The organism is Algoriphagus aquatilis (assembly GCF_042657405.1).
Lineage (GTDB): Bacteria > Bacteroidota > Bacteroidia > Cytophagales > Cyclobacteriaceae > Algoriphagus > Algoriphagus aquatilis.
On the sequence record NZ_JBHSKS010000007.1, the window covers coordinates 1 to 115,343 of the forward strand.

Annotated in this window: 92 protein-coding genes and 1 tRNA gene (1 of these 93 running past the window's edge); 56 read left to right on the forward strand and 37 right to left on the reverse strand. The window is 44.9% G+C overall.

Translation table 11 applies throughout. The annotated features are described in order from the left end of the window. Window positions 1-260: 260 nt before the first annotated feature. The gene (locus ACFPIK_RS10155) at window positions 261-1,220 is read left to right on the forward strand and encodes a serine hydrolase domain-containing protein (protein ID WP_377915171.1); all 960 of its coding nucleotides are present in this window, start codon (window positions 261-263) and stop codon (window positions 1,218-1,220) included. A gap of 766 nt (window positions 1,221-1,986) precedes the next feature. Continuing rightward, the gene (locus ACFPIK_RS10160; RefSeq protein ID WP_377914854.1) at window positions 1,987-4,719 is read left to right on the forward strand and encodes a DUF6797 domain-containing protein; all 2,733 of its coding nucleotides are present in this window, start codon (window positions 1,987-1,989) and stop codon (window positions 4,717-4,719) included. Window positions 4,720-5,322: 603 nt separating this feature from the next. On the opposite strand, the gene ACFPIK_RS10165 is transcribed toward ACFPIK_RS10160, so the two are convergent. Next, window positions 5,323-6,891: an L-serine ammonia-lyase, iron-sulfur-dependent, subunit alpha gene (locus tag ACFPIK_RS10165; RefSeq protein WP_377914856.1), complete on the reverse strand. Its 1,569-nt coding sequence runs from the start codon at window positions 6,889-6,891 to the stop codon at window positions 5,323-5,325. 307 nt (window positions 6,892-7,198) lie between these two features. On the opposite strand from ACFPIK_RS10165, the gene ACFPIK_RS10170 reads away from it, so the two are divergent. The 3 genes from ACFPIK_RS10170 (at window position 7,199) to ACFPIK_RS10180 (ending at window position 11,818) form a co-directional block, all read left to right on the forward strand. Then, on the forward strand, window positions 7,199-9,430 hold the full coding sequence (locus tag ACFPIK_RS10170) for a S9 family peptidase (RefSeq protein ID WP_377914858.1): 2,232 nt from the start codon (window positions 7,199-7,201) through the stop codon (window positions 9,428-9,430). 60 nt (window positions 9,431-9,490) lie between these two features. After that, window positions 9,491-10,879 carry an aminopeptidase P family protein gene (locus tag ACFPIK_RS10175; protein WP_377914860.1) on the forward strand — a complete coding sequence of 463 codons (1,389 nt, stop codon included), beginning with the start codon at window positions 9,491-9,493 and terminating at the stop codon, window positions 10,877-10,879. Window positions 10,880-10,942: 63 nt separating this feature from the next. Then, complete coding sequence (locus tag ACFPIK_RS10180; protein WP_377914862.1) at window positions 10,943-11,818, forward strand: PIG-L deacetylase family protein; 876 nt, start codon at window positions 10,943-10,945, stop codon at window positions 11,816-11,818. 259 nt (window positions 11,819-12,077) lie between these two features. Here the strand turns inward: ACFPIK_RS10180 and ACFPIK_RS10185 are convergent, their stop codons facing one another. After that, a complete protein-coding gene (locus tag ACFPIK_RS10185; RefSeq protein WP_377914864.1) occupies window positions 12,078-13,556 on the reverse strand; it encodes a CotH kinase family protein in 1,479 nt (492 codons plus the stop codon). 212 nt (window positions 13,557-13,768) lie between these two features. On the opposite strand from ACFPIK_RS10185, the gene ACFPIK_RS10190 reads away from it, so the two are divergent. Continuing rightward, window positions 13,769-14,965: a sialidase family protein gene (locus ACFPIK_RS10190; protein WP_377914866.1), complete on the forward strand. Its 1,197-nt coding sequence runs from the start codon at window positions 13,769-13,771 to the stop codon at window positions 14,963-14,965. Window positions 14,966-14,987: 22 nt separating this feature from the next. Here ACFPIK_RS10190 and ACFPIK_RS10195 read toward each other — a convergent pair whose 3' ends face one another. Continuing rightward, window positions 14,988-15,377, reverse strand: a complete 390-nt coding sequence (locus tag ACFPIK_RS10195) for a DUF302 domain-containing protein (protein WP_377914868.1) — start codon at window positions 15,375-15,377, stop codon at window positions 14,988-14,990. Window positions 15,378-15,400: 23 nt separating this feature from the next. After that, on the reverse strand, window positions 15,401-16,018 hold the full coding sequence (locus ACFPIK_RS10200; RefSeq protein WP_377914870.1) for a class I SAM-dependent methyltransferase: 618 nt from the start codon (window positions 16,016-16,018) through the stop codon (window positions 15,401-15,403). 214 nt (window positions 16,019-16,232) lie between these two features. On the opposite strand from ACFPIK_RS10200, the gene ACFPIK_RS10205 reads away from it, so the two are divergent. From ACFPIK_RS10205 to ACFPIK_RS10215, 3 genes are all read left to right on the forward strand, one after another. Next, window positions 16,233-18,029, forward strand: coding sequence for a hypothetical protein (locus ACFPIK_RS10205; protein ID WP_377914872.1), 1,797 nt, complete (start codon window positions 16,233-16,235; stop codon window positions 18,027-18,029). Further along, window positions 18,026-18,436 carry a 6-carboxytetrahydropterin synthase QueD gene (queD, locus tag ACFPIK_RS10210; RefSeq protein ID WP_377914874.1) on the forward strand — a complete coding sequence of 137 codons (411 nt, stop codon included), beginning with the start codon at window positions 18,026-18,028 and terminating at the stop codon, window positions 18,434-18,436. Before ACFPIK_RS10205 ends, queD begins: the two co-directional genes overlap by 4 nt. A gap of 133 nt (window positions 18,437-18,569) precedes the next feature. Then, complete coding sequence (locus tag ACFPIK_RS10215) at window positions 18,570-19,646, forward strand: hypothetical protein (protein WP_377914876.1); 1,077 nt, start codon at window positions 18,570-18,572, stop codon at window positions 19,644-19,646. A gap of 205 nt (window positions 19,647-19,851) precedes the next feature. On the opposite strand, the gene moaCB is transcribed toward ACFPIK_RS10215, so the two are convergent. Together moaCB and ACFPIK_RS10225 are read right to left on the reverse strand one after the other, a co-directional pair. After that, window positions 19,852-20,763 (reverse strand): bifunctional molybdenum cofactor biosynthesis protein MoaC/MoaB, encoded by a 912-nt coding sequence (gene moaCB / locus ACFPIK_RS10220; RefSeq protein WP_377914878.1) that lies wholly within the window; start codon window positions 20,761-20,763, stop codon window positions 19,852-19,854. Further along, on the reverse strand, window positions 20,764-22,023 hold the full coding sequence (locus tag ACFPIK_RS10225) for a pyridoxal phosphate-dependent decarboxylase family protein (protein WP_377914880.1): 1,260 nt from the start codon (window positions 22,021-22,023) through the stop codon (window positions 20,764-20,766). It abuts the gene before it with no gap. Between the two features lie 239 nt (window positions 22,024-22,262). Between ACFPIK_RS10225 and ACFPIK_RS10230 the strand changes: the two genes are divergently transcribed. The 3 genes from ACFPIK_RS10230 to ACFPIK_RS10240 all read left to right on the forward strand — a co-directional run bounded on the left by ACFPIK_RS10230 (window position 22,263) and on the right by ACFPIK_RS10240 (window position 23,958). Then, on the forward strand, window positions 22,263-22,808 hold the full coding sequence (locus ACFPIK_RS10230; protein WP_377914882.1) for a fasciclin domain-containing protein: 546 nt from the start codon (window positions 22,263-22,265) through the stop codon (window positions 22,806-22,808). A 115-nt stretch (window positions 22,809-22,923) separates the two neighbouring features. Continuing rightward, window positions 22,924-23,379: an RrF2 family transcriptional regulator gene (locus ACFPIK_RS10235; protein ID WP_377914884.1), complete on the forward strand. Its 456-nt coding sequence runs from the start codon at window positions 22,924-22,926 to the stop codon at window positions 23,377-23,379. A 303-nt stretch (window positions 23,380-23,682) separates the two neighbouring features. Beyond that, window positions 23,683-23,958 carry a hypothetical protein gene (locus tag ACFPIK_RS10240; RefSeq protein ID WP_377914886.1) on the forward strand — a complete coding sequence of 92 codons (276 nt, stop codon included), beginning with the start codon at window positions 23,683-23,685 and terminating at the stop codon, window positions 23,956-23,958. Between the two features lie 293 nt (window positions 23,959-24,251). Here ACFPIK_RS10240 and ACFPIK_RS10245 read toward each other — a convergent pair whose 3' ends face one another. Together ACFPIK_RS10245 and ACFPIK_RS10250 are read right to left on the reverse strand one after the other, a co-directional pair. After that, entirely contained in the window at window positions 24,252-25,943 is a 1,692-nt protein-coding gene (locus ACFPIK_RS10245; protein WP_377914887.1) for a sulfatase family protein, read from the reverse strand. A gap of 32 nt (window positions 25,944-25,975) precedes the next feature. Then, a complete protein-coding gene (locus tag ACFPIK_RS10250; RefSeq protein ID WP_377914889.1) occupies window positions 25,976-27,664 on the reverse strand; it encodes a sulfatase family protein in 1,689 nt (562 codons plus the stop codon). 226 nt (window positions 27,665-27,890) lie between these two features. Here ACFPIK_RS10250 and ACFPIK_RS10255 point away from each other — a divergent pair, with 226 nt between their 5' ends. Then, window positions 27,891-29,342 (forward strand): sulfatase-like hydrolase/transferase, encoded by a 1,452-nt coding sequence (locus tag ACFPIK_RS10255; RefSeq protein ID WP_377914891.1) that lies wholly within the window; start codon window positions 27,891-27,893, stop codon window positions 29,340-29,342. Window positions 29,343-29,428: 86 nt separating this feature from the next. Here the strand turns inward: ACFPIK_RS10255 and ACFPIK_RS10260 are convergent, their stop codons facing one another. Next, complete coding sequence (locus ACFPIK_RS10260; protein ID WP_377914893.1) at window positions 29,429-31,855, reverse strand: TonB-dependent receptor domain-containing protein; 2,427 nt, start codon at window positions 31,853-31,855, stop codon at window positions 29,429-29,431. 277 nt (window positions 31,856-32,132) lie between these two features. Between ACFPIK_RS10260 and ACFPIK_RS10265 the strand changes: the two genes are divergently transcribed. Beyond that, window positions 32,133-33,299, forward strand: a complete 1,167-nt coding sequence (locus ACFPIK_RS10265; RefSeq protein WP_377914895.1) for a sialidase family protein — start codon at window positions 32,133-32,135, stop codon at window positions 33,297-33,299. 31 nt (window positions 33,300-33,330) lie between these two features. Here the strand turns inward: ACFPIK_RS10265 and ACFPIK_RS10270 are convergent, their stop codons facing one another. Continuing rightward, a complete protein-coding gene (locus ACFPIK_RS10270; protein WP_377914897.1) occupies window positions 33,331-35,463 on the reverse strand; it encodes a glycoside hydrolase family 97 protein in 2,133 nt (710 codons plus the stop codon). A gap of 96 nt (window positions 35,464-35,559) precedes the next feature. Between ACFPIK_RS10270 and ACFPIK_RS10275 the strand changes: the two genes are divergently transcribed. The 6 genes from ACFPIK_RS10275 to ACFPIK_RS10300 all read left to right on the forward strand — a co-directional run bounded on the left by ACFPIK_RS10275 (window position 35,560) and on the right by ACFPIK_RS10300 (window position 43,523). Beyond that, window positions 35,560-36,891, forward strand: a complete 1,332-nt coding sequence (locus ACFPIK_RS10275) for a hypothetical protein (RefSeq protein WP_377914898.1) — start codon at window positions 35,560-35,562, stop codon at window positions 36,889-36,891. 56 nt (window positions 36,892-36,947) lie between these two features. Further along, a complete protein-coding gene (locus ACFPIK_RS10280; protein WP_377914900.1) occupies window positions 36,948-38,375 on the forward strand; it encodes a PhoPQ-activated pathogenicity-related family protein in 1,428 nt (475 codons plus the stop codon). A 407-nt stretch (window positions 38,376-38,782) separates the two neighbouring features. Then, a complete protein-coding gene (locus tag ACFPIK_RS10285; RefSeq protein WP_377914902.1) occupies window positions 38,783-39,964 on the forward strand; it encodes a glucuronyl esterase domain-containing protein in 1,182 nt (393 codons plus the stop codon). Between the two features lie 104 nt (window positions 39,965-40,068). After that, on the forward strand, window positions 40,069-41,073 hold the full coding sequence (locus tag ACFPIK_RS10290; RefSeq protein WP_377914904.1) for a sialidase family protein: 1,005 nt from the start codon (window positions 40,069-40,071) through the stop codon (window positions 41,071-41,073). A gap of 19 nt (window positions 41,074-41,092) precedes the next feature. After that, window positions 41,093-42,025, forward strand: coding sequence for a dihydrodipicolinate synthase family protein (locus ACFPIK_RS10295; protein WP_377914906.1), 933 nt, complete (start codon window positions 41,093-41,095; stop codon window positions 42,023-42,025). A 34-nt stretch (window positions 42,026-42,059) separates the two neighbouring features. Then, on the forward strand, window positions 42,060-43,523 hold the full coding sequence (locus tag ACFPIK_RS10300) for a sodium:solute symporter family protein (RefSeq protein WP_377914907.1): 1,464 nt from the start codon (window positions 42,060-42,062) through the stop codon (window positions 43,521-43,523). Window positions 43,524-43,540: 17 nt separating this feature from the next. Here ACFPIK_RS10300 and ACFPIK_RS10305 read toward each other — a convergent pair whose 3' ends face one another. Genes ACFPIK_RS10305 through tsaD form a run of 4 tightly spaced genes read right to left on the reverse strand, consistent with a single transcriptional unit; the run spans window position 43,541 to window position 46,304 of the window. Then, complete coding sequence (locus ACFPIK_RS10305; protein ID WP_377914909.1) at window positions 43,541-44,053, reverse strand: HNH endonuclease; 513 nt, start codon at window positions 44,051-44,053, stop codon at window positions 43,541-43,543. Between the two features lie 4 nt (window positions 44,054-44,057). Then, on the reverse strand, window positions 44,058-44,855 hold the full coding sequence (locus tag ACFPIK_RS10310) for a hypothetical protein (protein WP_377914911.1): 798 nt from the start codon (window positions 44,853-44,855) through the stop codon (window positions 44,058-44,060). Next, complete coding sequence (gene smpB / locus ACFPIK_RS10315) at window positions 44,818-45,288, reverse strand: SsrA-binding protein (RefSeq protein ID WP_377914913.1); 471 nt, start codon at window positions 45,286-45,288, stop codon at window positions 44,818-44,820. Before smpB ends, ACFPIK_RS10310 begins: the two co-directional genes overlap by 38 nt. 2 nt (window positions 45,289-45,290) lie before the next feature. Then, window positions 45,291-46,304 (reverse strand): tRNA (adenosine(37)-N6)-threonylcarbamoyltransferase complex transferase subunit TsaD, encoded by a 1,014-nt coding sequence (gene tsaD / locus ACFPIK_RS10320; RefSeq protein ID WP_377914915.1) that lies wholly within the window; start codon window positions 46,302-46,304, stop codon window positions 45,291-45,293. A gap of 29 nt (window positions 46,305-46,333) precedes the next feature. Here tsaD and ACFPIK_RS10325 point away from each other — a divergent pair, with 29 nt between their 5' ends. The 4 genes from ACFPIK_RS10325 to ACFPIK_RS10340 are packed head-to-tail and all read left to right on the forward strand — an operon-like array spanning window position 46,334 to window position 54,033. After that, complete coding sequence (locus tag ACFPIK_RS10325; protein WP_377914916.1) at window positions 46,334-50,908, forward strand: translocation/assembly module TamB domain-containing protein; 4,575 nt, start codon at window positions 46,334-46,336, stop codon at window positions 50,906-50,908. Window positions 50,909-50,950: 42 nt separating this feature from the next. Further along, window positions 50,951-52,249 carry a cryptochrome/photolyase family protein gene (locus tag ACFPIK_RS10330; RefSeq protein ID WP_377914917.1) on the forward strand — a complete coding sequence of 433 codons (1,299 nt, stop codon included), beginning with the start codon at window positions 50,951-50,953 and terminating at the stop codon, window positions 52,247-52,249. Continuing rightward, a complete protein-coding gene (locus ACFPIK_RS10335; protein ID WP_377914918.1) occupies window positions 52,246-53,196 on the forward strand; it encodes a Smr/MutS family protein in 951 nt (316 codons plus the stop codon). Before ACFPIK_RS10330 ends, ACFPIK_RS10335 begins: the two co-directional genes overlap by 4 nt. Window positions 53,197-53,199: 3 nt before the next feature. Next, window positions 53,200-54,033, forward strand: coding sequence for a hypothetical protein (locus tag ACFPIK_RS10340; RefSeq protein ID WP_377914920.1), 834 nt, complete (start codon window positions 53,200-53,202; stop codon window positions 54,031-54,033). Between the two features lie 65 nt (window positions 54,034-54,098). Here ACFPIK_RS10340 and ACFPIK_RS10345 read toward each other — a convergent pair whose 3' ends face one another. Beyond that, window positions 54,099-55,244 (reverse strand): cystathionine gamma-synthase, encoded by a 1,146-nt coding sequence (locus ACFPIK_RS10345; protein ID WP_377914921.1) that lies wholly within the window; start codon window positions 55,242-55,244, stop codon window positions 54,099-54,101. A 121-nt stretch (window positions 55,245-55,365) separates the two neighbouring features. Here ACFPIK_RS10345 and ACFPIK_RS10350 point away from each other — a divergent pair, with 121 nt between their 5' ends. Next, the gene (locus ACFPIK_RS10350) at window positions 55,366-56,061 is read left to right on the forward strand and encodes a VTT domain-containing protein (protein ID WP_377914923.1); all 696 of its coding nucleotides are present in this window, start codon (window positions 55,366-55,368) and stop codon (window positions 56,059-56,061) included. On the opposite strand, the gene porU2 is transcribed toward ACFPIK_RS10350, so the two are convergent. Together porU2 and ACFPIK_RS10360 are read right to left on the reverse strand one after the other, a co-directional pair. Next, complete coding sequence (gene porU2, locus ACFPIK_RS10355; RefSeq protein WP_377914925.1) at window positions 56,058-61,082, reverse strand: putative type IX secretion system sortase PorU2; 5,025 nt, start codon at window positions 61,080-61,082, stop codon at window positions 56,058-56,060. The two genes, ACFPIK_RS10350 and porU2, sit on opposite strands and share 4 nt — an antisense overlap. Then, window positions 61,070-62,197 (reverse strand): putative type IX sorting system protein PorV2, encoded by a 1,128-nt coding sequence (locus ACFPIK_RS10360; protein WP_377914927.1) that lies wholly within the window; start codon window positions 62,195-62,197, stop codon window positions 61,070-61,072. Before ACFPIK_RS10360 ends, porU2 begins: the two co-directional genes overlap by 13 nt. A 356-nt stretch (window positions 62,198-62,553) precedes the next feature. Here ACFPIK_RS10360 and ACFPIK_RS10365 point away from each other — a divergent pair, with 356 nt between their 5' ends. From ACFPIK_RS10365 to ACFPIK_RS10380, 4 genes are all read left to right on the forward strand, one after another. Continuing rightward, window positions 62,554-62,883, forward strand: coding sequence for a PadR family transcriptional regulator (locus tag ACFPIK_RS10365; protein ID WP_377914929.1), 330 nt, complete (start codon window positions 62,554-62,556; stop codon window positions 62,881-62,883). 23 nt (window positions 62,884-62,906) lie between these two features. Next, the gene (locus ACFPIK_RS10370) at window positions 62,907-64,856 is read left to right on the forward strand and encodes a PspC domain-containing protein (protein WP_377914931.1); all 1,950 of its coding nucleotides are present in this window, start codon (window positions 62,907-62,909) and stop codon (window positions 64,854-64,856) included. Between the two features lie 81 nt (window positions 64,857-64,937). Next, the gene (locus tag ACFPIK_RS10375; RefSeq protein WP_377914933.1) at window positions 64,938-66,335 is read left to right on the forward strand and encodes an MBL fold metallo-hydrolase RNA specificity domain-containing protein; all 1,398 of its coding nucleotides are present in this window, start codon (window positions 64,938-64,940) and stop codon (window positions 66,333-66,335) included. Window positions 66,336-66,403: 68 nt separating this feature from the next. Continuing rightward, complete coding sequence (locus tag ACFPIK_RS10380) at window positions 66,404-66,874, forward strand: hypothetical protein (RefSeq protein WP_377914935.1); 471 nt, start codon at window positions 66,404-66,406, stop codon at window positions 66,872-66,874. A 79-nt stretch (window positions 66,875-66,953) separates the two neighbouring features. Here ACFPIK_RS10380 and ACFPIK_RS10385 read toward each other — a convergent pair whose 3' ends face one another. The 4 genes from ACFPIK_RS10385 to ACFPIK_RS10400 all read right to left on the reverse strand — a co-directional run bounded on the left by ACFPIK_RS10385 (window position 66,954) and on the right by ACFPIK_RS10400 (window position 71,371). Next, entirely contained in the window at window positions 66,954-69,491 is a 2,538-nt protein-coding gene (locus ACFPIK_RS10385) for an ATP-dependent Clp protease ATP-binding subunit (protein WP_377914937.1), read from the reverse strand. A gap of 81 nt (window positions 69,492-69,572) precedes the next feature. Continuing rightward, window positions 69,573-70,196 carry a WbqC family protein gene (locus tag ACFPIK_RS10390; RefSeq protein WP_377914939.1) on the reverse strand — a complete coding sequence of 208 codons (624 nt, stop codon included), beginning with the start codon at window positions 70,194-70,196 and terminating at the stop codon, window positions 69,573-69,575. Between the two features lie 128 nt (window positions 70,197-70,324). Next, the gene (locus tag ACFPIK_RS10395) at window positions 70,325-70,951 is read right to left on the reverse strand and encodes an L-threonylcarbamoyladenylate synthase (RefSeq protein ID WP_377914941.1); all 627 of its coding nucleotides are present in this window, start codon (window positions 70,949-70,951) and stop codon (window positions 70,325-70,327) included. Window positions 70,952-70,969: 18 nt separating this feature from the next. Further along, window positions 70,970-71,371 carry a (deoxy)nucleoside triphosphate pyrophosphohydrolase gene (locus ACFPIK_RS10400; protein WP_377914943.1) on the reverse strand — a complete coding sequence of 134 codons (402 nt, stop codon included), beginning with the start codon at window positions 71,369-71,371 and terminating at the stop codon, window positions 70,970-70,972. Between the two features lie 252 nt (window positions 71,372-71,623). Here ACFPIK_RS10400 and mltG point away from each other — a divergent pair, with 252 nt between their 5' ends. The 8 genes from mltG (at window position 71,624) to ACFPIK_RS10440 (ending at window position 77,365) form a co-directional block, all read left to right on the forward strand. Beyond that, entirely contained in the window at window positions 71,624-72,667 is a 1,044-nt protein-coding gene (gene mltG, locus ACFPIK_RS10405) for an endolytic transglycosylase MltG (protein ID WP_377914945.1), read from the forward strand. Between the two features lies 1 nt (window position 72,668). Then, window positions 72,669-73,076 (forward strand): acyl-CoA thioesterase, encoded by a 408-nt coding sequence (locus ACFPIK_RS10410; protein WP_377914947.1) that lies wholly within the window; start codon window positions 72,669-72,671, stop codon window positions 73,074-73,076. 13 nt (window positions 73,077-73,089) lie between these two features. Further along, a complete protein-coding gene (locus tag ACFPIK_RS10415) occupies window positions 73,090-74,064 on the forward strand; it encodes a YihY/virulence factor BrkB family protein (RefSeq protein ID WP_377914949.1) in 975 nt (324 codons plus the stop codon). Window positions 74,065-74,166: 102 nt separating this feature from the next. Then, window positions 74,167-74,251, forward strand: a tRNA-Ser gene (locus ACFPIK_RS10420). A gap of 257 nt (window positions 74,252-74,508) precedes the next feature. Continuing rightward, entirely contained in the window at window positions 74,509-74,721 is a 213-nt protein-coding gene (locus ACFPIK_RS10425) for a helix-turn-helix domain-containing protein (RefSeq protein ID WP_377914951.1), read from the forward strand. Next, window positions 74,718-75,038 (forward strand): HipA N-terminal domain-containing protein, encoded by a 321-nt coding sequence (locus ACFPIK_RS10430; protein WP_377914953.1) that lies wholly within the window; start codon window positions 74,718-74,720, stop codon window positions 75,036-75,038. Before ACFPIK_RS10425 ends, ACFPIK_RS10430 begins: the two co-directional genes overlap by 4 nt. A 3-nt stretch (window positions 75,039-75,041) precedes the next feature. Then, window positions 75,042-76,067 (forward strand): type II toxin-antitoxin system HipA family toxin, encoded by a 1,026-nt coding sequence (locus ACFPIK_RS10435; RefSeq protein ID WP_377914955.1) that lies wholly within the window; start codon window positions 75,042-75,044, stop codon window positions 76,065-76,067. A 311-nt stretch (window positions 76,068-76,378) separates the two neighbouring features. Continuing rightward, window positions 76,379-77,365: a type IV toxin-antitoxin system AbiEi family antitoxin gene (locus ACFPIK_RS10440; RefSeq protein WP_377914957.1), complete on the forward strand. Its 987-nt coding sequence runs from the start codon at window positions 76,379-76,381 to the stop codon at window positions 77,363-77,365. Between the two features lie 496 nt (window positions 77,366-77,861). On the opposite strand, the gene ACFPIK_RS10445 is transcribed toward ACFPIK_RS10440, so the two are convergent. From ACFPIK_RS10445 to ACFPIK_RS10475, 7 genes are all read right to left on the reverse strand, one after another. Then, the gene (locus ACFPIK_RS10445) at window positions 77,862-78,296 is read right to left on the reverse strand and encodes a hypothetical protein (RefSeq protein ID WP_377914959.1); all 435 of its coding nucleotides are present in this window, start codon (window positions 78,294-78,296) and stop codon (window positions 77,862-77,864) included. A 170-nt stretch (window positions 78,297-78,466) separates the two neighbouring features. Further along, window positions 78,467-78,718, reverse strand: a complete 252-nt coding sequence (locus tag ACFPIK_RS10450; protein WP_377914961.1) for a hypothetical protein — start codon at window positions 78,716-78,718, stop codon at window positions 78,467-78,469. 112 nt (window positions 78,719-78,830) lie between these two features. Then, window positions 78,831-82,031 carry a CheR family methyltransferase gene (locus ACFPIK_RS10455; protein ID WP_377914963.1) on the reverse strand — a complete coding sequence of 1,067 codons (3,201 nt, stop codon included), beginning with the start codon at window positions 82,029-82,031 and terminating at the stop codon, window positions 78,831-78,833. Between the two features lie 510 nt (window positions 82,032-82,541). Then, entirely contained in the window at window positions 82,542-83,033 is a 492-nt protein-coding gene (locus ACFPIK_RS10460; RefSeq protein ID WP_377914965.1) for a thermonuclease family protein, read from the reverse strand. 123 nt (window positions 83,034-83,156) lie between these two features. Then, window positions 83,157-84,182, reverse strand: a complete 1,026-nt coding sequence (locus ACFPIK_RS10465; RefSeq protein WP_377914967.1) for an LLM class flavin-dependent oxidoreductase — start codon at window positions 84,180-84,182, stop codon at window positions 83,157-83,159. 70 nt (window positions 84,183-84,252) lie between these two features. Next, the gene (locus tag ACFPIK_RS10470) at window positions 84,253-86,040 is read right to left on the reverse strand and encodes a Kelch repeat-containing protein (RefSeq protein ID WP_377914969.1); all 1,788 of its coding nucleotides are present in this window, start codon (window positions 86,038-86,040) and stop codon (window positions 84,253-84,255) included. Between the two features lie 6 nt (window positions 86,041-86,046). Next, window positions 86,047-87,195 carry a hypothetical protein gene (locus tag ACFPIK_RS10475; protein WP_377914971.1) on the reverse strand — a complete coding sequence of 383 codons (1,149 nt, stop codon included), beginning with the start codon at window positions 87,193-87,195 and terminating at the stop codon, window positions 86,047-86,049. Window positions 87,196-87,382: 187 nt separating this feature from the next. Here ACFPIK_RS10475 and ACFPIK_RS10480 point away from each other — a divergent pair, with 187 nt between their 5' ends. Both ACFPIK_RS10480 and ACFPIK_RS10485 read left to right on the forward strand, forming a co-directional pair. Further along, window positions 87,383-87,610: a DUF3820 family protein gene (locus tag ACFPIK_RS10480; RefSeq protein ID WP_377914973.1), complete on the forward strand. Its 228-nt coding sequence runs from the start codon at window positions 87,383-87,385 to the stop codon at window positions 87,608-87,610. Beyond that, a complete protein-coding gene (locus ACFPIK_RS10485) occupies window positions 87,607-88,386 on the forward strand; it encodes a CPBP family intramembrane glutamic endopeptidase (RefSeq protein WP_377914975.1) in 780 nt (259 codons plus the stop codon). Before ACFPIK_RS10480 ends, ACFPIK_RS10485 begins: the two co-directional genes overlap by 4 nt. Here ACFPIK_RS10485 and ACFPIK_RS10490 read toward each other — a convergent pair whose 3' ends face one another. The 4 genes from ACFPIK_RS10490 to ACFPIK_RS10505 form a co-directional block, all read right to left on the reverse strand. Beyond that, window positions 88,387-89,514: a serine hydrolase domain-containing protein gene (locus tag ACFPIK_RS10490; RefSeq protein WP_377914977.1), complete on the reverse strand. Its 1,128-nt coding sequence runs from the start codon at window positions 89,512-89,514 to the stop codon at window positions 88,387-88,389. A gap of 84 nt (window positions 89,515-89,598) precedes the next feature. Beyond that, window positions 89,599-91,335, reverse strand: a complete 1,737-nt coding sequence (locus ACFPIK_RS10495) for a family 43 glycosylhydrolase (RefSeq protein WP_377914979.1) — start codon at window positions 91,333-91,335, stop codon at window positions 89,599-89,601. Between the two features lie 8 nt (window positions 91,336-91,343). Further along, window positions 91,344-92,441, reverse strand: a complete 1,098-nt coding sequence (locus tag ACFPIK_RS10500; RefSeq protein ID WP_377914981.1) for a Gfo/Idh/MocA family protein — start codon at window positions 92,439-92,441, stop codon at window positions 91,344-91,346. Between the two features lie 252 nt (window positions 92,442-92,693). Further along, entirely contained in the window at window positions 92,694-92,960 is a 267-nt protein-coding gene (locus tag ACFPIK_RS10505) for a hypothetical protein (RefSeq protein ID WP_377914983.1), read from the reverse strand. Window positions 92,961-93,152: 192 nt separating this feature from the next. Between ACFPIK_RS10505 and ACFPIK_RS10510 the strand changes: the two genes are divergently transcribed. From ACFPIK_RS10510 to ACFPIK_RS10545, 8 genes are all read left to right on the forward strand, one after another. Further along, on the forward strand, window positions 93,153-93,608 hold the full coding sequence (locus ACFPIK_RS10510) for a MarR family winged helix-turn-helix transcriptional regulator (protein ID WP_377914985.1): 456 nt from the start codon (window positions 93,153-93,155) through the stop codon (window positions 93,606-93,608). Between the two features lie 73 nt (window positions 93,609-93,681). Next, on the forward strand, window positions 93,682-94,686 hold the full coding sequence (locus ACFPIK_RS10515) for an NAD(P)/FAD-dependent oxidoreductase (RefSeq protein WP_377914987.1): 1,005 nt from the start codon (window positions 93,682-93,684) through the stop codon (window positions 94,684-94,686). Between the two features lie 14 nt (window positions 94,687-94,700). Further along, a complete protein-coding gene (locus ACFPIK_RS10520) occupies window positions 94,701-95,024 on the forward strand; it encodes a 2Fe-2S iron-sulfur cluster-binding protein (protein WP_377914989.1) in 324 nt (107 codons plus the stop codon). 356 nt (window positions 95,025-95,380) lie between these two features. Further along, a complete protein-coding gene (locus ACFPIK_RS10525) occupies window positions 95,381-95,959 on the forward strand; it encodes a hypothetical protein (protein WP_377914991.1) in 579 nt (192 codons plus the stop codon). Window positions 95,960-95,976: 17 nt separating this feature from the next. Further along, window positions 95,977-97,665: an amidohydrolase gene (locus tag ACFPIK_RS10530; protein WP_377914993.1), complete on the forward strand. Its 1,689-nt coding sequence runs from the start codon at window positions 95,977-95,979 to the stop codon at window positions 97,663-97,665. Window positions 97,666-97,709: 44 nt separating this feature from the next. Next, window positions 97,710-98,081: a hypothetical protein gene (locus ACFPIK_RS10535; RefSeq protein WP_377914995.1), complete on the forward strand. Its 372-nt coding sequence runs from the start codon at window positions 97,710-97,712 to the stop codon at window positions 98,079-98,081. A 60-nt stretch (window positions 98,082-98,141) separates the two neighbouring features. Further along, window positions 98,142-98,864 (forward strand): DUF2490 domain-containing protein, encoded by a 723-nt coding sequence (locus ACFPIK_RS10540; RefSeq protein WP_377914997.1) that lies wholly within the window; start codon window positions 98,142-98,144, stop codon window positions 98,862-98,864. A 54-nt stretch (window positions 98,865-98,918) separates the two neighbouring features. Continuing rightward, window positions 98,919-99,671 carry a DUF2490 domain-containing protein gene (locus ACFPIK_RS10545; RefSeq protein ID WP_377914999.1) on the forward strand — a complete coding sequence of 251 codons (753 nt, stop codon included), beginning with the start codon at window positions 98,919-98,921 and terminating at the stop codon, window positions 99,669-99,671. An 87-nt stretch (window positions 99,672-99,758) separates the two neighbouring features. Here ACFPIK_RS10545 and ACFPIK_RS10550 read toward each other — a convergent pair whose 3' ends face one another. Continuing rightward, on the reverse strand, window positions 99,759-101,393 hold the full coding sequence (locus ACFPIK_RS10550) for a carboxylesterase/lipase family protein (protein WP_377915001.1): 1,635 nt from the start codon (window positions 101,391-101,393) through the stop codon (window positions 99,759-99,761). Window positions 101,394-101,491: 98 nt separating this feature from the next. On the opposite strand from ACFPIK_RS10550, the gene ACFPIK_RS10555 reads away from it, so the two are divergent. The 6 genes from ACFPIK_RS10555 (at window position 101,492) to ACFPIK_RS10580 (ending at window position 107,335) form a co-directional block, all read left to right on the forward strand. After that, window positions 101,492-102,196 (forward strand): NUDIX hydrolase, encoded by a 705-nt coding sequence (locus tag ACFPIK_RS10555; RefSeq protein ID WP_377915003.1) that lies wholly within the window; start codon window positions 101,492-101,494, stop codon window positions 102,194-102,196. A gap of 3 nt (window positions 102,197-102,199) precedes the next feature. Further along, window positions 102,200-103,741 carry a carboxylesterase/lipase family protein gene (locus tag ACFPIK_RS10560; protein WP_377915005.1) on the forward strand — a complete coding sequence of 514 codons (1,542 nt, stop codon included), beginning with the start codon at window positions 102,200-102,202 and terminating at the stop codon, window positions 103,739-103,741. 3 nt (window positions 103,742-103,744) lie between these two features. Further along, window positions 103,745-105,031: a CitMHS family transporter gene (locus ACFPIK_RS10565; protein WP_377915007.1), complete on the forward strand. Its 1,287-nt coding sequence runs from the start codon at window positions 103,745-103,747 to the stop codon at window positions 105,029-105,031. Window position 105,032: 1 nt separating this feature from the next. Beyond that, a complete protein-coding gene (locus ACFPIK_RS10570) occupies window positions 105,033-106,355 on the forward strand; it encodes an acyclic terpene utilization AtuA family protein (protein WP_377915009.1) in 1,323 nt (440 codons plus the stop codon). After that, window positions 106,352-106,657 (forward strand): AtuA-related protein, encoded by a 306-nt coding sequence (locus ACFPIK_RS10575; RefSeq protein WP_377915011.1) that lies wholly within the window; start codon window positions 106,352-106,354, stop codon window positions 106,655-106,657. The genes ACFPIK_RS10570 and ACFPIK_RS10575 overlap by 4 nt, the downstream gene beginning before the upstream one ends. Before the next feature lie 87 nt (window positions 106,658-106,744). Further along, on the forward strand, window positions 106,745-107,335 hold the full coding sequence (locus tag ACFPIK_RS10580) for a fibrobacter succinogenes major paralogous domain-containing protein (protein WP_377915013.1): 591 nt from the start codon (window positions 106,745-106,747) through the stop codon (window positions 107,333-107,335). A 107-nt stretch (window positions 107,336-107,442) separates the two neighbouring features. Here ACFPIK_RS10580 and scpA read toward each other — a convergent pair whose 3' ends face one another. After that, window positions 107,443-109,560, reverse strand: a complete 2,118-nt coding sequence (gene scpA / locus ACFPIK_RS10585) for a methylmalonyl-CoA mutase (protein WP_377915015.1) — start codon at window positions 109,558-109,560, stop codon at window positions 107,443-107,445. Continuing rightward, entirely contained in the window at window positions 109,557-110,945 is a 1,389-nt protein-coding gene (locus ACFPIK_RS10590) for a methylmalonyl-CoA mutase family protein (protein ID WP_377915017.1), read from the reverse strand. The genes scpA and ACFPIK_RS10590 overlap by 4 nt, the downstream gene beginning before the upstream one ends. 353 nt (window positions 110,946-111,298) lie before the next feature. Here ACFPIK_RS10590 and dnaA point away from each other — a divergent pair, with 353 nt between their 5' ends. The 3 genes from dnaA to ACFPIK_RS10605 all read left to right on the forward strand — a co-directional run bounded on the left by dnaA (window position 111,299) and on the right by ACFPIK_RS10605 (window position 113,363). Continuing rightward, window positions 111,299-112,717 carry a chromosomal replication initiator protein DnaA gene (dnaA, locus tag ACFPIK_RS10595; protein ID WP_377915019.1) on the forward strand — a complete coding sequence of 473 codons (1,419 nt, stop codon included), beginning with the start codon at window positions 111,299-111,301 and terminating at the stop codon, window positions 112,715-112,717. Window positions 112,718-112,841: 124 nt separating this feature from the next. Beyond that, a complete protein-coding gene (locus tag ACFPIK_RS10600) occupies window positions 112,842-113,063 on the forward strand; it encodes a hypothetical protein (protein WP_377915021.1) in 222 nt (73 codons plus the stop codon). A 24-nt stretch (window positions 113,064-113,087) separates the two neighbouring features. Continuing rightward, window positions 113,088-113,363 (forward strand): type II toxin-antitoxin system RelE/ParE family toxin, encoded by a 276-nt coding sequence (locus ACFPIK_RS10605; RefSeq protein ID WP_377915173.1) that lies wholly within the window; start codon window positions 113,088-113,090, stop codon window positions 113,361-113,363. A gap of 2 nt (window positions 113,364-113,365) precedes the next feature. Here the strand turns inward: ACFPIK_RS10605 and ACFPIK_RS10610 are convergent, their stop codons facing one another. Further along, window positions 113,366-114,118, reverse strand: coding sequence for a PdaC/SigV domain-containing protein (locus ACFPIK_RS10610; RefSeq protein WP_377915023.1), 753 nt, complete (start codon window positions 114,116-114,118; stop codon window positions 113,366-113,368). A gap of 309 nt (window positions 114,119-114,427) precedes the next feature. Next, window positions 114,428-115,343 carry the 3' portion of a methylmalonyl Co-A mutase-associated GTPase MeaB gene (gene meaB, locus ACFPIK_RS10615; RefSeq protein WP_377915025.1) on the reverse strand. It continues 68 nt past the right edge of the window, so 916 of the gene's 984 nt are visible here — the last part of the coding sequence; the start codon falls outside the window, past its right edge; the stop codon is at window positions 114,428-114,430.

Consider the following 115,343-nt stretch of genomic DNA (forward strand, 5'->3'; position numbering starts at 1 on the left):
ATAATGTTCATGGTCAAAACCGTCTATTTTGACCTAATTTAAAGCAAGTTGAAACCCAACTAAAGCAATTGTCACTAACTGTCAGTAAGAACTTATTTGGCTACTGGTATCATTGCGGATATACATAAAAAATAAAATTCATTTTCCTTTTCTTCATTCTCACTTCTAGGCTGCTGGCACAGGAGAACACTGATAACCAAGCCCTTCAGCGAATTCTCGAAGGACAACTGAATCAGGATATCCCGGGAATTTTACTCCATATCCAGTCCGGAAGCGGGGAGATCCATTGGTCAGGTTCAGCAGGATTTTCAGAGAAGGAAACTGGGGAAAAGCTGCTATCCGACCGGACTTTTCGGATAGCAAGCGTAACCAAGACATTTGTGGCAGCATCCCTTATGAGACTTTGGGAAGATGGCAAACTGGCACTTGAAGACCCAATTGCTAACCATATCTCTGATGAACATGCCCAAATCCTGCGTCAGGACTATAAGTTGGACAAGATCAGTATCATCCAGGTTTTGCAGCATAATGCGGGATTTTTTGACCACACCCATGCACCGGCTTTCTTCGAAAAAGTCCTCCAGCCCGGCGGTCACGAATGGACTCGAACAGAGCAGCTAAAACTCTGTGTGGATGGTGGAAACCCGATAGGCAATCCTGGCGAACGATTCAGCTATTCAGACACTGGTTACCTTATTTTGGGAGAAATCATCGAACGAATTCATGGAAAGCCCCTTGGAATTGCTATCCCTGAAATCCTGGGCTTCGAAAAATTGGGGCTTGAAAATACAGCCTTTGAAGGCCTCAATCCCAAAGTCGATCAAGCCAGAATCCATCAGTATTTTCAGGGCAAAGACACCTATTTGTTCCATCCCAGTATGGATTATTTTGGAGGAGGGGGATTACTGTCTACTACGAAAGATTTGACCCAGTTTTTCCTTGCCCTATTTAAAGGAGAAGTGTTCAAAAACACCAAGACTTTAGAAAAAATGCTTGAAGCACCAACTTACTCCGAGAGTCCAATGATGGACTATCGCATTGGGATTTACCGAATTGAAATCAATGGCTTAGAAGCCTTTGCCCATGCGGGATTTTGGGGAACTCAGGCGGTGTATTTTCCTAGTTTGGATCTGGCGATGGCGACCAATTACAGCCAAATCTGGAAAGGAAGAGTCCCACCTGTGTTTGGTGAAGCTTTGGATGTTTTAAGCAGGAAATAAAAATTACCAACCTCATAGCCAGATCAGGGGATAGCAATAGACCCAGTTTGTAAAAATGTAATTCTTTCCTTTCCCTTCCAAAAACCATCTGGACGAGCATAATGGCGACGAAGTCCGGTAAGCTTTTCCAAAAACCCTTTTCTTTTTTTCCTGCCTAGGTGCTTGAGACACCAAAATGGACAGGCTCTTTGCGGCTTTCCATCTTTGCGGGAAACCTTATTGAAAACCCTTCTCAATCGAGCGGCTCTTTTTCCATTGCGCTGGAATTAGATGACTTTTCCAAAGAAGATCCTCGTGTCAAGCGCTGGGGTGCCTTCGATATCTTTTTTTCTACCAAGATGTTGCTCCTGCGGAGCAGGGCTTTCTTGAGAAAGACTAAAACTATGTGTAGCTATGTGTCTACAGTGGTTTAAAAATTCTTTTTTGGAAATCAGAAAGCAGTCTGAAGACTGCATACAGGTAAGCACAAGCCTGCCTACCGGAAGGCAGGTCGATAGACTTGCGCTAATCGGTCTAGCATCATGCATTGGAAAAACCAGCCTGATACCAGCGCAATGGAACAGAATAGACAGTGAGTTTTTTTACCACATAGAAAAAACCATAGACACATAGTCGCACATAGAAAACGCTTTAGCCTTTCCCTTCTCTACGACCTCTGCGCCACTGCGGTGAGTTTCAAAAAGCAGTCTGAGGACTAATCGGAGCCTAACCTCTTACTATCCCATCATTTTTCTTAAATTCCTTTCCAAACCAAGCCATCAAGCACTTGAAAATCAACTTAAATTCCCTTAGCGGCCTCTTGTTTTTTGCCATCCTCCTGATCACCGGATGCAAACCCAATTCATCCACCCAAGAAACTGATTTACCAACGGGATTTATTCTTCAGGAATCAGATTTGCCCGATTACGAAAAAGACATTGACCATCGGGAACTACTGACTGCGCTGGACGACCGATCCGATGAATCCATTCGCACAGGGGAGCACATTTACAACAATACCTGTTTCAACTGCCACGGAAATCCCGATCAGGAAGGATCCATGCCCAATGCCTTCAAATTTTGGGAAGGTGAATTTAAAGTTGGAAAAGACCCCTACTCCATCTATCAAACCCTCACCCGAGGCTATGGCTCCATGCCTCCCCAAGTCAGCCTGACTCCCACCGAAAAATATGACCTCATCAATTACCTGAGGGAAACTTTCATCAGGGAGAAAAATCCGGGACAGTTTGTGGAGATCGATTCTACCTACCTAGCCAGCCTTCCAATGGGAAGCACGACTGGGCCAGCTCCGAAAGAATTTAAGCCTTGGGCAGAAATGGACTACGGCAACTTCCTGATTAACACCTATGAATTGGTAGGCCTGAATGCTCCTGAGCGGGAGCGATCTTCTGGGCCTTCACCCCTTCCCGATGAAAACCTGATCAAAGCTAACTTTGCTTACAAAGGCATTGCCGTGAGACTGGATCAGGGAAAAGGCGGAGTGGCTGCGGGCAAAGCTTGGATGATGTTTGACCATGACTTGATGCGGGTAGCCGGAGCATTGACAGGGGAAGGGTTTATCGATTGGGAAGCGATTCTGTTTAACGGCAAGCACAACATTTCTCCAAGGACTGTGGGTGATCTTCACTTTTCCAATCCGGTTGCTCCTGCTTGGGCAAACCCCTCTACGGGAAAGTTTGACGATCCCCGATTCCAAGCTCGGGATGGAAGAAAGTTTGGCCCACTATCTCGGGAATGGGCGCAATACAAAGGACTCTATCAGTTTAGGGACAGAGTAATCATTTTCTATACCGTGGGAAGTGCCAAGGTGCTGGAAACCTTTGGGCTCGAAACCTTGGAAAACCAACCCATTTTTACCCGAACCCTAAACATTTCTCCTTCTGTAAAGCCTTTGAAAATGCGAATCGCCCCAAAAGGAACGGCAGTTGGATTGGTGGGTGAAGGGGCTGTTTTGAAAGAAGAAAGCGGTTTTCTGGTGATGGAGACTTCCCCTTCTCGACCCATCAAAGTCAAAATCCTAATCGGAAAATCCGGCATCAAGGGGCTTTCGCAGTATGCAAAAACAACCACGCCGCCAGAATCTTTAGAGTCATTGACGACAGGGGGACCTTCCAGATATCCTCAAAAACTAACCTCCGAAGTTCAATCAGGAACCCAAGAGGGGCCTTTTCAAGTGGACATCATGAATCCGCCATTTGACAGCCCTTGGAAAAATCAGTTCCGACTCAGTGGCATTGATTTTTTCAAAGATCCCAACAAAGGTGTAATCTGCTCGACCGACGGGGATGTGTGGATGGTCGAGGGATTCACGAAAAACTCCGGAAATCTCACTTGGCAGCGCATCGCTTCAGGAATGTTTCAGCCCTTGGGCATCAAAGTGGTCAATGAGGAAATCTTTGTCACTTGCCGAGATCAACTGGTGAAACTTCACGACTTCAACGGGGACAGGGAAACCGATTATTACGAAGCCTTCAACAGTGACCACCTAGTCACCGATCATTTCCATGAATTTGCCATGGGGCTGCAAACCGATAAAGAAGGCAATTTCTACTATGCCAAAAGTGCCCGACATGCCCGGGAAGCCTTGGTTCCTCAGCATGGTACCTTGATTAAAGTAAGTAAAGACGGGCAGAAAACAGAAATCATAGCCACCGGCTTCCGCGCTGCCAACGGCGTCTGCATCAACCCGGATGGAACCTTTATCGTGACCGACCAAGAAGGGCATTGGAATCCGATGAACCGCATCAACTGGGTCAAAAAAGGCGGTTTTTATGGAAACATGTTTGGGTTTAATCCCCCAAAAGACAGCACGGAAAAGGGCATGGAGCAGCCCTTGGTATGGGTAGAAAGAGACCGCGATCAGTCCCCGTCCGAACTACTCTGGGTGGACAGCAAAAAATGGGGTGCACTCAACGGAAAGCTGCTGAACCTCTCCTATGGCTATGGGAAAGTGTTTGTGGTTCCATTTGAAAAAGTCGGCAGTCAGGTACAAGGAGGCATTTTTGAGTTGCCCATCCCGAGATTTTCCACTGGAGTGATGCGGGGAAGATTCAATCCCGGGGACGGCCAATTGTACCTTTGCGGCCTGTCAGCCTGGGGTTCTACTCAACCTCAGTTGGGAGGACTTTACCGAATTAGAAAAGTCGATCAGCCTATGGTCATACCGGTAGGTATTCAGGCTACAAAAACCGGAATAACCCTGACCTTTACCGATAATCTGGATGCGACAAGTGTTCAAGATACCTCCCATTTTAGAGTTAAAATCTGGGATTTGCTCCGATCCAGAAAATATGGTTCCAAGCATCACAACGAGCAGATTTTGCAAGTCACCAAAGCCGAATTAAGTCCCGACAAAAAAACAATCAAACTCACCATCCCTAACATCAAACCTACCTGGGGGATGGAAATCCAATACCATATCAAGGATGATCAAGGGGTTTTAAGAGAAGGATTGGTTCAAAACACGATCCATCAGTTGGGGGAAGTCACAACTCGGTAACCTCTCTTATAAATTGGAATGTGGCTTTAGCCCATTCTACACTAGAATCTGCGCACCCTCCTTCGGGCTTTAGCCAAAAAATCCACTTTTATATCTATGGATTTGGCTAAAGCCTAAATCTTTTTGATAGAATTCTTTATCCTCCAACTAAAGTTGGAGGCAATTAAGTGTGAATCGATTTATTTGAATTTGGCTTTATTCCTTAAATGATCTTCTATAAATTGGTTTGCAATGAGGCAATATCTCTTTACACTCCAATGAATTGGAATGTGGCTTTAGCCCATTCTACACTAGAATCTGCGCACCCTCCTTCAGGCTTTAGCCAAAAAATCCACTGTTATATCTATAGATTTGGCTAAAGCCTAAATCTTTTTGATGGAATTCTTTATCCTCCAACTGAAGTTGGAGGCAATTAAATGTGAATTCATAGATGAATTGGAATGTGGCTTTAGCCCAAAATTGAATTCAATTTTCCTTAATTCTAACAAGGATTATCTTTATTCCCCGCCTATCAATTGGAATGTGGCTTTAGCCCATTCTACACTAGAATCTAACCACCCTCCTTCTGGCTTTAGCCCAATGATTATCCAATTTCACTAAACCCTAGCAGCTCTTATAAAACTGCTTTTGGGTCAGTTTCGCCTCAATTTCCTTGGCTGCCTTGGTAATCGAAAGCCCTCCCAAATTAGTACATCTCAGGGTATTGGGAATGCTTTTCCCTACTTCATACATGGTCTCAATCACTTGATCTAAAGGAATCAAATGATCATAATCCGCCAAAGCCATATTGGCACAGGAAAGGGCATTGGAGGCGGCCATGACGTTTCGGTTGAGGCAGGGCGCCTCCACTCGGTTTCCGATCGGATCGCAGATCATTCCCAAGGAACTTTGCAAAGCCATGGAAGCTGCAGAGATACTTTGGATTAAGGATCCTCCTGCCAAATGGACAATAGCTGCTGCGGCCATGGTTGCTCCAGAACCACATTCGGCCTGACAACCTCCAACCTCAGCTGCGAATGTAGAATGCGCAGCAATAAACACCCCGATCAAACCAGAAATGAGTAAAGCCTTATTGGTCTCCTCATCGGAAAGTCCCAAGGAGTCCGCCACCCCCAACACTGCCCCGGGCATTGCTCCGCAGGAACCGGCCGTTGGCGCTGCGACAATCACTCCCATGGAGCTTTTCACTTCCATGATTGCGGACACATACATAATGATTCGATTCAATACATCCCCATCGACCAGCTTCCGTTCCTCCATCATAGACTTGAATTTCACAGACTGTGGGCCAAGAATTCGGTCCTCGAATTTTGTTCCCTTCAAGCCTGTCTCTACTGCATTCTTCAGGATAATTCGGATGTCGTTTATTTTGGAAAGCACTTCCTCCTCAGAAATATTGCCTCGCATACTTTCATAGCGCGCTGCAAGCTGCCAAAGGCTGAGATTCTTGCCTTCATTGTAGGCAAACATTTCATCGCAGGTAATAAAGGGAACGCTGGTGTTTTTCCGTGAAAGCACCGGCAAGACGGGTTTGATTTGCCTTATAGAAATGACTCCATCAATTGCTTTTAATTCCTCCAAGTAGGCTTCATCCAGAAAAGCCTGAGATTTCAAAATCAGGATACCCTTATCATTTGCGTGAATTTCCAAATCCTCAGGCAATCTCGCCTCACGGAGATAAGCATCCAGTTTTTGGGTATTAGAGGAATAGACCAAGGTCAAAAAGCAGTCTCCTGCCAAGGACACTTTCACTCCATCGATTTCCAAGACTTCAATCATTCCGCCTCCTGTGGAAATAGCAATGACCTGATGAGTTTCCCAAGGATTATGAAGGGTGATTTGATAGGTATTGGGATGCTTTTCCTTCAGTTCTTTGATGGTAATGGTAGCCCGGATTCCAGCTCCCCCCAAGTGCATTTCGGAATCAACCAATCGTTCATCATAAGCCTCCCAACCCAAAAATCCTCCAAACAACCCCATATCCGAACCCTGATCTTTATGGGTGGTTGCCAAGGAACCATCCGGATCAAAATCGATCTCAATCCCTGATATACGTCCATCCATCAAGTCATGACAGATTCGTCCGATTCTAAGGGAGGCGGCACAGTGAGAACTGGATGGACCTCTCATTACAGGACCAATTACGTCGTTAAAAATGCTGGGATAGGTCATGGGAATCAATCATTTAAAGTCTCTCCTAAAATAGAGTTAAATCAATCCAATTCAAGTTTTTTTATTACTCTTGCTAAAACTAAAAACCTCCATAAATTGGCTTTTAGACGCCTATTCAAAATCTTATTTCAGAAAAACCTCCTCTTACAATCTATTTTAACTCCTCTCTTATCTCTTTTCATATGGTGACAAAAGCACATGAATGGTCTATATTTAACAGCGTCCCAAAAGCAAACCTTGAATTTCTTATTTCAAAAAACATCGTTTCCTGAAGATTGAATATCCTTTAAATCATCCACCGATTCCTATGAAAAACTCTTTTGCCTTCTTGTTGATTTTTCTGTTCAGCGCTATAGGTAACCTTTATTCCCAAACCGAACTCACCTTAGCTGACATCTTTAAAAACGGAACTTATCGACAAAATCGGTTTGGCCCAATCCGATGGATGAAAGACGGGACAGGCTACTCAAGCATTGAAAAAAATCCCCGGCTAGAGGGAGACGACATGGTGAGATACGATGCAGCCAAGGGCACTCGATCGATCTTGATTTCTGCGGAAGAATTAACCCCGACAGGTGTAAGCAAACCCTTGAGCGTGGCAGATTATCACTGGTCAGAGGACAATAGCAAGCTATTGATTTTCACCAATACCCGAAAAGTATGGCGCTACCATACCCGAGGAGATTATTGGGTGTTGGATTTAAAAACCAGGAAACTCAGCCAACTGGGAAAGGGAATTCCAGCCACCACCTTGATGTTTGCCAAATTTTCCCCTGACGCCACCCGGGTGGCCTATGTGAGTGAAAACAACATTTTCGTAGAATCCCTCGAATCGGGAAAAATCACCCAAATCACCACTGATGGAGACAAAGACATCATCAATGGCACCTTTGACTGGGTCTATGAGGAAGAGCTGGATTGTCGAGATGGTTTCAGATGGAGCCCTGACGGGAAAAACATCGCTTACTGGCAGTCTGACACCAGAGGCGTGGGCACATTTTATCTAATCAACAACCTCGACTCCATCTATTCCAAGCCTATACCGCTGCCCTACCCTAAAGTTGGGCAAACCCTTTCCGCGGTAAAAATCGGCGTAGTATCCAGTGAAGGAGGGCAGACCAAGTGGTTTGATTTCCCAGGCGATCCACGAAACAATTACCTGGCACGAATGGAGTTTATTCCTAATTCTCAGGAAGTGATGGTTCAGCAGCTGAATCGCCCACAAAATCAAAACACAGTTTGGATTGGCGATATCCAAACCCTGTCCTTGTCCAAAATCCTGGTTGAAAAAGATGCTGCCTTTCTGGATATCCATGACAACATCCGCTGGTTGGATGGGGAAAAATTCTTCACCTGGACCAGTGAACGGGACGGTTGGATGCACTTATACAAAGTATCCAGAGATGGAAAAACGGTTGAATTGGTCACGGAGGGGAATTTTGATGTGGAGCGAATCAGCCATATCGACCCAACGAGTGGTTTTGTCTATTACATCGCCTCTCCCGAAAACTTTACCCAACGCTACCTTTATCGCAGTTCGCTGACCAAAAAAGGAAAAGCCGAACGGATCACACCAATGAACCTTTCCGGGCAAAACGGCTATCAAATTTCCACCGATTCAAAATTTGCTATCCACACGTTTCAAAACACCACAACTCCGCCCGTTTATAGTTTGGTCAGTCTTCCCAAGCATGAAACCGTCCGCCTCTTGGAGGATAATAAGGAGCTAAAATCCAAGGTTGCGGCTTTGGATATGAATCCAAAGGAGTTTTTCAAAGTGGACATCGGAGAGGTAGTGTTGGATGGCTGGATGATCAAACCCAAGAATTTTGACCCTACTAAAAAATACCCCCTTATTGCGTTTGTCTATGGCGAACCGGCAAGCTCTACGGTCCAGGATAATTGGGCGGATGGAGACCTGTGGCATCACTACTTAGCAGATTTGGGATACGTCATCATCAGCATCGACAACCGAGGCACTAAAACTCCAAGAGGTAGAGATTGGCGAAAATCGATCTATGGTCAAATTGGAATTCTGGCCTCCTATGACCAAAAGAACGCTGTAGAGCAAGTTCTCAAAACCTATCCATTCATCGATTCCTCACGGGTAGGCTCTTGGGGCTGGAGCGGAGGCGGGCAGATGACCCTGAATTTAATGTTCCGCTTTCCTGAGCTTTACAAGGCTGGAATTGCACTTGCCTTTGTTTCCGACCAGCGACTTTATGACGCCACCTATCAGGAGCGTTACATGGGATTGTTGGAGGAAAACAAGGAAGGATACATCAAGGGATCGCCCATCACCTATGCCGAAAACTTACAAGGTGAGCTCATGATCATCCACGGCACAGGCGATGACAATGTGCATTACCAGAGCTTTGAGATGCTCGTAGACAACCTCATCAAATACAACAAGCCATTCTCCATGATGTCGTACCCGATGCGTTCGCATAGCATCAACGAACGGGAAAACACGTCCCTTCACTTACGGGAAACCATGAAAAACTTCTGGTTGAAAAATTTACCAGCTGGCGGTAGGTAGGATTGGTACTAGGAGAAATAATAAAACAGGATCCACCCTCAATCGATAGAAAAAATTGACATGAACACTTTTTCAAAAGAAACCTACATAGGAAGAAGAAAGCGGCTCAAGGAAAAAATCGGTTCCGGAATTTTGCTTTTTCTTGGAAATGAAGAGAGCAGCAGCAACTTCAAGGACAACTGGTATCCCTTCCGTCAGGACAGTTCCTTCCTCTATTTTTTCGGATTGGACATGCCCGGACTTGCTGCGATCATTGATGTCGATCAGGATTTGGAAATCATCTTTGGAGACAATCTGACCACCCTAGAAGTGATTTGGCAAGGAGCTCATCCGCCCATTTCAGAATTGGCAGAAGCCGTAGGAATCCAAATCACACAAGCCAAAAACGAGTTGCCCAAGTTTTTGGCAAAGCACCCCATTCAGAAAATCCATTTCCTTCCTCCCTATCGGCCTGAAAACAGTCTGAAACTGGCAGAATGGCTTTCCATTCCCAATCCCGAAATTCCTTCCCGAGCTTCCGTAGACTTCATCAAAGCAGTTGTAGCCTTGCGGTCTATCAAGTCTGAAGAGGAAATCAGAGAGATCCACAAGGCCGTGAACATCTCGGTGAGCATGCACAAACGCACAATGAAGGAAGCTAAACCCGGCATGAAGGAGTACCAACTCTTAGGTTTAGTAAATGGGGAAGCCCTCGCTTTGGGAGGACATTTATCCTTCCCTCCTATCATTACCATCAACGGTCAAATTCTGCACAACCACAACTATTCCAATACCCTGACTGAAGGAAAAATGCTTTTGGGTGATTTTGGAGCGGAATCAGCTATGCGGTATGCAGGGGATATTACCCGGACATTTCCCGTGGGAGTGGAATTTTCCTCCTCCCAAAAGGAAATCTATCAGATCGTATTCCATGCCTATCAAGCCGCAGTGGCAGCATTGAAACCGGGGATCCGATTTAAAGACGTGCATTTACTAGCCTGCAAAAGACTGGCAGAAGGCCTGAAGGAGTTGGGCCTTATGAAAGGTAATTTGGACGATGCAGTCGAAAAAGGAGCTCATGCTTTGTTTTTCCAATGTGGATTGGGTCACATGATGGGCTTGGACGTCCATGACATGGAGGACTTGGGCGAGGAGTATGTGGGGTACACCGACGCATTCAAAAAGAGTAAAGAGTTTGGATTAAGATCTTTACGATTAGGGAAAGAACTCGAAAGCGGTTTTGTAATCACCATCGAGCCGGGGATTTATTTCATTCCGCAACTGATCGATCAGTGGCAGGCTGAAAACCTCCACAGCGAGTATATCAACTATGAAAAACTGGCTCAATACCGCAATTTCGGCGGCATCAGGGTAGAAGATGGGTATTGGATTACTGATTCTGGCTCACAGATTTTAGGAGATCCATTGGAGATTGAACTCGCAGACGTAGAGCGGATACGGGGGAAGTAGGCTTGGTCGATTCTTTGATTTGACCATTCCTTTTGGTAGCTTTTTCAACCCAAATCACCTACCATGAAAAAAGCTCTCCTGTCTTTCGTCCTACTGTATATGGCCTTTTCCCACGCCTTTTCACAGGAAAAACCGCTTCGCATTCTGATGATCGGCGCGCATCCAGACGACTGCGACATCAAAAGTGGAGGCACTGCGGCTCTTTTTGCCAAAATGGGTCATGAAGTCAAGTTCCTCTCCGTCACCAACGGGGATGCGGGACACATGGAAATGGGCGGAGGCATGCTTGCTAAGCGTCGCTATGCCGAAACTCAGGAAGTGGCCAAGCGACTGGGAATTCAATACGATGTCTTGGACAATCACGACGGAGAACTACTCCCAACCTTGGAAATCCGACTCGATGTGATCCGAAAAATCCGGGAATGGGGAGCGGATGTGGTGATTTCCCACCGACCCAATGACTATCATCCCGATCACCGCTACACGGGAGTCTTGGTGCAGGATGCGGCCTTTATGGTGGGCGTACCGAATATCGCAGCCGACACTCCTCCCCTTCGCAAAAACCCGGTTTTCCTCTACTATCAGGACAATTTCCAGAAGCCCAATCCTTTTTCACCCGACATCGTGATCGACATCACATCCGTCATTGACCAAAAAATTTATGCCTTGGATGCGCATACTTCACAGTTCTACGAATGGCTTCCTTGGATTGGAAATGAGACCGATGTGATTCCAGAAGGAAAAGAAGAACGCGTCGCCTGGCTGAAATCCAAACGGGCTTTGGCTCCAAACCCTATGGTTAAAAAAGCGCTGGAGGAATGGTATGGTGCCGAAAAAGCGGCTCAGGTGAAGTTTGCTGAAGCTTTTGAAATCTGCGAGTACGGCACGCGGCCTACTCGGGAAGATATATTGAGACTGTTTCCGATGATGGGAAAATGAGCAATGTCAAATGGACAATGATCAATTACCAATGGCGATCCTTCCTTTAACATTGAGTTTGACCAGAGAACAGAAGCCTTTGAAATCTGTGAATACGGCAACAGACCGAGCCGGGAAAATATCCTGAGGCTATTTCCTATGATGGAAAAATGAGCAATGACCAATCAACAATGATCAATGGCGGATCTTCCTTGAAAATTGATAATTGAATTTGATCATTGTTCATTGAATTTGATCATTGTAAATTGAATTCACTCCCTTACCAGGCTCCGATCTTGCTATCCATCCAATTGGAACGGTCGGTGAGGAAGATCTTCAGGTTTTGCACTGCCTGGTCGTAATTGACTCCGATGCCCTGATCCCATTTGGCATAGTTTCGTTCGACCGCTCCGTTTTTCTTCAAGACATTTACCGCATCATCTACCACTTTCTGGATTTGAGAAGGGCTGAGTTCGGCCTGGCGAAGTGCCTGCCATCTCGTCTTTACTGCCTGCTTGAAAACCGGATCTGCCATCAACCTAGTCCACCAAAATGGCACCATCCATGGGTCTCGCTGCACATAATTGTTGTAGTTGATCACCCAATCATTCTTGGGAATCCTATCCCCTTCATCAAAACCGATGTTCATGTCCCAAACCGGCCCCATAGCAAGTTTACCATCCCGATCCTTTTGCAAAAAAGTACTGATTCGATAGGCATCCACGTTGCGGCAGAGCTCCGTGATCAGGAAATAATCCACAAATGAGCCCAAATCAATGTAATTGGTATACGTTCGAGTGGCACCCGAAAAGTCATCCGAAATCAAGGCCTTCTCGAAGTCATTCATGTACTTGGCAATGTACTGCTTCTGAGCAGGTGTGATATTCTCCGCACTTGGATACTCATAGTTAAAATAAGTCTCCAAATACTGCTGAGCGTGGTAAGGAGGCTGGAAAGAGGGGAATGTGATGGGCTTTTGGAAAATATCAAAATTGCTTCGGAAGCTGTTGAACTCGGTATATCGGGCATCGTCATCCCAATTGTTCATGAAGTAAGAAAGCGGCTTCCCATCATGCTCAGGTCCTGCATCGGCTTTATCGATTTTAAGAATATAGCCACCTGTGAGGTTGGTAGAGGATGCATTGAGCGATTTGATATCGATCCGGTTGGAATCCCGCTTGAGTTTTTCACAGAAGAAATACACCCCGAGATACTCTCCATTGACTTCAACCTCTACAAACTGACCTCGACTGGCATATTTTCCGATTTTTCTCGAAAGCTCATAGCCTACATGGTTGTAGATCAAGCTTCGATCCCAAATGTATTTTTCCTTCAAGTTCACCACATGACCGATCAGTCTCCAGTCTTCTTCTACAGGCATGCCAAAAAAAGACACATCTACCCCTTCACCCGCAGCATCGATGGTTTCGAAATTGAAACCCTTCTTGTCCGAAAGTCTAAAGGATGTTTTTCCCCGAAATTCCAGATCAATTCGCTGCTCTTGGATGAGTTTTTTCTTTTGATAGACCTTCATTTTGGCGGGAATCCCGGGTTCGTAAGGGATATCTTTCCCTTGTGTATCGATCACCAAATAGGGCAATTCACTCTCTTTTGTATCAACAGCAAAGACTTGGCCGTCATCTCCTTTGGGGACAATGACCTCAATGGGCTCCTCACAGGAAAGGAAAATGGAAAAGGAGAAAATCAGCCCCAGGACACGGGCAAATCGGAGGGATTTTTTAACACTAAGAGAAATCACAGAATGACATTTTCTGCAAAGAAGGAGTTTTTTAAAGAAAAGTCTAACTAAATAACTTGAAACAACCCAGATTTTACACAAAGATGAACCTTAACATTGAATCTACTTTCCTATCAAAAGGCACTGGATAGGTAATTCAAAAAGAATCAGTACTTTTTGGCAGTAAGCCATTTCGAAGATAGCTCAAACCTAAAATTGACCCTTTTACCACGATGATCACGCCTTTACTTAAGCATTCCATTTCCTGCTTTGCTTCACTCCTTTTTCTGGGTCTTTCTACCGGTTTTGCACAGCATTCCATTTTGCCTGCAGAAAGCAGAGTTGAGATTTTTCCCCGTCAAACCCAACACGTGCACGGCAGCAGCTTGGTAGCTTTGCCAAACGGAGATCTTTTGGCGGTCTGGTTTCAGGGTTCGGGTGAGCGGACAGCGGATGATGTATTGTTGATGGGGGCAAGAAAATCCAAAAATTCCAACACTTGGACTGCCCCTTTTATCATGGCAGACACGCCGGGCATTCCTGATTGCAATCCTGTCCTTTTCCTCAACACAAAAAATGAACTCTTCCTCGTATGGATCGCCGTCCTAGGCAATCGCTGGGAGCATTCGATTCTAAGGGTCAAACGAAGCTTGGATTTCCTCCAATCCGGTGCTCCTACTTGGCACTGGCAAGACAATATTTTCCTCAAGCCGGGAGATGAATTCGCTGAGGAAGTCAAAGCAAAATTCAAAGAATTGCCTGATGCCGATTTGGCTTGGGCGGAGTATGCCCCTGCTTACGAGCGGATGATTGCTGAGGCAAGTTTGGACTCCAAAAAACGCAGCATTGGCTGGATGACAAGGATCAAACCACTACTTATCGATGGCAAAATCATCCTTCCCTTGTATTCCGATGGTTTCAATTTTTCGATAATGGCCATTTCAGAAGATCATGGAGACACGTGGAAACCCGGCAAACCCTTGGTAGGAAAAGGGCCTATTCAGCCCGCTTTGGCGAAAAGAAAGAATGGAGAACTCGTGGCGATGCTTCGGGATTCGGGAGATGGACCCACGATGATTCAGCAAAGCATCTCCAGGGATGGGGGAATTTCTTGGACTGCTGCTCAAAAAACCGAACTACCAAACACAGCAAGTGTGGAACTACTCACACTCCAAGACGGAAGATGGTGGCTGGTGGGAAATGACCTGCACGACGGTCGCTATCGGTTGGCCCTATGGATTTCCGAAGACGAGGGAAAAACTTGGTCTTCGCCTCAATATTTGGAAAACGACCTGAGCAAGGCAGGAAGCTTTTCATATCCTTCCCTTATTCAGGATACTGACGGAAAAGTGCATCTCACCTATTCCAGCCATTTTCCCGATCGGAAGACCATCCAATATGTACGGATAGACCCGAAGGCGGTGAAGTAAGCATTGATTGAAAGGGGGTGGATCACAGCCTCTCCAGCATACCCATTAATTTAGCACGCACTTCACTAGCCAGCGATTCAATAGCCGGATTTTGCACCACTGACATCGCCGCTGCAGGATCCATGATGGTCACTTCATACTGGTCCCCACCGAGACTTCTCAAGGTCACATTGCAGGGCAAAAGAGTGCTCACGTGCGGTTCTGCAGTCAAGACTTTATCCGCAAATACCGGATTGCAAGCTCCCAAAATCAGAAATGGCGGATAGTCTTTGTCCAGCTTCTTTTTCATCGTAGCTTGAAGGTCTATTTCAGTCAAAATCCCGAAGCCTTCTTCTTTTAAGGCAGCTTCTACTTTAGCTCTCAGCGAGACTAGATCTGGAGATGCGACAAGTTTGGATTGGTAATAGATCATGTTGGGGTGGCTTTGGTCAGTAATTATTTTCTACGAAAAAGAGCCACAGTGTAATTCTGTGGACTCCCTGAAGGGGTAATATGATCGTAATTCAGGCTTTTGATACAGTCAAATTCTTGGATGAACATGGACTTCAAATCAGCCTCATCGTATTGCTGTACGGGTAGGCCACTACAAGTAGATGGTCCAGATCTGGAAAAGGTCATAAGCAACAAATATCCACCTGAGACTATCGATCTCTCCACCAAACTACTGTAGGTCTGCTGGTCATTGGGTTCGGTGAGAAAATGAAAAACTGCCCGATCATGCCATAAATCAACCTTAGCACTGGATTCAAATTCAAGAATGTCGGAAACTTCCCAGGTTACTTTTGAAGCAGATGGACCTAGGCGGTTTTGTGCTTTTTGCAAAGCGGATTCAGAAATATCCAAGAGGGTCACGTGCACATACCCTTGATCCACCAACCAATCCACCAGGAATCCATCACCTCCTCCCACATCGATGATGGAGGCATTTTTAGACAGGTTAAGCTGATCAATCCACTCGATGGAAACTCGTGGCACTTGCTGAAACCAGCCAACCTTGGTGGTATCTTTGGTCTGATAGACTGCTTCCCAATGCTCTTTTTTTACATTTCCCATGATTTTTAAAAAGAAGTTTAAAAGTGGATCTAAGACTTCTTCTTAACAGTGACTTGGGTTACAGATACGTCTTTACAAAGGATTACAGGTCTCAAGTTTTTTTCCCTGATTAAAATCATACTTCTAAGCCTTGAAATATCAGGTCAACACCTGCCGAAGGAGGGTAATTTTGCCAACTCTATTCCATTGTCTTTTCGTTTAAGTTGACATTCAAATGATTTCTACTCCTCATTCTTTTCATATCCCTGTCATGGGTCTCGGCTACACTGTGGACACCCCAATCAAAGTAGCGCCTTTGGGGATTTCCAGCGTCGTCTCTATCATGGACGACCATCTGTTGGAAGAAATGAGAAAGATCTATTCCGAAAAATCAGGACTTCCCTTTTTTCCCATTTCTGAAAAATCACCGGACTACCGAGCCGAACGTATCAAATCCTACTTGAACCTCCTTCATGACTTGGTAGAAAAAAAACTCATTGAAATCAAGGACTTCGAATCTCTCGAGGATGATTCTTTTCTGGGTTACCTAGACCTATTGCCCAGCAATCATCCCATCCATTTACTTATCCAGGAGTCAAAAGATGCTGACTTTATCCAAAAGCAACTCTACATTGCTCAAATCCGCGAAATGATCCTTCCCGGCAGCATCGATGTCAACATCATGACCAAAGTGGATAAGCTTAACTCAGACGAAGAGGGCAATGAACTTCCAAGGGAATATTCGGATGCGCTATCCGCCTTAAGAGGGTTTGCCATGAGCAAAATCGACGGCGCAGTGATCTTCTCAGCAGGAATGAACCCTGCCCTTTATGCCTATGCGGAGCAGTTTACCGACTTTTTCCCCAACTCCATGGGCGAACTCAAAAAACGGATCATCCTCAAAGTCAGCGATTACCGTTCGGCCTTGATCCAAGGTAAATTTCTGGCCAAAAAAGGACTTTGGGTTTCAGAATTCCGAATCGAATCGGGACTCAACTGCGGTGGACATGCTTTTGCAACCGATGGATTTTTGATCGGCCCGATCTTGGAAGAATTCAAAGCCAATCGTGAGGAGCTCAAAAGTGCACTTTTCGATCTATGCCAAAAGTCATTACTGGATAAGGAAAAGATAAGCTTCTTTGACATGCCTCCTTTGAAAATCACTTATCAGGGAGGCATCGGCACTCACGAAGAAGATAAATTTCTCCGTACGTTTTACCAGCTTGACGGCACAGGTTGGGGAAGTCCATTCCTTTTGGTGCCTGAAGCTACATCAGTAGATGAGGACACCTTGCAGCGAATATTGGCTGCAAAAAAGTCTGACTATTTTCTCAGCCATGCTTCTCCTTTAGGCGTCCCGTTTAATAACCTTAAAACCTCGAGCGGAGAAGATCAGCGAAAAAATCGAATAGAAAACAATCGTCCGGGAAGCCCTTGCTACAAAAAGTTTCTTTCCTTCAGTACCGAATTCACAGAAAAACCGATCTGCACAGCTTCCCGTCAGTACCAAAATCTGAAAACCAAACTCTTCCAAACCGGCGCCATTTCTCAGACCGATTTGGAAGAAACGCTTGCCAAAGATTGCCTCTGCGAAGGGCTGAGTGCACCTGCTATTCTTGCCAATGGGGGAGCACCCAAACGTAACCTCAATGCAGTCACCATTTGTCCGGGACCCAATTTGGCTTACTTCAAAGGAATCTTCAGTCTTAAGGAAATGGTCGATCACATCTATGGTAAAATCAGACTTCAACTGGACTACGAGCGGCCGCATGTATTCGTCAAGGAACTCCAACTTTACGTCGACTACCTCAAAAATGAATGGGAAAAACTCGGCCCAGAGGTGAACGCCAAACAGGCCAATTACCTCGAAAAATTCAAAGCAAACCTTCAAAAAGGCACTGAATACTACCAATCCTTGATTGATCAGATTCAACTGGACACCGAAGAAGTGATCCAACAAATGAAAGATCAGTTGCATGAAGCCTTGATGAAATTAGAGGATCTCAAACCCGCGTTGGTGGAGTCCAGATGATCAGCATCACCAAAAAAATAGAGTTTGAGTCAGCTCACAGACTCAGCAATTACCTTGGCCCATGCAAAGAAATCCATGGTCATACCTACAAACTCGAAGTGACCGTAACAGGTCCCATAGACCCAGATACCGATATGGTTATGGATTTTAAAGAGTTGAAAAAAATCCTTCAAAAAGCCGTGCTGAATCATTTAGATCATGCCTTAATTCTGAAGGAAAGCGAAGAAAACCGGAAAATTTTCTCCGGCTATTCCGGCAAAATCACCTGGATGGAAACCGAACCAACTGCTGAACGAATGATTCAATGGATTTTTCTCCAAATCAGAAAAGAACTTCCCCATACAATCGAACTCGTCGATCTGACACTATATGAGACATCAGGAAGTTTTGCAAGTTGGAAAAAATAATATTGGATATTTTTGTCCTTTATTTAGCCAATCGTAAATTTGAAAACTGAAAGGGGACAAGGCCCCTTTTCTTTGGTGAATATAAAGGATATTATTGTCCTTTATTACAAATCTAGATGTACTTATCCAAAACATGAAACTCAATTCTTTCAAAGCCCTACATCTACTGCCACTGGTATTCCTCAGCTTGTTGCTGGGTATCTCCGGGGGTTGGATTAGACTTGGGAGCTTAGTGGTTCCAATTTCAGAGGCGGGGGTCTATCACGGTTTGATTATGACAGGTGGATTTTTAGGTACGCTGATTTCAATAGAGCGGGCCATGATCATGGAAAAGAAAACTTGGCTAATCATCCCTTTGCTCACTGGAGCCTCTTTGATACCTTTTTTCTTGGGAATTGACGAGATCGGCTTATTCCTACTGATGGCGGGTTCTTTAGGCTTGAGTTTAATTATGCATTTACAGTCGCTAAAGCATCCGAAGTTTCATACAGCCTTGCTGTATGCAGGAGCAGTGTCATGGTTTATCGGAAATTACATGTCTTGGCATACTGGACTCATTGCTGCAGGCAGCACGTGGTGGATAGGATTTCTATTGTTTACCATTGTAGGTGAACGATTGGAGTTGAGTCAGTTTTTACCGGTTCCCTCCTGGTCCAAACACGCATTGAAATTACTTCTCGCTCTATTCGCCATCGGGTTGGCAATCCCTTTCCATTCTTGGGGCAATGAGATCATGGGGCTTTCCGCCCTCCTCATATCGGCTTGGCTTTTGGTTTTTGACATGGCCAAAGTAATCTCAAAAAAGTCAGGACAATTCCGGTACATCGGAATCGGGCTTCGGGTAGGATATGTATGGCTTGGTATTCATGGGTTGATTTTGCTAGGGATGGAAAGTCATGCCATCTATTATGACTTGATGCTGCATACCTTCTTCTTAGGATTTACCTTCTCCATGATTTGGGCCCATGCACCAATTATTTTCCCAACCATTTTTGGAATACGGGAGTCTCCTTACCATCCCATCTTATGGTCCACTTGGATTAGTTTTCAAGTGAGCTTATTGGGAAGGATTCTATCGAGTTTATGGGGAGAATTTCAACTCCGACAACTCTTCGGCATCCTTAACGGATACCTCATTTTGATTCAGTTTATCCTGATGGTTGGGATAATCCTATGGAAAATAAATCAAAATCAATCTTTGAGGATCTGATTTTTCCATTTCATTTCTAGCTATGATTTGTATCTCCGACCCAATCACACAACTGTATGCATTCCATGGTTGAGACCTAAGGATTCCCAAATACAGGGTTCCCAGTTTCTGAATAGATTAACATTTATTCACCCAAATCCGCCCTTGGATTTTAAAAAAAAGACCAGGAAGGATTTTAGAGTCCTGCCAGATCTTTCAAACTTTTTCAATCATGCCTTTTTCCCTCCATGACTTTAAATACATGAAGAACTGCAGGAAAAACTGCATCAATCGATTCACCTGCACCCGAAGTAGAACCCGGCAAGGCCAAAATGATCGTGCTGCCTATCTGTCCTGCCAACGAGCGGGAAAGCATAGCATAAGGAGTGCGTAGTTGCCCATAATCTCGGATGGCTTCCTCGATGCCGGGGATTCTTCGATCCAAAACTGCTTCCAATGCTTCCGGAGTCACATCACGAGGAGATAGGCCCGTTCCGCCCGTGAAAATCAACAAGTCTACGCCTGATTTTGAAGCCTCTTTTGCTAAATTCTGAATCTGGTTCTTATCATCGGGGATGATCACTTTTCCCAAAACGCTTACTCCATGCTTTTCCAGTTTTTCACGGATTACCTCACCTGCTCGGTCCTCTCCTTTTCCCGAAGAAATGGTGTCAGAGCAAACCACAATACGGGCTGTGATTGACTTGTCTCCAACAGGAGTACGATCTGACTTTCCGCCTCTTTTCTCCACAAGCTTGATCTGCTCGATACTTACGCCCTTATCGATTGGCTTGAGCATGTCATACATCGTCAGTGCGACCACGGAGGCAGCATGCATAGCTTCAACCTCTACACCTGTTTTGTAGATCGTGTGGATTTCGACAAAAATCTTCACTTCCAGCTCCCCCACTTCATAGCTGACAGCGGTAAATTCTACCGGAAGCGGATGGCAATCGGGAATCATATCTGCTGTCCTCTTGGCGGCAAAAAGTCCAGCTACACGGGCACACTCAAGCACATCTCCTTTAGGGACAGCTCTATTTTGAATCGCTTGGATCGTTTCGGGCAAACTGACTTTGACAATGGCTTGGGCAATAGCTTTGCGGAGGGTGTTACTTTTAGGTGTGATGTTGACCATTTAACTTGGACTTAAACTTTTTGAAGATACCAAATCGTGGATAAAATCCTTGAGATGCTCAATCTCCACGTGATCCATGAGCACAATTTTATACCATTGATTGGACTCGTCATGAGATTGAGGAACAAGGTTGTATTTATGAGCAATGGACTCGGGTACACATTCGGATCGGATGGTGACGATGTTCATCTCGGGTTCGCGAAAATAACTTACACCCAGCTGATCCAATTGCTTACACAGCCAATTGGTGCGCATCTTGATCACAGAGATTTTTTCATACCACTTGTGCGGGCCGTAAGTGGTGAGAATCACCCAAACTGCGACGGCATTGGCTCCCGAACGGCTTCCGCAAAGGGTCAGGTCCATTCCTTCTACGTATTGAGCTTCGGAGGTCAGAACGTTTTCGATGAGGCCCTTTCGACAAACAAAAATCCCTGTACCATAAGGTGCCTGAAGCATCTTATGGGCATCAATCGTAATGGAAGAAATATCAGGATTGGAAAAATTGATCTGATTTTCAAAATCTCCAAAAGGATAGACAAATCCCCCATAAGCACCATCCACATGCAGCCTAAAGGGCAGTTGATATTCTTTGAATCGATCCGAATAAACGTTGGGATCATCCACCGAGCCAAACATGGTCGTGCCCATATTGGAGACTGCGATGAAGTATTTCTTCCCTTTGGCAAGACAAGCTTTGACTCCGGCCTCCACTGCTTCTGGTAAGATTTGACGAGTAACTGGGTCAACTGCTATTTTTTCCCAGTCCAGCATCAGGAGGTTGGCCGCTTTTGGAATGGAATAATGCGTGTCTTCAGAGGCTAAGATCACGATTTCGTCGAGCTTTGCTCCATGCTTTTTGAGGTATTCATTTCGATAGATCCAGATTGCCTGCACATTGGCTTCAGTACCTCCGGGAGAAATGTAACCATCATATTGGCCATCTTCGATTTTAAATAAGTCTACCGCAATCATGCTCAACACCTCCCGCTCAATCGCTTGTGTGCCACGAAACGCAAACTCAGAAGTTCCAAAGGTATGACAGCCGATATGATTGGGATTAGCCACAAACGTACTCAGTACCGGTGCCTCGCGGAGAAAAAGAGCGTCATTGGAAAAGACTTTATCATCTAAGCGAGATGCGGGATATCCAAGACTGGCATCTTTGTAAAAATCCACATTGTCTTTCAAGGCCTGCTGCACCCGAGAGAGTCGTTCCTCCGGCGTAAGTTTTTTCCAGTAAGTCATTTCGATGATCATAGCAAAAAGAGAGTTGGGTTTACAAGGATAAAAATACCCCTTCTTTTCCTGCAAAAAACTAGTAAACCAACAATCTTACAGAAGATCCCATACTCACCTTCCATCAACTGAAAAAAGGAGGGTAAATGAAAACATAATAAAGGATTTATTTGTCTTTTATTTTTCACCTTATTACATTTGATCGTCCTGAAGAGCAAAAACAGGATGCCCAGATATCCAACATCATCAATCCCTACACTATGAAAAAGTTGTTTTATCTCCCCGTTTTCCATCTGATTCTGGCCGTCTGCTCCTGCGGCGGTCAGGCTACAGAAAGCACTACAGAAGAAACTGCCCCGGGACCGGGACAGTCTGCGGTGCAGGATGATATGTCTAACCCCAACGTGGTACAAGTAGCCCTTGGCTCTGCAGACCACAGTACACTGGTGGCTGCTTTGAAAGCAGCAAATTATGTGGACGCTTTGACCAATGTGGGACCATTCACGGTATTTGCTCCTACCAACGCAGCTTTTGATGCCTTGCCTGCTGGTACTGTAGAAAATCTGGTCAAACCCGAAAATCAGCGAAATCTCAGGGACATCCTAGAGTATCATGTGCTATTGGGTGTATATAAGCCTGGTGACTTTGTCAATGAAAGAAATCTCGGAACGGCCGACGGCAGGTCGGTCTCCATTGCCGTATCAGCTGACGGCATAGTCACCATCAATGGCGCTAAAATCATCGCTACAGTACCGGCATCCAATGGTATTATTCATGTGATAGACCAAGTCCTTTTGCCAAAATAATTTTTCGGGTTATACAAGGTTGTTATGGTTTTTCTTTGAAAAGGCCGGTTATATGTAGCATCCGGCTTTTTTGATTTGCCATGAGCAACTTATATTTCGGACAAATTTATCCAACATGTTTTCACAAGCTACCAAATATGCAATCAAGGCTGTCATCTACATTTGGACCCAAAGTTTGGAGGACAGGAAAGTAGGAGCTAAAGAAATTGGAGCAAAAATCGATGCACCTGAAGCCTTCACCGCCAAAATCCTCCAGACTTTGGTGCGGGCAAAAGTGATTGGTTCTTTTAAAGGTCCAACAGGAGGTTTTTTTGTAGACGAAACACATGCCCAGGTGACGTTGAAAGATGTAATCAAAGCGGTGGATGGAGACCATTTATTTTCAGGTTGCAGCCTTGGGCTGCCAAAATGCTCCGAAAAAAATCCATGTCCCCTTCATTTCGAAGTAGTCAAAGTAAGAAAGGAAATGGATCACATGCTTACCTTTAAGAGCATCAAACACCTAGCGGTCGAAGTAATTAAGGGAGAAACTCGCCTTTCGCAGCTTACTTCTCTAGGAATTGACAATTAAATCTTATTTTTTTAATTTATTTAAATCGAAAATTGACCTCTTATCTAAAAATTGAACAGTTTTTAACTCATTTTTCGACTAAAATCCAATTTTTAGAAGCAAAATGTAATTTTTCATAAATAAAATGGCTTAAAAGGATAAAAATACCCAGTAGTGGGTATTTTTGCATGAATCTTATTTAGGATATTTGATCACCCAACAGACCGCATTTCAGAGCCCTCGAAATTTATCGCCCACCCTTTAAATCCGAGTATTTCTGAAGGCAAACCATTACCCCAAAAGTCTCTAAGTGACAGATTACCCATGGACGAGTTCAAACCTAGTTATCACCAAAGTGATGTGAGAGATTTCATCACTGAGACCCGGCTCAAGGTATCCGAGTATTCCTTCAACCAAGTACAGCAAGCCTCCATCGATGCTCGATTGGGAAATTTGCTGACTATGGTGGAAAAAGCGGACGAGTTAGAAAAAAACAGTTTGGCAGAGTACTTTGTATTTCTGCACCAGTTGATCATCGAAAAGTCAAAATGCTTTCTGTTTATCGATGATTTGATCATGAAAAAAACAAGAAAAAATTAAAGGAGAAGAGTTCTGCGAAGTAGGTTAACCTAGGTCCATTTCCCGATTACAAAAAGGAAATGAATCTAGGTTTTTTCATGCCCTTAACTGCTTTAATCCCTTAATTTCAAGACTCACTAGTGTGTGTACAAAGTGCTTCAAAATCAATCGCTTTGCTGAATCTTATCCCCACAAATAGGTTCACCGGAGAATTGTTATTTCTATTTTGTTAAAACCTTGGTTTCTTTCATTTTGAACGCTTGCCCTTGTGCCATAGGGACAAAAATTGACTGAAGGAAATACATCTTCAGGGTTTAATTCTGTTGTTCAATTTTCTTTCTTCTTTCCCGAATATCATCCACCCGCTCTTTACTTACTCCCCAAACCTTCCCTTTGGCTGCATCGTCGAGCAATCTGTCAATGTAGCCTTGGCTAATTTGCGAACTGTCTTTGTATTTCACCCGAAGTGATTCTAATCGGGCGTGAAGGTCTCTTTTCACTGTAGCATAGGCCGGATCATTGTAGACATTTTTAAGCTCCTGGGGATCTTTGATGCGGTCGATCAACTCCCACTGATCTTCCACAAAATAATAATGTATAAGCTTATACTCTTTGGTCACAATGGCATAATGCCGATTAACCATGTGTTCGGCCGGGTATTCATAGTAATGGTAATAGACCGCATCTCTTTTCCATTTTTCAGTATTGCCTGTCAAAAGCGGAATTAAACTCTCCCCTTGCATATCAGCAGGTGCTGCAACCCCAGCAGCCTCCAAAAAAGTCTGCGCAAAATCCAAGTTCTGAACCAAAGCCTCGGAGCGAGTTCCAGGCTGAGTTTTTCCGGGCCAGGCCACCAAAAGCGGGGTCTTGAATGATTCATCGTAGATAAAACGCTTATCGTACCAGCCATGCTCTCCCAGGTAAAATCCTTGGTCAGAGGTATACACGATGATCGTATTTGCCATCAGATTATTCGCCTCGAGATAGTCCAGGAGTCTTCCTACATTTTCATCAACGGCTTGGATCGTACCCAAATAGTCTTGCATGTAGCGCTGATATTTCCAGCGCATCTTGTCTGGGTCGGTCATCGTGGGAAATTTTTTTACAAATTCCTCCTCGATCGGTCCATAGTATTTTCGAAAGGTTGCGGCTTGAGAAGGAGTAAATCGAGCAAATTCGCTTTTATACCTTATCGAATCATACCCACCTACATCGGCAATGCCCAATTTCTTCAGAATAGTAGGACTCAGCTTATTATCTCCCGACCACCCCATGTCTTTGAGGATGTTCATTTCCGCTTCTTTGGCAGGTGAAGTACGGCCAGAATAATCATCAAAAAGAGTCTCCGGCTCCGGAAAAGTACGATTGGTAAACTCCTCCATGTGTCGCTCTGCCATCAGCCAAGGTCGATGCGGAGACTTGTGAAGGTACATCAGCATAAAAGGCTGATCAGCCTTTCGCTCTTTCTGTAGCCAGTCTAAGGTCATATCGGTCACGATATCGGTGACATAGCCTTCTACTTTAATGTTACCCTCATTTTTGGTGATAAACTCAGGGTTATAGTACGATCCCTGGCCCGGCAAAATCTTAAACTGGTCAAAGCCTTTGGGATTGTTACCAAAATGAAGCTTGCCAAACATGGCTGTCTGATATCCTGACTTTTGCAAGAGTTGAGGAAAAGTCACATTGGTTGTATCAAAGGGAAAATGGTTATCAATTTTCCCATTCAAGTGTGAATGCTTTCCTGTCAAAATTGTAGCCCGACTCGGTGCACAGATCGAATTGGTCACCGATGCTTGGGTGAAAAGCATTCCCATTTTGGCGATTCGATCAATATTTGGAGTCTCGATGAGTTTGTTATCGTAAGCCGAAATAGCTTGATAGGCATGGTCATCGGACATGATAAAGATGATATTGGGCCGGTCAGATTTCGGGCTTGGCTGTGTCCAAGCGGTAAAGGAAAAGGCGAAAAGCCCTATGACCGAGAATAAAATTCGATACACCATGGTTTGATTTTTTTAGGAATATAAGAAGTCCTTTAATTAGACTTTTTCCTGTTTTCCAAGATCTGTTTAGTCACCTCTTTATTGGCTCCACCAAACTGCTGATTTTGCTCCAATCGATCCAGATATCGATCAATATAGCTTTGCGAAAGCTCTTTGCTATCCCCATATTTCTCCCTCAAGCCCTCAAGTTTGCGATGCAATTCCGCTTTGATTTCGGCGTAGGCAGGATCATCGTACACGTTTTTAAGTTCCTGAGGATCCTTGATACGATCGATCAGTTCCCATTCGTCTGTGTCAAAATAGTAATTCGTCAGCTTGTATTCTTTGGTCACGATGGCATAGTGTCGCTTCACCATGTGCACGGAGGGGTACTCGTAATAGTGGTAATACACCGCATCCCGAGTCCATTTTTCAGTATTGCCTGTAAGGAGTGGAACCAGACTTTCTCCCTGCATGTCTGCCGGTGCTGGGATGCCGGCTGCCTCCAGAAAGGTCTGGGCAAAATCCAAGTTCTGCACCATTTCATTGGTCTTACTTCCCGCCTTTACCTTGCCCGGCCAAGCCACCAAAAGCGGGGTTTTGAAGCTTTCATCATAGACAAATCGCTTGTCAAACCATCCATGCTCTCCCAGGTAAAATCCCTGATCGGACGTATACACAATGATGGTATTTTCCATCAGGTTATTTTGCTCCAAATAATCGAGAACCCTGCCCACATTTTCATCCACGGCCTGAATTGTCCCCAAGTAATCCTGCATGTAGCGCTGATAGCGCCACTGCATTTTTTCCTTTTCGGTCATGTTCGGAAATGCCTTTTTGAACTCCTCGTTCATCGGACCATAGACGCCATCCCAATTAGCACGCTGAGCTGGATTTAAGCGTCCTACTTCCCGATTAAATGCGCCTTTATCCCAACCGGATGCATCTGGGATCCCTAATTCGTCCATGACTTCAGGGTAAATTTTGGAATCACCCGCCCAGTTCATGTGCTTCAGAAGGTTCATCTCAGCCTCTTTGGCCGCCCGACCGCGACCCGAATAATCGTCAAAAAGCGTGGCAGGCTCAGGAAAAGTCCTTTTTGAAAAATCGGCTATATGTCTTTCTGCCGGAAGCCACTCGCGGTGGGGTGCTTTGTGAAGGTAGAACAGCAAAAAAGGCTGATCCTTCTTCCGCTCATTTTGCAGCCAATCCAAGGTCATGTCCGTGATGATGTCGGTGACATAGCCTTCGACTTTGATATTCCCTTCGTTCTTGGTGATAAAATCAGGATTGTAATAGGCCCCTTGACCCGGTAAAATCTTGAATTGATCAAAACCCTTGGGATTGTTTCCAAAGTGCAGTTTGCCAAACATGGCTGTCTGATAACCGGCTTTTTGGAAAAGCTGAGGAAAAGTCACGTTGGTGGTATCGAATGGAAAATCATTGTCAATTTTCCCATTTAAATGGCTGTGCTTACCTGTCAAAATCGTCGCACGACTGGGCGCACAGATGGAATTGGTCACCGTGGCATTGGTAAACAGCATCCCCATCTTAGCAATCCGGTCGATATTGGGCGTCTCGATCAGGTGATTGCTGTAAGCCGAGATCGCTTGATAGGCATGATCATCGGACATGATGAAAATAATGTTGGGAGGGGAAGTAGTCTTTTCATCTGCAGACTTACAGGAAATCAGAAAGGATAAGACGATCAAAAGTCCAATGCAAAGAGAAGATTTGGTCATAATGGGCCGAATTAATCTTTCAATAAAGGCACCTCTCTAATCAACTCCAAAGAAAAGTTGACAAACGGAATTTTCGATCTTCACCAACTTACCTACCAAAGAAAAAACTGATTCCAAGATTTTTATCGGATAAAAAGAAATTCGACCAGCCTTTTTGACCAATCTACCTACTGAAATGAAGGAAGTTTAGTATGTTAAAATTCTCTTTCCTTCAAAAAGCTCTTACATGAAGAATTACTTCTTGTTTTTATTGGCCCTTTTAGCTTGGTCTTGCCAAGAAAAAGAACCTATCCAGCCCAACATTCTTTTCCTTTTTGCTGATGATCAGCGGGCGGATGCTTTGGGAATTGCTGGAAATACCATCCTCCGCACTCCAACCATCGATCAATTGGCTAACGAGGGAGTTCGATTTACCAACGCCTACGTCATGGGAGGTCATCATGGTGCCATTTGCATGGCTAGTCGTGCGATGCTATTCAGCGGAAGGCAACTTTTCAATGTTTACGACCGACTTCAAGGTCTTGAGACCATGACGATGGATTTTGCCAAAGCGGGATATACCACCTTTGGAACAGGCAAATGGCATAATGAAAAAGAAGCCTTCGAGGCGAGTTTTCAACAAGGGAAAACGGTGTACCTGGGTGGAATGGCCGACCACTACGCCATAGCTGTTCAAGATTACGATTCGTTGGGTAGACTTGGAGAGCCAGAAATAAAGGGCTACTCCACAGAAATTTTTACCCAAAGCGCGATAGACTTTATCAAATCCCAAGAAGGCGCGACCAATCCCTTCTTTTGTTATGTAGCATTTACGGTTCCTCATGACCCGTACTCACCCAAACCAGAATTTATCGGAAAGTATCCTGATGGAAGTATTCCTTTGCCTCCCAACTACCTCCCACTTCATCCATTCCAATTTGACCAGTTGACTGTCCGAGATGAAAACCTCACCGGATGGCCCAGAAAACCGGAGGTGATTCAAATGCTATTGTCGGATTACTATGGGATGATCTCGCATCTCGACTCCCAAATCTCCAAGATCATCACCGCACTTAAAGAGACAGGGCGATTTGAAAATACCATCATAGTCTATGCCGCTGATAATGGGCTGGCGGCAGGAAGTCATGGGCTTCTGGGCAAGCAATCCCTCTACGAACACAGCATCAAAGTCCCCTTGATTATTCAAGGACCGGGGATTCCTAAAGACAAAAGTTTCGATGCCTTTGCCTACATCCATGACATCTACCCCACGTTGGCAGAATTGGCTGGGCTACCCAAGCGTGAAGATTTGGATGGAAAAAGTCTGGTTCCAGTCATCCGAGGAGACCAAAAGCAAATTCGTGAAGTCATGTTTAATGCCTATCGCCATACCGTAAGGTCAGTCAGAAAAGAAAACTGGAAGTTGATTCGATATCCGGAACGAGATTTTACCCAACTTTTTGACTTGTCTAATGACCCGCACGAGATTAAAAACCTTGCCGAGGACATGACCTATTCCAACAAGAAAAAAGAACTGATCGATCTGCTGGGAAAAAGCCAGCTTTCTTTCGGAGACACAGTTTCATACACCGCAAAAAACCTAAAACCGCTCGCCTATAATCCCGATACCTTGGTCAGAAAACCCGATCAGTGGCAGCCTGAGTACGTGCTCAAAAGGTATTTCGATCTCATAAAATAAGGAGCTACAAATTAAAATATCAGCTAATGGCATAAAAAAACCAGTCCCGAAACTCAGGACTGGCTTTGATCTAGTATGACCTAGAATTAAAACTTCAGCGCAAAGGTCATGTAGAACGTACGTCCATCCGCTGGCATGATTCCCGGCCCAGGGTATCCACCCGCTCTTCGGGTGAAGTAGCGCTCATCGGTCAGATTGTTTACTCCTGCCTTCAGAGAGTGCTGTTTCCAGATATTCCAGCTGGCAGAAAGATCCTGTACCCGGTAGGCAGGTATTGCACCTACTGTCGCTGCTGCATTGGCAACTTCCGTGTTGGAAGCATCCGAATAGGCTTTCCCGATATCACTCATCTGCCAAGTCATGGAGAATTTACCCAAGTTGTACGTCGCTCCATAGCGATTGATCTTTCTTGGTGCATTTTCTACTTGGTTACCCTTTAGGTTTCTGGTGGTGATCTGACCATTGCTGACCGAGGTCACCTCAAAGTCGCCGTAAGTGGCATCGATAAAGGCCAAAGAGGTAAATAGATGCACATATCCCACATTGGAACTTCCGAAGAAAGCGGTCACTGGGTCAAATTCGATGTACCCCTCAAATCCTCTGCTCACAGAATTTCCCAAATTGGTGCGGAACTGGTAAATGCTGCCATCAGGTCTTGCCTGAGCGATAGTTCCTATACGATCGGCATAATTGAGGTGGAAGTAGCCCAAGTCAAACTTCAAGTAGGAAGCCAGGCTGCCTCGGTATCCAAAATCAATGTTATGTCCTCTGGAATCGCTGAGATTTTCATCAATCACATCCGTAGTTGCCGGAGGTGTCAAGTCAGAGATCAGCACAGGTCTGTACGCCTGAGAGAAGTTGGCATAAAACTCCGAATTCTTGGTTACGTGGTATTCTGCCCCCACTCCAAAAATCGCGAAAGAACGCGTCCTGCTGATTTGATCCAACAGCTGTGGATTACCATTGACGATGTTGAATTGGCCTTCCATGATGGATCGAATATTTTCCACACGAACTCCACCGGTAACCAAAAATTTATCCGAGAATCGGAACACATTTTCGACAAATGCCGCCAAGTTGATGTTGGAGAAATCCAGGTCTCTTCGGTAATCCCCTGCTGCTACAGAAAAATCCATATCTCTACCTGAAGTACCCACACCCAACTGCTTGCGATCGATGTGCCCATTGAAATAACGAAGTCCGGATACTAGAGTCTGCTCTTTTCCAAATAGCTGATAAGAAGAACTCAATCTGATTTCAGAACCATACGTCGTGTAATAGTCTCTATCTACTTGACGATTGCCCAAGTCATCTTCCACATTGATCGGTCTCATGAAGCCGACACTGTTTCGCTCGGCAAAGGTTCCGAAAGCTTTCCAGCTCAGTTTGGTCTTTGGAGACACCAAGTATTCTGCCGAGAAAGATGGAATAAACCAAGGTGTACTAAACCAGTTTCTGGCACGTGTACTTTGACGCGAGTCTTCTGCAAACTGGGCATCAGTCAAACCTCCAGGTTGTTGACTTTCTGTGGTCATGTAAGTCATTTCCATTCCCAGTTTCAGCCTATTGCTTGCGGCATAGTTGACCTCCATGTGTGCATGATCGGTATTGAAATAGCCGTTTTCTCTCCAGCCATTACCTACTCTTTTTTGGTAATAAGCCGCGTAGTTCCATTTACCTTCGGTACCTCCCACATAATTAAAGGAGCTGAAAAGGCCATTGCTTCCTACGGTATTGATGGTCTCCGCAGTAAATCGGGTGGACTTGTCAGGTCGTCTGATCACAAAGTTCATCAAGCCTCCAAACTGAGAACCATACTGAAGCGAAGAGGCTCCTCTGACAATTTCGATCTGCTCGACCACTTCCATCGGAGGTGTAAAATACGCCTCAGGATAACCCATTGGATCAGGCGTGATGTCGTAGCCATTCATTCGCACATTGAATTCCCAAGAGCGATTTGGGCTCAACCCTCTTGAAGCAACACCTAGCTGGATTCCAGAACCATCATTTTCCCAGATTGTGATTCCCGGCGTCTTCGCAAAAATCTGACGGCTGTTATTCATAGCCAAGTTTGCATTAAGTTCAGAGATTTTGATCACCTCGTTCTTTTTGCCAGCGTTGATCCGAAAATCCTCTACTTCTGCCAAGTGGCTATGACCGGCTATTCCCCTGCTGGCTGACAATCGAAATTCATCCAGCATGTAGGCTTGCTCTTTCATGATGAAATTCAATTCCTTAGATTCCTCAGATTCGATAAAAAACTCCTGCACCAAAGTCTCAAAGCCGACCAGACTGATTTGCAGTTTATATGTTCCTTTTGGGAAATCCTTCAATTCATAGTTCCCCTTTAGATCAGACTGTACGCCTCTCACTGTACCTACCAGCGCCACCGATGCACCTTGAACCGGCAGTTGGTTTTCATCTACAATTTTCCCTTTCAACACATTCTTTTGAGCAAATCCAGGCACTGAAAGCATCAGGAACAAACTCATCAATAGGAAGTACATTCTCATCTTTATCTAGACTTAGTTTAAATAACGATGCAAACTTAAAGCGCAATCTCAAACTACGCAATCTTTATTTAGACTTTTTCTAATTAATTTTTCAAAACCTTTTTTGCTGGCCAAAGTTGGCTTTCGCAATCTCCTCATCGATTGGAACTTGTGCTTTGGGCTATTTTTCTCCATCAAAAAATGAAACAAATGCTGTTTGGTTACAGCCTCCGCTACTGACTTTTCAAATTGGTTTTTATGGTCAATTCGTGTAGTTTCCAAGAAAAATAACCCTATCATGAATCGTCTACTCGGCTTTTTGCTCACTTTCTTGATACCTCTCCTTTGCCAAGCCCAGGAGCGAGCCATGGTTTTTCAAAGAGGAAAAGAAGGGCATGCCATCTACCGGATTCCTGCCATCATTTCCCTTCCCAATGGAGAACTTTTGGCTTTTGCGGAAGGCCGAGTCAACGGGAGTGATGACTATGGAGATGTTAATCTGGTGATGAAGCGGAGTGCAGATCAGGGAAAAACTTGGTCAAGTATCCAGACCTTAGTCGATTACGACACCCTACAGGCGGGGAATCCTGCACCGGTGGTGGACCTTTTTGACCCAAAACATGCTCAGGGAGTGATCTTTCTGTTTTATAACACTGGAAATAATCACGAATACGATATCAGAATGAATAAAGGAGTTCGTGAAATCTGGCAGATTAAGTCCTATGACTTGGGAAAAAGCTGGTCCGCGCCCGAAAACATTACCAGGCAGGTTCACCGACCCAATCATCCTACTTTCAATCCTTCCTACGCTTTCAAAGAAGACTGGCGAAGCTACGCCAATACACCGGGCCATGCTTTCCAGTTTCAAAAAGGACCTTATGCAGGACGGATTTTCGTGGCAGCAAATCACTCTGCGGGACCGCCTCAAGATCAGTTTGCAGAATATCAAGCTCATGGATTTTTTACCGATGACCATGGAAATAGCTTTGGCATTTCCGAGTCCATCCAATTTCCAGGGAGCAATGAATCCATCGCTGCCGAACTCACAAACGGACGAATGATCATGAGCATCCGAAACCAAAAAGGCGACATTCGCCAGCGGATTCTTGCCTACTCTTCGGATGGTGGAAAAACCTGGGACGAGCAATACTTCGATCCTCAACTTCCTGACCCTGTAAACCAAGCTTCAATTTTGGATTTAGGAGAAAAGGATGGGAAAACCATTCTGGCACACTCAAATGCTGCTGATGAACAGCATCGAAATAATTTAACGATCAAACTTAGCTTTGACGAAGGCAAGACTTGGTCAAAATCCATCTTAATAGACCGCACCGACGACCCCAAAAAACAAGCTTGGACAGCCTATTCTGATTTGGTCAAGCTCAGTGACTCCTCGATAGGCATCCTCTACGAGCGGGATAATTATCAGGAGATTGTTTTCCAAGTTGTGGACTGGAAGAAATAAAAAAGGCGACATCGCTGCCGCCTTCTCACATTTACTTCAATTTCTTCAATCCTTTTAATTCCTCTTTGCTTGCTTCCCGGATTCGGATGGCATAACCTCCTCCGGGTGCGGAAAACTGCTTCAACACAGATTTGGCATCGACTACTACTTTTCGGATTTCGTAGGCTTGAGGATTGGTTTTGAAGTGGGCATCAGCTTTGTCCGCATAGATCTCGGCGATGTACATTTTCCCTGAATCGAGGAAATCTAACGTTACCTGACCGGTTCTTCCCTCCATGCCATTGACATTTCCCACAAACCACTCTCCCGTACCTTTTGCCTTTCTGGCAATGGTCAAAAAGTAGCCGGGCTCAGCTTCTAGGTACAGACTCTTTTCCCAGTCCAAGGCCACATCCTTGATAAACTGAAAAGCATCCGGGAAGCGGTCATAGTTTTCCGGAAAATCCGCAGCCATCTGGAGTGGTGAATACATCGTGACATAGAGCGCCAACTGATTAGCCAAGGTGCTGTTGACATGGCTGCCATTGTGTACATCCATCTCAAAAACACCGGGCGTATAATCCATCGGTCCACCGATCTGTCGGGTGAAGGGCAGGATGGTCACGTGATTGGCCTTGGAACCTCCAAACGCTTGGTATTCGGTACCTCTTGCTGATTCATTCGCGATCAGGTTTGGCCAAGTACGGCCCACACCTGTCGGACGCACCGCCTCATGGGCATTGACCATGAGTTGGTATTCAGCTGCTTTTTCGATGGCGTATTGGTAGTGATTGGCCAACCATTGGCTGTAGTGGTATTCGCCTCTTGGAAGCATGTCACCGACGTAACCGCTTTTCACTGCGGGATAACCGTAGTCTTTCATGAGCTGATAGGCTTTGTCTAGGTGTCGCTCGTAGTTGCGGGCAGAAGAAGAGGTTTCGTGGTGCATGATCATCTGTACTCCCTTTTCTTTTGCGTAAGCAGAAATACCCTTCAGGTCAAAGTCCGGGTACGGCGTCAAAAAGTCAAAGACATAGTCCTTGGAGTTGCCAAACCAGTCTTCCCAGCCCACATTCCAGCCTTCGACCAATACTCCGTCAAAGCCATGTTTGGCCGCAAAGTCAATGTATTTTTTCACGTTTTCGGTAGTGGCACCGTGTGTACCATTGGGTTTAGCTTTGGTGTAATCTGTCTCGCCGAGCTTGATGGCTTTGTAATCATTGGTGTAGGACCAAGAGCTTTTTCCGGTGATCATTTCCCACCAAACACCCACGTATTTCATGGGCTTGATCCAGGAAGGATCTTTGATTTTGGAGGGCTCGTTGAGGTTGTAGGTGATTCGGGAAGCCAAAATTTCACCGGCATTTTTACCTGCAATGATGGTTCTCCAAGGAGTCTGGGCAGGTGTATAGAGATATCCTTTGTCTCCGATCGCATCCGGAGTCAGATGTGAGGTGAAGACCATTTTCTCATCATCCAGCTCCAAGTGCATGGCAGGATAATCAATCAAAGCCGCTTCGTGCAAATTGATGTAAAGCCCATCGGCTGACTTCATCATCAGGGAAGTCTGCACCCCTGTATCCGAAAAAGGTGTCTGAGACGCGTTGGGAGTAATGGCTGACTTCATCAAGCTACGGATTTCGCTGAGTTTGGATTCGGTAAAATCGTACTCTTGGGTATCGTAATCCCCGGGAATCCAAAAAGCAGTATGGTCTCCGGTCAAGGCAAACTGCGTCTTTTCCTCCTTCACGACGAAATAGCCCATCTTTTCCTGCAGCGGAAACTCATAGCGAAAACCCAAGCCTTCGTCAAAAGCCCGAAAACGGATGATCATTTTTCTGCCCGTTTTCACTTGGGTCAATTCGACCATCAGCTCGTTGTAGTGGTTACGGATTTGACTCTCCTCACCCCATACCGGCTTCCAAGTCTCGTCGAAAGAGGACGTTTCTGTCTTGGTTACTTGAAACCCATCCAGCAGATCGATGTCGTCATTTTTCAGATCAAAGCCCAAGGAACTTGGTAGGATGATTGGCGAGCCATCCAAATTAATACGGTATTGCGGCTGGCCTTTGTCGGAAAGGCTAAATTCCATGGAAAGTCGCTTGGCAGGCGACTCCAAGACTTGTGCCCCGACTTTTCCCAACCCGAGGAAAAATAGGAGAATTAACAAATTGATTTTATTCATACTAAGAGGTATTGGACTTGAAAAGAAAGCTTTCCAAACCCGGATGGTGAACGATAAATAATTACTTAGATTTATTCGGTTTCAAATCTAGGACGTATGATGACCCTAAAAAACTATTTCTCAAGATTCTCGGCACTATCAATAACACTTTGCTTGGCTTCTTCATCCTGCCAGTCGCCTTCCTCCACAGAGGAAGTGGCAACGGTTGATTTTAAAACTCCAAATTTCAGACTTGTACCTACCGACACATTTCATTTCAACAACTTTGTGGACTGCAACATGGCGGAAGCCTGGGTGGGTGACACCCTGCGGATTTTCCCGGGGAAATATGGAGAAGATCCCGTTTGGGGCTATGCCACCGACTTGAAATTTGCTTCAGGAGCCAATGCAGATGAGATTTTTAGCACTCCTTCAGAAAAGTATATCGCACCAAGGATGCCCAAAAACGCCCCGGTGGGCCAACCCGGCCTTCATGGTGCAGTCTGGTTTGAGACCGTATATCAAGACTCAAGAGATACCTCTGGTCGAACCCTCTATGCGATCTACCACAATGAAAATTATCCTGAAACCCTCCCATTTAATCCGCAAACGGAAGAGGGCTATATCGATCAAAACTGGCCTTTGGGACTGACAGAACGGATCACTCCCGCAGCAGTGCCTCGAATCGGTGTGATGAAATCCATCGACGGAGGTTGGAATTGGGAGAACAAGGGACTTTTTCTCGAAGACAAACAGCCCAGGATGATCCTCAAGCCGCATAACATCTCCAAGACCTTTGCCGGTGGAGTCGGTGACCCAAGCGCCGTGGCTGTGGATGATTACTTGTACCTGTTTTATGGAGAATACGGCTATCCTGGGGAATACAATCCCGAAACCTACTCTACTGAAACCGAAGCCTCCGGCCAATGCATCAGCGTAGCTCGGATCAAAATCAGTGACCTCGAAGATCCTCAAGGCAAGGCCAAACGATGGGATGGCAAAGGGTTCAATGCCGATTGGGATGGAATCGGGTCTCCGATCTCTTCACTTCAGATCTCCAAAGAAAATGGCGGAGGACCAGCTTCCTCTCCTCAGGGAGGATTTCACTGGGGGCCATCCGTGAGCTGGAATACCTACCTCGAATGCTGGGTGATGTTGATGGGCCATGTCGAAGGACAGTCTTGGGTAGGGGACAAAATTTACATTTCATTCAATCCCCATCGTGACTTGGGCGAAGGTGCCAATTCCCAAGCTTGGACCGCACCCAAACTTCTGGTTCAAAAACCCGGTCACGTCATTTGGTATCCCTCCCTTCAGCCGCTAAACACTCCAGAAGATATTGCTGCCAAAAACACTAGCCTCAAATTGGGCAAAAAAGCCAGGTTGTTTTTCAAATATTCTGACCTGGGTAAATACATGTCGGAATACATCGTCGAGTTTGAAAAATAAATCTTTGCCTGAATCCACCATTCGTCCCTTTCTATCAACCCAAACTAATCTCCTTTATGAAAAAACAAGCATTTTGGAATTCCCATCTGGGCATTCTAGTAGCCTTAGGGCTTCTTTTTACTTTTTCCTGTAAAACATTTACTGATCAAGCGCCGGTAGAAACAAGGTCTGCCACCATTTTAAAAGACTACGTTCACGCTCCGGACAGCACTTTTCGCTACGAAATCGTCCACTCCGTCCCCGGAGAGCAGTATGATTACCATGTGTTGAAAATGTATTCCCAGCACTGGCTGAGCCCCGATATCGTGGACAAAACCGAATGGTGGCACTGGATCTCAATGGTCGTACCAAAGAATACCCCGTTTGAAACAGGAATGCTCTGGATCAGCGGAGGCAATACCAATTCCAACCTACCTGAAAGCCCCAATGACTTGATCCTTGCGGCTGCCACTCGTACCAATTCCATCGTGGCTCAAATCCACAATGTGCCTTTTCAGCCCATCACTTTTGCCAATGACACCTTTGGTGAGCGCTACGAGGATGAGATCATTTCTTACGGCTGGAGAAAATTTCTCGAAGGAGGTGCCAAAGATGAAGATGCGATCTGGCTAGCAAGACTCCCCATGACCAAAGCGGCCAAACTCGCCATGGATGCCGTGACCGATGTGGTCAAAAAGCAATACAGCAAGGATTTGAAAACCTACGTGGTGGGTGGTGCCTCCAAAAGAGGCTGGACTACTTGGACGACTGCAGCCGCGGATGACCGGGTAATCGCAGTCGTGCCTGTCGTCATTGACCTGCTCAATCTGGTTCCATCCTTTCAGCATCATTGGAGAAATTACGGTTTCTGGGCTCCTGCCGTGGGTGACTATGTCCGCGAGGGTGTCATGGACTGGGTAGGCACACCCGAATTTGACCGAATGATGGAGATCACGGAGCCTTATTCTTTCCGCAAGGACTACGACATGCCCAAGCTGATTATCAATGCGGCGGGTGACGAGTTTTTCCAACCGGACAGCTGGAAATTTTACTGGGACAGTTTACCCGGAGAAAAACACGTGATGTATGTTCCCAACTCGGGACACGATGTGGGAGACTCCGATGCCCTTCCCAATCTGATTTCATTCTACAAATCCATTCTCGATCAAGCGAAAAGACCGAGCTATGGCTGGAAAGTGGAAGGCGATCAAATCAAAGTCACCTTCGACCCTGCCAATAAACCTGCAGCGATCAAACTCTGGTCTGCCTACAATCCCTTGGCTAGGGATTTCCGAATTGATGTATTCGGTCCCAATTGGGCTTCAGAGGAAATTCCTGTGCCTGACTCAGGTGAGTTAATAGTAGATATGACGACTCCTGAAACAGGTTATCGGGGCTACTTTGTGGAATTGACCTATGGCGGAGATCATCCGTTGAAGGTAACCTCAGGCATCGATGTACTCCCGAGGACTTATCCTTTTGAGCCCTTTGTATCCAAAAAATAAGCGAAATAACTTCTTCAGGAGGCAATTTTAATGCCTCCTGAATCCTTTTCTCTCCAGGTAAAATCCTATCTTCCTACTGGCGACAAGTAAACAAGTTCCAACCATTTGGTTTTCAATTTCCTCATTCAAAACCATTTAGATCATTAAGAGAATTAAGAATTGTAGTTAGCCACATTTTTGAGAAAATGTCATCTTTCGAAAAAGCAACTCCTCTAAATCCCCTTAATTTCTCAATGGTTCAAATCGAATTCACTTTTGATTTCATTTAACCATCATTGATTTTCAATGGTCAAATAAAATCTCGCATGGATTAAAATCAACCCAATTTATGGCGCTTGTCTCATACTCGATTTCATTTGAAAGTTTAGAACTACCTATAGGCGATTCCACATCTCCAATGTCCTCTCATGAAAACTATCTTGAACTTATTCGTAGCACTCTTCATTCCCCTGATCGCCATGTCTCAAACGCAACCCAACTACGACGAAAGCAAGGTTCCTGCGCTCCACTTGCCTGATCCTTTTGTAAGTGAAAAAGGAAAGCAAATACGCTCAGTGGAAGATTGGGAAAAGGTGAGAAGACCGGAAATCTTCAGACTGTTTGAGTCAGAAGTATATGGTCAGTTGCCCAAAGACTTTGATGCGATCTCTTTTGAAGTGGTCAAGGAAAATGCAAATCCCTTCCCAGAAGCAGCAGACCTGGAGGAAGTAAATATTACCGTAAGCAGAAACGGAAAAAGCCACACCCTGCGGATCAATTTTTTCCTTCCCAAATTCCAAAAAGGTCCTTTTCCTGTCATTCTGCTAATCAATTACCTCCCAACTTATCCCGATGGGAAACTGGTGGACGAGGCCTTTTGGCCGGTGCGGGAACTGATCCAAAGAGGCTTTGCCACGGCATCTTTCCATGCGGAAACCGTCGCTCCCGACGATGCCAAGACCTTCCAAAACGGAATCATTTCCACGCTCTATCCCGAGCAAATCGAAAAAAAAGATGGTCTGAAAGCCTTCGGCGCTTGGGGTTGGGCAGCGATGCGAGCCATGGATTATTTTGAACAGCATCCGAGGATTGATGCTAAAAGATCTGTGCTCGTCGGACACTCTCGAACAGGAAAAACTGCCCTTTGGACCTCAGCCAATGATCCCCGATGGGCCATCACCTACGCCAACGAATCCGGCTGCGGCGGGGCGGCACTCTCCAAACGGAAATATGGAGAGACCGTGGAAGCGATCAATAACCGATTTCCTCACTGGTTTGCCGATAACTTCCGCAAGTACAATGGCAAGGAAGAAACCCTTCCGCTCGACCAACATCTCTTGCCTGGATTGATTGCTCCAAGAGCGGTCTATTATTCCTCAGCCCGTGGCGACCAATGGGCCGATCCGAAAGGAGAATATTTGGGAATCCAGCTGGGAAGCCGTATAGCAGCAGAGATTTATGGAAAAAAGGCTGTATTCGAAAAATCATTCGAAGAACTGAACGGGCCTGTTCATCATGAGTCCGTTGGCTACCATATCCGGGAAGGCAAACATGACTTGACTTGGGAAGATTGGAGGATCTTTTTGGAGTTTGTGAGCAACAATCTTTGAACACCGACCAAAGGCATACAGGTCACTGCCGGACAGTTTATTTCAAAACTCCGGCTTTTTTAATACTTTAATACGAGTTATCCATTTAGCGAACCGCTCAACCCATGCATTATTTACTCATTTTATTCTTCCTCACTTCCTTTGGGAGTGAGGAATTTTCTTCTGATAGACCAGAAGTAAAAGTCCTTAAATCCGGATTCATCTACGAGTCCGCACCTTTTCCCACTTGCCATGCCTCTACCTTGGTGGAAACACCCGAAGGAATCCTTGCCGCTTGGTTTGGAGGAACTTACGAGCGCCACCCCGACGTAAGCATTTACACTTCGCTCCTCCAAAAAGGTGCCTGGTCCACTCCCAAACTGGTCGCTGACGGCATCGAAAATGAAGTCTTCCGCAACCCCACTTGGAATCCAGTCCTTCACCGCAAAGCAGACGGCAAGCTTATCCTTTTCTACAAGGAGGGCCCCAACCCAAGAGAATGGTGGGGACTCTATAAAGTCTCGGAGGACAATGGGAAAACTTGGTCAAAAGAAGTTCAAATCCCACCAGGTTTCCTTGGTCCGGTGAAAAATAAAGCAGAAGTTCTTCCCGACGGTAGACTGCTTCATCCGAGCAGCTTTGAGGTCAACAACGTGTGGAATTCCCATGTGGAAATCACCGATCCGGATTTGAAAACCTGGGAAAAAGTAGCGATCGAAGGGCCTTTTGGAGCCATACAGCCTACAGCACTTTTCCATCCAGGTGGAAAAATTCAATTACTCTTCCGTACCCAGCAGGGAGAAATCGCTACTTCTTGGTCTTCTGATAATGGTAAATCCTGGAGCACCATGACCGGAACTGGTCTCGTGCACAATAACTCAGGCATCGATGCAGTCACCCTGAAAAACGGCTATCACCTCCTGCTATGCAATCCCCTCAAAAAAGGTCGAACCAAACTCAGCCTTATGGGTTCCGCAGACGGAATCACCTGGGAAGAGCTTTTGGTATTGGAAAACACTGCCGAGGGAGAGTATAGCTATCCTGCCATCATCCAAGCCCAAGACGGGACAGTCCACCTGTCCTACACCCATTATCGCACCAAGGTGAAGTACTTCCACCTCAGCCTTTAATCACAGCCCAAGCCAGCCTATGAAACCTAGCCAAACTTTTCACGGAATCATCCCGCCGATGATTACGCCGCTCAATCCGGATTATTCCCTGGATGTAGACCATACCATCGCCATGGTGAATCACCTGCTGGAAGGTGGTGTCCATGGCATTTTTATTTTGGGAACCACCGGAGAGTCCACGAGTTTGAGTTCGGATGTCAAAAGTGACCTCATCAGACAAGTTTGTCGCCAAGTCAATGGCCGAGTACCGGTTTTGGTGGGGATTACCGATTGCTCATTTGTGGAAAGTTTGGACTTGGCAGCTATCGCCGCAGAGTCCGGCGCGGCAGCTTTGGTAGCAGCGCCGCCCTTTTACATGAACATAGGACAGGAGGAGTTGGCCGTTTACTATCGCAAATTGGCAGATGCAGTTCCTCTTCCGCTGTTTTTGTACAACATGCCCTCGCACACAAAGATCTTTATCGATACTGCAACGGTAAAGTCACTTTCCTCCCACCCCAACATCATTGGCATCAAGGACAGCAGTGGAGACCTGGACAATTTCCAATCACTTTGCCAGGCATTCAAAGCTCATCCTGAGTTTAAACTATTCGTCGGACCAGAGGAAATACTTTCCCAAACCCTCGAAATGGGCGGTCATGGTGGCGTAACAGGAGGTGCAAATCTTTTTCCGGAACTTTATGTACAGGCATATGATGCCTTTCGTTCAGGGGAAAAAAGCAGGCTCAAAGAACTGCAAGAGACCATTCTTTTCCTGAGCAAAAACATCTATCAAAATCAGGCTTATAAATCCTGCTACCTCAAGGGGCTCAAAGCCGCGATGTCTTTCGAAGGATTGTGCAGGGGAATCTTAGCCCCACCACTTTTTGCCTACAGCGAAGAGGAAAAGAAAACCCTTCATGAAAAGTACCTCCTTGTAAAAGAAAAAGTAATGGAAACCGTCGCCCACTGATTTTCTCCAAAAAACTACAATTACCCAACCGAACATGCCAATTTTCGATTTAGCCATCTTCTTGGTGTATATGCTCGCGATTGTGGGATTTGGGATTTCTTTCTCCTTCAAAAAGCGTAGTGCTTCCGATTTCACCACAGGAGGAGGGAGACTGCCGGCATGGGCGATTGGCATGTCTATCTTTGCCACCTTTGTGAGCAGCATCAGCTTTTTGGCGCTACCCGGAAATGCCTATGGAGGCAATTGGAATGGATTTGTGTTCAGCCTTTCGATTCCTTTGGCGGCTTGGGTGGCTGTTCGGTTTTTTGTCCCACTTTATCGCAAACTCCAAAGCGAATCGGCTTATTTCTACTTCGAGCAACGATTTGGTGCTTGGGCCAGGATCTATGCCTCACTATGCTACCTGCTTACCCAACTGGCGCGAATGGGAGCCATCATGTACCTCTTGGCCCTGCCGATGAATGCCTTGTTGGGCTGGAGTATTCCCTTGATCATTGTCATCACTGGAATTAGCGTGGTGGTCTATTCCATGTTTGGAGGCATCGAAGCGGTAGTCTGGACCGACGCGGTGCAGGGAATCATCCTGATCGGTGGAGCATTGGCTTGCTTAGGAGTGATCTTTTTCAGTATTCCGGGAGGCCCAGTCGAGGTATTCCGTATCGCTCAGGAGTCGGATAAATTCAGCCTTGGGAGCTTCCATCTGGACTTTACCACGTCCACTTTTTGGATGGTGTTGATTTACGGTCTGTTTATCAACATGCAGAATTTCGGCATTGACCAAAGCTATGTTCAGCGCTACCTGACTGCACGCACCGAGGCAGAAGCCAAAAAATCCACCTGGCTGGGAAGCTTGCTTTATTTACCCGTTTCCTTTGTTTTTTTCTTTATCGGCACGGCCCTTTTTGCCTATTACCAAGCTCAGCCTACCCTGCTACCCGATGGCATCGCACCTGACAAAGTCTTTCCTCATTTCATTGTCAACCAATTGCCGGCAGGAGTGACAGGCCTACTGATCGCTTCCATCTTTGCAGCAGGCATGAGTACGGTCTCCACCAGTATCAACAGTTCGGCAACAGTGATTCTTTCCGATCATTTCAAAAAGTATATCCATCCCAATTCTTCCGAAAAACTTTCCCTTCGCGTACTTCGGCTTTCTTCCCTAGGGATGGGCTTGGCCAGTATTCTGGTAGGCTTGGCCTTCAATGGGGTGACCAGTGCCTTGGATGCCTGGTGGGCACTCTCTTCGATCTTCAGCGGTGGGATATTGGGACTTTTCCTCTTGGGTTTGCTGTCCAAAGCCCAAAAACCTCAAGCAGTACTTGGAGTCATCTTGGGTGTTTTAGTCATCGCTTGGATGAGTCTATCTGTCATCTTGGCCAAAAACGGCATGGATCCTTCCCTCGCCAATCCGCTACATACCAACATGACGATTGTGATGGGTACGGCGGTGGTGTTTTTAGTGGGGTTTGGGTTGGCTTTAATTTGGAAAAAGGATTGATCTAAAAACTCAGATTATTATCCGCTAACCACCCTACTCTCCAAAAAAGGAAGCCATTCTTCCGCTTGTCGCTCGGCATATTCGGAGAGGAAATAGGAAAGGGAGGGTTTGAATGGCTCAGTGCGGAGAACCATGCCGGCTTGCTCGGGAGTTTTGTCTCCTTTGCTCACATTGCAGCGGTTGCAGGCAGTGACAAGATTAGTCCAAGTGGTTTTGCCACCTTTGGAGCGAGGCACCACGTGGTCAATGGTCAGGTGACGTTTGCTGCCGCAGTATTGGCACTCTCCTTTGTCTCTCCGGAAAAGGTTGGCACGATTGAGCAAAACGCCTTTGAAGGGAATGTTTTTGTAATGGGCTAGGCGGATGACAGCTGGGTATTGAAAGCTGCGGGAAACAGTACGGATCTCCAGTGTTTCATAGGTGGAGAGCACATTGGCTTTTTCCAAAAGAACCAGGACGATAGCCTTCTGGACCGGCACCACAGCGACCGGCGAATGATCCAAGTTTAACACCAACACCCTTTTTTCCATACTCCTAACTGATGATCGATCGCGAATCCAAAACGACCTGTTCGCTGGAATTGTTTCTCAAAAAATCTTCCCACTCATCTACGTCAGAAATCTTCATCCGGTGGTCCATCCAGAGAATCTGCTCTGCGCCAAGGTAAAGTCCGTAGTGTGTTTTCTGCCTTTCCAGATCTCTGAAAACAAACAAATCACCCGGCTCCACTTCTTCGGGAGTGACGCTTTTCCCGGGAACCTTTCCCGAAATCCATGAATATCCTCCAATCAAAAAAATCAGTGGAAATGCATGCGCCTCATCCAAACCAAAGATGCTGCGACCGCCAGCCTGAAAAGGAGCATGGAGGTAGCGGAGGGCGATTTCTGCGATTTCCTCTCTTGAAGCTTTGGAAGCATGCGGTCGAAAAGTCCCCGTAAAACCGATATGATCCTGCCAATTGAAAAGTTCGAGTTCGGAAAAATGGAGTCGACTTCCGGGAAGTAGGTAAAGGCTGGCACCGAGGTATTCGATGGCAGCAATTGGGCTCGTGACACTCTGAAAGTCCTGATTGAGAAATTTCTGGTATTCATCGCCCGTGATTTCCTTGATCAGTTTGGCCCAAACCCAGCCACCGATCCCGGTATCTTCATGATAAACCCTGAACCACTGCCGATCAGAAGTGAGCCCGTTGATCTGATAGCATTCGCCAAAAAGGAGTTGGGTGACTAGGGCAGAATCAAAAGTGGGATGATGGTAGACAGGCAGCATAGTCTGCCTGCAAATCCCGTAAGCATCAATCAAAGGCCATTCGCTGGAGCTCCCTTTTTGCATCTTTTTCCTTTAGGTCCTGTCGTTTATCGTGGATTTTCTTTCCTCGAGCCAGGGCAATTTCCATTTTGGCTTTGCCTCGGTCATTGATAAATATACGAACCGGAATGATTGCAAGACCCTTTTCCTGGGACTTAGTTTGGAGCTTTTCCAACTCTTTCTTGTTGAGCAGCAACTTTCTGTCACTCACCGCCTCATGGTTATAGCTAGCCGCCATGCTGTAAGGAGAGATGTGCATCTGACGGATAAAAAGTTCGCCTTCATAAAATACGCAATACGCCTCTGTCAAGGACACTTTCGCCTCCCGGATCGACTTGATCTCGGTACCCTTGAGCATCAGACCAGCCACATAGGTGTCGATGAATTCAAACTCGAAGCTTGCCTTCTTATTTTTGATGTTGACGACCTTTTCGAAACGGTTGGACTTGGTGGACATATTCAGAGTTTCATTTTGGCCAAGGGAGTTACGTCCATTCCGACGAATTCTCCTTTGAGGTACTTGTAGTGGGCAGCCATGGCAATCATGGCGGCATTGTCAGTGCAGTATTCGAATTTAGGGATGTAGAGGTTCCAGCCTTTTCGGCGGGAAAGCTCCGTCAGGGCTGCTCTCAATCCCGAGTTGGCAGAGACGCCTCCTGCGATGGCAATTTCCTTGACTCCATATTGCTTTACAGCCTCCTTGAGCTTGATAAGGAGCATCTCTATCAAGGTATATTGGATACTGGCGCAAAGGTCAGGTAAATTTTGCTCGATAAAATTCGGATTTTCCTGAAGCCGGTCACGGAGGTAATACAGCACGGCAGTTTTGATCCCTGAGAATGAATAATTCAGGCCCGGCATTCGAGTTATCGGAAATGTGAAAGCTTTGGGATTACCCTCTTTGGCGTATTTATCAACCAAAGGCCCACCGGGATACGGTAAACCGAGCAATTTGGCGGTTTTGTCAAAAGCCTCTCCTACGGCATCATCCTGTGTCTCACCGATGACTTCCATATCCAAGTGATCCTTCACCAAAACGAGTTGTGTATGCCCCCCACTGACTGTGAGACAAATGAATGGGAAGCTAGGCTTAGGATCTTCGATAAAATGTGCCAACACATGGGCTTGCATGTGGTTGATGTCAATCAGCGGGATATTCAATGCTCTGGCAAATGCCTTGGCAAAACTCACACCGACCAGCAGGGACCCCATCAAACCCGGTCCCCGGGTAAAGGCAACCGCAGAAAGCTGCTCTTTGGAGATTCCGGAAGTAGAAATCGCTTCTTGGATGACAGGGATCAAGTTTTCCTGATGGGCACGAGAGGCCAACTCGGGTACCACCCCCCCATATTTTTCATGAACCGATTGTGTGGCCACAATATTATTGAGTACTTTGCCATTTACTATAATGGAGGCAGAAGTCTCGTCACACGAGGACTCAATTGCTAGTATAGAAATATCGTTGGTACCCATTGGAAAAGAAGCCGAAAGTTAGGGATTTTTTGCACAAAGCTTTCCGAGTGATTCTCTGGGTAGTATTTTCTACCCTGCTTCTTTTGATTGGACTGGGTCTAGCCCTTCAAGTAAATTCGATTCAAAATTGGGCCATAGACAAAGTGGCGGGATATCTCAATGACCGCACGAGCTTCCGTACCGAGATTGGAAATATTCGCATTTCTTGGTGGGATGCACTCACGCTGGAAAATCTCCAAATCTATGATCATCGGGACAGCCTGATGATCGGGGCAGAAAAGGCCTACGCAGATTTTGCGCTTCTTTCCTTGATTCCTCCGGGAGATCCCAACATAGATGCCGTGAGGTTGGAAAAAGCCGAATTAAATCTCATCACTCATTCGGGAGATTCGCTCATAAATATCAACCGATGGGTAAAAGAACTCACACAGGTATTTGGGTCGACCAAAAAGAGTACTTCCGCAACCCGTTTTTTCATTTCTTCCATCGAATTGCGTCAGTCGGAATTTGCTTTGCTGGATCTCCGAACCGATCCCATCTCGGAGGGATTTGACTACACTCGGCTAGAGTTTAAAGAAGTGACTGCCAATGCGGATAAATTCAGTTTTGTGGGAAGTAAGCTTGGCTTGGACATCAAGTTGCTTTCAGGAATTGAAGGAAATTCAGGGCTAAAAATCCAAGATCTGAAAACTAATCTGACCTATGATCCCAAGTATTTGGAATTGGCAAACCTCAATCTGAAAACCGACAAAAGCCAGATTAAGAACTATCTCCGGATGGATATTACCGGCCCTAAAGGATATTCAGATTTTCTCCATCAGGTAAAACTGACCGCCCGCATGGAGGAAACAAAAATCCATCTCGCTGATCTAAGAATTTTTGCCCCAATGCTCCCTGAGATTGAAACTGAAATATATCTCAGTGGTGAAGTGGCAGGGCCTGTTTCTGAGCTTTCTTCAGAGGAGTTTTTGGTACGAATAGGAGAAAAAACCGCTCTTTTTGGTTCTTTTCTGGTGGATGGTCTGCCAGATATAGACAACACCTATCTCAACCTCTCCCTCAAAAACTCAGTCATCTTCGCCGGGGATCTAGCACCATACTTAAGTCCCGAAATCCAAAAAGAGATCAAAAAATTCAACACCATCAGGTTGGATGCGGATTTCGCCGGGGTGCTCAACCGATTCACTACTACGGGGGATTTCCGAACCAACATCGGAAACTTCAGTGGCAGAGTAAATTATGATCTGGTAAAAGGTGTGCCTTCCATCGTATCCCGACTAAAGGTCCAAAATCTTGATTTGGGAATTTTGACTGAGGACAAAGAACTCCTTCAAAAAGTATCATTGGAAGGAAATGTAAACATCAAAGGCTCTTCGGTCGCCACTGCCTTGGTCGATCTCAATGCCAAAATCAGTCAGCTGGGTATCAATCAGTACAATTTCACCAACATCACCACCGATGCTACTTATGGCCTCAACCTATTTCGCGGAAACCTTGCCATTAATGACCCCAACCTAAAAGCACGAGTAAAAGGCTACCTTAATCTGAATGAATCCATCGATTCAGTCAGACTGAATGTTGAATTAGATACGATGTTTTTGGATCGAATCAATTTGATGGATAAAGAGACCTTTTTGAGTGGGGATTTGGACATTGATACTAAAGGAATCACGCTGGATAAGCTGGAGGGAATTGCAAGGTTTAACAACATCAAGGCTGGTTACGAAGGGAGAGAACTGGAAGTGGGAGACTTCTTTTTTCAATCGCTTTTTGCCGGAGGTACACGGACATTGTCCCTCAATTCGGATTATTTGGTAGTCGCAGCATCTGGCCAGTTTAATCTCGAGCAAATGGCCAAAGATTTGGATATTCTTGGAAGGCAATACCTCGCCATTTTGCTGAATGAGGAACAGCCTCAGGCAGATCTCGAAGAAAACTTCTCTGAAACCTACAGTTTGGATCTCAACATTCGGATGAATGACATCAATCCACTGATCCAGCTGTTTCAGCCAGACCTTAGTATTTCCAAAAACACAATTTTGGAAGGTGCCTTTTATCAAACAAAAGAAAATACCGTATTCAACTTTTTCACCTCCATCGACTCGATCAACTATCAGGGAAATCAGGCCTATGGGACCAACATTGACTTCAACACCTCCAAACTCCTAAACTCAAAAGACATTCTTGCGTCTTTCTACGTCTATTCCAAGGAACAGAAGGTTGGCAAAAACTTACGATTTAAAAACCTTGGCTTAGAAGCTATTTGGGACCAAACCAACTTGGATTTATTAATCAGTTTGGATCAGGATTCGACCCAGAGCAAGGCGCGAATCGAAGCCGAGACGAAATTTTCCACTGCAGGCACATTTTTGAAATTCAAGCCATCGCTACTACGGGTACTCAATCGAGAGTGGCAGTTTGACCCTGAAAATCTGGTATCGCTCTCTCAAGGAGAGGTCACCATTGACAAGCTGATTGTATCCAATGAGGAGCAGGAACTGGGGTTGCAAGGTAAGATCAGTCCCAATCCAGAAGAAAATCTAGACATCATCATCAAACAGGTAGAATTGGACCTGCTCAATACGATTACCTCTTTGGATTTTGCAGGAAAAGCCGATGGCAGCTTTCGACTCAGCAACTTGATCAACCAAGCCGAACTGGATGGGACGCTACATATTGAGGGACTAGAAATCAACGATTTCCCAATTGGAGAAATCGATGCTTCCACAACTTTAGGAGCTGAAGACCTAATCTTGAAAGTAGAAAACTATTTCAACGGCCAGAAAAAAATAGACATCGAGGGCACCCTTGGTCTTGCGTATCAAAACTTGGATATGGATGCCCAAATGACCCAAGCCAACCTGGTGATTTTTGAGCCTTTCCTGTCGAAATACATCACAAATCTGGGAGGTACAGTTAGCGGAAATCTGCAACTCCGAGGTACTGTAGAAGTGCCAGAACTTCTCGGAAGTGGACGAATCGATCAAGGAAAACTCCGCATTAATTACCTCAACACTTCCTATCAGATCGATGGAAGCATACTTTTCCGACCGACCCAAATCAGCTTCCAAGACCTGATTTTCAGAGATATCAATGGAAATAGAGCCACATTTACAGGTGGGTTGAATCATCAAGGATTTGAAAACATCTTCCTGGACATCAACTCGCGATTAAGCAATTTTCAAGTGCTCAACACCAGTGCTAGAGACAACGAATTGTTTTACGGGACTGCCTTTGCCAGTGGGACCTTAGGCATACGAGGAAGTACCAGCAACCTGGATGTAATCGCCAGAGCAACCACTCAGGCAAATACCCGAATTTCGATTCCATTGACCAGTTCCAACGAGCAATACCAGGAGGATTTTATCCAAATCATCAACGTACAAGATACCGTCAGAATCAGAGCTCTCGCGGAAGAGGTAAACCGATTGGAGATTGAAAACATCCGCTTGAATTTCATAATCGACGTGACTCCGGACGCCTTTGCCGAAATCATCATTGATCCAAAAACAGGAGAAAGTATCCAAGGTAGAGGCAGAGGAGTCTTGAATATGAACATAGACACCCAAGGCAACTTTTCGCTAGCCGGCAATTACGAAATAGTGGAAGGATTGTACAATTTCTCCCTATATAATGTCGTGAAGAAAAAATTTGAGGTACAACCCGGAGGTCGTATTACTTGGTTTGGTGATCCATACACCGGTGTAATGAACCTGAAAGCCTTCTATGAAGAAAGCCTTTCCCTCCAACCTCTCATCAACACCAACAATCCCGCCCAGGAAAACAGTCAGATGAGACGGCGCTTCCCAGTCAAAGTAGTGATGGACCTGCAGGGAGAATTGCTGTCTCCTACCTTCAAATTTGGGTTTGACTTTTCTGAGTTCCCTTCTTCTGGTGATGTGCAAACGACCATTTCAGCCTTCCAAAACAGGGTGGCAGCCGACGAACAGGAAATGAATCGTCAGGTGTTTTCAGTCATCATGACGCGTAATTTTTCACCTGAAGGACAGTTTACCGGTGTTTCTTCGCTTTCCTCCAGTGTAAGTAACCTGCTTTCTTCTCAATTAAATACTGCCTTGGGGCAAGTGGACAAAAATCTCGAGGTAAACATTGACTTGGCCACCTTGGATCAAAATGCATTGGAAAACTTCCAGCTGAGTGTGGCCTATACGTTCCTCGATGGTCGATTGCGAGTATCAAGAGACGGAGGATTTACAGACAATCGGGGCAATGCCAGTGCGGCCTCCATCATCGGAGACTGGCAGGCTGAATACATGATCACCGAGGATGGGGTATATCGTCTGAGGATTTTTAACCGAAACAACTTCAATACCTTCACCTCACTTTCTTTGACCCAAAACGTCCTGTCTTACGGAGCCTCAGTTACCCAAAACGTTTCGTTCAACTCCTTTAGTGAGCTTTTTGCGAAGATTGCAAGAAGGCGTGTCAGCCGTCTTTCTGTGCAGGATTCCGATGACTTTTTGAGAAATGAATATGGAGGCGAAGAAAATTGGACACCGATCACTCCGGAAAATTTCCCTAGACGAGAGCCTGAAAATGATAGTCTTCGGGTAGAAAAAGTACCTGCCAAGGAAGATTGGTAAAACATTTTGTCCTTTCCTGACTTTCTTCAAAAAAGAACCACCATGAAGAAGATCACCCTGTGCTGGTTTCGCAGAGACCTCAGAACAGACGACAATACCGCCCTCTTTTACGCCTTGCAGCAGGAACCTGAGGTACTGCCTCTTTTTATTTTTGACAAAAACATCCTTGACTTACTTGAGGACAAATCCGACGCACGGGTTCAGTTTATCCTCCAAAAGGTCGGCGAACTCAAGTCTTTTTTCGAACAAAAAGGAGGCTCTATGCTGATCAAATACGGCAAACCGGAAGAAGTGTACTCCGAGCTTCTCGGGGAATATGACATCCAAGCTGTATACACCAACCGAGACTATGAACCCTACGCGAAGAAAAGAGACGGAGGGATCGAAGCCCTATTAAAGGAAAAAAACATCCCCTTCCTCACCTTCAAAGATCAGGTGATTTTTGAGCCGGGAGAAATCCTGAACGGTTCAGGGGAGTTTTACAAAGTATTCACTCCTTTCAGCAAAAACTGGCTGGATAAATTCAAGCAGACCAAAACCCAACCCCTCTCCGAACCCAACTGGAAAAACTTAGCCAAGTCCTCTCCGCTTCCTGAGATTTCCTTGTCAGAAATGGGTTTTTTACCATCTCCAATTGAAATCCCATCAGCAATCGCAGATCAGGATATCATCAGACATTACGATGAAAACCGAAATTTCCCCGCGAAAAAAGGAACCACCCGACTGGGTATCCATCTCAGATTTGGGACGATTTCGGTGAGAAAACTGGCCCTGATCGCCTCCCAACTCAATGAGACCTATCTCAATGAGCTGATCTGGAGGGAATTTTACATGATGATCCTAGCCTATAATCCCCAGGTGGTAGAAAAGGCCTTCAAACCCGCCTATGATCATATTCCTTGGAGAAATAATGAACAGGAATTTAAAGCTTGGTGCGAAGGCAAAACAGGCTTCCCAATCGTGGATGCAGGCATGAGAGAGCTGAACGCGACAGGCTTTATGCACAATCGCGTGAGGATGGTCGTGGCCTCTTTTCTCACCAAGCACCTACTCATCGACTGGAGATGGGGTGAAGCCTATTTTGCCAAGAAGCTTTTAGACTTTGAGCTGGCATCCAACAATGGGGGCTGGCAATGGGCTGCTGGCACAGGAACCGATGCCCAACCCTACTTCCGTGTATTTAATCCTGACTCCCAAACTGAGAAATTTGACAAGGACCTGAAGTATATTAAAAAGTGGATTCCTGAATTAGGAACAAATTCTTACCCAAAGCCGATTGTAGATCATAAATTTGCCCGCACAAGGGCAATAGACACCTACAAAAAAGCTTTGGAACAATGAATATCGGAGATAGAGTAAGATTACTGCATGGCAAAGAGGAAGGTATCGTCAGAAAAGTATCTTCCGGAGGACGAATAGAAGTAGAAATCGAAGATGGATTCATCATCCCTGCGATCAAGTCAGAAGTGGTCATCATTGCTGAGGCTGAGAAAAGCTACTTTGGTGATGTACCTGCCACGGCGAAAGAATCCGAAGCCCCGCTCCCTATCTCTGCTCCAAAAGATCAAGGTCTCTACTTGGCTTTTCTCCCAATCAATGATCAGAATCTGAGTCTTTACCTGATCAATGACAGCCATCAACCCTACCTGGTACATGCGTCGGAGGTATTTGGGAATAATCACCGAACACTATTTGCAGGTGCACTCAACGGTGGAGAGCATAAAAAAATAGACGATCGGCTGATGAAGGAAATCGATGATTGGCCGGCCTTTTTGCTTCGCTTTATCCCCATCCAAAACAGGCTGGAAAGGGCCATCCCTGCCTTTGAGCGACAGCTGAAGATGAAACCGACCCAATTTTTCAAACACCTGAGCAAAGCGCCGATTTTGGGTAAAAATGTCTACCTCTTTGCCATGGAGCGGACGACCAAAGATCTGGACATCCGAAGTCTCAATGCAGAACTGAGTCAAATCCAACCTGCACCCGAAGCCCCCAAACCCCAAAAACCCGCTCGCTCCATTGACCTTCACATCGAAGTACTTCATCCACAATCCGATAAACTCAGTAATTCTGAAAAAATGAGAATTCAGCTGGAAGCTTTTGAGAAAAATCTCAATCAGGCGATTCTTTCGGGAATGGACGAAATCACCTTCATCCATGGACTGGGAAATGGGGTTTTGAGAAAAGAAATACACAAGCGATTGAGCCAATTAGGAAATATTAAGTACTTTCAGGACACCCAGAAGGACCAGTGGGGATACGGTGCCACACTGGTGAGAATTTCCTAAACTATGCAGGTCAAGACTTCCCCTGTCTTTCAGATTTTCTTACAGCAACACCAAGAGGCAAAAACTCTTTTCCTGGATTTGGGAAAAGAAATCAAGTCCAAAAAAGCCATTCAATTGCTGGGACACATGGAGTTTTTGGAACTCTACACCGAGCTCCTGACTAAGATCCACTTCGAGGATAAAACGCTAAGTCAAATGCTGTTTTCTCCTCTTCAAAAACTCAAAAAGTCACTCAAGAAAATCCAGCATCTCAAGCTGGTTGAAAAAAATCTTAAAGCTAAAGAAAGTGCCTCCGGGCAAAAATTTGAAAGTTTCCGCAGCTACCTCTCGTCCCAAAAGCGGATTATGCAAAAGGAAACGTTTGACTTGGTGGTAGGCAGTTCGCTAAAAACTTGGGAGGAACTATTGGACCGATCCCATCAAGCCAGCAAAGGGATCAAGCCACTTACCATCAGCACAGCAATCCATCAGTTAGTTCAGGAAGAACTGGAATTAGCTACCAATGATGTCAAAAGTCCCATGAGTACCCAGAGCTTCAGAGACTTATTTGAAAGCTTCCGTAAGGTCATCATGTTGGAAAACATCCTCCTTCATTTGGGTTTCAATTCGATTTTTATCCCTCAAATCCACCAAGAGCTTCAATCAGTAAAAAATGGGCTTAAGCCTTGGTACGCCAATCACCTGACTTTTCAGACCATGACCCATTTTCTTTCTGAAAAAGAAGATGTATCCAAAAAGTACCTAGACTGGATTAAAGAACTCAAGGAAGAGAAAAAGAACCTTTCTGCCGAGATCGAAAAACAGGCCTTTGAATTAGTGAGAAAAGTGATTTCCTAGTTTTCGGCAACCTCACCCAAATTCAATGCATCAAAAAAGCCCTCCGTTTCGGAAGGGCTTTGCTTTTATATTTTTGCCAGAGCCTGTGCAATGTCATTTTTGAGGTCTTCGGCATCCTCCACACCGACACTCAGTCGGATCAGAGAGTCTACCAAACCTACTTTTTCTCGTTCCTCTTTTGGAATAGAAGCGTGCGTCATGGTAGCAGGATGTCCGCAGAGCGACTCTACCCCTCCAAGGGATTCTGCAAGGGCGAATAGCTCGAGATTTTCCATTACTTTTTTGGCATCCTCCAATTTGTTTCCGACTAGGGTGAATGAAATCATACCTCCATAATCCTTCATTTGCTTCTTTGCAATCTCATGATTAGGGTGATCTTCAAAACCCGGCCAATAAACTTTGGCTACTTTTGGGTGATTTTTGAGGTAAGCGGCGATCGTTTTACCGTTTTGGCTGTGACGTTCCATTCTTAGATGAAGTGTCTTGATGCCTCTTAGCACCAAAAAGCAATCTTGAGGACCCGGAGTAGCACCACAGGCATTTTGAAGAAAAACCAATCGAGAAGCCAATTCATCATCATTCACAACCAAGGCTCCCATGACCACATCCGAATGACCTCCTAGATACTTGGTCACGGAGTGCATGACGATATCAGACCCAAAATCCAAGGGATTCTGTAGATAGGGAGAGGCAAAGGTATTGTCGACTGCCAGAAGGATTCCATGCTTTTTGGAAAAAGCTGCCATCGCCTTTAGATCGATGATGTTCATCATCGGGTTGGTGGGCGTTTCTACCCAAACCATCTTGGTGCGCTCGTTGACATACTGAGAAAGCTTCTCCGGCTCATTCATCGGCACGAAGTGAAACTTGATCCCATACCGCTCAAAAACTTTGGTAAACAGTCGGTATGTCCCTCCATACAGGTCGTTGGTAGAAATGATTTCATCGCCGGGATTAAACAGTTTTACCACTGCATCGATGGCACCCAGGCCTGAAGAAAAGCAGATGCCGTGTTTTCCGTTTTCCAGAGCTGCAATGCTGTTTTGAAGCGCCGTTCGGGTAGGGTTGTGGGTTCGGCTGTACTCATATCCCAGGTGATCTCCCGGAGATTTTTGCACATAGGTGGAAGTCTGGAAAATCGGAGTCATAATAGCACCTGTGGATGGGTCAGGGCTCACTCCTGCATGAATGGCTTTGGTACCAAATTTCATGTTCAAGTTGGTTATCTTATCGTGGCGATGTATTTATCTGCAGCTAGTCTTTTGTCGAAGGGTGAAAATCCAATCCTAGATGCTAAACTTGCTCTTGCTTTGCTTTCAAAAGCACCCAAAGATGACAAAAAAGGCTAGTATTTTCAAGGTTTTAGTCGAGTACTTCAGGTTCCACCCCAATGCTGTTTTGGGTTGGATTTGGGTGAGTTTGGTTCCACTTTTAGGTTCCTTAGTATTTGCGTCAACCTATTTTTGGGTAGAAAAAATTCATGTACAAAGTATCGCAGATCATTTTCTGCTTACGCTAAGTCTTTCCCTGATTTTGGGATTAGCCCTACTTCCCACCACGCTGACCGCCTTAGCTTGTGGATTTTTCTGGGGCTGGCTGGGATTTCCCGATTTACTGCTTGGTTACATTCTTGCGAATATCTTGGGTTATAGGATTGGAAAAGGACTAAATACTGATTTTTTACCACTTCTTTTCGCCAAAAACCCCAGAATTAAAACACAGATCGAATCCCGAATGGAGCGTCCTGAGGGACTGATTTTTTTCATTCGGATCAGCCCGGTAATCCCTTTTGCTATTTCAAATTTCCTATTTGCAAGTATGGGGATTTCGCTACGAAAAGTCTTACTATTTGGTGTGCCTGGGATGCTTCCACGAACCTTCATCGCCTTCGCTACAGGCATGATTGCTAATTCATTTTTAGGAGCCAAGCAGGCTCTTAACCATCCTTACCAGTGGGGAATTCTGATTTTCCTGCTCTTGATTAGTGGAGTTGGACTGTATCAGAGTTGGAAGAAAGGAAAAGCTTAGCGCAAGAGGTACATTTTGCCATATCCTTTGGTAAAGCCCTTGTCTCCGGCAGTGGGTCGGTGCTCCATGAATTGACCATTTTTCCTCACTAGCACGCGGTAGATATACACCCCGTTGGCCAGTTGATCTCCAAACTCATCTCTACCATCCCAAGCATACTCCGTAAGGTTATTTCCGATCCTTATAGGGCCCAACTCGGATTGAAGAATTTCGCGGACCACCCTTCCAGTCACGGTCATAATCTGAATCTTGATCTCATCTGGCACCTCTGATCCTGTCAGTGTAAAGACAAATCTCACTGAAGTACTGAATGGATTGGGATAAGGATAAAAGTTGGTGATCTGAGATTCATTGACCACCTCAAAACTGATTTCGTATGGCTGTGGAGAATCCTCATTGGTGATTCTCAAGGTATAAACACCATCCTCCAGCGGGCCAGGCACAAAAGAAACTCTAAAATTAGATTCTTGAGAGGCAGGTGACCAAGTCAGATTTGGATTAGAGAAATTGATTTTTTTGAACTGGCAGCCATCACAATTTTGACGTAGGAAAAGCTCCATTCCTACGGTATCCTTTTTGTACAACAGGGTCTGATCATTAATCAACTGGGCAGTGATCATGACCGTAGGTGAGACCAAGTCTCCGTCCAAAATGTACACCCCATCAAAATTGACATCCAGCAAGGAACTTGAGTTGTCTTGCTCCACGTCAAACACTACTCCCAGGTCAATGAGATTGTTTCTAAAGGATTGTTCTTGGAGAATTCTCGGATTGGCAAATACCTCCAACGAGGTCTCACCAGCTTTACCAATGGTATTGAAGTCAAGAGAAAAATCCACTTGAGCTCCAGCCTTTACCGGTGCTATTTTTTTACTCAGATTATCGGTTTTTCGTGTTGGTAAGTGCACGAGTTTGAAATCCACCCGAATCGAATCGGTAAAATCGTAGATCGAGGCATTTCTGAATGCAAATTCGAGTCGGGCTGACTGACCTTCTCTAAGCCTTAGCCTTTCGGCCGGTTTTTTCTGGATCAAGACCCCTTCGGGTACTCCGGTGAAATTCACTTGCCACTTATCCAATTGAGCCGGTGCTGTGGCGTTGGGATCATCCATGGTATATCTCAATCTCAGAAAGGGATACTGCGAAGGATTGATAAAGGAAAGATCCAATTGACTTTCTGTTCTATTGGAAACCAGGATATTTTCTTCCCCATCCTCGGTCACCCCGATTACATCAAAATTGGTGTATTCTTCTTCGTTGATCCAAGTTCTGTTATTTACATTTCTGAAAAACCGCTCCCAAGAGGAAGCAGGCCCAATCCTAGGAGTAAGGATTACTCCATTGGTTAAATAACCATCCAATTCAGTCTCAAAGCTCAATGTTTGCTGTCTAGCAGGCACTTGAAAATTCGGATTCCCAACGATCTCTATAGCTTCCCCTGCACGCATTCCTTTTCTCCCATAAAGAATATAAGGATCTCCTGACTGCAAAGCTCTGAGGGTGGCCTCATTGGCACCAAACGCTCTCAGACTCTGATAAGCTCGATCAGGCCAAGCATCAAAAGTGACATTGCCTACAGAGAAAATAATCACATAATCCCCATCTTTCACTCCCCTGACGTAATCCTGCAAAGTTGTGTTACCAGGTGTAGTGATCCAAGCATTTTGGATACTTTGGATCAACTGAGGCACTCTGCCACAGGCTCTTGAGTCCAGAATATCAAATCCGGGTACGGGAATCGCCAAGTAGGGTAGCAAGGTTTTTTGGTCTATGGCTACCAGTCCAAGGGATCCATTTGGACAAAGTCGGCTATTGGCATTGTTGACATTGTCAATGATCTGAGGGACCTGATTGAGGTAAAACTGTGTATTCCTAAAGGTCAGTGAATCTACACCAGTACCTACCGTAAACACTTCTATTCCTGCTTTTTGCCTTACAAACTTCCAACCTTTATCCAATTCCAGGTTTTCCATTTGGGTTTGTTTCAGTTGGGCTTCCACCCGCTGAGTCCAACCATTGCCGGTATTGGGGATATAAGAAAAACTGGAAACCGTCCATGCATCGGATTCACCTGGAAGGGGATCTTGGTATTTAGTCCTCCAAAAATAGGTTGTGGAATCCGCACCTGTTAAAAGTGTCACAGGCCATTCCACTACCCCAGTTGTGGTAGCTCTCAGTTCTTTTCTAAAGACAGAATTGAATTGAGCTGTTGTATCCAATTGGATAATAATAGTTCGATTATCTCCCACTCGGCCGGGTATCTGAGTGAGAAGTTTGAGTTCCTTTTCTTTGACTATTCCAAAATCAATGGGATACAGATTGACGGTACCACTGAGCGGGATGAAGGCCGTGTAAGACACTGAATTATTGGCAAAAGTCATTTCTGAGACCTTTCGATCATCATTGATCAGGATTGTGAACACATTTTCCCCTGCCGCTTCCACCTGAAAATTAGGGACTGAAAAAACCAAGGTATCCAGTCTTGAAACAGAAGGTATTTTGATCGGATCATAGGTCAAGATGGTTCCATCGAGGAGTTTGCGCTCCACCCTATATCTGATCGAATCGGTATCGGTGATCCCGATATTTCTCAGGACAAAGCTGAGCTTGAGGCTGTCGGAAATCGCTGAAATAGGTGAACCGTCAAAGGTTTCAAGTTTGACTTCTTCAAGTTTGACTGAGTAATCCGGCTTATTAGCAGGGAAAATTCTGGCCGCAGGATCTCCCAGCATGACCATTTGCTCCATGTGAGAATAGTTCAAAGGAGAAGTACCATATGCTGTGACAAAGAACTCTTCGGATTTCCTCTTGATCTCCCCAACAGTCTGGTGAATAGTAGTACTATCAGAAAATGCGTATTTGTAAAAGGCCTCTGAATAACGTCTAAGGATCACGTCCACACCGATAGAGGTATTCGCCATGATATTTGATGCTCCTTTTTGAGGAGTTATCACCCAATCTTCGCCCTGAGTATAAGTAGTGCCATAAGCACTTCCATAGTCACAGCCATTGAATAACATGACGGGATATTTTCCCCGATTGGCATAGCCTAAAGTAGGATCAGACGCAAATCCTATTTCGATATCAATTACGGTGGGCGAACCGTGACCAAAGAAAGTCAGCATAGACCTTCCCTCATTCAAATCACCCGTAATGTCTATGGCTTCAATCACCGAATTGGACCTCTTGCGATAGGTGCTCACATTTCCACCTAAAAACGGACCTTCTGCAATTGTCTTGAATCCATTTAGAAAATTAAAATAGCGCTCCAGTTCAAATTCGGAAACTCCACCACTGAGGTGCACCAATTCCTTTTGCCATGGTTCAGATACACCCACCTGGTCTTTCTCTATGGCCTTTTCAAGGTAATCAGCCAACTGCTGTGCAGATTTGGCAGGAATACGACCTACTGCCATGGCCGGTATGGTTGGCTTGGCAGGGTTGATTTCCAAGACATAGACGTTGTCAGAAAAAGGATAGCCTCCCACGGGCACCAAATCCTGAAAATCAAATGCCTGGGGTGCATTACGGTAATAAACTGTCGCGTTGCCCAATCTACCTTGTGAAAAAACAGCTAAAGACCTCGCAGCCAAAAGCAAATGGGTGGGTTTATGTACAGGCCAATAGGCTTTCAAAAACTCATAAAGTGCGACCGGAGATTTTTCTCCATAGGCATACTGATCATAAATCTCCTCCATCCTCACGGTAAGCGTATCATACCCCCCGCCCAATGGTGATGCTCGATGCTCCGCATAGCTTTTCAGGGGATTTTGAAATTTGGAGGTGGGTTTTTCCAAAGCACGGGCTCCCACCAACAGGAAATCTGCTTTTTGAGCAAGGTAATTTCGGAATCGAACAGGAGTAAGCTTTTGGACCGAAGTGACTGCTTTTTCCTGCTGAACCCAAATGGAACTTTCTTTTCCTGTTACTGCCCCTTGAAAAGTCACCGTGGTACCTGATTTGACGACTTGTACTTTTTGCGCTGAAAAAAGATCGCTGACATCATAGGCAACATAATTCTCCTGAGCCTGATTGATAACTACTCGCTGGTTTCCCGCCGGAAAAATCATCACTTGAGAAACAAAATCGCCATTAGAAACCGGTTTTCTGAACTTTACCTTGGCATAAGCGATCGAAATATTGTCTGTTGACTGAGCTCCTTGTGGATTGACCCGGACGACCAAGCTCCCGTTAGGATTAAAGTCGGTCATCTGAAGGGGAAGTGTCAGCTGAGGATAATCAAAATTGAGAAAAGAAGAAGTCGTCAATACTCTTTGATTGGTAGCAAGCGGCCCTGCACTGATGACTGCAGCATGAGGGTTTTCGGATCTCCCAACAAGACCGATTTCCAGAGTTGCCGATCCGAAAGAAAGCAAAGCACCCAAGTTTGAAAAAGTAAGGTCACGAGGTGCACCTTTGGTGATGACGGTTCCCATCCATCCCTGACCTTGGTCATATTCCGACTTGCGAAAACCCAACGTGTATGCAATGCCTAAGGAATATTGGTCAGCCAAGACTTGAAGCTGCTCTGTCTCAAAGGACGTTGCCAAAGGGTTAGTAACAGCAGCAGGACCTCGTACCAACATCCGCTTACCGGGTACACCAGGAGTGACTGTCAGAAAAAAGGCAGTGGTATCTGTGTAGGTATTGAAATAAGGATTCGGGATTTTATCGAAATTTCGATAGAGCTTTTTGTCTAATTCCGCATCATTGCGTCTTCCATAAAAATCGATGAAATCAGATGCATCCACTTTTCCATCCGACTCTCCTTCGATATGGATAGCCACTTCCTTTCCCCGGTGAAAAACCCGAATATTCCTGGGATCTAGATTTTGCAGATTAAGACCTGAGGAAGCAAGAACAGCAGGTGTAATTCGATAGATCCCGTCTTTGGCGGTAGGAATTTTATAATAAGTCAGCGAATAGTCATACCAAATGGGGTCTTGAGCCTGAACCTGAGTCCCTACTCCAAAAAACAAAAGCAGGCAAACCACCCGAATCAACCTAGTCATTCTTGCCATCCTTTAAATTTTCTAACATCTTCTCCCAACTTTTCTAATCGCACCTTTACACTGAAAACATGTGAATAAGGACTCTCGGAAACGTCACCCAAATCAGATAAGGAGTAATCAATCTGAACTTGTTCAGTTATGCTCACCCCCAACCCTGCACTTGGTAAAAAATCCATCGAGGTATTGCCTTGAAAATCCTTGATTTGCTGAAAATTGCGAACCCCTGCCCGTAAGTAGGCCAAATTCTTAAATCCCAGTTCCAATCCGATTCGTGGGTCGATGCTGACCATCTCTGAAGAAATGAGGGTATTTCTTGGTCCGTCAAAAGTGGCCTCCAAATCCAAAGCAGCCACCATAGAAAAGGTAGAGCCCAGTTTTCTGTCATAGGAAATACTCCCAATCGCTCTTGGGAGAGTCAATTCCACGGTGTTGATAGGGATTTCGTTATTGGTTTGCGCATAGACGGCTCTGACTTGGTCTGCATCATGGGCCCATGCATTGTAAGTAGTGGTGATATCTTTCAGCATCAAGCCAAAAGTCAGTTGCTTGGATCTGTAAATTCCTCCGATATCCAGCCCAAATCCCCAGGCCTGGGCAAATTTGCCCACATTGCGATGAATGACTTTGGCATTTGCCCCCAATTTGAGGCGGTCGGAAATGTCTCTCCCAAAACTGAGTAAAAGGGCATAATCCGCTGCATTGAAAAATTGGATATTGTCATAATTCAAAGCCCCATTAGCATCGTATAGAAATCTGGTATCTGGGATATCATCTACTCCAAATCGGATCAGTGATACAGCCACTTGATTTTGATTGCCAAAAGGTGTGGTAAATCCAAGATAGTCGTATTGAGCGATGCCGGCAAAGTACTCGGCATGCATCAACGAAAACTCATACTGATGCCTGATGGAGGTGAGTGCGGCGGGGTTCCAATAGGCTGCCGTGACATCTCTGACAGAAGAAACCTGCGCACCCCCCATGGCCAAAGACCTTGCGCCTACTCCAATATTCAAAAACTCATTGGAGTACTTCGGAGTCAGGCTTTGGGAGTAGACCAGCTGACCCGAAATTCCACTTAGAAATAGGAGAAGGACACCTAAAAATCTCACGCTCGTTGAATTCACAACCACAAATTAATTTAATTTCAAAAATACCCTCAGAATTATCTCTTTTTAATGCATTTACCTGCTCCAAATTGTACATGATCGGACACTTTAGTGTCCTGTAGTTGAACATGAACAAGCAGGTTAAATAGAATCATCAACTAGGCAGTTTGATTTTTTTTCATGCCTGGCAAAAGCAAAAAGTATCTCAATTTTCAATAGAGCCACATTTCAAACTTCGAAAAGAAAAATATACACTCTTTTTGGCAAGGAATCAGGTAATACAAGGTAGCTTGGTAAAGATTGGTATTACTTTTTCATTTAAGGTCACGAGGGAAAAGCACCATGCCCTTTTCCAACACCTAAAAACAAGCCACATGAATGTCGCCAACACACAGATACAGATGCGAAAAGGACTCTTGGAGTTTTGCATTCTGCACATCATCTCACGCGGCGAGGTGTACACCTCAGACCTGATCGATGAACTCACCCAAGCCCAAATGATCGTGGTCGAAGGCACCTTGTATCCCTTGCTGAACCGACTCAAATCTGCCGAACTGGTCGCCTATCGATGGGTAGAATCGGAGGCCGGTCCTCCCAGAAAATACTACTCCATTACAGAAGAAGGTAAAAAATTCCTCGCCACGCTCTCAGAAACATGGAATGCCCTCGTCAATTCCACACTTCAAATCACTTCCAAGAATTGATCGGCTAAGACAACACACGCATCATGAAAAAGACTATAAGTATCAACATCAGCGGTATCCTATTCCACATCGAGGAAGATGGATATGACACCCTTAGAAAATACCTGGATGCCATCAACAAGCACTTTTCAGGGTATAAGGACAGCAAAGAAATCATTTCAGATATCGAAAACCGGATCGCTGAAATTTTCCTATCCAATCTCAAAAACAACAAACAAGTCATCACCGCAGAAAACGTGGATAAGCTCATTGAGAAAATGGGGACCATCGCCGATTTCAATGCTGTAGATGAAGAAGTGGAAGAGCCGACAGCAGAATCTGAAAAGGATGATTTCTACAAGTATGTCACCCCACCTAGTCAAGATGGAGGCGGTTACAAAAAACTCATGCGGATGGAGACTAAGAAAATCCTTGGTGGCGTCTGCGCAGGAATCGCCCACTACTTTTCCATTGACCCGCTATGGACACGATTGATTGCCATTCTGCTTTTATTCAGTGGCAACATCAATTTCAGGCCCGATTTTCTGGACATCACCCCCTTTGACAATTTCAGATTCAGCCTGAGCTTTGGCTTTTTCACCCTGATCGCCTACATCGTACTTTGGGTTATCCTTCCGGTATCCTACGAAGTTGTCGAGGACAAAAACATCAAGAAGCTATTTCGGAATCCGGACGACAAAGTAATCGGTGGGGTATCGAGCGGCTTGTCTGCCTACTTCGGAGTAGAGGCACTTTATGTTCGTTTGGCTTTTGTGATTTTGACCTTCGCCGGAGGCTCAGGCTTATTGATCTACCTGATCCTCTGGATCATCACTCCTGTAGCTAGCTCGATCACGGAGCGAATCAAGATGAAAGGCGGGGAAATCACTCTGGATAGCATTGATTCGACCATTAAAGAAACCATCAATCCCATCCCTCCCCAACCGGAGTCATCTACCAAGAAAATCCTAATGGCACCTTTTCGGATATTGGGCAAAGTGATTGATGCCGTGGGTTCGGCCTTGGGACCTTTGGGCAGATTTATTGCCCACGTAATCAGGGTAGTGTTTGGCCTGATCATTTTCTTCCTTGGATTATGCTTGACCATCGCTCCATTACTTGCCTTGGCAGTATACTTTGGTGTGACTGATGCTGATTACAGAGCATTTTTGGACAATTTCCCAATTGAGCTTTTCACTGACTTAGTACCTGTATGGCTAGTGGTAGCTTCCTTGGGATTGGTTTTCATCCCGGGAATTGTGATCCTGCTTTTAGGCTTGAGTGTATTGGCCCAGAAGAACCTCGTGGGTGGTAGATTTGGATTAGTCGCATTGGCACTTTGGTTACTGTGTATCGGGATTGCCGGTTTCCAGATTCCAAAAATCGTCGCCCAGTTCAAAGAAGAAAACACCCTGGAGACCAATGCTGCACTTCCCGTGAGTTCAGGTGTCTTGATCTTGAAAGCCAATGATATAGAAGATGAAGAGCTTTTCAATAAAGCCAACCTTCGAATAATCGGAGTACAAGACTCGGTAATTTCCTTGAAACAGGAATTCTTTGCTAGAGGGAGATCCAAGCAAGAGGCCTTGGAAAATGCCAAAAAACTTACTTACAACTACTCAGTAATGGATTCAGTCGTAACCTTTGATGAGGGATACGATCTCAGATCGCTGGACAGCTTCCGTGATCAGCGAATCGATCTCACCTTGGAAATACCTTACGATAGACCTTTCATCATGGAAAGGTCCTTACTCGAAATCCTGAGAAACACCATCTACGATAATGGCTATCGTTCTTCTGATGTTCGACCTGAGGCGGTATGGGTATTTAACCAAGCCGGATTGATTTGTCTTACCTGTCAAGGGGAAAAAGGCGACAGAAAATCTTGGGAAGACTATGAGGAAAAAAAGACCGAGCTGGATTCGGCCACCAAAGCCAAAGCAGATAGCCTAACTCGATCCAAATTCACGAATGCCCCTTTCATGAAAAATTAAGCAATATCACCACCTAAAATTCCAAAAGAGGCGCCTAGCGGTGCCTCTTTTTTTGTACCTTCTATTCTAAACCCAAACCTCATGAATATTACAGCCAAATTTTTAGGAGGATCCGGCGTAGTGACCGGTTCCAAATACCTGATTGACCTTGGAGATTTCGAATTTCTGGTGGACTGCGGCCTCTTCCAAGGTCCAAAAGCCTTAAGAGAACTCAACTGGGATAAATTCCCCATGCCGGTGGCGGATCTGGAAGCTATTGTACTGACTCATGCACACCTGGACCACATCGGCTACCTTCCCAAACTGGTCAAGCAAGGCTTCAATGGACCGATCTATTGTACAAAAGCCACTGCCGATCTTGCCAAAATTCTTCTGCTCGACTCAGGAAAACTCCAAGAAGAAGAAGCGGAATTTGCTCGCAAAAAAGGATACTCTCGACACGAAGATCCTCAGCCTCTTTACACCATGGAAGATGCTGAATCTGTCTTTCCTCTACTCGTCCCACAGCCATTTGAAACTCCCTTTTCCATCCATCCTGCAGTCACCGTGACCTTCTTTCATGCAGGGCATATCTTGGGTGCTTCCATTGTCAAATTTGTCATCAAAGGAGAACATCAAACCAAAAGACTGGTGTTTTCAGGCGATTTGGGGAGATACAAAGACCCTATTTTGTACCCACCTACCCGAATTCCAAAAGCAGATATTCTATGGATTGAGTCCACTTATGGCGACAGAAAATCACCGGTTCAAAAACCTGAAGAAGACCTCGCCAGAGCTATTCGGGACACTTTTGACCGAGGAGGAATGGTCATTATCCCTGCTTTTGCGGTAGGTAGGACGCAATTGCTCATGTATCATCTCTATCAGTTGATGGAAAAAGGAAAGATCCCCAAAGTCCCGATTTTTGTGGACAGCCCGATGGCCATTGACGCCACTAGGCTATACCTGGACTATCATGCAGACCACCGATTAAGTGCCATGCTCGAAGAAGAGCATCATCCATTCAAGCATCCTCAGTTGAGGTATTTTCAAAAGCAAGAACAATCCATGTCACTCAATGACTATAAAGGAAATGCCATCATCGTGTCTGCCAGTGGCATGGCCACTGGAGGGCGAGTGCTGCATCACTTCTTTCACCATTTACCTCATGAAAAAAATGGAGTTATCGTGGTGGGTTACCAAGCAGAAGGCACAAGGGGAAGAAGACTCCTTGAAGGCGAACCTACCTTAAAAATCTATGGACATGACATCCCTGTAAAAGCCAAGATCTATTCTATTGAAGGTCTTTCCGCACATGCAGACCAAGAGGAATTAATAGATTGGGCAGAAGGATTTTGCGAAAAGCCCAAGTTAACCTTTGTAGTGCATGGCGAAAAGGAAAGCGCAGAGACATTGGCATCCAAGCTTAAAAATGAATTGGGTTGGAATACAGTAATCCCTCAATACCTGGAGTCATTTGTTCTTTTCGAGGGAATTTAAAACCCAACATGAATAAAACCTTGATCGTATCAGTTGGATAAAACAAAACCTCTATCTATCTCATCGCTATGAAAAAAATACTTGCACTGATCTTTTGGGCGGCTTTAGTGGCATCTGTCGCCCAAGCCCAAGAAACTTCACAGGCTTCCTTTCCGGGAGAATTTAAAGTGGTGACCATCGTGGAATCCATTGTACCCATGGGGCTAGGTCGAAGCCGAATCATCGATAGCCAGACCCAAGTCGATGCCAGCCTATTTACGACTCAACGTACGGACGGGAAAACAAGCAGCCAAAAAGAAATAGACCGGGAAGACATCAAAGTCAATGAATTGGAAGAAACCAAATTGCTGAACTTCTTCAGCGCTGCGGGGATCAATTTTCAAAATATTGCCTCCAATGATGCCGTCATTGCCTCCAAAATCAACAGTATGTTGATGCAAGGTTGGAAATTGACATTTGTGACTTCCGGAGTAGAAAGTAACGCAGGAACGGAGGATGGTCAAGGCATTTTCATCACCCGATTGTTTTTCAGCAAGTAAATACCCAGAACTTTCTCAAAATGAAAAAGCCTCGGAAGTTTTACGCTCCGAGGCTTTTGCTAGGCTTAAATATTAAAGCTTAATCTGCTTTTTCTTTCTTTTGAACCGTGATGCTTAGCTCAGTTCCCTCACCAGAGTAATCCGCTGTAATTACATCACCTTCAGACAGGTCTCCTTTCAGAATTTCCTCAGCGATGGCATCCTCCAAGTATTTCTGGATGGCTCGATTCAGAGGACGTGCTCCGTACTGCTGATCGTAACCCTTTTCTGCCAAGAAGTCTTTCGCTTTTTCAGTCAATTCAATTTTGTACCCAAGCTCTGTGATTCTTCTGAACAACTTGCCCAAACTGATGTCGATGATCTTAAAGATATGCTCTTTGGTGAGTGAGTTGAACACAACCACATCGTCCAAACGATTCAGAAATTCTGGACTGAAAGCCTTTTTCAAAGCAGACTGAATGGTAGACTTCATGATGTCGTCCATTCCTTCCTGCTTGGCACGATTGGCAAAACCAATACCCGCACCAAAGTCTTTGAGGTCACGCACCCCGATATTGGACGTCATGATGATGATGGTATTTCTGAAATCCACCCTTCTTCCCAATCCGTCTGTCAGGATTCCATCATCGAGCACCTGAAGAAGAATGTTAAATACATCCGGGTGAGCTTTTTCGATTTCATCAAGCAATACAACGGAGTAGGGCTTTCTTCTTACTTTTTCCGTCAGCTGACCGCCTTCTTCATAGCCCACATAGCCTGGAGGCGCTCCCACCAACCTGGATACAGAGAATTTCTCCATGTATTCAGACATATCGATTCGGATTAAGGAATCTTCTTTGTCAAACAAGTATGTGGCAAGAGTCTTGGCTAGCTCTGTCTTACCTACGCCTGTTGGTCCTAAGAATATAAATGAACCGATTGGCTTTTTAGGATCTTTCAGACCTACTCGAGTACGTTGGATGGCTTTAGTCAGTTTTTTGATCGCTTCTTCCTGACCGATAACCTTTCCTTTCAGCTCTTCACCCATATTGAGCAACTTGTTGCCTTCATTTTGAGCGATTCGCTTGGCAGGGATTCCGGTCATCATGGCGATTACCTCAGCCACATGATCTTCATCTACTGTAAATCGTTTGGATTTACTTTCATCCTCCCATCTGGTTTTGGCAGTTTCCAACTGCTCTAGAAGTTTCTTTTCTTTATCTCTTAGCTGTGCTGCTTCTTCGTATTTCTGGGATTTTACCACACGGTTTTTCTCCGCTTTGATATTTTCCACTTCAGATTCCAGCTTCAGGATTTCCTCAGGTACATGGATATTGTTGATATGCACTCTTGCGCCTGCTTCATCCAAGATATCAATAGCTTTATCCGGAAGGAATCGGTCAGAAATATATCGGTCAGACAATTTCACACAAGCCTCAATGGCTGCAGGAGTGTAGACCACATTGTGGTGATCCTCGTACTTGTCTTTGATGTTGTTCAAAATCTGAATCGTCTCTTCCGGTGAAGTAGCATCTACCATCACCATTTGGAAACGGCGGGCTAGCGCACCGTCTTTTTCAATGTATTGACGGTATTCATCGAGTGTGGTGGCTCCGATGCATTGGATTTCTCCACGTGCAAGGGCCGGTTTAAACATATTGGAAGCATCCAAGGAACCTGAAGCTCCGCCGGCACCGACGATGGTATGCAACTCATCGATGAAAAGGATCACATTTGGAGATTTCTCAAGCTCGTTCATCACGGCTTTCATTCGCTCTTCAAACTGACCTCGGTATTTGGTACCTGCGACCAAAGAAGCTAGATCCAGAGTCACCACACGCTTGTTAAACAAAACGCGGGACACTTTTTTCTGAACTATTCTCAGTGCAAGACCTTCAGCAATCGCTGTCTTTCCTACACCGGGTTCACCGATCAGGATCGGGTTGTTTTTCTTTCTTCTGGATAAAATCTGAGCGACGCGTTCGATTTCTTTCTCACGTCCAATAATGGGATCAAGCTTGTCATCTTCTGCCATTTTGGTGAGATCGCGACCGAAGTTATCCAAAACAGGGGTTCTGGATTTTTCTGTGCCCGGCTTGGAAGCAGCACCACCGCCGCCAGGATTAGAAGAACCAAAAAGCTTGGATCCATCGTCATCACCGTCTTCCGCTTCAGCCCTCGCTTTTGGCATAGAACCGGCATCGGACTGCATTTCAAGCATATCCTTGATGGTGTCGTAGCTTACTTCAAACTTATTTAAAATCTGAGTTGCGATATTGTCCTCATCACGCAGGATAGATAGAAGCAAATGCTCGGTACCGATCAGTTGACTTTTAAATATTTTGGCCTCGAGATAGGTTATCTTCAGTACTTTTTCAGACTGTCTGGTCAATGGAATATTGGCCATGTTTTTCACGTTGTGGTTGGCCGTACCTTTTACCGCTCTTTCAATGGCATTGCGGAGTTCATCCAGCGGAATACCAAGCTTCTTAAGAATGGAAACAGCTACACCTTCTCCCTCTCGGATCATACCAAGCAAGAGGTGCTCTGTGCCTATGTAATCATGTCCCAGACGAAGGGCTTCTTCGCGGCTGAGAGAGATCACCTCTTTGACTCTGTTCGAAAATTTTGCTTCCATTTAATTCCTTTCTGATTATCTAATAAATCTGTACGTATGTTACCGAATTTGTTTTAAAAACACAATCCTTTTAACGATTGTTCATGGTTTTTTTAGGGATTGTTTCAGAACCTTTTCTGCCTCAGGGCCTACACAAAACAACAAATCCAATATGCTGAGGTTCGGTTCAAAGTCTAAGCCAAAAAGCTGAGGATATGGGGTAGCCTGATAGTAACTTCTATTGTAAAAAGCGCCTTTGGGCACTATTTGGCCTCTTAAATCAACTATTTCACCGATGGTTTCTTTATTTTCCAAGACAGTGATCTTGACAGGTCGGCGGAGCAATTTGAGACAGATTGTCAGAAGTTGAAGATTCAGGTCCCACAGATTTGAATGCTGCCGCTCCAATATTGGTTGGAAATAGGGAAAAAAGTATTCGAAAAAGGGTGCTTTTCCATAGGCGCTTTGAATCCCACGTAGGTGAATAGCCTGCCACTTTTGCCCATAATCGATTTTAACCTCACGCATTGGGATTCTAGGCCGCCTTCCCTGAATTGGAATACTTAATGTCTCTACCTTGTTTGCCAAAAGAATGCGGGTACGATTGAGGAATGACTGTCGCTGATAGAGATCTTGGGGAAAAAGCAAAAGCTCCTCTGCACCATCAATGGCAGTGAAAAATTCCAAGCTAGGAAGGTAATGTAGGTCGATGGCTACGCGAGTCAAGGGAAAGTGGGGTTCAGGGTTTTTCGGTCAATGGTCAATGTTCTTTATTCAATGTTCGAAATTCAAAAATTTCGAATATTGAACACCGAATGAGGAATATCGAAGTTAAATCTAGCTTCTAGCATCATTCAAAGAATCTCCTCCAACTGCCCCAATCCTTCACGGACTACTACTACTTCATCTCCCGTGCAATCCAAAATAGTAGAAGGCATATTGGATCCGTAGCCTCCATCGATCACGACATCGACCAGGTTTTGGTATTTGTCGAAAATCAATTCCGGATCGGTGCTGTATTCGATGATTTCATCCTCATCCCGGATGGAAGTGGATAGAATGGGTTGACCTAGCTCTTCCACAATCGCCCTCGGAATGCCATGATTAGGCACCCTGATGCCGACGGTTTTTTTATTACTATGAAGAATCTTAGGGACCTGCGAACTAGCCTCTAAAATAAAAGTGAACGGACCTGGCAGACCTTTTTTCATCATTTTGAAAACCGGCTTGGAGATGATTCGAGTATATTGAGAGATATTACTCAGGTCTGCGCACACAAACGAAAAATTGTGCTTTTTGGGATTGATGCCTTTAATTCGGCAGATTTTCTCCACGGCTTTTTGGTTGGTAATGTCGCAGCCCATCCCATAAACCGTATCCGTGGGATAGATAATTACTCCCCCATTTCTGAGCACTTCCACGATCTGCCGCACTCTTCGCGGATCGGGATTTTCCTCGTACAATCTGATAAATTCAGCCATGGCTTCCCTTTCATTTGGTCATACAAGGTTAATCCATTTTTCTGTCAATTCATGCAAAATCGGAAGATCTGCAGGGGCTAAATCCAAAGAAAAAAGCTGATTTTGGTCATACCAGCCGTATTGAGCATGCTCAGCCAAGTCGATCTCTCCCCCGATCCACTGCGCAACAAATGGGAGTAAACGAATGGTTTTGGTCGGGTAGTCAAATTCAACAGGGGTCAGCGTTGCTGTCACTCGAATATCAATCGCCAATTCTTCCTTGATTTCCCTGATCAAACAGCTTTCGGGGTCTTCACCTTCCTCCAACTTGCCCCCCGGAAACTCCCATTTACCTGGCAAATCCATAGATTCAGACCGCTGTGCCAAAAGGACTTTTCCGTCCTGAAGGATAATGGCACAGGTGACGGGGATGATTTTCATAAACTTGACAGCTGGAATAAAACTTACCTGCAAAAATAGAAATGCGGCGGAAAAACGGTGGAAATATAACTCGCTTCGCTCATTGAAATAAGGAAACAGAAGACGCTCTCGCTCGATGAAAGCGGATGGGCAGGTCCCGGAAAGTAAGAGACTTATTTCTATTTATTTCCTATTTCCATTTATCTCCTAACTCCATTTATCTCCCATCCCCCTTTATCTCCGATCTCCATTAATTTCCTATTTTTGCCCTCTATGCAACTCGAAAAGCGCAAAAAATTCACGCTGGTTCTGCTGATCGCGATCTCTGTTCTGGCCATTTCAATGACCTTTTACTTCTATCAGGTCTTTTTCAGTCCCAACACCCTGGTGGAATCTGACCAGCCATATACATTGAAAATCCCCACCAACTCGGTCTATAAAAATGTGGTGGACCAGCTCTACAATGAAAAAGTCATAAATGATGCCTTGAGTTTTGGCTTCGTTTCCAAAATATTGGGCTATCAAGAAGCCGTAAAGCCAGGATTGTACAAGATTGATCCCAAAATGAACAACCTGCAGCTGGTACGCATGCTGCGATCAGGGAGACAGACGCCCGTAAGAGTGACTTTTAATAACGTTCGGACCAAAACAGATTTAGCAGAAAAAATCACTGCCAACCTAGAGGTGACCAAAGAACAATTTTTGGAGTTGATTCAGGATTCTGTGTATATCCGCAAGTTTGATTTTGAAGAAGAGACGGTCATGAGCATGTTCATCCCAAATACTTACGAATTCTGGTGGAACACCAGTGCGGAGGAGCTCTTTGACCGGATGCACAAGGAATATGTAACCTTTTGGACAGAGGAGCGAAAGAAGAAAGCACAGGCTATGGGTCTAAGCCAAAAAGAAGTCAGCACACTGGCTTCCATCGTACAGGCAGAAAGCCAAAAAGCTGATGAAAGACCAAAAATCGCCGGTGTTTACCTTAACAGACTTCGCATTGGCATGCCTCTCCAAGCTGACCCTACGTTGGTATTTGCAGCAGGAGATTTTACCATCAAGCGACTTACGGGAGTTCATATGGCCATAGACAGCCCTTACAATACCTACAAATACGCCGGACTTCCTCCAGGTCCGATCAACTTGCCTGACATCAACTCCCTCGATGCCGTACTGAATGCCGAGCAGCACAAGTACATGTATTTCTGTGCTAAGGAGGATTTCTCGGGTTACCATACCTTTGCTGTCACCTACAACGAGCACATCAACAACGCGTCCAGGTACCAACGCGCACTCAATGCTGCCAAAATTTTCTGATATGTTTCAAGCCGAAACCCAAATTCGAGTTCGCTATGCTGAAACAGACCAAATGGGCTACGTCTATTATGGAAACTATGCCGTGTATTTTGAGGTAGCACGGGTGGAAGCGATGCGTTCGGCGGGATTTTCTTATCGGGAAATGGAGGAAAATGGCGTAATGATGCCTGTTTTGGAAAGCCACTTTCGCTACCTAAAGCCGGGAAAATACGATGAACTGCTTACCATCAAAACCCTCATCCCTGAACTCCCGGGAGTCAGAATACGATTTGAATATCAAGTCATGAATGAATCAGGGGAAGTAATTACGGAAGGTTGGACCACCTTGGCATTTTTGAAAAAAGACTCCCACACCCCCACCCGACCACCGGGAAATTTGCTAGCTTTATTAAAACCATTTTTTAACTAAACACCAATCTGACGTGGTCAAGGAGAAAATCTTCAAATGGAGAATCAGGATACAGCTAAAAGCCAGGCATCTGAAAAGAATCCATTTTGGGAGCCCTGAAAAAAACCTGTATGATGTAAGTCGGATTTTTATCCAGCAGCTCAAAAAAGATGACATCAACGAGCGGGCGGGATCCATGGCTTTCAGCTACACCATCGCTCTTTTTCCGCTTTTGCTCTTTTTGCTCAACCTAGTGCCTTACATGCAGGACCTATTTCCGGTAGTTACCACCGAAAACATCCTGTCTTTTGTCCAAAGCATCATGCCCGAGGACATTTACCAAAATATCGAAACCACACTCATGGACATTGTATCCAAGCCGAGACAAAGTTTGCTTTCGTTTGGATTTTTCTTTGCACTATTTGCCTCGACACAGGGGGTAGTTTCCATGATGGCATCGTTTAATTCTGTCTACAAGACGAAGGAAAACCGTGGATTTTTTGTCACTCGATTAATTGCCATTTCCATTGTAGTGGCCTTGGTATTGACAATCATTGCAGCAAGCACGGTAATGATTTTTGGCAGCCTATTTATCGGCAGACTGGACGAGCTGCATCTGTTCAACAGCAGCTTTATGATCTTTTTGTTCAATACGCTGAAGTTCCTCATCCTGCTCACGGTCTTTTATATCACCTCAGCCTTTATCTTTCGATTTGCACCCGCGATTCACGACAAGTGGCATTTTTTCTCCACCGGTGCCCAATTGGCAGGACTGCTGATCACCTTTGCGTTTTATGGATTTATTTTTTACCTCGAAAACTTCGCCAGTTACAACAAGCTTTATGGCTCCATCGGGACAGTGATCGCGCTGATGCTATGGCTTTACCTGACCTCGATCATAGTATTGGTCTGCTTTGAAGTCAATGTGAGTTTTGATCTTGCGGAGGAAAAGCAAAAGGAGCGGGAAAGGCGTAGAAAAGTACTGACTATGGAATCCGATGTAAATTAATACCAGAAAAATCAGGCACTTAGAAGAAAAAATCACGTGGCTCTTGTCAAAAAAGGGGAAAGCATATACTTTTGCACACCTGATCGAAAAAATCACACGCACAGAGGAGTGGCAGAGTGGTCGATCGCGGCGGTCTTGAAAACCGTTGTACCGAGAGGTACCGGGGGTTCGAATCCCTCCTCCTCTGCAAATACAAGCCCTAACTACTTGATAAAAAAAGAGTTAGGGTTTATTTTTTAGTGTCAGTAGCGAATTTAGTAGCGAATATGTTAAATTTTTGAATTAATGCTCCAAGGTGCATAGCACACGGAATAACATTATATTGTGATATTAAGGATATTTTAATCAATTCAATCCCTTATCCCATCATATTTCACACTATAATGTGATTTATGTTTGATTTTAAATAAATGAACAATATTTTAGTGTAAAAATCACATTATAATGACAATTGAGGAGATTGGAACTGTCATTCGAGAACGGAGAAAGCTACTGGGAATTAACCAGCCGAACTTAGCCGAAATGGCACAAGTCAGTATAAACACGCTCTACAAACTTGAGCGCGGAGAGTTTAATCCCTCGGTGAAAATCCTTAACCAACTGGCAGAAATCTTGGGTTTGGAGCTAAGTCTTGGTCTTAAAAAAACTGACCGATGAGAAGTGCCGCAGTCTTACGAAATGGGGAACAGGTTGGACTTTTGATCAAAGAAAGCCCAAAACGGTATCGATTTGTCTATGACGAGGCTTGGCTTAATGATCCCACCAAGCCCTCAATCAGCCTTACCCTCCCAAAGGTTCAAAAGGAATTTGTCTCAGATTATTTATTCCCGTTCTTCTTCAATATGCTTTCAGAAGGTGTAAACCTGAAACTCCAGGCCAGAAGACTACAGATTGATGAAAACGACTTTTTCTCCCTGTTACTCCAAACTTCCACCACGGACACCATCGGGGCTGTCACTCTAAAAGAACTCTAATCCATGGAATTAAAACTGACCACTTGCCCGATTACCCTTGCCAAAGGATTTGACCAATACAGTCCTTTAGGACTACGGCAACTTTTCGGTGGACGCAAGACTTCCTATTTTCTTCCATATGAAAGCCACCAGCCCACAAATGAATCCGAAATGGAAGAAATGCTGGAAAACAGAAAACGTATATCTATTTCTGGAGCCCAGGAAAAGCTTTCTGCCATTTGGGAAAAAGGAAACATTCGCTTGACAAAGGAAGGAGAAAAAGGAACCTACATCCTTAAACCGATACCCCGTGATATGGACCGTATCGAAATGGTCCCCGCTAATGAACATCTGACCATGCAGATTGCAAAGCAAGTGTATAGCTTGAAAACAGCAGAAAATGGGCTGATATTCTACAGAAATGGAGAACCAGCTTATTTGACCAAGCGATTTGATATCGATGCGAATTCCGAAAAAAAGCTTGGCTTAGAAGACTTTGCCACACTTGCAGGCAAAACCAAGGAAACAGATGGAGAAGAATTCAAGTACAATTCCAGCTACGAAGCGATTGCCGACTTGATAAAAAAGTACGTAGGAGCATATCCGGTGGCTTTGGAAGAATTCTACAAACTTGTCGTTTTCAATTTCCTGTTTTCAAACGGAGATGCACATTTAAAAAATTTCAGTTTGCTGGAAACTTCTCAGGGTGATTATATACTAAGCCCAGCGTATGATTTGATCAATACGCGGCTTCATGTCAAGGATCCTGAGTTAGCGCTGAAAGATGGCTTGTTCAAAAATGACTACTACACTCCAAGTTTCGAAGCCAATGGCTTTTTAGCCTATGATGATTTTTGGGAATTTGGTTCGAAAATCGGCCTGATTAAATCCAGGCTTGCAAAGATTTTGAATGAATTCCGGAACCCAAAATCGGAAGTTGGAGATTTGACCGAAAGGAGCTATCTGGACGAAACCTGCAAGAAACTTTACTTGGACACGTATCAGACCAGGCTAAAGGCATTGAATAGTTCATTTTTAAAGTTGATTTAAGAAACCTCCCAGTATTTAAAGGTTAAAAACAACTTTTCTCTTGAAGAATTGAGAGTTATCAACCGAGATCCTTTTTCTTTTGACTGACATTTCGTGTTCGATCCAGGGTGAATTTCAATTCTGAATTTTCATCTTGCCTACAAGAGTAAATTCTACTTCCGTTTTCTAAACAAGGGTAAAAAATGGTAAAATTTACCCTCGTTGCTTTTACGAGTGTAAATTACTTTCAACAAAGGGTAATCAATCTTTTTTATTCTTTTGTTCATTTTTAATATTTGTTCACGATTCGTGAACTTTATATATTTGTGAACATGAAAGAATATAAAATATTAGATCAAACGTTTCAAAGCGTTTTTCCAATTCTCCATTGCACGGGAAACTGGGAAAAACATGCCAATAAGGAAATGGATGCTCTGGTAACCATGATCTTCCCAATTGGTGAATTCCACTTTGACACATTGCTCAAACAAGAAGTACGAGAAAACACCATCAGAATTATCCAGAATTTGAATGATACTTATCCCAATTTTTTGCTGGTGGCTTATAGAATCTATCCAAAATATAGGCAATTGCTTCAGGAGATGAGAATCAATTATCTGGAGGCGAACGGAAATGGTTTCATTCAAAAAAACGGACTATATATCTTGATCGACAAGTTTGCACCACTAAAAGAAGACACGGAGGATGCAACCAGAGCTTTTACAAAAACCGGCTTACGGGTATTTTTCCAGTTATTAGTAGATGACAAAAATTTAGAAACCAACCAACGTGACCTTGCCCATCAGGCAGGAGTCGCTTTGGGAAATGTTCCCTTAGTCCTGAATAACCTCAAGGAAGCCGGCCTATTGGTAAAGACAAAAACAAATGGTTACCGATGGGTAAATAAAGAGGAAGCCATAGCCACTTGGATCAGCGGATACAGAAATACGCTCAAGCCTTCTTTGTATCAAGGAAGGTACCGATTACCCAAGGACGCCACTTGGACAGAGATACAACTTCCTACTTCAAAGACGAGGTGGGGTGGTGAACCCGGTGGTGATATTTTGACCAATTACCTCAGGCCGGAGCGATTTACCTTGTTTACAGAACTAAACAAACCAGAATTCATCAAAGCAACTCGGATGATGCCTGACAAAAATGGAGAGGTAGAGGTTTATGCAACCTTTTGGGACAAGCATGGTAAAGTTGATCAGTGTGCCCCACCCCTATTAGTGTACGCCGATTTAATGATTAATGGAAATAAAAGAAGCTTGGAAACAGCGAACATGATTTATGAGCAATACCTCAGAGAGCTATAAACAATTGGGAATTCCCATTGAATTAACAAGAGCTACTCCGTGTTCGAATCTCTTCACTTACCGTTCATCACAATTTTTACTAAAAAAAGTGGGTCAGAAAAATCGAGACCTATCGCCAACCCAGCATCTCAAAACCCTGTTTATCAGGTTAATAAATCAGATTATTCGAATCCCTCCTCCTCTGCATTCAAACAGCCAAGCCAATGCTTGGCTGTTTTCATTTCTAGTCATCGGGCCCACCCTGCATACTGGCCCCTCGCTAAATCTTTCCTCAGGAAAGATTTGAACGCTCGGCCCTCTCCTCCTCTACATCTAAAGGCTGAAGAAATTCAGCCTTTTTTCGTCTTGGGCCGTTGAATCTGCCTTGCTCCCAACAAGTAGGATAAATGGCACTTCGCCAATTTTTTATTTGAAAGATTTCTAAACGCTGCTATCAATTTCTATAAAACAAAAAAGCCAAGCTTTCACTTGGCATTTCAATTAGTTGAAGGAAGAGTTACACTCCTTCTTTCTTATAAAATTCCCTGACAAAGGCCAAGAGTTGGTTTTCGGTGAGCTTGTCTGACCGCTCTACAGAAAGCCACTTTCCTTCAAATGCTTTTTTCTCTCTGAGTCGGTTTTTCATCCGCTCCTTCATGGTGCCCGGACCAAAAAGTAAAATATCTTCGAAATTTGCCAGCTTTTGCTCCATCATCCTCATGTATTCATTGATCTCGTTTTGGACGATGTGATGCTTTTTGTACTCGTTGTTGGAAACATGCACTGGGTTGGGAGAAAACCTACTCATGTCTCTGCCTTCTCCTTCGATTCGCTTGATACTCTCAAAAGGAGACTCTACCGTCTCCAAAAGTCTGACTTGCCCACTTTTGAATCCGATCAAATGAGCCTTGGAATGGTCTATCCATACCCCGACTTGCTTGTAGTGTTCCATGGTTTATTGGGTTTTGAATGGTTAAAGATTAAATCAATCTACTAGTATCTGTGCTTAAAATAACAATCAGAAACTCTAACGCTTACAGATAGTTAGCAATTTTAAATCAAAGAAAAAAGTACTTTTTTCAACCCTTTTGGATCAACTCAAACGGATCGAATTCAATAAAATCATTTGACTCTTCCTTCTGAATAAAGGTCGTATGCTGCCACCAAAGTCTGCGTGGCAGGGGATTCACCATACCGCTCATAGCTGTCGATATCTAGCCGTTTTTCGACAAAAACAGGCACATACTTTCCATCTAATTCATCCCATAAGATCAAAAGGTAAGCATAGGGTATCCTGCTGCTTCTCCCCAACTCAAACCATGATTCAAAAAGTGATTCGGGCAGTGACTTGGGATACTCGGGACTGTCAAACATGGGAGAAGGTAAAATCAATTTCGCTTGAAATATAGGAAATGTCAGAAACCTGCCCGCATTAGTTGTTATTCCATTTTGGGTTCAAGATGTGACCTATCCAAATTCCGACTATTTAGTCCATTCGGTTTGTTGGGAAATAAACCTTGAAATTTGAACCTTTACCAACCTCGCTGTCAACGGTAATGTCTCCCCCGGCATTGTTGATAATTTTTTTCACCAGATATAACCCTACTCCTATTCCCTCCACATGATCGTGAGCACGGTGAAAAGCACCAAATATTTTATTCCTTTGACTTTCTTCAATGCCTAATCCATTGTCTTGAATACTTAAGAGTAGCTCCCCATTCAAATTCTCTGTTCGAATAGTTACTTCCAGTTCCCTTTCGGGAGATCTATACTTCATAGCGTTACTTAGAATGTTGAAGAGGATACTCCTTAAATTCTTTTTTGAAAATTGGATCTCAGGCTCTTTTAAATCATAATTGATCTTATACGTCAAATTGACAAATCTATCCTTCAGAGTCATTTCAACTTCAGTGAGCAAATCTCTTAACTTAACCTTCTCAGGCACATCAATTTCTGTTTCGATTTTGACTACGTCTGTGAGTTCACGAATGATGTTACTTAGATTAGCAATCGAATTGTCTGTCATATTTACCAATTCCAACAAATCCGTGGATTGGGGTTCTAATTCTGCCTTCAAAAGAGAAATACAGGTTTTCAAATTGCCTAATGGACCTCTCAAATCATGTGAAACTGAATAAATAAATGTCTTGTGCTCATCATTGATTCGTGACAGTTTATCCTGCACCTTTTTCAGCTCGGTAATATCATTAAAGGTGATGATCACCCCATCGTTTTTATTGTCCTGCTGTTTTACATAGGGTATACCCATCATTTGATACCACCTTCCATCTAGGGTTTGTACCTCTTTTTTCACAACCTCCGAAGAAACGATTACCTTCTCGATATCCGTAATCACAGTCGAAAAGCGAATATTGGTGGTAATATCACTGATCGCCCTGCCGATATCGCTCTCTTTGAGGTTGATCTGACGAATCGCTGAAGGTGTAAATTTTCTTAGGATAAGATCTTGATCCACATACAATTGCGCATTGACAGTCGATCTGAAATAGTTATTCAAATCATCATTCAACTCCGCCAATTCTTTGATTTTGAGCTGATACTCGTTATTGACGGTTTGTAGTTCTTCATTGACTGACTGAAGCTCCTCATTGACACTTTGCATTTCTTCATTACTCGAAATGAGCTCTTCATTGTAGGAGGAAATGTTATCATTGGATTCTTCCAAAGCGCTGTTGGCTACAGTCAGTTTTTGTTTGGTCTCTGCCAGTTCCTCTTTGAGATCTTCCAGATGCTGGAGTACCTGTGCCTCCTTTTCAAAATTGATAGGTGCAGGCTGGAGTACTTTTTTAGTATTGTCATCAGTGAAGAGAACTAAAAAATAGTCAGGTACAGCACCTGCATCTGATAAAAATGGCTTTACCAAGACATTGACTGAATGTGACTTTTTATCCCTGTAGAAACTTACTTTTTTAACACCGGACTCCCGATTGCTTTTCAATGCCTGACGGATACTCGTAGAGGTAGCTATAGACAGTTCTTCTGGCAGCATCTCCAAGAGGTTAAAATTGAAAAGTTTGGGAAGCAGGTATTTTTCATAGTTACCCAGACTCTGGACTATTTTAAGATCTCCATTGACCCAAATTGCTGCCTCGAAGCCAGATATTTCCAAGAGTGATTGGTTAATAAGGTCCAGTAAGTTGCCTTTTTCAGTGTTTCTTTGTGCGACTGAAGCTTGGTTTATACTTTCCCATTGCCTTTCAAGGACTGGAGTACTATAGGATGTATCTCTAAAGTTTCGGACTACTTCAATACTTTTAAATATTCTCCATTTCTTATTCACCTCGATAAAAGACTTTTTTAACTCTCCGAGACTTTCACTGGGACCTAAAAACAGGTATCCTCCCAAATTAAGACAGAAATGAAGGGAAGTAAGGATTTTCTTCTGTAGGATGGGATTGATGTAGATGAGAAGATTCCTGCAGCTGATCAAGTCTATTTTGCCATAAGGAGGCTGCTTGACAATATCATGATCGGCGAAAATGAGCATTTTCCTGATGTTATCTCTCACTTTATAATGATCGCCCTGCTTGGTGAAAAATCTACTTAACCTTTCTTCGGACACCTCATTTTCAATTCGTGCGGGGTAGATGCCTTTGGAGGCCTGTTGAAGGGCTGCTTTATCTATATCGCTGGCAAAAATCTTTACTTCAAGATTTTTTTTCTTCTCTGTGAGGTGCTCTGAAATCAGGATAGCCAGTGAGTATGCTTCCTCTCCGGTAGCACATCCTACTACCCAAACTTTAAAAGTGTCGACCTGTAATTTATTTTCAACGATCTCAGGAATGACTTTTTCCTTGATCACCTCAAATGCTTCTTTATCTCTGAAAAACTTTGTCACACTGATCAAAAACTCTTTTGCCAAATTTGAAATTTCAGAAGGATTAGCCTCAAGAAAAGCCACATATTCCGCTAGAGAAGTCACCTTATTCTTGGCCATTCTCAAGACAATCCTCCTCACAATCGTGGGGCGCTTATACTCTGAAAAATCCAAAGGAGTATGCTTTTGGATCAATCCAAGGATCTTCAATAAGTCTGATTCATGATCCTTGCTAGCATGATTAGAAAAATCATTTTCTAAATCATTGCTTTTGAGATGCATGATGATTTCTTCCGGAATCAATTCTGGAGGAAGGATTACATCCACATGGCCTGAATCAATGGCGCTTTGAGGCATCCCTTCAAACTTGGCACTTTGAGGATCCTGTACAATGACAAAACCACCGTTTCTCTTAACGGATGCGATTCCTTTAGTACCATCAGTGCCCGTACCAGAGAGAATCACAGCAATGCTTTTATCCTTATGGCTCTCCGCGAGGGAATCAAAAAAAATGTCAATTGACTTATTGGGCTGAAAGGGCTTAATATCAGTCAGAAACAACCTGCGATTTTTGATGGTCATATTCTTCCCTTTAGGCATCAGATAAACATGATTTGTTTCCACAAACATCTCATTTTCGGCAACCGTGATTTTGAGTTTGCTATGGTTCGCCAAAAGCTCTGACATGAAACTTTTATGATCAGGTGAAAGGTGCTGAATGATCACATACGCCACACCATCCTGAGGAGTGTGGTCGAAAAGCAGGTGGATAGCCTCCATGCCTCCCGCAGAAGCACCAATAGCAATTATAAAGGGCTCTTTTTCTGATTCAATTCCACTGTTTTTCATGGTGCTGTGATTTTGGCAAGCTGTAAAATAATTTACAAGGTCGATCCGCTACCATCAATAAAACTCATGGAGAAGAAGTAGCCTTAAAAGATGTATTGATTTTCTAAAGCTGGGGAATTTCTTTAGAATCAAATTTCTGTTTGGAAAATAAAAGATTAGAAAGTTACACTAATTAAAAGTAAAAACAGCAAACCATTTTTTTATTTTTAAAACACAGTTTATCAAGCACATAAACAATGAAATACTCACACATACTAATTTATTTTCTAAAATAGAACCTTCACAAGGTTGAATAGAGGCGTCAATACAAACACTATAAAAATACCCCCAAATCAAAAAATATTTTTGCTGTATGTAGTATTTGAAAATCAAAATAATATGCCTTTCTGTAACTATTCTATCAAAAAAATGCTCCCTTCCTAGCCACACTAAAGAAATACAAAGGACGATTCAACAAATCAACTTACCCATTCATTCCGTATGATGTCACATCTCAGAATCTATTAAAAATCACCTCCAAAGGCCCCTCCTAGCACTTCGTGCTTCCCTCTCCAATTTTTGAAACTGCTCTTGATACCGCACATTGGGAGGGTAGGTAGCCACCCGGGAATAGCCTTCTTTAACTAAATGAGCATTGACCATCGTGCCCGATTCGAGGTAGGCATAGGCCAAGGTTCGCTTGTACCGATCGTATTTTTGCACGTCAAATTCCAACCTGACTCGCTTAGTAAGCAGCAGTTGCTTAGCATAAGCACTTGCCTCTTTTCCAAAAAATTCCACATCCTTGTTCCCTGTCTTTCGCGACTCAGGTGAGTTGATCCCGATCAAGCGGACTTTTTCTTCTTTGCCTGATGGATGAGTGACCCAAAAGGTATCTCCATCGGATACTTTGGTGACTGTGAGAAAGCCTGTTTTGCTTTGGCTAATTCCTTCAATAGGAGCCACCAAAGCAAAAAGTAAGAAGGTAATGAGTATAAAATGGGATAATTTGGAAAGATTCATGAGGCTAGCGATTTCAATGATCAATTATCAAACTCAATGAACAAGGAACTCCTATCCAGAACCCTAAAAATTGAGCATTGAAAACTGCGCATTGTTAATTGGTTATTGATCATTGGTAATTGATCATTTCCTTATTTTCGGAATTACTTCCTCCCCGATCATGGCGATACTTTCTGATAGCTGCTGATGACTCAGTCCGGCATTATCCATCTGAAACGTGAAGCGATCTATCCCTCCCAACGATTCGCTGTGACGAAGGATTTTCTCTGCCACCTCATCGGAATCCCCAACCAGATAGGCGCCCCATTTGGAATTTTGAGCTTCAAAATGGCCTCGAGTCACCGGTGGCCAGCCTCGCTCTCTTCCGATTCGGGTAAAAGTCTCTGCATAGCCGGGGTAATAACTTTCAACTGCTTCTTCGTGAGTTCTACCCACATAGCCCAATGAATGAAGTCCCACTTTCAATTCATCCTGAGAAAATCCAGCTTTATCCCCGGCTTCCCGATACAAGTCAACCAAAGGTCGGAACCGGTGCGTTTCTCCTCCGATCACGGCTACCATCAGCGGAAGTCCAAGCGAACCCGCACGAGCAAAAGAACCCGGAGTTCCGCCTACTCCTAGCCAAATCGGCAACTTCTCCTGTACGGGTCGTGGGTAAATGGGCTGATTGTGCAAGGCTGGACGGAATCGACCCGACCAAGTCACGACTTCCTCCTCACGGATTTGGAGCAAAAGACCGAGCTTTTCGATGAATAGCTTATCGTAATCCTGAAGATTGAGTCCAAAAAGTGGAAATGCTTCAGTAAAAGAACCACGACCGACAACCATTTCAGCACGACCTTGAGATACCAAATCCAAGGTTGCAAACTGCTGAAAAACCCGAACAGGATCGGCTGCACTCAAAACGGTGACAGCGCTGCTTAGTCGGATTCGCTTAGTCATTCCGGCCGCAGCTGCCAAAATCACAGAAGTCGCCGAATCCAAAAATTCCTTGCGGTGGTGCTCACCGATGGCAAAGACATCCAAGCCTTTTTCATCCGCCAGCTTGATCCGCTCTAGCAATTCCCGCATGGCATCTTGGGCGGTGCCTACCGGTTCTCCATTTCTATCTGTTACGAATGCCGCAAAGCTGTCAATTCCGATTTCCATCGTAGTTCCTTTCTGTTTTGATTGAGGGGAAAACCAAGCTGAATTCAAAAAGATTCAGTCTGGACTCACCTTAATCCAAATCTTGAATAAGGCGATAAATGAGATTTTCACGAACGTTGGTCTGGGCATTTTTAGGAAATGCAAACATCAGCCCTTCTCGACTTTGCCAGAGCGGAAGATCCCCCTTTTTGTTCTCACCTATTCCCTGTAGAGGCCGTAAAGTCAGTGTACGGAGATCCATTCTAAATTCGGGCTGACCATCTTTGGTAAAAATGAAATTTCCATCCCAATAAGACATGCCATTGGTTTGATCAAGGCTTTGAATATAAAGTTCAGGAAGCGAACGCTCATCCTGTCCATATCGATATGCAACCAATCGAAGCGGATAGATTGTAGTCAAAGAGTAAACCTCCGGTCCGACCTGAACAAATTGGTTGGTATTCCTGATCGAAGAAGGGACTTCAACGGGGGTAAGCGTCCAAGTGCCCGTGACAGGATCATATTCTCTGAAATTGAGGTAATTGTCCATGATCAAATAGAGCTTACCATTAAACTCCAGTGACTTATTTACAGAGGAAAACTCAAAAGGAAAATCAGCAAGACGCTCCCATCGACCCGTCTGAAAATCATAGCGATGGAAGTCTTTCCTGTAAGCTACCGATCCTCCCTGCCGAACCAATCCCAAACCGAAGTAAAAGTATCTTCCCTGTGTACCTATCAGCACCGGTCTTTCCCGATTTTCTGGTAAACCCGGTAAATCGGCGAGTTGCTGAGAAGCACTTGTGCCAAGGTCTAGCGAATGAAACTTACCTGCAGTCTGAGGAGCATTGCCTATAAAAAGTATCCGATCCGGTGTAGTGAGGACTTGGTGGTCGGAAGTATTGGGAGCTTGAACCCCACTTCGATAAACTTCCCAAGAGGGCAGCACCTCGATTTTTTCAGGAAACTTAGTCTTCCAAAAAGTAGAATTGATAGAAACATCATACCTGCCTGGAGCGGTATTTCCAGCGAGGAATTTATACCTACCAGCTTCTTTTGTCACATAACTGTAGGTCGAAAGCACTTTTCCAGACTCACTTGTCAAGTCAAAAGTGAGGTCTCCCGGTGTTTGAAAAAAATTCAAAACAACTTCCAAAGAGTCTCCCACATACAATCTTCGCGGTTCTACGGAGAGAATCTGCGGTTTGTAAATCGAAATAGCATCGGCAAGCTGGGTAAATTTCCCTCCACTAGTCACTTGAAGGACATATTTTTGGTCTGTTGGCTGAAAGCTGAAATTTTTCAGATTGATACTTAACCAAATATTTTGATTGTCAACGCTGTCAATGCGAATAGTAAAGGTATCCTCGAGTCCAAGCAATTTCACCTCGTTGAGATCAAGCGCAGAATTGAAGAAATCTCCTTTGATATGGATTTGATCATAAAACTTGATTTCGCGAGGCGTAACCTCCGTTATTTTGGGGGCGCTAACACCAAGACTTTCGAAGGTGAGCTTTTCTCCATAAACCGTTACCCCTCCAGCTACCACAAACGGCTGTACCAGATACGCCTCTTTAATCATATCGTAACTGATCCTCTGCTGCACCAATGGCGATTCAGGATTACCTGATCGGGTGAGGCGCTGGATGTTGGGTTGCCCACCATTGAATGTTTGCAACCAATACTCCAAACCGTAGGAAGTGATAGCTGAAGAACCGTTTTTCTTGATCTCAAAGTTGACCGTGACGCCGGTCTCATCAATGTCCGAGACACTGATGCTCTGTATAAAGGGATAATCCCTCGAAGTGATTTCTTCTACCTGCTCACAGGAACCAAACAATGCCAAAATCCACAATGCGATGATGTATTTGATTTTCATGTCATGTTAGAATTTAAATCCCAGGTAAAAATTAAAGCCATTGAACGATTCATCATCTATACCGCCAAGTGAAGCATGTCTCAATCCCAAAGCCACTCCACGATGTTTGGACAGGTATTTTTCTACCCCAACTCCCCAAATAAATCCTGAGTAAGTATCCGTGAGTTGAAATGTTTTGGAAGAGGTAATAATTGAATTTGTGCCGATCTCAGCCTGAAAGACTCCAGCCTTTTCGTAGGATGGCATCCCATAGCTGTACCCTGCCTCTGCAAAAATGCGATAGCGATTGGGGCTCAAGTCGTAATAATAGCGCACAGTCAACGGCACCTGAATCAAACTGAAATCCACAAAAACATCAGATTCATACCGCAGCTGATTGGTAGCGTAGGTAAAAAAGCCCTGATTATCCAACTGACTCCAAGTGACGCCGAGCCCAACAGATAGATCTCTTTTGAAAGTCAAAAACAGCTCTCCCACCACCCCAAAGCTGGGAGAAGATCCCGAAATTTTGGCTGGCACCGTGGAATCTGGAATTAAAAACTCCACCGACTGACTGCTATAAGCAACCCAAGGAGTCAGCGTGAGCAGTTTGGTAATTGTCCTAGGAGAAGATAGATTTTTCGCGGTTTTGGACAGGTAATTAAGCGAAAGCTCGGATTTATTCGTGATCGCCACCAAAGGTAAAAGGTTGCCATTCCCGTAGGCTGTCCCTAACGTCTCCTTATAATCTTCCTCAAGCACTTCCAGTCCTTTTACGGTCTCTACGAAAAAAACTGCTGGCTTGGCATTGAGCCTCCAAAGTGAAACTCCTCCCGCTTCATGGGGAAGCTTCTCCAAAAAGACGAGCCGCTCCTGACCTCCCAAAAGAGCTTTTTTGGAAAAAAATACCCTTTCGGACATCCGGAATTCTGACACTTCAGCTACTGAATAGATTCTGGAAGGAGTCCTCCTTGACCTGGCGAAAGTAACCTCGGTATTTTCTTTTGTCGGCATCCCGAAGATTTTTCCCTGGGAAAGTGCCGTATCTCCTAGGATGATGTAATCTTTTTTTTCGGGACGTTGTGCCTGCGCTAGTTGGGGAAAGAACCAAACACCTACAAAAATCATCATGGGCCACCAGAAGCGGCTTTTGTACTTGTATTCAGAAAGTTGCATTCAAATTTTTAGGATTAGACAAAGAGATTGAACTAAGAATTTTTTAAGATATTAAAATAAATGTTACTTAGTTCAGATTTTATTTGATTTTCTGTCTCCTCCATCCATTTTTTCTTGAACTTGCTAAGCCTTCGAGGAAAAGTAAATACCACATCACAAAGGTTGAATTAATCCAAAGGCAAACTGAATGAACCCCGAAATCCTCATTGATCTCGTCACGAAGACCATGCCTTTTGGGAAATACAAAGGATGGCTTCTATGTGATATCCCGGAGCATTACTTGGTTTGGATGCACGGCCAAGGATTTCCTGAAGGCAAGCTTGGCATGTGGCTAAGTACACTTTATGAAATCCGACTCAACGGGCTAGAGGAGATCCTACGAGAATTAAAAAATCGATATCCTGCAAAGCTGTGAAGAGCAAGTTTACTTTTTTCGGTTGGCAAAGAGTAAAGGCTGAAGCAATCCCTTTCAAAAACCTGAAAAGCGAAAGTCGGGTTCTTATCCTGTATTCCATTTTTTACATCTTTCTAGCCTTCGTTTGCGGAAAGCTGATTCTGTACTTTCCGATGCCAATCCTAGGAGCCAAAGATTTTATCCAGGACGTTTGGTATGCAGTCGTCTTCAAATTCGCATTTCTACTCCTAATCCCTTCCATTCTTTTCTTCGGTATCTGGAAATACAAAATTCAGGATCTGGTTCTTGGCCTCAAACCAACAGGTACAATGCTTATAAAAGGAGTACTTCTGATATCTGCAGGCTTTTTACTGAATACCCGACACCTTCCGAGAATTGCAGAAGCGATGTCCAGCTTCGAAGATTCAGAGCTTCGTTTTTTTCTTGGAATAGTGTTTCCCTTGCTGATTGCAGGGCTGCCTGAGGAATTGTTTTTCAGAGGAATGCTTCAAACAAGGTTGGAAAAGCGATGGAATACCCCATTGGCGATCCTTGTTTCAGGCCTACTTTTTACTGCTTGGCACCTACCCAGTCGATTTTTACTGGCAAATGGTGTAGAAGGTCAAGCTGGAGATTTGGCTTCGGTACTCTTGGGAACCGGTGTTCCAGTTTTTGTGATCGGTTGCTTCTTTGGATGGCACTGGGCAAGGTATCGGAACTTGCCTGTGTTGATTATAGCCCATTGGGCAGTAGACCTATTACCTTCCCTCAGTTCTTTTTTTGGAGTGAGCCATTGATCAGGGTTTTACCCATTCCTCATACAGCACATTCACGGCCTGACGAATTACCTTGATGTACCCATTCTCCTCCATAGGATCGCAACCATTGGTGATGACCACAAATCCATACTTTTTCTCGGGGTCAAAAAACATCGCAGAATACAAGCCATACGCCGAACCCGTATGCCCGGTAAGTGCTACACCGGAAATCAATTGATCGGTTTTCCAAAGTGCCAAGCCATAGTTTTCATCCGCTGAAAGTGGCGTTTGCATCTCCAGAGCGCTCTTTTTGGAAATAATCTTGGCTTTCTCACCTTTACCATAATTCATGTGCATGATCATGTATTTGGCCAGATCCGGTGCAGAGATTTTCATTCCTCCTGTTGGAGAAAAAATCGGTGTGCTGTATCCCATTTGGTAGGTTGCCAACTCTGTCTTTCGCGAAGCATAAGCGGCGGGAGAAGGGATAAATTTGGCCGAATCCCTGGAATAGTTGTACAGCGTTGCAAACCTGGACTCATCCAATTCATCCACATGGTATCCTCCGTAGAGGCCAAGCGGATCGAGGATGTGTTTCTTCACATACTGGTCAAATCGCTCCCCAGAATACTTCTCGATGATCGTCCCGACCATATTGAAGTTCAGGTTGCAATACTGATAGCCCTTACCGGGTTCGTATTCGTTGTAAACCTTAGCTGAATTGGTATTCTTGGCAGGATTGATTGCATCAAGGGTAAAATATCCCTCAGAATCATTCAAACTCGACGTATGAGAAAGCAGCATCCGCAGGGTGATCACCGTCTCGGGAAATTTGGGATTTTGAACCTTAAACCCGATCAAGTCGCTTACATCATCATCCAAACTGAGCTTCTTCTCCTCCACCAACTGCATGATGGAAGTAGCCGAAAAGGACTTGGATATCGAGGCTATACGAAACAGGTCCGAAGTCTGAAGTGCCACTTTACCCTCCTCTTTCCAGCCCAAGGCATCGGTATACACCAACTTCCCATCTTTCACCACCGCCACCGAAAGCCCCATTACAGATTGGCTTTCCATCAACTGAGTCAATCGCTCTTTGGTCCGATTCTGTGCCTGCGCTTGGAATCCGAAGAGTAGAAGGAATAGTATGGTAAGTAAGTGTTTCATGTCCGCTTTCGAGTTATTGGTTATTGAGTTATTGGAAATTTACTCTTGAAAATTGTTCATTGGCCATTGATAATTGGTCATTGATCAATCCACCTTCTGCACCTCGTACCACTCACTCGCACCATTTTCATTGATGGCTTCGATGGTGAAATAGTAGGTTTTGGTACGATCGAGCGTTTTGAGCCAATATTCATTGTTGCCCATGACCATGATGGAAGTGTAGAGCTTGTCTGGTGCGGTACCGTAATATAAGTTATAAGCGTAAGCATCTGCCAAAGGTGACCATTTGATAAAGGCACTTCGCTTGTCCTTTTCGGTACGGAAGACCATAAACTGCTTCACCTTTTCCGGTTTGGCTCCACCCCCATTTCCAAAAACACGGAAACCGCTGATTGCGAATTTACCTGTCGGCATATGAATATTTTCCAACTTGAGAAATCGGGTCTTTACCGAATTTTTCAACTCTACATATTCATGAGGAATGTCCGTGGTGTTTTTGCTTTTGTCTACCAGCACTTCCCACTTTTTCCCATCCAAGGAATGGTACAAAATGTACTGATGAAATTGATCGGTGCGCTTGCCCAAGCGATCTTGATCCACATCCTGATCGGCATAGTTTATCTGGATGGCGTTGACCGTGCTGAGCTGCCCTAGATCCGTTTGAATCCATTCCCCTTTGTTACCTGAGGAGGCACTCCAATAGGTTTTGAGGTCTTCGTCATTGGCTTTATTTGCTGAAAAGCCACCCAAAGTCGAGGACACCGCCATGGGCTTGTCGTAATTGAGCAGCATCCAACCGGTGAATTTACCCGCCTTTTCGGTATTAGGAAGGTAATGCGGATAGTCCCCAAACGCCGTACTGCTCCACATCACGTCGTCTTTATCAAAACCAGCCGGCCAGATTCCCAATCTGCGTTCAAAAGTATTTTTTACCGAAATCATGATCGTGCTGATGTGCCAGTACAAGCCCTGATTATCCTTGAAGGTACTGCCGTGCCCCGCACCACGGGCAAATCCACCCAACTTCATACTCAGCGGATCGGATTGTGGAGTAAAAGGCCCCAAAGGCGTTGGCCCGACGACTACGCCATCGGAATAGCCGCTGAATTCCGTTCCAGGCGCTCCGTATTGCAAATAGTATTTCCCGTTATGTTTGGTCACATGGGCACCTTCCATAAAAGGATCTAGGAAAGTATTGTCCATGTGCTCGCCAAATCGCTGCCATCCGTATTTGTCAGGCTCTAAGAGGTAAAGTTCTTTTCGAGTCCCGATGGGATCAAGCGTCTTTCGATCCAACTCAATTCCATAGAGCGGGTATCGGTTGGAGCTGCCATTGTACATGTAGAGTCGGCCATCGTCATCTGTGAAAAAGTCAGGATCCCAACCCCCGATTTCAAATTTCTCTACCAGAGGTTTCCATTCATTGGCAGTCGGATTGGTACTCATCCAGATGGTAAAATCCTTTTCATAAGTCGAACCCATCACCAAAACCGTATCGCCCACAATACCTACTGCAGGCGCACAAAGCTCATCATAGACTTTGTTCCATGGACGGAGAAAAAGCCTGGAATGAAACTGCCAATTGGACATATCGGTGCTGGTCCAATAGCCCCATTGGTTGGTGGAGAAAAGGATGAAAGTACCCTTGTAATTCACCACAACAGGGTCAGCTGTAGCACGATGTCTTCCCCATTCCGAAAAGTTGGGGATCGGCGTGTAGCCGTAATCGATATTGATCGGGTTGCAATAGGTCTGCTGTTGTGAAAAACCCAACATGGGCAAGCTGACCAGGAAAAAGACTAGGAGGAATTTTGGGTTCATGGTAAATTCTATTTTTCAAGGAAAATGGTTCTTCCGGTATTGGCACTTTCTTTGGCCGCTTCCAGAATTTCCATCACGATCAGGTTATTTTCCAAGCTGTAGGGATCAAATGAAGCGAGTTTGGTCTTTCCTCGAACTACTGCCTTCAATACAGAAAAGGGATCGTCGAAGGGTGCTTTACGGGCACCTAAGTCCATTTTTTCCTCCTCAAATCCGTCATAGCCTTTGGCCACCCGAACACGTAGTTGCTTTGCGTTGTCTGAGAAAATCGCCCCGGTAAGCCCATAGATTTCCATGTCTTTCCTGCCAATTGGCCAATTCCAAGAAGCTTCAATGATCGTTTGAGAACTTGGATAAGTCAAAATGATCGTCGCTTCATCATCGACTTTGGGATTATCTGCGGGGTTAAGCTGTTGGGTGATGGCTGTGACTGAAAGAGGTCGCTTTCCATCCAAAAGCCAAGTACTCAGGTTGGCACCATAGCAACCAAAATCCATAAGTGCACCCGCGCCATTTAATACAGGATCGGTCAACCAATCCAAGAAATCCGGCCCCACACCGATTTTTTTGGGACCTCGATGACCATCACGGACGACTATTTTGCGGGCTTCGCCGATTTCCCCTGCTTTAAATAGCTCGTACGCTTTTTCATTGGTCGCGTACCAAGAAGTTTCGTAATTGGTCAGCAGGTGGATTTGGTGTTTTTGAGCTAGAGTAGCCATTTCTCGGGCATGTGTCAAGCTCACGGATAGTGGCTTTTCCACCATCACATGGACCCCGCGGGGAGCACATTGTTGGACGATTTCCAAGTGGGCGAAAGTCGTCCCAAATCCTGTCACCGCTTCTGGCTTGGTCTTTTCAAGCATCTCCTCCAAAGACTCGAAAATCAAATCCATGGATAAGCCATGTGCCCGAACATACCGCTCAGCCAACGCTCGATTGGGCTCAGCAATCCCGACGATTTCAATATCAGGTCGCTTGTGTGCTTCGAAAACCCAACCCACGTGTCCATGATTAAGCCCGGCCACACCGATGCGAAGGACTTCCTCCTGGGCAAAAGCCGGAGAAATCCAAAGTAAGAGAAGTATTCCTATCCAATTTTTCACATGTGGAAATTAGGGATTTTAAAGAAAATCCAAGGAAGAATGATTCCTACGAGGAAAATGGGGGAATTTGGCTCTGGATCAATCAGAATCTGGATTGTCCGCTTTTCTACCATTAACCAAATAAGGCAAGGTCTGAAGTCCGATTAGAGGTGCAGTGGACTGTCTTCTGTGGTCAGTCGCCGAATATTCGTGGTCTTTAAAGCCAATGACCTACTTGGTGGTAAGATTGCGGATACTCATTATCGGAAAATTTTATTTGATCCTTTCCCGCTGCAGTCGGTCAAATTCTTCCAGCAATGCGATGAGTTTGATGCGGACGTTTTTGTCAGAAATGTCCAGACCTTGTGCAGAAAACTGAGTTTGAATAAACTTCAGTGCATTGTAGGGGGTCACTGGTACTTTATTGAATGCGGCTTCCTCTGGCGTCAAGATATTATTGTACATATCCATGAGCACATAGCCACGGTCGGAATTTCGCAAGACTTCAAGAGCCTTGTCGATCACTGTATTCCAGTTCATTTTTAGTAAGGTGTTAAGTTGGTTAAAAAATTCAGGGATTAAGCAAATCGAAAATAGTGATTTACTCAGGCCAAAACCAAACAAAATGCAGGTAATGAAGTATTTTGCTCTTTTTATTTCACCCTATAGAAATACTAGGAATTAGGTTTTACCATAAATAAAATTCATATATTTGTCACACTAACAATTGGTATGACACAAGAACTATTTGCCCGCTATTCTTTCCTCCTTGACCGCACAGCGAGGAAAGTAAAACAGTATGCGCAGCAGCAGTTCAAACAAGGTGACTTTGATGTGACGGTAGACCAATGGCTAATTCTGAAAAATCTGTCAGAAAATGGCCACATGAGCCAAACCGAACTTGCCAATTTGGTTTTTAAAGACCATCCCACGCTCACACGCATTTTGGATTTGCTTTGCAAAAAAGGATACGTGGAGCGGGTTCCTCATCCTCAAGACCGGAGAAGCTTTCAGCTTCACTTGACCCCCATAGGCGTGGAAAAAGTCTCTGAACTCAAGCCCAAAGTGCTGGAGATTCGAGAGAAGGCTTGGGAAAATCTCACCGAAAGCGATTTCGAAGAATTCAAACGAATATTAGATACGATTTATCAAAATTTGGATGGTCAAACCATTGAGGACGAAAACTAGTTAGTATACTAATTATCATTACACCAAATATTTCAAACCTATACAGGTTACCTCAAAAGCAATGAATACAAACATGATCCACACTGACCTTTGCATCATCGGAGCAGGACCGGTGGGCCTTTTTGCAGTTTTTGAAGCAGGTTTGCTCAAAATGCGCTGCCACCTGATCGATGCCTTGCCCCAAATCGGCGGTCAGCTGTCTGAAATATACCCTCAGAAGCCCATCTATGACATCCCTGGCTATCCGGAAGTGAAAGCTCAGGATTTGGTAGATAATCTGATGGAGCAAGCGAAGCCGTTCCAACCAACTTTCACCCTTGGAGAACGAGTGGATCATTTGGACAAGCAAGAAGATGGCAGCTTTATCGTCACCACCAGCGACAAGACGAAGGTTCACGCCAAGGTCATCATCATTGCTGGTGGACTGGGTTGTTTTGAACCAAGGAAACCTGTGTTGACCAACCTCGAAGAATACGAAGGAAAAGGGATCAACTACATGGTCAAAAATCCGGAAACCTACCGTGACAAAAACGTAGTGATCGCCGGTGGCGGTGACTCTGCTCTCGACTGGACAATCTTCCTGGCCAAAGTAGCCAAGAGAGTCACGCTGGTACACCGAAATGAAACTTTCCGTGGAGCACCTGACTCTGCATCCAAAGTATTTGACCTAGCCAACAACGGTAAAATCGACCTAATACTTTCTGCCAACCTGAAAGAAGTGAACGGTAATGGCAAGTTGGAAACCGTCATCCTAGAAGATAAAAACAAGCAGGACTTGAGCATTGACGCAGACTACTTGATCCCTCTGTTTGGTCTGTCGCCTAAGCTAGGACCGATTGCAGATTGGGGCCTAAGTATCGACAAAAATGCCATCGAAGTGGATACCCGTGACTACTCTACCGGGGTCGAGCGGATCTATGCTATCGGAGATATCAATACCTACCCAGGTAAACTGAAACTGATCCTTTGCGGATTCCACGAGGCAGCGATCATGATGCACTCAGCCTTCAAGTATGTGTATCCTGATCAAAAACTCAGCTTCAAATACACCACTGTCAACGGCGTCAACGCATTCTAAATCTCTCACCAGCCATGATCAAATTTACCGTAGAAGACCACGACGGCAATCGCCAAGAAGTAGAAGCCCCTGCAGACATGGGCTTGAGCCTCATGGAAATTCTGAAGGCTTCGGAATATCCGGTCTTAGCCACTTGTGGCGGAATGGCACTTTGTGCTACCTGTCATGTGGAAATTTTGGAGGGAAAAGACGGATTAGGAGATGCTACCGACGTGGAGCTCGATCAGCTCGAAAACCTACCGGAATACTTTCCGAGTTCCCGACTTGCCTGCCAAATCCGAATCGGAGACATCCTCGAAGGTGCCGTAGTGAAGCTGAGAGGGGAAGATGTAGTGTAAGAAACTAGACTATAGACAAAAGACATTTAGATATAAGAAGGAAAGACCACCTGGAGACGGGTGGTTTTTTTTTTGTTTTTGAAAAAATAAAAATCTAAAACAAACTAAATAACCATCACAATACCGCCCAATTACTAGCCATTGCGCCGGTCAACCAGCCTAGAAATCGCGGTGAAAATCTAATCCTCATGGAATTATTCATGTTAACATGATTTTCATTTTGAATCTTGAAATATTCAAAGTGTGAACTCAGCCTAAAATACCAAGTCAATATTCCGGCGAATCTGACCGATTCTTTGCCGATTTCCTTTCGATCCTGACTTTTTTTACCTTTCTACTGACCCTGAAAAATAGCCGTGAGACTTGCCCAACCTAAAGACCGAGAATTGGTCGTCCGAGTGATGACCACCATGTTTGCCAACAATCCAGCGGTACTTTCATTAATAGCCCCTGGAAAAGACAAACGAGCAGGAATCCAAAGTCTGGCAGAATTTGCTTTCCTAAAATGCTTTCGCCGAAATGGAGTCTGGATTTCCTCCAATGAAAAAGCGGTTGCGCTTTGCTATCGGTTCAATGAAGGAGGGTTTTCTCTGAAGGAATTTCTTCTAGAACTCCGCTTTGCTATTCGCTTCATCAGACTTACTCGCTTACCATCAATATTAGCCAGGGAAGCCTACCGGAAAAAACAGCGACCAGCTGATGGCAACTACTACTACTTCTGGTTTTTCGCGGCACTTCCGGATGCAGGAGAAGCAGCCTTTGAACTTAAAAACGGGATTTTCAATCTTGCTCGAAAATCAGGACTCCCCATTTACACCGAAACTTCTGTGGAGCGAAACCGAAAAATCTACGAACGCTATGGCTTTGAGACCTATCAGCAATGGGTAGACCCCAAAGAGGAGGTCACCTTTTGGTTTTTGAAAAGATCAACCTAATCCCCCTACCTTTCCGCATGAGAAAAACCTTTCTGTTCCTTTTGATCAGTCTCCTCTTTTGGAATTGTACCCAAGATCCTGCACCAACGATCATCCTCACCAACGGCAAAATCTGGACAGGTGAAAATGAAACTTCCTTTGTCGAAGCAATAGCTATCACCGGAAACACCATCACTCAAATCGGGGATTCCAACAGCATCCTGGCACTGGCAGGGGCACAGACAGAGATCATAGATCTCCAAGGCAAGCTGGTCACTGCGGGGTTCAATGACGCCCATATCCATTTCCTGAGTGGTTCCATGGGACTGACTCAAGTGGATTTGCTGGCTACTAAATCCCTGGAGGAAGTAATTTCGATCACCTCTGATTTCATCCAAAACAACCCCGATAAAGAATGGATCACCGGCAGAGGCTGGCAATACACCTATTTCGAATCTGGACTGCCTGACCATACTACCATGAAGGCGCTTGATCTGGACAAACCGATTTTCATCAAAGCCTATGATGGTCATAGCGCCTATGCCAATCCCAAAGCACTGGAACTTGCAGGCATTACTTCCTCCACCGTTTTTGAAGGTTTTGGAGAAGTGGTAAAAGATGACCAAGGCAACCCAACCGGCGCGCTCAAAGAAGACGCGATGGATTTGGTGGGAAAATGGGTTCCCGCACCTAGCAAAGCAGACCAACTTGACGCACTCCGAAAAGGAATGAGACTCGCTGCTTCTTTGGGAATCACGAGTATCCAAAATGCGAGCGGAAGCGAAGAGGAGCTGAAGCTTTATCAAAAATTGCTTTCTTCCAATGAATTGACCTTGCGCTATGCAGCGGCGTTTTCAGTTGGAGAAAACAGTACCCCGGAGGATCTCGAGCGATTTACCTTTTTGAAAGACAGCATCGGCACTGCCAATCCATGGATCCGCGCAGACGCCATCAAATTTATGATCGATGGCGTCATCGAATCCCACACCGCAGCCATGCTTGAGCACTATACAGACCTTCTGCCCGAGCATGAGTTGGCACTGGGAATGGTCAATATGTCTACCGATCGGTTTCAGGAATTGGTTAGCGAATTGGATAAAAGGCGCTTTCGCCTCTACACCCACGCCATCGGTGACCGGGGTGTACGAGAAGTATTGACGGCTTATGAAAAGGCCGAATCCAGCAATCCAGCCCGAGATCGAAGACATCGGATTGAGCACATTGAGACCATTGCTCCGGAGGATTTACCACGATTTGCCAAAGGTGGGATTTTGGCCAGCATGGAACCCATCCATGCAGATCCTGCCACCGTTGGCGTGTGGGCAAAAGCTATTGGTGAGGAACGGCTACCCTGGTCTTTCGCATGGAACTCGATGTTGCAAAATGGTGCAAAACTCGTGTTTAGCTCGGACTGGCCTGCCTGCATCAGTTTAGACCCTATCCGGGGAATACATGTAGCGGTAAACCGACGCGACCCTTCAGGCTTTCCCCAAGAAGGCTGGGTGGTGCAGGAGAAAATCAGCATTTACGAAGCGATGAAGGCCTACACCCAAGCAGGGGCTTTTTCTTCTTTTGAAGAAGGTAACAAAGGCCTGCTTAAACCCGGCTATTTGGCTGATCTGATCGTATTTTCTCAGGATATTTTTGCGATCCCCTCTATGGAAATTCATCAGACAAAAGTAGATATCACCCTAGTAGACGGAAGAAAAATTTTCGAAAGGAAGTAGCACTTTTGTGGCAAGTTCCGTATCAAGATCAAAAATCTATTCCTATGAAAAACATGTTTTGGGTATTCCTTTTTCTACTTACCGCCAGTTTCAGCTGCGAAGATTCTGAAATTCCAAGCACTGACCTAGGTTTGATTGAACTTGAAAAAGAAATCGTCGCACTTTCAGAATCAGTAGCCTGTACCAATTCCGCCGAATGGAAATTTACCCCCATGGGCAGCAAAGCCTGTGGAGGACCGATGCGGTACATCGCTTACCACCAAAGCGTGGAAAGAGAATTTCTGGATTTGGTGGATCGGTTTACCGTACAGCAAAAAGCATTTAACCAACGAAACAACGTGGTTTCAGACTGTATGCTGGTAGTTGCTCCCCGTGCAGTTAGCTGTGAGGGGGGAAAGCCTGTTTTTCTAAATTAAAAAATTTATTTCCTATAGATTTTATAGGGAACTGGATAATTTTGGCTTCCATTTCTGACCATGAGGCCACTGTTTATCCTTTTTCTTTGCTTAACGCTATCCGTACCGCTCGACTCTTTTGCACAAAATTCAAGGCAAGAAGTCATGTGGTACGGATATTTTTTGACCGTTCCGCTGTCCGAAAAATGGTTTAACGTAACCGAAATCCAGGAGCGCCACCTGATCAGACCTTTTCAGCAGAGTCAATTTCTAGTCCGAACGCGGTTTCACCGAAGCTGGTCGGAAAATTGGGATACCTCTGTAGGATTCAGTACCTTTTTTCATCATCGAGAGAGTCCATCAGTCAACGATGATTTCAATTGGCCGGAAGCTAGGCCCCACGTCGACGCTACTTTCAAAACCAAATTCTCCAGTATTGGCTTGGAACATCGAATCAGGGGAGAGGCAAGATTTTACCAACGATTAACCCCCAAGGAAGAGTTGGAAGAAGGATTTTTCTTTCGTGGATTCAGGTATCGCTACCGTTTTCAAATAAACATTCCTTTAAAAAAATCCCTTCAGGCCAAACTCTCCAATGAATTTATGGCCATGTCAGGAGGCACTACTGGTGTTGTGGTGTATGATCAAAATAGACTGATCGGAGATTTGGTCTATTCCATCTCACCTTATCTTCAATTGGAATTGGGTTACATCTTTTTACATCAGCAGGTGAGACCCGGTGAATTTCTCCGACAGGATATCCTAAAAATCAACCTCAGGCATCAGCTTCAAAAGCGGAAGTGAGACTTTTGTCACCATTCTTTATGGGATGGAATAGTTATCATGGGTCACAAATCCATGAAATCCAAGTTCCCTCTCCTTCTCCTCATCACCTTCCTAGGTTGGAATTCGGCTATTTCCGCCCTTGGCCAAGTCCAAACCAAGCAGCTGCTTTGGTATGGATATACGTTTTCAGCAGACCTTGGTCCCAGGTGGTTCCTAGAAACCGAAATAATGGAACGGCATCTGGTCAATCCACTCGAGCAAAGTCAGTTTCTGATCCGAACGCGATTCCATAAAAAGCTAACTCAAAAAATGAACGTGGGCTTTGGTGGCAGTCTTTTCCTTTTTCACAAACCAGGCTCCAACACCCATCTTTCCTTTACCCAACCTGAACTTCGTCCTCATGGGGAAGTCAACCTAAGATCATCCTTGGGTTCGGTAGCTATTGAAAACAGATGGAGAGGAGAATTTCGGTTTTTCCAAAACACCAACTTTCCAGTGACTGAATTGCAGGAAGGGTTTCATTATTCAGCGGCTAGGTTCCGCTACCGGCTTCAGGCGATTGTCTCTCTTGCAAAATTCGCAGAGACCAAAATTCTTAGGCTCAAACTAGCAAACGAAGTAATGGCTATGGCAGGCGGGAGAATGGAAAGGATCACCTTCGATCAAAACCGAATTTCGGCGGATCTATCCATGGATATCTCTCCAAAAATCAGCTTAGACCTAGGCTATGTCAATTGGTACCAAGCCAAATCAACAGGAGGATTTCTAGAGCAGCACATTTTTCGGTCGGTCCTCAAGCATCAACTCACCCCTGCTAAACGATGAAAGGCCGGGTATCCGGCCTTTCAGGGTAAACAGAATCGGTGTTAAGTTCAAATCTGTTTTACTTTTCGGGGTGAACCACAACTTCGGTTATCTATCGTTTTTATAAAACTTGTCATGAAATAGTTGACGGGCGTCATGGGCAGCTTTCACCTCCTTCGACTCTGTATCGATCACCATCACGGGAGGATTTTGATCACCTGACCGGGCTGCTGACCACGCAGGATTCTCGCCACCATTAGGGTTTCCTGTTTTCACAAAGTTGGTAAAGTAGTCAAACATCGTCTTGGATGCTTTCATATCCTCCGGAGTCCAAGCAAATTCTTTCACCAAGTGCAGATTGCCCATAGCATATTCAATCTCAGCGGCATGTCGGGCACCGATCTGCTTCGGTGCAGGAGCTGGATTTTCACTTCTCACAGTGCCACCTGCAAGACCCGCTGTCAGGTTTTTATCCACCAAAGGAGGGGATAGTTTGCTGAACAAATACCGGTACACTGGCTGTTTACTGTGATTTCGATGAAGGTCAAACCACTTCCACGTGCTATACACGATAAATCGGTCCGATGCCAAATCGGTAGCTGAATATTCTACTTGCTCGGGGGTCTCGTGCGCATACAATGCCAACACTTCGGCTGCCTGAGCCGGATAGGCTTCCATCACCTTTTCTATGAATGCTTCCTTGGTGTACGGTTTACCTTGCATAAATGCCGCTCCGGGGATTTCAGCGGAGTTCCAGCCAAGCAATAAAGGAACTTGAGCCTGTTCGCCAGCCCTGAAAATTTCCGGAAGGGTTTTTGGGAGAAGATATCCGTCAATCACCACAGGAAAACCAAATCGTCCGGATTCCTGATAGATTTCAAAAACATCTTTAGCAGACATTTTTCTAGCTTCAGCGATGGATTTTACACCTGCTTTATCGAGAAATTCTTTCCCCGTCTGTTCAGCTTCTTTAAGGGAAACTGGCGCTAAAGTCGGGTTGATCCCTGCACCACTTTCCCCGATTGCTCCATGAATCAGGTTTTTAGACAATGGAGAAGCCATCTGATAAGAAACGGAAATCGACCCTGCAGATTCACCTGCAATGGTTACCTGATTGGGATTACCACCAAAAGCGGCAATATTGTCTTTCACCCACTGCAAGGCTAATGCTTGATCAAGCAACCCGTAATTACCGGAGGTTTTGTAGGGGGCCTCAGCGCTGAGTTCAGGATGAGCTAAAAATCCGAAAATCCCCAAGCGGTAATTTACAGTCACAACTACCACCCCTTCTTTGGCCATGGATTCCCCGTTGTACCTCGGTTCAGATGCGTCTCCTGCCACAAATCCACCTCCATAGAAATAGACCAGGACCGGTAAATCTTTAGAATTCCTTTTTGCCGGAGTCCAGACATTCAAAGTCAGACAATCCTCCGAAACTCCGTCTGACCAGGAGTTCATATCGCCAAAAACCAGACCCTGAACAGGTCTTGGTCCGAATTTCTTGGTAATTTTTATTCCTGACCACTTATCAGCAGGCACCGGAGCTTTCCAACGTAAGTCCCCAACGGGTGGCTTAGCAAAGGGTATCCCAAAATAGGTAGAAATCCCGTTGGTCACATTGTAGTTCCCCTCTATGACACCGTTCTTGACGGTAGTTTGCACAGCCATGAAGTTATTGCTTTGGGCATACACCATTGAAGTACAGCAGGATAGTAAAGACAGGACAATTAAAAACACTTTCATAAATTCCGATTCGTATAGATCTATTGTTTCAGTGTGAGACAATGTTAATTGCTTCTACGGAAAAATCCTATTTACTTAGACCAGAATTACCTTCCATTATGCCCCTTCCAGAAGTCTCTCAATACATCCCACATATCGCATACGACTCAGTAGTCTTCGGTTTTTCTAAGGGAAAACTGAAAATCTTATTGATGGAATACCACGATACGGGGTGGCACGCACTACCAGGGGGGTTTGTAGAACGAACTGAAAACCTAGAGGATGCTGTCAAAAGAGGGCTTTTTGAGCGTACCGGCCTTAAAGAAATCTACCTGGAGCAGTTCCACACCTTTGGGGATATTGGCAGATATCAGCCCGAGGTGATGAAAACCATCCTAGAAGCCAACGGATATGCTGTACCGGATAATTATTGGATGCTAGACCGCTTTTTTTCAATCGCCTACTATGCATTGATTGACCACGAAAAAGTCACATTGACACCAGATTCTCTTTCGGATTCCATTACCTGGTATGACATTGAGCATTTGCCTGATTTGATACTTGACCACAGAAAAATCGTCCAAAAAGCACTGCAAACCCTGCGTGAAAATCTCGACCGCAAGCTAATAGGAGGCAATCTCCTTCCGGAACGGTTTACCATGAATGAACTTCAATCGGTATATGAAGCGATTTTAGGACAAAAACTCCGTCGCACCAGTTTCCAGCGAAAAATGCTGAGCCTCGACATCCTTGACCGTCATGAAAAGCTTTTCACCGGCAAAAGCCACAAAGCTCCCTACCTCTACAGCTTCAAAACCAATTAACCCATGCTCAAAAGCCCGTTTCTGCTCATCGCTGCGATGGGCTTTCTTTTTTTCTCCTGCGGAAAAAGTGAAAAACAAACCAACCTCTCCATTCAGTCCGTGGCTGTGGAAGGCGGTCTCATTTCAGGAAAAACCGACTCCAGCGGACAGGTCAAAATTTTTAAAGGAATACCTTTTGCCGCTCCTCCGGTAGGTGACTTGCGATGGAAAGCCCCGCAACCCGTACAGCCTTGGGAGGGCACCAAAGTCTGCACCGAAAATCCCGCTGCCCCGATGCAAAATCCTCCCGTGCCGTTTTTTGCCTGGTCGGAGGAATTTCTGATCCCAAAAGAACCGATTTCGGAGGACTGTCTTTACCTCAATATTTGGACTGCTGCAGAAAAATCGGATGAAAAACTTCCTGTGATGGTCTGGATTTATGGAGGAGGATTCAGTTCGGGTGGAAACACTGTCCCGCTTTATGACGGAGAAGAATTGGCGAAAAAAGGCATTGTGGTCGTCGCACTCAATTACCGAGTAGGGATGTTGGGTTTCTTGGCTCATCCGGAACTTAGCGCTGAAAATCCCGATCAAACTTCCGGAAATTATGGCCTCTTGGATCAGATTGCCGGTTTGGAGTGGGTGAAAAAGAACATCGCAGCTTTTGGTGGCGATCCAGACAATGTTACCATTGCAGGCCAATCTGCAGGTGCTTTCAGCGTCAACGCTCTGGTCGTCTCTCCCAAAGCAAAAGGACTTTTCCACAAAGCCATCGCCCAAAGTGGCGGAATGTTTAATCGGGGTAAGGGTTTGGTCTCAGGCCTCCAGGGCGCTGAAGAACGAGGAAAACAACTCACCGACACGCTCGGAATCTCACTGGCAGAACTTAGAAAGCTCCCGGCGGACAGCCTGCTGAAAATCCCGGGGAGATTTGGTCCCGTAGTAGATGGCAAAGTCTTGCCCAGTGTAAGACAAGCATTCGAAGATGGGTCCTTTTCGGATGTCCCTCTTCTGACTGGTTGGAATGCCCATGATCGGGTCTCCGGAAATCCTGCCACCACTCCTGCCGAATTCAAAGCCAACGCCAAAAAACAATACGGAGGACGAGCCGGGGAATACTTGCAACTTTTCCCAGCAGGCAATGAAGTTGAATTGGAAGAAACGCTGAATACTATTGGTGTTTTAGCTTTTGGGCTCCAAAATTACACCTGGGCAAAGATGCAGACTGAAAAGGGTCAAAATGATGCCTATGTGTACTATTTCACCCGAGTACCTCCAGGAGAACCCAATTATGGAGCTTTCCATTCGGCCGAATTCAGCTATGCACTGCATACCCTCCGCAATTGGAACAGACCCTTTGAGCAGGTGGATTATGACTTGGAAAAAAACATGTCCAGCTACTGGGTCAACTTTGTGAAAACCGGAAATCCCAACGGACCCGGTCTTCCCGAATGGCCGATTTTTGATCCTGAAAACCCACTGGTCATTGAGCTGGGATACAACCTGAAAACCAGAGCCATGCCCAACTGGGAGCAAATGAAATTTATGGAAAGCCTGAACCGATAACCCATGCTTGCCTTACTAGGACTACTTACAATTTTACTCTTGCTCTTTTTGGTCATCACCAAAAAAGCATCTCCTGTGATTGCTTTGACGCTTGTTCCTATTCTTACAGGAATATTGGCTGGAAAAACAAATGAACTACCTGCGATGATCGGTGAAGGATTGCAAGCCATCGCTCCCACAGGCGTCATGTTTGTCTTCGCCATCCTCTTTTTTGGAATCCTTTTGGATGCTGGCACCTTCCAACCCATCATCTCCAGGTTGCTAAAAATAGCTGGAAATGACCCGATCAAAATCGCCTTAGCCACGGCGGTTTTGGCTATGTTGATTCATCTGGATGGGTCGGGTGCGGTGACCTTTTTGGTAGTCATCCCTACCTTGGCACCGATCTATGATCAAATAGGAATGAGGCGGATTACGCTTGCTTGTATCGTGGCGCTGTCGGCAGGGACTATGAATATGGTGCCTTGGGGAGGTCCGACGATCCGCGCTGCTACGGCATTGAATGTACCCGTCACAGAACTGTTTAACCCCATGGTTATTCCGCTGATGACCGGTTTGGTAAGTGTTTTTGCGATTGCTTTTTTTCTTGGAACAAGTGAAAAAAACAGACTGGGTAACCTCAATCAATCCGCTGTATCTAGCCTATCTACAGCAGAAACCCCCTTGCATCGCCCCAAACTATTTTGGATCAACGTAATTCTAATCTTGGCTGCAATTACCAGCATCATTCTTTCTTGGGCGCCACCTTACGTAGTATTTATGGTAGCATTTGCGCTGGCTTTATTGATTAATTTCCCAAAAGTCTCAGAGCAAAAAAATCGAATCGATGCTCACGCCAAAGAAGCTATGCTGATGGCAAGTATCCTCTTTGCAGCAGGATGCTTCACCGGTATTCTCAAAGGAAGCGGTATGATGGAGTCTATGGCTTCCACCGTTCAAACCTTATTGCCTGAGCAACTGGGCCGACAACTCCCACTTTTGACAGGATTGGTGGCTATGCCTGCAAGTATGCTTTTTGATCCCGATTCCTTCTATTTCGGTATTTTGCCTCTGCTATCTACTACCGCCACCACCTTTGGTGCAAGTGGCTTAGAGGTCGGGCAAGCTGCGATTTTGGGACAAATGACCACCGGATTTCCGGTAAGTCCACTGACTGGCTCCACTTTTTTATTGGTGGGATTGGCTGGAGTCGAGCTGGGTGATCATCAAAAAAAGACCATTCCCTTAGCGTTTTTGGTCACTTTGGTGATGCTTTTGGTTTCTATTTTACTTGGAGTGATCTCGATTTAGCATGGAGGAAAAAATAAGAATCGGTTGCGGGGCCGGCTTTTCAGGAGACCGATTGGAGCCTGGGTTGATCCTGACGGAAAAGGGAAATCTGGATTACCTGGTCTTGGAATGCCTCGCCGAGCGAACTATTGCTTTGGCACAAAAGCGCAAACAACTAGACCCCAATGCCGGATATGATGTCCTCTTGGAACGGAGAATCGAAGGTTTGCTTCCACTATTACTCAAGCATAAAACCCGACTCATCACCAATATGGGGGCAGCAAATCCCATCGCCGGAGCCAAAAAAATCCTGGAAATCGCCAAAAAACTCGGGCTAAAGGTAAAGATTGCGGTCGTTTTGGGGGATGATGTCTTCGAGCGACTCAGCGGAGAAGAGCTCAGCCTAGAAGGCAATCAACCCCTGAACTCCTACGGCAAACTAGTTTCAGCCAATGCCTACCTGGGCGTGGAGGCCATTCTTCCGGCATTGGCCACCGATGCGCAAATTATCCTGACGGGAAGAGTGGCAGATCCTTCGCTTTTTTTGGCACCCATGGTACACGTATTGGGTTGGGAAAAGGAAAATTCAGACCTGATGGGCAAAGGAACTGTGCTTGGACACTTGATGGAGTGCGCAGGACAGATCACCGGAGGATATTTCGCAGACCCAGTGTCTAAGCCTGTTCCGAACATGCACATCCTTGGGCATCCAATCCTAGAAGTCAGTCGGGGCGGGGGCGGAATTATTTCCAAAGTGGACGGAACCGGCGGATTGATCAACACTCAGACAGCCAAGGAGCAATTACTGTATGAAGTTCTCGATCCGGGAAATTACTTCACGCCTGATACGGTGGCAGATTTTCGAAGTGTGCGTTTGGAAGAAATCGGACCAAATGAATTGAAAGTCACCGGAGGAACCGGCAAACCCAAACCCGAAACCCTCAAGGTTAGCGTGGGCTATCAAGCCGGCTGGATCGGAGAAGGGGAGATTTCCTACGCGGGAGCTCATGCCGTAGAGCGGGCAAAACTTGCCGGAGAAATTATCCAAAAGCGGATCGGGAATTTATTTGACGAGTTTCGGGTGGATTACATCGGACTGAGTTCCCTGCATGGGGAAAGCCTTTCCCAAGGTTCTGCTCCATATGAAGTTAGACTTCGAATTGCCGGAAAATCCAAGAACCAGGCCTTCACCCAACTCGTGGGAGAAGAAGTGGAAGCCCTCTACACCAACGGGCCTGCCGGTGGAGGAGGAGCGAGAAAATTCCTGAATGAAATCATCGGCGTAGTTTCTATCTTGATGGATCGAACCCAAATTCACCCTACCATTCAAGTCTTTGAATCATGAGTCAGAAACTTTCCGATATCGCCCACAGCCGTGCCGGAGACAAAGGAAACACGTTGGTGCTTTCCCTTTTTCCTTTGGAGGAAAAGAACTATGAACTTTTGGTAGAAAGAGTCACGGCTGAAAAAATCAAACAACACCTCGCCCATCAACTCAAAGGAAGTGTCATCCGACATGAAATCCCTGAGCTGAAGGCTTTGCTTTTCACTTGCGAAAGCGCCTTGGCTAGTGGGGTCACCACCTCTTTGGCCATGGACGCGCATGGAAAAAGTCTGAGCTATGCGCTTTTGGAAATGAGGATTTGATTTTCATCAAACCAAGCACTAGAAATACGGAAATAAGCGTATAGCGCATCGAAAGGCGGATAGATACATTTGGTAAAAATCCAGCTCATGATGCGAAAAGCTACTTTTCTTGCCCTATTTCTTCTTCCCTTTCTTGCGCAAAGCCAAGTTACCGACCACGAAGGTCGTACCTACAAAACCGTTAAAATCGGTAATCAAACTTGGATGGCGGAAAACCTGAATGTGATCACCTTCCGAAACGGAGATACTATTCCTGCTGCTTACGATGAAGAGGAATGGGCTTTGGGAGGCGTGTTTTTCATGCCTGCGAGAATGGACATTGACTTCGATGAGGAAAATGGGCAGTTTTTCGGAAAGCTTTACAACTACTTGGCAATCTCAGATGAGCGGGGAATCGCTCCGGATGGCTGGAGAGTACCCACTGATGAGGACTGGAATATTTTGGCTGAGGCCCTAGGCGGACCCGCCGCTGCTACCGCCAAACTCAAAAGCGCCGAGGGTTGGGTGGAAAACAACGGAACCAATGAAAGCGGTTTTGAGGGATATCCTCTTGGGATGATTGACGAAGATGGATATTATGATGGCTTGGGATTTTCGGGTTATTGGTGGAGTATCACTCAAGAAGAAGAAGGGCTCGTGATTAATCGAAACCTGGCTGAAAACAAATTCGCTTTCTAAAAAGCACTCAGCAGTCCTTTTAATGGCCTTTCCGTGAGGCTAGTGAAGATTGATTGAAGTATCTTAGAAAAGAGGCTGTCACTAATCGAGACAGCCTCTGTTATTTTTTATTCGGCCATCAACTTTTCCAAAATCTTGGTCGCAGCCTCTGACAGTACCGTCCCCGGACCGAAGACCGCAGCCACTCCGGATTTTTCCAAAAACTCATAATCCTTAGCCGGAATCACCCCTCCTGCCACCACCATAATATCGGGACGGCCGAGTTCTTTAAGCGCTTGGATCAATTGAGGAATCAAGGTTTTGTGGCCAGCTGCAAGTGAGGATGCGCCTACAATATGGACATCATTTTCCACTGCTTGCTCGGCAACTTCCTGAGGAGTCTGAAAAAGTGGCCCGATGTCCACATCAAAGCCCAAATCTGCAAAACCGGTAGCAATGACTTTTGCCCCACGGTCGTGCCCATCCTGCCCCATTTTGGCAATCAAAATGCGCGGACGTCGACCTTCCATTTCTGCAAATCTGTCGGAAAGCGCTTGGGCTTTTTTGAATGATTCCTGATTTTTCACTTCTGAAGCATAGACTCCTGAGATGGACTTGGTTTGGGCTTTGTGTCTGCCAAATGCTTTTTCCATCGCATCGGATATTTCTCCTAAAGTAGCTCTTTTTCGAGCTGCCTCCACAGCCAGAGCGAGTAAATTGCCTGTATCGGCTTGGGCTGCCTGCGCAATTTTTTCTAAGCAAAAATCCACCTCTTGCTGATTTCGGGAAGCTTTTACCTGATTGAGTCTGGCGATCTGAGCAAGTTTCACGGCCTGATTATCGACATCTCTCACCTCGATTTGGGATGCCTCATCCACTTGATAGCGGTTGACTCCCACGATGACGTCTTTGCCACTATCGATTCGTGCTTGCTTTTTGGCTGCCGCCTCTTCGATTCTAAGTTTGGGAAGTCCGGCTTCGATGGCTTTGGCCATGCCGCCAATTTCCTCTACTTCCTGAATCAGTGACCAAGCTCTTTGCGCTAGCTGATCCGTCAAGTACTCGACATAGTAAGAACCTCCCCAAGGATCCACCACTTGGGTGATTCCGGTTTCTTCTTGCAAAACCAGCTGGGTATTTCTGGCAATTCGAGCCGAGAAATCTGTAGGCAAAGCGATCGCTTCATCAAGGGAATTGGTGTGGAGAGACTGAGTATGGCCCATGGCTGCCCCGAGTGCTTCGACGGCGGTTCGGGTCACGTTGTTGAATGGATCTTGCTCCGTCAAGGACCAGCCGGAAGTCTGACAGTGCGTACGCAAAGCGAGGGATTTGGAATCCTTGGGATTGAATTGCTTGACGATCTTGGACCAAAGCAATCGGCCGGCCCGCATCTTGGCGATTTCCATGAAGTAGTTCATCCCAATCGCCCAGAAAAAGGACAACCTCGGTGCAAAATCATCGATATCAAGCCCGGCTTTTATCCCAGTTCTCAGGTACTCCAATCCATCCGCTAAGGTGTAAGCCAATTCCAAATCCGCCGTTGCTCCGGCCTCCTGCATGTGATAACCGGAGATGGAAATCGAGTTGAATTTGGGCATGTGCTTCGAAGTAAACTCAAAAATATCCCCAATGATCCGCATGCTAGGCTGGGGCGGATAGATGTAGGTATTCCGCACCATAAATTCCTTCAGAATGTCATTTTGAATCGTGCCGCTGAGCTGCTCAGGTTTTACTCCCTGCTCCTCTGCTGCGACGATGTAAAATGCCAAAACCGGAATGACAGCTCCATTCATCGTCATGGAGACGGACATTTCGTCTAGAGGTATCTGATCGAAAAGGATTTTCATGTCCTCCACGGTATCGATCGCTACACCGGCTTTGCCCACGTCGCCTTGGACTCGGGGGTGATCAGAGTCATACCCACGATGCGTAGCCAAATCAAAAGCTACCGAAAGCCCTTTTTGCCCTGCAGCCAGGTTTCTACGGTAAAATGCATTCGATTCTTCGGCCGTGGAAAAGCCTGCATACTGACGGATGGTCCAAGGCCGCTGCACATACATGGATGCATAAGGCCCACGGAGAAACGGCGGGATCCCCGCAGAAAAACGGAGTTGCTTGAGCGAATTGATCGCTTTGGGATCAAAAAAATCCGGGATGCTAATTTGCTCAGGGGCCTCCCAAACTGATGTGGAATTGGGCTCAGAAGCCTTGCTTGCTGTGGTCCATTTACTCAGATCAGGTCTCATGATTCAGCTAGGATTTGAAGTTCGAGCAAATAGGTCGCACGGATTGGATTGAGTTCATGAAGTTTTTCTTCAAAAGGCTCCCACACCAATTCTGTGGAGGATGTGGACGGTGGGGGATATTTGTTTGCACCGATCTTTGTTACCTGATTTTGAAGCACTTCATTCAGAATTTTTTCACGCTGTTGCCTGATCGAAGCATGAATTTCCCCTTTTTGAAAAGCCTTTGACCATCCGCCCAAAGCTTCTATTTTGGAGAGCTGCGCCTTTGAATTGTGAAGGATTTCTTCTTTCAAATTTTCCAAGAAATAGGCTCCTGCCCCAGGGTCCATGACTTTGTCCAGATAAGCTTCTTCCCTTAGAATAGAGGATACATTTCTTGCAATTCTTCTCTCCATTTCGGAACAAACTTCTTCTTGTAGCGGCTGTACCCAAAGCCAATTTGCTCCACCGAGTACAGCTGACATCGCCTCATAGGTTTGTCGGATTAGGTTGGTATTGGGGTCCAAAAGAGACTTAGACCATTGCGCAGTTTTACAAAAAAGCGACATAACTTCTTCCTTCAGTTCGACGCCATACAGGCTTGCAAGTTGTGAAATTGCCATTCGGAATGCTTTCAGCCGGACAATTTCTCCAAAGTGGTTTTCCCCCACTGAAGCTTCCAAAAAGATCTTTGAAAAAATCACGTTAGGGTCTATATCCATAGAATCAATCAACTCGATCAACTCTCCCAAACCTAAGCCAAGTGCCTCAATCGGATTGCCTCCGGATTCTGTATATCGGGAGGTTTTGATACAAAATGGTGCAAAACTTGAATAAGGACCACTCATTTCTAGGAGTTCAGCGAGGATTTCGGTCCCTAGCCCAAACGATTCACTCTGGTCAAAACTCAGATCAGAAGGTGTCCAAAGCATCCCTCCACTTATTGAATCAGCAGATGCACTTGTCGCATCTGCCCACTCCAAAAATGTTTTTAGAGCAGCGACAGGATTGCCCATAGGCAATACAAAAATCGAAATGTATTGAGGTAAGACCCCTTCCAAAAGTTCTGATAAATCTTCAAATCCATTGAGGTGCAAAACGAGTCCTTCGGCTCCGTTTTCCAACGCATTCAAAATTTGAGCATTGGTATCTCCAGGTAGCACGCTGACCAGGTTTTGCCATCTCCTAGGAGGAAAGCCTACCGTTTCAGATGGTGAGTGAAAACGCTGCTGAACAATAGGGCTACTCAAGTCTTCCTGCGTGTAAAACGGTTTCAATACAAGCGTATCCCAAAGCTTGGAACTCAGGGTTGCACTCACATCTCTTCCTTTGATTTCCTTTGAAGCTTGAGCTATCCAATCAGATTTGGAAGCTGCGTCAAACTCCGGAAATAAATCTTCAGTCATAATTGGGAGGTGGATTAAATCCTAAACATCAAAACCAAAATTAACCATTCCCCGGTGGTTTGAAAGCCTTCCATTCCTTTGATAAAAAGAAAGAAGAACCCTAAAAAGGAATTAACGGCTATATTTCAACTCAATGATTTACAATCTCATCCAAATAATTCCTCTCTATTTTTAACTTATCCCATTGAAGATTTCAGCCAATTGGGCTTTTTCAAAACATCCAAGATATTATTGATCATCAAATTTGATTATTCACTTTTTCAAAGGAATTTGGATTTTTTATTTAAGTTAATTTTCTACAAATTTGACGCCCTTGCCCTTCCAGGGTAGTAGGAGTTAGCCAACCTTTTCTAATGAGTTCAGAAGCCAGTGCAGTTTGGAATGAATGCTTGCGTGTAATCGAACAACACGTCAATGAGCAGAGCTTTTCCACCTGGTTTAGACCTATTAATCCAGTCAAACTAGAAGGTTCGAGCTTGACTATTCAGGTTCCAAGTCAGTTTTTCTATGAGTGGTTGGAGGATAATTATGTTCAGGTCCTCAAACTGGCTATCAAAAGTACCTTGGGGCCAAATGGAAGATTGGAGTATGCGGTCGTGGTCGACAAAGGAAACTCTTCCAATCAACCCTATGTAGTATCCTACCCTCAGGGAAACAATGCAGCGAAAAAACCTGCATCAAGCGCTACCGAAGTCAGAACTCCATTTGAAATGCAATCCTTGGATGCGGATATGCTTACTCAAAGCAATCTGAATCCGACTTATACGTTCAGTACCTACATCGAAGGCGATTGTAACCGACTGGCCCGATCTGCGGGTTTCGCAGTGGCCACCAAGCCTGGTATCACCTCATTCAATCCCTTGATGGTCTATGGAGGTGTTGGACTTGGTAAGACTCACCTGGTGCAAGCCATAGGTAACGAAATCAAAAATGGCCCTGAAGACAAGTTTGTCTTGTACGTGTCCTCAGAAAAGTTTGTGAACCAATTCATGGATTCCATCAAGGATGGCAACGTGAAAAGCTTCACCAATTTTTACATGCAAGTGGATGTCCTGATCATCGATGACATTCAGTTTTTGGCAGGTAAAGACCGGACTCAAGAGATGTTTTTCCACATTTTCAATCACCTGCACCAAAATAAAAAGCAGATCATCATGACTTCCGATTGCCCTCCAAGAGATTTGAAGGGATTGGAAGAACGACTGCTTTCGAGATTCAAGTGGGGATTGACTGCGGATTTGCAGATGCCGGACTTCGAAACCCGTGTGGCAATCATTCGCAGAAAAATGGAATCGGAGGGTATTTTCATTCCAGACGACGTGGTGGAGTACTTGGCCTATTCCGTAGATACCAATGTCCGTGAGCTGGAAGGCATCCTGATTTCGCTTATCGCCCATGCATCCCTCAATCGGGTGGAAATCAGCCTGGAACTTGCTAAGACGGTGATCAAAAACTTTATTAAGGACATCGAAACTGAGGTTGGGATTGATTTTATCCAAAAGTCAGTGTCTGAATATTACGGCATCCATGCAGATGAATTGAAGGCAAAGACCCGGAAAAAGGAGATTGTGATTGCCCGTCAGTTAGCCATGTATTTTTCAAAAGAATTCACTCAGCATTCTCTCAAATCGATCGGATACCATTTTGGCGGACGTGATCACAGCACGGTAATCCATGCTGTGCAGACCGTGAATGACATGATTGACACCGACGCCAACTTCCGCAATGCGGTCAATGAGCTGAAGAAAAAGTTTAAGATGAGGTCTTATTGATTTCAAATTTGAATTAAAAACTTTATTGCTCAGATTTTCACTAATCACTTGAAATTGAAAAAGTGAAACATTGATTTCCTAATTTGATTGCAATTCGTGTAACTTAAGTAAAATGATACCAATCATGGAAAATGAATTGAAACTCGAGCTTATTGAAAAATTGCTTCAAGTCTCGGAAGAGCAAATTCTATTGGAAATTAAATCTGTGCTAGATCAAAGGCCTTCTGCGTCTTCAATTTCTGATGAATTGTATTCGGAATTAATGAAGAGAAGAGAAAATGCATTAACTAATAATACCAAGCTCTTTTCTTGGGAAGAAGTTAAAAATGAGCTTCTAAAGAAATAAGCCAAATGCTTTTTTCAACTTGAAATAACAGAAGAAGCGAAATTTGAGATAAAGGAAGCATTTACTTTTTATGAATCCAGAGAATCCGGTTTGGGCATCTATTTTTTAGAAAATCTTGAAGAACGATTCCAAACCATTTTGGAAAATCCATTGAAATACCCAGAAAAGAGGACTCCTTTTAGAGAAGCACTACTTTCAAAATTCCCCTACCAGACAATATTTGAAGTGTTGCAAGAAAGAATCATTGTCTATTCTGTATTCCATACCAGTAAGAATCCGAAAAACAAACCTAAAAAATAAACTCACCACGCTACCGCATCACCCAATTCCTCTTGGGTAAATTCAATCTCGGTATAACCTAGGACATAAGGTCCAATCTCATAGGGAACGTAGATTATCCAAAATTTACCATCCTTAAATCCCATGGCATTGGCCAAGAAAAAACCTGTTTCGGGCAGAAAAAACCGACCATCGTCTACCAAATTTACCCCTTCCGGCACCTCATGAAAAAGCCGAAACTTTTGTTCGGCAAGTTGAGTCACCTTGGCCTGATCCAGTACTAATTGATCTGGACTGAGGGATTTTCCCGATTTTTTTTCAAAATTCAAAAAAGCCACCGTACTGTTAGGATGAGCCCCACCTAAGTAATTATACTGTTCGAAAAAAATAGAAATCGCACGATCAGATTCATAGGAAAGTTTGCCTTTGACTTCGATTTCCCAAGAACCAAAGCTTTGTGGAAACTCTTTTTTGAATGCTTTGAAGGATCTGAAAAAATCATTGGCCGCAGAGTCGAGAGTGGTTCCAGGATCCTCCCCTATTTGCGAAAAACCCAAGAGTTGACCTTGAATCACTTCATTAATCTGTGCCGCATGGGGATCTCCCTTTGCCACAGGCCAAATCAGTCTTAAGCGTGCGCATTCCTCACCTACACAAGTTTCCTGGACCAAGGAGTCAAGACCAAAAGTCAGTTTTTCTTCGGCATAATTTTCAGATTGAGTAACTCCCTTACAGCCAAAGGCAACAACGACCAGCACGCTTAACATCCATTTCATGTGATTATAATTTGATTTTAAAAGGCCACATGGAATCTCGCAAAACTTATAATCATCCCAGTGTGTGACTTTTTAGTCATGCTCGATTTCATGTGATTATAATTTGATTTTAAAAGGCCACATGGAATCTCGCAAAACTTATAATCATCCCAGTGTGTAACTTTTTAGTCATGCTCGATTTCATGTGTTTATAATTTGATTATAAAAGGCCACATGGAATGCCATGGATAATCATTCCCCTCCCGAAACCAGTTCGGGACAAGTTGTGTGAGAAGCATTTTCTCATGGGCATTTCATGATACAGCGAAATCAATTCAAAAATAAATCCATCAATCGATGGGCAAGCACTCCAGGGTGAAGTTCCCCTGATTTTACTTTAGGCTTTTCTTCTCGCAAAAGTTGCTGAACCTGCGCATTCTTCAGAAATGCCCTTCCTAACAATTCCTGAACTTGATCCTCCAGCCAATCAAGTCTCTGTTCGGACCGAATGGCCTCCCAAAATCCCGAGAATTTTACCTTTTCTTCATAATCGAGTACCAAAGACCAAATCTGATTCAATCCTAATCCCGACACTGATGAGGCTAATACCACCTTGGGAGACCAGTTTTTAAGGTTTTCCTGAAACAGATGAAGGGCATTTTGGTAGTTGGATTTTGCTTTTTGAGCAGCCTCAAGATTATCCCCGTCAGCTTTGTGAATAACGAGCATATCTGCCATTTCCATAATTCCTTTTTTGATCCCCTGCAGTTCATCGCCTGCACCGGAGAGCATGAGCAGCAAGAAAAAATCCACCATATTTTTTACGGCAGTTTCGCTTTGGCCCACCCCTACCGTCTCGATCAAAATCACATCAAACCCAGCTGCTTCACAAAGAAGCATGGCTTCCCTTGTTTTGCCACTGACACCCCCTAAGGTAGTACCAGATGGACTTGGCCGGATATATGCCCGCTTGTCCAAAGCTAAATCCTCCATTCTTGTCTTGTCACCCAGAATACTTCCTTTAGTCAATTGACTGCTTGGGTCTACTGCCAGGACTGCAACTTTTTTCCCGAGGTCCAAAAGCATTTTTCCAAAAGCCTCGATAAACGTACTCTTTCCCACTCCGGGCACACCTGTGATGCCTATTCGAATGGACTGACCTGTGTGAGGCAACACTGCCTGAACCAATTGAGAAGCTAAAGCCTGATCTGCCTCCAGGGCACTTTCAACCAAGGTGATGGCTTGA

What these genes read in the sequence shown, in the direction of transcription:
- ACFPIK_RS10375 (WP_377914933.1), top strand. Translation starts at nt 64,938, where the DNA reads ATGAATATTACAGCCAAATTTTTAGGAGGATCCGGCGTAGTGACCGGT.
- ACFPIK_RS10240 (WP_377914886.1), top strand. Translation starts at nt 23,683, where the DNA reads ATGGACGAGTTCAAACCTAGTTATCACCAAAGTGATGTGAGAGATTTC.
- ACFPIK_RS10505 (WP_377914983.1), bottom strand. Translation starts at nt 92,960, where the DNA reads ATGAACTGGAATACAGTGATCGACAAGGCTCTTGAAGTCTTGCGAAAT.
- ACFPIK_RS10410 (WP_377914947.1), top strand. Translation starts at nt 72,669, where the DNA reads ATGTTTCAAGCCGAAACCCAAATTCGAGTTCGCTATGCTGAAACAGAC.
- ACFPIK_RS10510 (WP_377914985.1), top strand. Translation starts at nt 93,153, where the DNA reads ATGACACAAGAACTATTTGCCCGCTATTCTTTCCTCCTTGACCGCACA.
- ACFPIK_RS10520 (WP_377914989.1), top strand. Translation starts at nt 94,701, where the DNA reads ATGATCAAATTTACCGTAGAAGACCACGACGGCAATCGCCAAGAAGTA.
- ACFPIK_RS10345 (WP_377914921.1), bottom strand. Translation starts at nt 55,244, where the DNA reads ATGAAATTTGGTACCAAAGCCATTCATGCAGGAGTGAGCCCTGACCCA.
- ACFPIK_RS10215 (WP_377914876.1), top strand. Translation starts at nt 18,570, where the DNA reads ATGAAACTCAATTCTTTCAAAGCCCTACATCTACTGCCACTGGTATTC.
- ACFPIK_RS10250 (WP_377914889.1), bottom strand. Translation starts at nt 27,664, where the DNA reads ATGACCAAATCTTCTCTTTGCATTGGACTTTTGATCGTCTTATCCTTT.
- ACFPIK_RS10495 (WP_377914979.1), bottom strand. Translation starts at nt 91,335, where the DNA reads ATGAACCCAAAATTCCTCCTAGTCTTTTTCCTGGTCAGCTTGCCCATG.
- ACFPIK_RS10265 (WP_377914895.1), top strand. Translation starts at nt 32,133, where the DNA reads ATGAATCGTCTACTCGGCTTTTTGCTCACTTTCTTGATACCTCTCCTT.
- ACFPIK_RS10455 (WP_377914963.1), bottom strand. Translation starts at nt 82,031, where the DNA reads ATGAAAAACAGTGGAATTGAATCAGAAAAAGAGCCCTTTATAATTGCT.
- ACFPIK_RS10170 (WP_377914858.1), top strand. Translation starts at nt 7,199, where the DNA reads ATGAAAAACTCTTTTGCCTTCTTGTTGATTTTTCTGTTCAGCGCTATA.
- ACFPIK_RS10550 (WP_377915001.1), bottom strand. Translation starts at nt 101,393, where the DNA reads ATGAAAGTGTTTTTAATTGTCCTGTCTTTACTATCCTGCTGTACTTCA.
- ACFPIK_RS10340 (WP_377914920.1), top strand. Translation starts at nt 53,200, where the DNA reads ATGCAGGTCAAGACTTCCCCTGTCTTTCAGATTTTCTTACAGCAACAC.
- ACFPIK_RS10380 (WP_377914935.1), top strand. Translation starts at nt 66,404, where the DNA reads ATGAAAAAAATACTTGCACTGATCTTTTGGGCGGCTTTAGTGGCATCT.
- ACFPIK_RS10535 (WP_377914995.1), top strand. Translation starts at nt 97,710, where the DNA reads ATGAAAAACATGTTTTGGGTATTCCTTTTTCTACTTACCGCCAGTTTC.
- smpB (WP_377914913.1), bottom strand. Translation starts at nt 45,288, where the DNA reads ATGTCCACCAAGTCCAACCGTTTCGAAAAGGTCGTCAACATCAAAAAT.
- ACFPIK_RS10335 (WP_377914918.1), top strand. Translation starts at nt 52,246, where the DNA reads ATGAATATCGGAGATAGAGTAAGATTACTGCATGGCAAAGAGGAAGGT.
- ACFPIK_RS10205 (WP_377914872.1), top strand. Translation starts at nt 16,233, where the DNA reads ATGATTTCTACTCCTCATTCTTTTCATATCCCTGTCATGGGTCTCGGC.
- ACFPIK_RS10515 (WP_377914987.1), top strand. Translation starts at nt 93,682, where the DNA reads ATGATCCACACTGACCTTTGCATCATCGGAGCAGGACCGGTGGGCCTT.
- ACFPIK_RS10290 (WP_377914904.1), top strand. Translation starts at nt 40,069, where the DNA reads ATGCATTATTTACTCATTTTATTCTTCCTCACTTCCTTTGGGAGTGAG.
- ACFPIK_RS10305 (WP_377914909.1), bottom strand. Translation starts at nt 44,053, where the DNA reads ATGGAAAAAAGGGTGTTGGTGTTAAACTTGGATCATTCGCCGGTCGCT.
- ACFPIK_RS10610 (WP_377915023.1), bottom strand. Translation starts at nt 114,118, where the DNA reads ATGAAATGGATGTTAAGCGTGCTGGTCGTTGTTGCCTTTGGCTGTAAG.
- ACFPIK_RS10300 (WP_377914907.1), top strand. Translation starts at nt 42,060, where the DNA reads ATGCCAATTTTCGATTTAGCCATCTTCTTGGTGTATATGCTCGCGATT.
- ACFPIK_RS10465 (WP_377914967.1), bottom strand. Translation starts at nt 84,182, where the DNA reads ATGGAAATCGGAATTGACAGCTTTGCGGCATTCGTAACAGATAGAAAT.
- ACFPIK_RS10400 (WP_377914943.1), bottom strand. Translation starts at nt 71,371, where the DNA reads ATGAAAATCATCCCCGTCACCTGTGCCATTATCCTTCAGGACGGAAAA.
- ACFPIK_RS10450 (WP_377914961.1), bottom strand. Translation starts at nt 78,718, where the DNA reads ATGTTTGACAGTCCCGAGTATCCCAAGTCACTGCCCGAATCACTTTTT.
- ACFPIK_RS10395 (WP_377914941.1), bottom strand. Translation starts at nt 70,951, where the DNA reads ATGGCTGAATTTATCAGATTGTACGAGGAAAATCCCGATCCGCGAAGA.
- ACFPIK_RS10560 (WP_377915005.1), top strand. Translation starts at nt 102,200, where the DNA reads ATGCTCAAAAGCCCGTTTCTGCTCATCGCTGCGATGGGCTTTCTTTTT.
- ACFPIK_RS10565 (WP_377915007.1), top strand. Translation starts at nt 103,745, where the DNA reads ATGCTTGCCTTACTAGGACTACTTACAATTTTACTCTTGCTCTTTTTG.
- ACFPIK_RS10285 (WP_377914902.1), top strand. Translation starts at nt 38,783, where the DNA reads ATGAAAACTATCTTGAACTTATTCGTAGCACTCTTCATTCCCCTGATC.
- ACFPIK_RS10365 (WP_377914929.1), top strand. Translation starts at nt 62,554, where the DNA reads ATGAATGTCGCCAACACACAGATACAGATGCGAAAAGGACTCTTGGAG.
- ACFPIK_RS10235 (WP_377914884.1), top strand. Translation starts at nt 22,924, where the DNA reads ATGTTTTCACAAGCTACCAAATATGCAATCAAGGCTGTCATCTACATT.
- ACFPIK_RS10555 (WP_377915003.1), top strand. Translation starts at nt 101,492, where the DNA reads ATGCCCCTTCCAGAAGTCTCTCAATACATCCCACATATCGCATACGAC.
- ACFPIK_RS10575 (WP_377915011.1), top strand. Translation starts at nt 106,352, where the DNA reads ATGAGTCAGAAACTTTCCGATATCGCCCACAGCCGTGCCGGAGACAAA.
- ACFPIK_RS10270 (WP_377914897.1), bottom strand. Translation starts at nt 35,463, where the DNA reads ATGAATAAAATCAATTTGTTAATTCTCCTATTTTTCCTCGGGTTGGGA.
- scpA (WP_377915015.1), bottom strand. Translation starts at nt 109,560, where the DNA reads ATGAGACCTGATCTGAGTAAATGGACCACAGCAAGCAAGGCTTCTGAG.
- ACFPIK_RS10490 (WP_377914977.1), bottom strand. Translation starts at nt 89,514, where the DNA reads ATGAAACACTTACTTACCATACTATTCCTTCTACTCTTCGGATTCCAA.
- ACFPIK_RS10590 (WP_377915017.1), bottom strand. Translation starts at nt 110,945, where the DNA reads ATGACTGAAGATTTATTTCCGGAGTTTGACGCAGCTTCCAAATCTGAT.
- ACFPIK_RS10445 (WP_377914959.1), bottom strand. Translation starts at nt 78,296, where the DNA reads ATGGAACACTACAAGCAAGTCGGGGTATGGATAGACCATTCCAAGGCT.
- ACFPIK_RS10480 (WP_377914973.1), top strand. Translation starts at nt 87,383, where the DNA reads ATGAACCCCGAAATCCTCATTGATCTCGTCACGAAGACCATGCCTTTT.
- ACFPIK_RS10280 (WP_377914900.1), top strand. Translation starts at nt 36,948, where the DNA reads ATGAAAAAACAAGCATTTTGGAATTCCCATCTGGGCATTCTAGTAGCC.
- ACFPIK_RS10245 (WP_377914887.1), bottom strand. Translation starts at nt 25,943, where the DNA reads ATGGTGTATCGAATTTTATTCTCGGTCATAGGGCTTTTCGCCTTTTCC.
- ACFPIK_RS10425 (WP_377914951.1), top strand. Translation starts at nt 74,509, where the DNA reads ATGACAATTGAGGAGATTGGAACTGTCATTCGAGAACGGAGAAAGCTA.
- ACFPIK_RS10470 (WP_377914969.1), bottom strand. Translation starts at nt 86,040, where the DNA reads ATGAAAATCAAATACATCATCGCATTGTGGATTTTGGCATTGTTTGGT.
- ACFPIK_RS10540 (WP_377914997.1), top strand. Translation starts at nt 98,142, where the DNA reads ATGAGGCCACTGTTTATCCTTTTTCTTTGCTTAACGCTATCCGTACCG.
- ACFPIK_RS10165 (WP_377914856.1), bottom strand. Translation starts at nt 6,891, where the DNA reads ATGACCTATCCCAGCATTTTTAACGACGTAATTGGTCCTGTAATGAGA.
- ACFPIK_RS10530 (WP_377914993.1), top strand. Translation starts at nt 95,977, where the DNA reads ATGAGAAAAACCTTTCTGTTCCTTTTGATCAGTCTCCTCTTTTGGAAT.
- ACFPIK_RS10570 (WP_377915009.1), top strand. Translation starts at nt 105,033, where the DNA reads ATGGAGGAAAAAATAAGAATCGGTTGCGGGGCCGGCTTTTCAGGAGAC.
- porU2 (WP_377914925.1), bottom strand. Translation starts at nt 61,082, where the DNA reads ATGGCAAGAATGACTAGGTTGATTCGGGTGGTTTGCCTGCTTTTGTTT.
- ACFPIK_RS10225 (WP_377914880.1), bottom strand. Translation starts at nt 22,023, where the DNA reads ATGATCATCGAAATGACTTACTGGAAAAAACTTACGCCGGAGGAACGA.
- ACFPIK_RS10370 (WP_377914931.1), top strand. Translation starts at nt 62,907, where the DNA reads ATGAAAAAGACTATAAGTATCAACATCAGCGGTATCCTATTCCACATC.
- ACFPIK_RS10190 (WP_377914866.1), top strand. Translation starts at nt 13,769, where the DNA reads ATGATCACGCCTTTACTTAAGCATTCCATTTCCTGCTTTGCTTCACTC.
- ACFPIK_RS10295 (WP_377914906.1), top strand. Translation starts at nt 41,093, where the DNA reads ATGAAACCTAGCCAAACTTTTCACGGAATCATCCCGCCGATGATTACG.
- ACFPIK_RS10275 (WP_377914898.1), top strand. Translation starts at nt 35,560, where the DNA reads ATGATGACCCTAAAAAACTATTTCTCAAGATTCTCGGCACTATCAATA.
- tsaD (WP_377914915.1), bottom strand. Translation starts at nt 46,304, where the DNA reads ATGGGTACCAACGATATTTCTATACTAGCAATTGAGTCCTCGTGTGAC.
- ACFPIK_RS10195 (WP_377914868.1), bottom strand. Translation starts at nt 15,377, where the DNA reads ATGATCTATTACCAATCCAAACTTGTCGCATCTCCAGATCTAGTCTCG.
- ACFPIK_RS10230 (WP_377914882.1), top strand. Translation starts at nt 22,263, where the DNA reads ATGAAAAAGTTGTTTTATCTCCCCGTTTTCCATCTGATTCTGGCCGTC.
- ACFPIK_RS10255 (WP_377914891.1), top strand. Translation starts at nt 27,891, where the DNA reads ATGAAGAATTACTTCTTGTTTTTATTGGCCCTTTTAGCTTGGTCTTGC.
- ACFPIK_RS10580 (WP_377915013.1), top strand. Translation starts at nt 106,745, where the DNA reads ATGATGCGAAAAGCTACTTTTCTTGCCCTATTTCTTCTTCCCTTTCTT.
- ACFPIK_RS10430 (WP_377914953.1), top strand. Translation starts at nt 74,718, where the DNA reads ATGAGAAGTGCCGCAGTCTTACGAAATGGGGAACAGGTTGGACTTTTG.
- queD (WP_377914874.1), top strand. Translation starts at nt 18,026, where the DNA reads ATGATCAGCATCACCAAAAAAATAGAGTTTGAGTCAGCTCACAGACTC.
- ACFPIK_RS10385 (WP_377914937.1), bottom strand. Translation starts at nt 69,491, where the DNA reads ATGGAAGCAAAATTTTCGAACAGAGTCAAAGAGGTGATCTCTCTCAGC.
- ACFPIK_RS10460 (WP_377914965.1), bottom strand. Translation starts at nt 83,033, where the DNA reads ATGAATCTTTCCAAATTATCCCATTTTATACTCATTACCTTCTTACTT.
- mltG (WP_377914945.1), top strand. Translation starts at nt 71,624, where the DNA reads ATGCAACTCGAAAAGCGCAAAAAATTCACGCTGGTTCTGCTGATCGCG.
- ACFPIK_RS10350 (WP_377914923.1), top strand. Translation starts at nt 55,366, where the DNA reads ATGACAAAAAAGGCTAGTATTTTCAAGGTTTTAGTCGAGTACTTCAGG.
- dnaA (WP_377915019.1), top strand. Translation starts at nt 111,299, where the DNA reads ATGAGTTCAGAAGCCAGTGCAGTTTGGAATGAATGCTTGCGTGTAATC.
- ACFPIK_RS10200 (WP_377914870.1), bottom strand. Translation starts at nt 16,018, where the DNA reads ATGGGAAATGTAAAAAAAGAGCATTGGGAAGCAGTCTATCAGACCAAA.
- ACFPIK_RS10310 (WP_377914911.1), bottom strand. Translation starts at nt 44,855, where the DNA reads ATGCAAAAAGGGAGCTCCAGCGAATGGCCTTTGATTGATGCTTACGGG.
- ACFPIK_RS10260 (WP_377914893.1), bottom strand. Translation starts at nt 31,855, where the DNA reads ATGAGAATGTACTTCCTATTGATGAGTTTGTTCCTGATGCTTTCAGTG.
- ACFPIK_RS10600 (WP_377915021.1), top strand. Translation starts at nt 112,842, where the DNA reads ATGGAAAATGAATTGAAACTCGAGCTTATTGAAAAATTGCTTCAAGTC.
- ACFPIK_RS10440 (WP_377914957.1), top strand. Translation starts at nt 76,379, where the DNA reads ATGAAAGAATATAAAATATTAGATCAAACGTTTCAAAGCGTTTTTCCA.
- ACFPIK_RS10175 (WP_377914860.1), top strand. Translation starts at nt 9,491, where the DNA reads ATGAACACTTTTTCAAAAGAAACCTACATAGGAAGAAGAAAGCGGCTC.
- moaCB (WP_377914878.1), bottom strand. Translation starts at nt 20,763, where the DNA reads ATGGTCAACATCACACCTAAAAGTAACACCCTCCGCAAAGCTATTGCC.
- ACFPIK_RS10545 (WP_377914999.1), top strand. Translation starts at nt 98,919, where the DNA reads ATGAAATCCAAGTTCCCTCTCCTTCTCCTCATCACCTTCCTAGGTTGG.
- ACFPIK_RS10330 (WP_377914917.1), top strand. Translation starts at nt 50,951, where the DNA reads ATGAAGAAGATCACCCTGTGCTGGTTTCGCAGAGACCTCAGAACAGAC.
- ACFPIK_RS10475 (WP_377914971.1), bottom strand. Translation starts at nt 87,195, where the DNA reads ATGCAACTTTCTGAATACAAGTACAAAAGCCGCTTCTGGTGGCCCATG.
- ACFPIK_RS10180 (WP_377914862.1), top strand. Translation starts at nt 10,943, where the DNA reads ATGAAAAAAGCTCTCCTGTCTTTCGTCCTACTGTATATGGCCTTTTCC.
- ACFPIK_RS10435 (WP_377914955.1), top strand. Translation starts at nt 75,042, where the DNA reads ATGGAATTAAAACTGACCACTTGCCCGATTACCCTTGCCAAAGGATTT.